Annotated in this window: 94 protein-coding genes, 2 tRNA genes and 3 pseudogenes; 59 read left to right on the top strand and 40 right to left on the bottom strand. The window is 71.2% G+C overall.

Annotated features, from left to right (window positions below; genetic code table 11):
* Together Raf01_RS03435 and Raf01_RS03440 are read right to left on the bottom strand one after the other, a co-directional pair.
* Positions 1-1,133 (bottom strand): class I SAM-dependent methyltransferase (locus Raf01_RS03435; RefSeq protein WP_203916230.1); only part of this gene is annotated, 1,133 nt, incomplete at its 3' end.
* Positions 1,134-1,203: 70 nt separating this feature from the next.
* On the bottom strand, positions 1,204-2,874 hold the full coding sequence (locus Raf01_RS03440; RefSeq protein ID WP_203916231.1) for a DEAD/DEAH box helicase: 1,671 nt from the start codon (positions 2,872-2,874) through the stop codon (positions 1,204-1,206).
* A 295-nt stretch (positions 2,875-3,169) separates the two neighbouring features.
* Here Raf01_RS03440 and Raf01_RS03445 point away from each other — a divergent pair, with 295 nt between their 5' ends.
* The gene (locus Raf01_RS03445; protein ID WP_203916232.1) at positions 3,170-3,814 is read left to right on the top strand and encodes a ferritin-like fold-containing protein; all 645 of its coding nucleotides are present in this window, start codon (positions 3,170-3,172) and stop codon (positions 3,812-3,814) included.
* 136 nt (positions 3,815-3,950) lie between these two features.
* Here the strand turns inward: Raf01_RS03445 and Raf01_RS03450 are convergent, their stop codons facing one another.
* Both Raf01_RS03450 and Raf01_RS03455 read right to left on the bottom strand, forming a co-directional pair.
* Entirely contained in the window at positions 3,951-4,175 is a 225-nt protein-coding gene (locus Raf01_RS03450; RefSeq protein ID WP_203916233.1) for a DUF3107 domain-containing protein, read from the bottom strand.
* A 35-nt stretch (positions 4,176-4,210) separates the two neighbouring features.
* Positions 4,211-4,870: a TetR/AcrR family transcriptional regulator gene (locus Raf01_RS03455; RefSeq protein WP_203916234.1), complete on the bottom strand. Its 660-nt coding sequence runs from the start codon at positions 4,868-4,870 to the stop codon at positions 4,211-4,213.
* A 2,559-nt stretch (positions 4,871-7,429) separates the two neighbouring features.
* Here Raf01_RS03455 and Raf01_RS51230 point away from each other — a divergent pair.
* From Raf01_RS51230 to Raf01_RS03485, 6 genes and pseudogenes are all read left to right on the top strand, one after another.
* A pseudogene (locus tag Raf01_RS51230) lies at positions 7,430-7,834 on the top strand (hypothetical protein); the annotation flags it as partial.
* A 56-nt stretch (positions 7,835-7,890) separates the two neighbouring features.
* The gene (locus Raf01_RS03465; RefSeq protein WP_203916236.1) at positions 7,891-8,865 is read left to right on the top strand and encodes an alpha/beta fold hydrolase; all 975 of its coding nucleotides are present in this window, start codon (positions 7,891-7,893) and stop codon (positions 8,863-8,865) included.
* A 6-nt stretch (positions 8,866-8,871) separates the two neighbouring features.
* Positions 8,872-9,033: a hypothetical protein gene (locus tag Raf01_RS03470; RefSeq protein ID WP_203916237.1), complete on the top strand. Its 162-nt coding sequence runs from the start codon at positions 8,872-8,874 to the stop codon at positions 9,031-9,033.
* A 52-nt stretch (positions 9,034-9,085) separates the two neighbouring features.
* Complete coding sequence (locus Raf01_RS49355; RefSeq protein WP_239133336.1) at positions 9,086-11,080, top strand: DUF3152 domain-containing protein; 1,995 nt, start codon at positions 9,086-9,088, stop codon at positions 11,078-11,080.
* 123 nt (positions 11,081-11,203) lie between these two features.
* Complete coding sequence (moeZ, locus tag Raf01_RS03480; protein ID WP_203916238.1) at positions 11,204-12,382, top strand: adenylyltransferase/sulfurtransferase MoeZ; 1,179 nt, start codon at positions 11,204-11,206, stop codon at positions 12,380-12,382.
* A gap of 70 nt (positions 12,383-12,452) precedes the next feature.
* Positions 12,453-13,358, top strand: coding sequence for a prenyltransferase/squalene oxidase repeat-containing protein (locus Raf01_RS03485; protein ID WP_203916239.1), 906 nt, complete (start codon positions 12,453-12,455; stop codon positions 13,356-13,358).
* Positions 13,359-13,462: 104 nt separating this feature from the next.
* Here the strand turns inward: Raf01_RS03485 and proB are convergent, their stop codons facing one another.
* Positions 13,463-14,599: a glutamate 5-kinase gene (proB, locus tag Raf01_RS03490; RefSeq protein WP_203916240.1), complete on the bottom strand. Its 1,137-nt coding sequence runs from the start codon at positions 14,597-14,599 to the stop codon at positions 13,463-13,465.
* A 12-nt stretch (positions 14,600-14,611) separates the two neighbouring features.
* On the opposite strand from proB, the gene Raf01_RS03495 reads away from it, so the two are divergent.
* Positions 14,612-14,941: an MGMT family protein gene (locus tag Raf01_RS03495; protein ID WP_203916241.1), complete on the top strand. Its 330-nt coding sequence runs from the start codon at positions 14,612-14,614 to the stop codon at positions 14,939-14,941.
* Position 14,942: 1 nt separating this feature from the next.
* On the opposite strand, the gene Raf01_RS03500 is transcribed toward Raf01_RS03495, so the two are convergent.
* A complete protein-coding gene (locus tag Raf01_RS03500) occupies positions 14,943-16,469 on the bottom strand; it encodes a gamma-glutamyltransferase (RefSeq protein ID WP_239133337.1) in 1,527 nt (508 codons plus the stop codon).
* A gap of 134 nt (positions 16,470-16,603) precedes the next feature.
* On the opposite strand from Raf01_RS03500, the pseudogene Raf01_RS03505 reads away from it, so the two are divergent.
* A pseudogene (locus Raf01_RS03505) lies at positions 16,604-17,158 on the top strand (NADH-quinone oxidoreductase subunit B); the annotation flags it as partial.
* Between the two features lie 85 nt (positions 17,159-17,243).
* Here the strand turns inward: Raf01_RS03505 and Raf01_RS03510 are convergent.
* Positions 17,244-18,068, bottom strand: coding sequence for an HAD family hydrolase (locus Raf01_RS03510; protein WP_203916242.1), 825 nt, complete (start codon positions 18,066-18,068; stop codon positions 17,244-17,246).
* A 176-nt stretch (positions 18,069-18,244) separates the two neighbouring features.
* Here Raf01_RS03510 and Raf01_RS03515 point away from each other — a divergent pair, with 176 nt between their 5' ends.
* Positions 18,245-19,138 (top strand): DMT family transporter, encoded by an 894-nt coding sequence (locus tag Raf01_RS03515; RefSeq protein WP_203916313.1) that lies wholly within the window; start codon positions 18,245-18,247, stop codon positions 19,136-19,138.
* 38 nt (positions 19,139-19,176) lie between these two features.
* Here the strand turns inward: Raf01_RS03515 and Raf01_RS03520 are convergent, their stop codons facing one another.
* Positions 19,177-20,061 carry an SDR family NAD(P)-dependent oxidoreductase gene (locus Raf01_RS03520; RefSeq protein ID WP_203916243.1) on the bottom strand — a complete coding sequence of 295 codons (885 nt, stop codon included), beginning with the start codon at positions 20,059-20,061 and terminating at the stop codon, positions 19,177-19,179.
* Between the two features lie 56 nt (positions 20,062-20,117).
* Here Raf01_RS03520 and Raf01_RS03525 point away from each other — a divergent pair, with 56 nt between their 5' ends.
* Positions 20,118-21,074: an HpcH/HpaI aldolase/citrate lyase family protein gene (locus tag Raf01_RS03525; protein WP_203916244.1), complete on the top strand. Its 957-nt coding sequence runs from the start codon at positions 20,118-20,120 to the stop codon at positions 21,072-21,074.
* 149 nt (positions 21,075-21,223) lie between these two features.
* Here the strand turns inward: Raf01_RS03525 and Raf01_RS03530 are convergent, their stop codons facing one another.
* The gene (locus Raf01_RS03530) at positions 21,224-21,865 is read right to left on the bottom strand and encodes a DUF4190 domain-containing protein (protein ID WP_203916245.1); all 642 of its coding nucleotides are present in this window, start codon (positions 21,863-21,865) and stop codon (positions 21,224-21,226) included.
* 136 nt (positions 21,866-22,001) lie between these two features.
* On the opposite strand from Raf01_RS03530, the gene Raf01_RS03535 reads away from it, so the two are divergent.
* The gene (locus Raf01_RS03535; RefSeq protein WP_203916314.1) at positions 22,002-22,814 is read left to right on the top strand and encodes an SDR family NAD(P)-dependent oxidoreductase; all 813 of its coding nucleotides are present in this window, start codon (positions 22,002-22,004) and stop codon (positions 22,812-22,814) included.
* A 101-nt stretch (positions 22,815-22,915) separates the two neighbouring features.
* Here Raf01_RS03535 and Raf01_RS03540 read toward each other — a convergent pair whose 3' ends face one another.
* From Raf01_RS03540 to trxA, 4 genes are all read right to left on the bottom strand, one after another.
* A complete protein-coding gene (locus tag Raf01_RS03540; protein ID WP_203916246.1) occupies positions 22,916-23,248 on the bottom strand; it encodes a DUF4190 domain-containing protein in 333 nt (110 codons plus the stop codon).
* Between the two features lie 147 nt (positions 23,249-23,395).
* Positions 23,396-23,806, bottom strand: a complete 411-nt coding sequence (locus Raf01_RS03545) for a CoA-binding protein (protein WP_203916247.1) — start codon at positions 23,804-23,806, stop codon at positions 23,396-23,398.
* Between the two features lie 97 nt (positions 23,807-23,903).
* Complete coding sequence (locus Raf01_RS03550; RefSeq protein ID WP_203916248.1) at positions 23,904-25,859, bottom strand: intein-containing Rv2578c family radical SAM protein; 1,956 nt, start codon at positions 25,857-25,859, stop codon at positions 23,904-23,906.
* Positions 25,860-25,961: 102 nt separating this feature from the next.
* On the bottom strand, positions 25,962-26,333 hold the full coding sequence (gene trxA / locus Raf01_RS03555; protein WP_203916249.1) for a thioredoxin: 372 nt from the start codon (positions 26,331-26,333) through the stop codon (positions 25,962-25,964).
* Between the two features lie 418 nt (positions 26,334-26,751).
* Here trxA and Raf01_RS03560 point away from each other — a divergent pair, with 418 nt between their 5' ends.
* The 9 genes from Raf01_RS03560 to Raf01_RS03600 all read left to right on the top strand — a co-directional run bounded on the left by Raf01_RS03560 (position 26,752) and on the right by Raf01_RS03600 (position 33,227).
* Positions 26,752-27,240 carry a hypothetical protein gene (locus tag Raf01_RS03560; protein WP_203916250.1) on the top strand — a complete coding sequence of 163 codons (489 nt, stop codon included), beginning with the start codon at positions 26,752-26,754 and terminating at the stop codon, positions 27,238-27,240.
* 208 nt (positions 27,241-27,448) lie between these two features.
* Positions 27,449-28,066 carry a TrmH family RNA methyltransferase gene (locus Raf01_RS03565; protein WP_203916251.1) on the top strand — a complete coding sequence of 206 codons (618 nt, stop codon included), beginning with the start codon at positions 27,449-27,451 and terminating at the stop codon, positions 28,064-28,066.
* 26 nt (positions 28,067-28,092) lie between these two features.
* Positions 28,093-28,746 (top strand): DUF6758 family protein, encoded by a 654-nt coding sequence (locus tag Raf01_RS03570; RefSeq protein ID WP_373319456.1) that lies wholly within the window; start codon positions 28,093-28,095, stop codon positions 28,744-28,746.
* Positions 28,747-28,949: 203 nt separating this feature from the next.
* Positions 28,950-29,108, top strand: a complete 159-nt coding sequence (locus tag Raf01_RS03575) for a hypothetical protein (protein ID WP_203916252.1) — start codon at positions 28,950-28,952, stop codon at positions 29,106-29,108.
* Between the two features lie 4 nt (positions 29,109-29,112).
* Positions 29,113-29,892 (top strand): PH domain-containing protein, encoded by a 780-nt coding sequence (locus Raf01_RS03580; RefSeq protein ID WP_203916253.1) that lies wholly within the window; start codon positions 29,113-29,115, stop codon positions 29,890-29,892.
* Positions 29,893-29,927: 35 nt separating this feature from the next.
* Positions 29,928-30,608: a SigE family RNA polymerase sigma factor gene (locus Raf01_RS03585; RefSeq protein WP_239133338.1), complete on the top strand. Its 681-nt coding sequence runs from the start codon at positions 29,928-29,930 to the stop codon at positions 30,606-30,608.
* Positions 30,605-31,735 (top strand): hypothetical protein, encoded by a 1,131-nt coding sequence (locus tag Raf01_RS03590; protein WP_203916254.1) that lies wholly within the window; start codon positions 30,605-30,607, stop codon positions 31,733-31,735. The genes Raf01_RS03585 and Raf01_RS03590 overlap by 4 nt, the downstream gene beginning before the upstream one ends.
* Positions 31,732-32,586: a PHP domain-containing protein gene (locus Raf01_RS03595; RefSeq protein ID WP_203916255.1), complete on the top strand. Its 855-nt coding sequence runs from the start codon at positions 31,732-31,734 to the stop codon at positions 32,584-32,586. Before Raf01_RS03590 ends, Raf01_RS03595 begins: the two co-directional genes overlap by 4 nt.
* A 23-nt stretch (positions 32,587-32,609) precedes the next feature.
* The gene (locus tag Raf01_RS03600) at positions 32,610-33,227 is read left to right on the top strand and encodes a MarC family protein (protein WP_203916256.1); all 618 of its coding nucleotides are present in this window, start codon (positions 32,610-32,612) and stop codon (positions 33,225-33,227) included.
* Positions 33,228-33,234: 7 nt separating this feature from the next.
* Here the strand turns inward: Raf01_RS03600 and Raf01_RS03605 are convergent, their stop codons facing one another.
* On the bottom strand, positions 33,235-33,636 hold the full coding sequence (locus Raf01_RS03605) for a hypothetical protein (protein WP_203916257.1): 402 nt from the start codon (positions 33,634-33,636) through the stop codon (positions 33,235-33,237).
* Positions 33,637-33,792: 156 nt separating this feature from the next.
* Here Raf01_RS03605 and Raf01_RS03610 point away from each other — a divergent pair, with 156 nt between their 5' ends.
* Positions 33,793-34,602, top strand: coding sequence for a RecB family exonuclease (locus Raf01_RS03610; protein WP_203916317.1), 810 nt, complete (start codon positions 33,793-33,795; stop codon positions 34,600-34,602).
* 127 nt (positions 34,603-34,729) lie between these two features.
* Positions 34,730-35,938 (top strand): MFS transporter, encoded by a 1,209-nt coding sequence (locus Raf01_RS03615; RefSeq protein ID WP_203916258.1) that lies wholly within the window; start codon positions 34,730-34,732, stop codon positions 35,936-35,938.
* 75 nt (positions 35,939-36,013) lie between these two features.
* On the opposite strand, the gene Raf01_RS03620 is transcribed toward Raf01_RS03615, so the two are convergent.
* Together Raf01_RS03620 and Raf01_RS03625 are read right to left on the bottom strand one after the other, a co-directional pair.
* Complete coding sequence (locus Raf01_RS03620; protein WP_203916259.1) at positions 36,014-36,844, bottom strand: oxygenase MpaB family protein; 831 nt, start codon at positions 36,842-36,844, stop codon at positions 36,014-36,016.
* A 45-nt stretch (positions 36,845-36,889) separates the two neighbouring features.
* Positions 36,890-37,312: a Fur family transcriptional regulator gene (locus Raf01_RS03625; RefSeq protein ID WP_203916260.1), complete on the bottom strand. Its 423-nt coding sequence runs from the start codon at positions 37,310-37,312 to the stop codon at positions 36,890-36,892.
* Positions 37,313-37,391: 79 nt separating this feature from the next.
* On the opposite strand from Raf01_RS03625, the gene Raf01_RS03630 reads away from it, so the two are divergent.
* Positions 37,392-37,868, top strand: a complete 477-nt coding sequence (locus Raf01_RS03630; RefSeq protein WP_308442628.1) for a DUF2231 domain-containing protein — start codon at positions 37,392-37,394, stop codon at positions 37,866-37,868.
* Between the two features lie 26 nt (positions 37,869-37,894).
* On the opposite strand, the gene Raf01_RS03635 is transcribed toward Raf01_RS03630, so the two are convergent.
* Positions 37,895-38,218, bottom strand: coding sequence for a translation initiation factor 2 (locus Raf01_RS03635; protein WP_203916262.1), 324 nt, complete (start codon positions 38,216-38,218; stop codon positions 37,895-37,897).
* 63 nt (positions 38,219-38,281) lie between these two features.
* On the opposite strand from Raf01_RS03635, the gene Raf01_RS03640 reads away from it, so the two are divergent.
* Together Raf01_RS03640 and Raf01_RS03645 are read left to right on the top strand one after the other, a co-directional pair.
* Complete coding sequence (locus Raf01_RS03640) at positions 38,282-38,449, top strand: hypothetical protein (protein WP_203916263.1); 168 nt, start codon at positions 38,282-38,284, stop codon at positions 38,447-38,449.
* A gap of 135 nt (positions 38,450-38,584) precedes the next feature.
* Entirely contained in the window at positions 38,585-40,651 is a 2,067-nt protein-coding gene (locus Raf01_RS03645; RefSeq protein ID WP_203916264.1) for a substrate-binding and VWA domain-containing protein, read from the top strand.
* A 10-nt stretch (positions 40,652-40,661) separates the two neighbouring features.
* Here Raf01_RS03645 and Raf01_RS03650 read toward each other — a convergent pair whose 3' ends face one another.
* Both Raf01_RS03650 and Raf01_RS03655 read right to left on the bottom strand, forming a co-directional pair.
* Positions 40,662-41,777: an S-adenosylmethionine:tRNA ribosyltransferase-isomerase gene (locus Raf01_RS03650; RefSeq protein WP_239133339.1), complete on the bottom strand. Its 1,116-nt coding sequence runs from the start codon at positions 41,775-41,777 to the stop codon at positions 40,662-40,664.
* Positions 41,774-42,445 carry an SDR family NAD(P)-dependent oxidoreductase gene (locus tag Raf01_RS03655; protein WP_203916265.1) on the bottom strand — a complete coding sequence of 224 codons (672 nt, stop codon included), beginning with the start codon at positions 42,443-42,445 and terminating at the stop codon, positions 41,774-41,776. The genes Raf01_RS03650 and Raf01_RS03655 overlap by 4 nt, the downstream gene beginning before the upstream one ends.
* Before the next feature lie 123 nt (positions 42,446-42,568).
* Between Raf01_RS03655 and Raf01_RS03660 the strand changes: the two genes are divergently transcribed.
* A complete protein-coding gene (locus tag Raf01_RS03660; protein ID WP_239133340.1) occupies positions 42,569-43,735 on the top strand; it encodes a GAF domain-containing sensor histidine kinase in 1,167 nt (388 codons plus the stop codon).
* Positions 43,728-44,363 (top strand): response regulator, encoded by a 636-nt coding sequence (locus Raf01_RS03665; RefSeq protein WP_203916267.1) that lies wholly within the window; start codon positions 43,728-43,730, stop codon positions 44,361-44,363. The genes Raf01_RS03660 and Raf01_RS03665 overlap by 8 nt, the downstream gene beginning before the upstream one ends.
* Positions 44,364-44,410: 47 nt before the next feature.
* Here Raf01_RS03665 and Raf01_RS03670 read toward each other — a convergent pair whose 3' ends face one another.
* Positions 44,411-44,725: an FmdB family zinc ribbon protein gene (locus Raf01_RS03670; RefSeq protein ID WP_203916268.1), complete on the bottom strand. Its 315-nt coding sequence runs from the start codon at positions 44,723-44,725 to the stop codon at positions 44,411-44,413.
* Positions 44,726-44,806: 81 nt separating this feature from the next.
* Positions 44,807-45,334 (bottom strand): 5-formyltetrahydrofolate cyclo-ligase, encoded by a 528-nt coding sequence (locus Raf01_RS03675; RefSeq protein ID WP_203916269.1) that lies wholly within the window; start codon positions 45,332-45,334, stop codon positions 44,807-44,809.
* A 125-nt stretch (positions 45,335-45,459) separates the two neighbouring features.
* Between Raf01_RS03675 and Raf01_RS03680 the strand changes: the two genes are divergently transcribed.
* The 8 genes from Raf01_RS03680 to Raf01_RS03715 all read left to right on the top strand — a co-directional run bounded on the left by Raf01_RS03680 (position 45,460) and on the right by Raf01_RS03715 (position 53,553).
* Complete coding sequence (locus Raf01_RS03680; RefSeq protein ID WP_239133341.1) at positions 45,460-47,667, top strand: GGDEF domain-containing protein; 2,208 nt, start codon at positions 45,460-45,462, stop codon at positions 47,665-47,667.
* A gap of 9 nt (positions 47,668-47,676) precedes the next feature.
* A complete protein-coding gene (locus tag Raf01_RS03685; RefSeq protein WP_203916270.1) occupies positions 47,677-48,630 on the top strand; it encodes a UTP--glucose-1-phosphate uridylyltransferase in 954 nt (317 codons plus the stop codon).
* A 140-nt stretch (positions 48,631-48,770) separates the two neighbouring features.
* Entirely contained in the window at positions 48,771-50,051 is a 1,281-nt protein-coding gene (locus Raf01_RS03690) for a molybdopterin molybdotransferase MoeA (protein ID WP_203916271.1), read from the top strand.
* Positions 50,048-50,671, top strand: coding sequence for a GNAT family N-acetyltransferase (locus Raf01_RS03695; protein ID WP_203916272.1), 624 nt, complete (start codon positions 50,048-50,050; stop codon positions 50,669-50,671). The genes Raf01_RS03690 and Raf01_RS03695 overlap by 4 nt, the downstream gene beginning before the upstream one ends.
* A 113-nt stretch (positions 50,672-50,784) precedes the next feature.
* Positions 50,785-51,606, top strand: a complete 822-nt coding sequence (locus tag Raf01_RS03700) for a hypothetical protein (RefSeq protein WP_203916273.1) — start codon at positions 50,785-50,787, stop codon at positions 51,604-51,606.
* Positions 51,607-51,693: 87 nt separating this feature from the next.
* Positions 51,694-51,770, top strand: a tRNA-Ala gene (locus tag Raf01_RS03705).
* Positions 51,771-52,297: 527 nt separating this feature from the next.
* Positions 52,298-52,756: a cadherin repeat domain-containing protein gene (locus Raf01_RS03710; protein WP_203916274.1), complete on the top strand. Its 459-nt coding sequence runs from the start codon at positions 52,298-52,300 to the stop codon at positions 52,754-52,756.
* Positions 52,744-53,553 (top strand): HpcH/HpaI aldolase family protein, encoded by an 810-nt coding sequence (locus tag Raf01_RS03715; RefSeq protein ID WP_203916275.1) that lies wholly within the window; start codon positions 52,744-52,746, stop codon positions 53,551-53,553. Before Raf01_RS03710 ends, Raf01_RS03715 begins: the two co-directional genes overlap by 13 nt.
* Here the strand turns inward: Raf01_RS03715 and Raf01_RS03720 are convergent.
* The 3 genes from Raf01_RS03720 to Raf01_RS03730 form a co-directional block, all read right to left on the bottom strand.
* Positions 53,539-57,027 (bottom strand): AfsR/SARP family transcriptional regulator, encoded by a 3,489-nt coding sequence (locus Raf01_RS03720; RefSeq protein ID WP_203916276.1) that lies wholly within the window; start codon positions 57,025-57,027, stop codon positions 53,539-53,541. The two genes, Raf01_RS03715 and Raf01_RS03720, sit on opposite strands and share 15 nt — an antisense overlap.
* 128 nt (positions 57,028-57,155) lie before the next feature.
* Positions 57,156-59,441 (bottom strand): RICIN domain-containing protein, encoded by a 2,286-nt coding sequence (locus tag Raf01_RS03725; protein WP_239133344.1) that lies wholly within the window; start codon positions 59,439-59,441, stop codon positions 57,156-57,158.
* Between the two features lie 324 nt (positions 59,442-59,765).
* Positions 59,766-61,610, bottom strand: a complete 1,845-nt coding sequence (locus Raf01_RS03730; RefSeq protein ID WP_239133345.1) for a trypsin-like serine protease — start codon at positions 61,608-61,610, stop codon at positions 59,766-59,768.
* A gap of 529 nt (positions 61,611-62,139) precedes the next feature.
* On the opposite strand from Raf01_RS03730, the gene Raf01_RS03735 reads away from it, so the two are divergent.
* Positions 62,140-62,460 carry an ArsR/SmtB family transcription factor gene (locus Raf01_RS03735; protein WP_203916278.1) on the top strand — a complete coding sequence of 107 codons (321 nt, stop codon included), beginning with the start codon at positions 62,140-62,142 and terminating at the stop codon, positions 62,458-62,460.
* Positions 62,461-62,708: 248 nt separating this feature from the next.
* Positions 62,709-63,983, top strand: a complete 1,275-nt coding sequence (locus Raf01_RS03740) for a hypothetical protein (protein ID WP_239133346.1) — start codon at positions 62,709-62,711, stop codon at positions 63,981-63,983.
* Between the two features lie 15 nt (positions 63,984-63,998).
* Here Raf01_RS03740 and metG read toward each other — a convergent pair whose 3' ends face one another.
* Both metG and rsmI read right to left on the bottom strand, forming a co-directional pair.
* Positions 63,999-65,783: a methionine--tRNA ligase gene (gene metG / locus Raf01_RS03745; protein ID WP_203916279.1), complete on the bottom strand. Its 1,785-nt coding sequence runs from the start codon at positions 65,781-65,783 to the stop codon at positions 63,999-64,001.
* Entirely contained in the window at positions 65,780-66,676 is an 897-nt protein-coding gene (rsmI, locus tag Raf01_RS03750; RefSeq protein WP_373319458.1) for a 16S rRNA (cytidine(1402)-2'-O)-methyltransferase, read from the bottom strand. Before rsmI ends, metG begins: the two co-directional genes overlap by 4 nt.
* A gap of 55 nt (positions 66,677-66,731) precedes the next feature.
* Here rsmI and Raf01_RS03755 point away from each other — a divergent pair, with 55 nt between their 5' ends.
* A complete protein-coding gene (locus tag Raf01_RS03755; RefSeq protein ID WP_373319459.1) occupies positions 66,732-68,321 on the top strand; it encodes a dolichyl-phosphate-mannose--protein mannosyltransferase in 1,590 nt (529 codons plus the stop codon).
* 6 nt (positions 68,322-68,327) lie between these two features.
* Here the strand turns inward: Raf01_RS03755 and Raf01_RS03760 are convergent, their stop codons facing one another.
* From Raf01_RS03760 to Raf01_RS03780, 5 genes are all read right to left on the bottom strand, one after another.
* A complete protein-coding gene (locus Raf01_RS03760) occupies positions 68,328-69,278 on the bottom strand; it encodes a ribose-phosphate diphosphokinase (RefSeq protein ID WP_203916281.1) in 951 nt (316 codons plus the stop codon).
* A 389-nt stretch (positions 69,279-69,667) separates the two neighbouring features.
* Positions 69,668-69,898, bottom strand: coding sequence for a DivIVA domain-containing protein (locus Raf01_RS03765; RefSeq protein ID WP_203916282.1), 231 nt, complete (start codon positions 69,896-69,898; stop codon positions 69,668-69,670).
* 8 nt (positions 69,899-69,906) lie between these two features.
* Positions 69,907-70,125 (bottom strand): hypothetical protein, encoded by a 219-nt coding sequence (locus Raf01_RS03770; protein ID WP_203916283.1) that lies wholly within the window; start codon positions 70,123-70,125, stop codon positions 69,907-69,909.
* On the bottom strand, positions 70,122-70,943 hold the full coding sequence (locus Raf01_RS03775; RefSeq protein ID WP_203916284.1) for a class I SAM-dependent methyltransferase: 822 nt from the start codon (positions 70,941-70,943) through the stop codon (positions 70,122-70,124). Before Raf01_RS03775 ends, Raf01_RS03770 begins: the two co-directional genes overlap by 4 nt.
* Before the next feature lies 1 nt (position 70,944).
* Positions 70,945-71,964, bottom strand: a complete 1,020-nt coding sequence (locus Raf01_RS03780) for an ABC transporter substrate-binding protein (RefSeq protein ID WP_203916285.1) — start codon at positions 71,962-71,964, stop codon at positions 70,945-70,947.
* A 1,652-nt stretch (positions 71,965-73,616) separates the two neighbouring features.
* On the opposite strand from Raf01_RS03780, the gene Raf01_RS03785 reads away from it, so the two are divergent.
* From Raf01_RS03785 to Raf01_RS03820, 8 genes are all read left to right on the top strand, one after another.
* Positions 73,617-74,036: a GntR family transcriptional regulator gene (locus Raf01_RS03785; protein ID WP_203916286.1), complete on the top strand. Its 420-nt coding sequence runs from the start codon at positions 73,617-73,619 to the stop codon at positions 74,034-74,036.
* A gap of 12 nt (positions 74,037-74,048) precedes the next feature.
* Positions 74,049-74,897 carry a TatD family hydrolase gene (locus Raf01_RS03790; protein WP_203916287.1) on the top strand — a complete coding sequence of 283 codons (849 nt, stop codon included), beginning with the start codon at positions 74,049-74,051 and terminating at the stop codon, positions 74,895-74,897.
* 54 nt (positions 74,898-74,951) lie between these two features.
* A complete protein-coding gene (locus tag Raf01_RS03795) occupies positions 74,952-75,308 on the top strand; it encodes a hypothetical protein (RefSeq protein ID WP_203916288.1) in 357 nt (118 codons plus the stop codon).
* Positions 75,305-75,709 (top strand): type II toxin-antitoxin system PemK/MazF family toxin, encoded by a 405-nt coding sequence (locus tag Raf01_RS03800; RefSeq protein ID WP_275412952.1) that lies wholly within the window; start codon positions 75,305-75,307, stop codon positions 75,707-75,709. Before Raf01_RS03795 ends, Raf01_RS03800 begins: the two co-directional genes overlap by 4 nt.
* Positions 75,710-75,762: 53 nt before the next feature.
* Positions 75,763-76,614: a 16S rRNA (adenine(1518)-N(6)/adenine(1519)-N(6))-dimethyltransferase RsmA gene (rsmA, locus tag Raf01_RS03805; protein WP_203916290.1), complete on the top strand. Its 852-nt coding sequence runs from the start codon at positions 75,763-75,765 to the stop codon at positions 76,612-76,614.
* A gap of 70 nt (positions 76,615-76,684) precedes the next feature.
* The gene (locus Raf01_RS03810; RefSeq protein ID WP_203916291.1) at positions 76,685-77,635 is read left to right on the top strand and encodes a 4-(cytidine 5'-diphospho)-2-C-methyl-D-erythritol kinase; all 951 of its coding nucleotides are present in this window, start codon (positions 76,685-76,687) and stop codon (positions 77,633-77,635) included.
* A gap of 315 nt (positions 77,636-77,950) precedes the next feature.
* Positions 77,951-79,819 (top strand): ABC-F family ATP-binding cassette domain-containing protein, encoded by a 1,869-nt coding sequence (locus Raf01_RS03815; protein WP_203916292.1) that lies wholly within the window; start codon positions 77,951-77,953, stop codon positions 79,817-79,819.
* A gap of 94 nt (positions 79,820-79,913) precedes the next feature.
* Complete coding sequence (locus Raf01_RS03820) at positions 79,914-80,375, top strand: DUF4383 domain-containing protein (protein WP_203916293.1); 462 nt, start codon at positions 79,914-79,916, stop codon at positions 80,373-80,375.
* A 42-nt stretch (positions 80,376-80,417) separates the two neighbouring features.
* On the opposite strand, the gene Raf01_RS03825 is transcribed toward Raf01_RS03820, so the two are convergent.
* Together Raf01_RS03825 and Raf01_RS03830 are read right to left on the bottom strand one after the other, a co-directional pair.
* Positions 80,418-81,020, bottom strand: coding sequence for a TetR/AcrR family transcriptional regulator (locus Raf01_RS03825; protein WP_203916323.1), 603 nt, complete (start codon positions 81,018-81,020; stop codon positions 80,418-80,420).
* 40 nt (positions 81,021-81,060) lie between these two features.
* Positions 81,061-82,014, bottom strand: coding sequence for an acyl-CoA desaturase (locus tag Raf01_RS03830; RefSeq protein ID WP_203916294.1), 954 nt, complete (start codon positions 82,012-82,014; stop codon positions 81,061-81,063).
* A 219-nt stretch (positions 82,015-82,233) separates the two neighbouring features.
* On the opposite strand from Raf01_RS03830, the gene Raf01_RS03835 reads away from it, so the two are divergent.
* Positions 82,234-82,305, top strand: a tRNA-Gln gene (locus Raf01_RS03835).
* A 36-nt stretch (positions 82,306-82,341) separates the two neighbouring features.
* Here Raf01_RS03835 and Raf01_RS03840 read toward each other — a convergent pair.
* A complete protein-coding gene (locus tag Raf01_RS03840) occupies positions 82,342-83,253 on the bottom strand; it encodes an alpha/beta hydrolase (protein ID WP_203916295.1) in 912 nt (303 codons plus the stop codon).
* 94 nt (positions 83,254-83,347) lie between these two features.
* On the opposite strand from Raf01_RS03840, the gene glmU reads away from it, so the two are divergent.
* The 7 genes from glmU to Raf01_RS03875 all read left to right on the top strand — a co-directional run bounded on the left by glmU (position 83,348) and on the right by Raf01_RS03875 (position 90,759).
* Complete coding sequence (glmU, locus tag Raf01_RS03845; RefSeq protein WP_203916296.1) at positions 83,348-84,799, top strand: bifunctional UDP-N-acetylglucosamine diphosphorylase/glucosamine-1-phosphate N-acetyltransferase GlmU; 1,452 nt, start codon at positions 83,348-83,350, stop codon at positions 84,797-84,799.
* Between the two features lie 99 nt (positions 84,800-84,898).
* A complete protein-coding gene (locus Raf01_RS03850) occupies positions 84,899-85,879 on the top strand; it encodes a ribose-phosphate diphosphokinase (protein WP_203916297.1) in 981 nt (326 codons plus the stop codon).
* A 310-nt stretch (positions 85,880-86,189) separates the two neighbouring features.
* Positions 86,190-86,831: a 50S ribosomal protein L25/general stress protein Ctc gene (locus Raf01_RS03855; RefSeq protein ID WP_203916298.1), complete on the top strand. Its 642-nt coding sequence runs from the start codon at positions 86,190-86,192 to the stop codon at positions 86,829-86,831.
* A gap of 122 nt (positions 86,832-86,953) precedes the next feature.
* Positions 86,954-87,541, top strand: coding sequence for an aminoacyl-tRNA hydrolase (gene pth, locus Raf01_RS03860; RefSeq protein WP_239133347.1), 588 nt, complete (start codon positions 86,954-86,956; stop codon positions 87,539-87,541).
* Between the two features lie 214 nt (positions 87,542-87,755).
* Positions 87,756-88,580 carry a 3'(2'),5'-bisphosphate nucleotidase CysQ gene (locus Raf01_RS03865; protein ID WP_203916299.1) on the top strand — a complete coding sequence of 275 codons (825 nt, stop codon included), beginning with the start codon at positions 87,756-87,758 and terminating at the stop codon, positions 88,578-88,580.
* Positions 88,577-89,488 (top strand): sulfate adenylyltransferase subunit CysD, encoded by a 912-nt coding sequence (gene cysD / locus Raf01_RS03870; protein ID WP_203916300.1) that lies wholly within the window; start codon positions 88,577-88,579, stop codon positions 89,486-89,488. Before Raf01_RS03865 ends, cysD begins: the two co-directional genes overlap by 4 nt.
* Entirely contained in the window at positions 89,488-90,759 is a 1,272-nt protein-coding gene (locus Raf01_RS03875; protein WP_239133348.1) for a sulfate adenylyltransferase subunit 1, read from the top strand. The genes cysD and Raf01_RS03875 overlap by 1 nt, the downstream gene beginning before the upstream one ends.
* 153 nt (positions 90,760-90,912) lie before the next feature.
* Here the strand turns inward: Raf01_RS03875 and galK are convergent, their stop codons facing one another.
* From galK to Raf01_RS03895, 4 genes are read right to left on the bottom strand one after another with little or no spacing between them, the layout of a single operon-like run.
* Complete coding sequence (galK, locus tag Raf01_RS03880; RefSeq protein WP_203916301.1) at positions 90,913-92,034, bottom strand: galactokinase; 1,122 nt, start codon at positions 92,032-92,034, stop codon at positions 90,913-90,915.
* The gene (galE, locus tag Raf01_RS03885; protein ID WP_203916302.1) at positions 92,021-93,055 is read right to left on the bottom strand and encodes a UDP-glucose 4-epimerase GalE; all 1,035 of its coding nucleotides are present in this window, start codon (positions 93,053-93,055) and stop codon (positions 92,021-92,023) included. Before galE ends, galK begins: the two co-directional genes overlap by 14 nt.
* Positions 93,052-94,137, bottom strand: a complete 1,086-nt coding sequence (gene galT / locus Raf01_RS03890; RefSeq protein WP_203916303.1) for a galactose-1-phosphate uridylyltransferase — start codon at positions 94,135-94,137, stop codon at positions 93,052-93,054. The genes galE and galT overlap by 4 nt, the downstream gene beginning before the upstream one ends.
* On the bottom strand, positions 94,134-94,928 hold the full coding sequence (locus Raf01_RS03895) for a DeoR/GlpR family DNA-binding transcription regulator (RefSeq protein WP_203916304.1): 795 nt from the start codon (positions 94,926-94,928) through the stop codon (positions 94,134-94,136). Before Raf01_RS03895 ends, galT begins: the two co-directional genes overlap by 4 nt.
* 202 nt (positions 94,929-95,130) lie before the next feature.
* Between Raf01_RS03895 and Raf01_RS03900 the strand changes: the two genes are divergently transcribed.
* Positions 95,131-96,042 (top strand): hemolysin family protein, encoded by a 912-nt coding sequence (locus tag Raf01_RS03900; protein ID WP_203916305.1) that lies wholly within the window; start codon positions 95,131-95,133, stop codon positions 96,040-96,042.
* A gap of 24 nt (positions 96,043-96,066) precedes the next feature.
* Here the strand turns inward: Raf01_RS03900 and Raf01_RS03905 are convergent, their stop codons facing one another.
* Together Raf01_RS03905 and Raf01_RS49360 are read right to left on the bottom strand one after the other, a co-directional pair.
* Positions 96,067-97,308 carry a WD40/YVTN/BNR-like repeat-containing protein gene (locus Raf01_RS03905; protein WP_203916306.1) on the bottom strand — a complete coding sequence of 414 codons (1,242 nt, stop codon included), beginning with the start codon at positions 97,306-97,308 and terminating at the stop codon, positions 96,067-96,069.
* 370 nt (positions 97,309-97,678) lie between these two features.
* A pseudogene (locus Raf01_RS49360) lies at positions 97,679-98,164 on the bottom strand (RNA polymerase sigma factor); the annotation flags it as partial.
* A gap of 79 nt (positions 98,165-98,243) precedes the next feature.
* Here Raf01_RS49360 and trpS point away from each other — a divergent pair.
* The 3 genes from trpS to Raf01_RS03925 all read left to right on the top strand — a co-directional run.
* The gene (gene trpS, locus Raf01_RS03915; protein ID WP_203916308.1) at positions 98,244-99,359 is read left to right on the top strand and encodes a tryptophan--tRNA ligase; all 1,116 of its coding nucleotides are present in this window, start codon (positions 98,244-98,246) and stop codon (positions 99,357-99,359) included.
* Between the two features lie 22 nt (positions 99,360-99,381).
* Positions 99,382-99,906: a 2'-5' RNA ligase family protein gene (locus tag Raf01_RS03920; RefSeq protein ID WP_239133349.1), complete on the top strand. Its 525-nt coding sequence runs from the start codon at positions 99,382-99,384 to the stop codon at positions 99,904-99,906.
* On the top strand, positions 99,903-100,897 hold a 995-nt coding region (locus Raf01_RS03925; RefSeq protein ID WP_203916310.1), incomplete at its 3' end, for a YihY/virulence factor BrkB family protein. The genes Raf01_RS03920 and Raf01_RS03925, both read left to right, overlap by 4 nt.

Raw genomic sequence — 100,897 nt, forward strand, 5'->3', positions numbered from 1 at the left:
GGGGAGGCATGAAGCAGCTTCGCCAGCGCCGGCGTGATGTTCCAGGCGCCGACCAGGCTCGCGTACTCGGCGCGCTGCTCCTCGGTGGGTGGCGCGCCGGTACGCCGGGCCCGCAGCAGCACGTTCCGCGGCGTGTGCCGGGAGTCCACGAACTCGACCACGTCGACCCGGTAGCCGTGCAGCCGGAGCAGAGCGGCCCGCAGCGCGTCGGTGAGGACGTCTGCGAAGCGCTCCCGCAGGATCGGCTGCCGGACCACCTGCTGGTACCCGTCCGGAGCCGCCCCGCCGCGCAGCTGCGCCGCGATGTCGTGGTGGCAGCACGGGGCCGCGAGGACGAACCGGGCGTCCCAGCGCACCGCACGCGCCAGCGCGTCGTCGGTGGCCGTGTCGCACGCGTGCAGCGCGAGCACCACGTCCGCCCCGTCCACATCGGCGCCGGCGATCGTACCCGCGACGAACCGCACCCGGTCCGCGCAGCCGAGCGTCTCGGCCAGCGCGGCGTTGCGTACCCGCTGGTCCTCGCGGACGTCCACGCCCACGATCTCGACATCCTCGCCGCGTGACGCGAAGTACCGGTACGCCGCGAACGTCAGGTACGCGTTGCCACAACCCAGGTCGACGATCCGGCGCACCGGTTCGTCCACAGTGGACGCCAGCGCGCGCAGGAACGCGTCCACCTGCCGGCGCTTGGCCGCGTTGCCGCCGATCGCGTCGTACAGCGGATCGCCGGGGTCGAGAAGGTATGCCTTCTCCCGGTCGTGCCCGGTCGGCTGAACCGGCGCCACGGCGTCCGAGCGGTGCAGCTGTGCCTCACCCCGTTTGGTGACGCGCAACTGCAACGTGCCGCTCGCGGTCTCCACGTGCCAGTTGCCGAACGGCTGCGCCAGCAATCCGTCCACCGCGGCCTCCGCATCGGAGCCCCAGGCGAGGTTGCGGGTGGCCGGCCGGCTCCCGTTCGACGTGACCACCTGGAGTTGGTCGCCGCGTTTGAGAGTCACCGGACGCAGTTCGGCCCGTACCCATTCCGGGTTGGTACCGCGCCTGCGCCCGGCGGCCACCGCGCGCCGCAGCCCGGCGCGGTCCAGCAGCGCGGTCCGGATTTCGGCCAGCGCCTCGTCCAGCGGTTGGGGCACTGCTGTTCCACTTCCGTCCACTATGGACTCAGCCGAGTGTGGACTTGGTCGGGCTGTGGGGGTTGGGTTGTTACTCGGCGCCGGTGGTCGCGTTCTCGCCGGAGTTCACCGCACCGGTCTCGGTGTCCGCTGCCGCGACCGCGTCGCCCGCCGTGCGGGAGCCGGAACCGCGGCGGCGCCGGCGGCGGCGCGGCTTGGTGGTACCGGACGCCGCCGGACCACCGTCGGCTTCGCCGTCCACAGTGGACTCATCATCGGCGGTCGCCGGAGCCTGCGACTCCTCCGCCGGGGCCGTGTTGAGCCGGCGACGGCGGCGCTGCCGGGGCGCCCGGGTCGACTCCTCGTCCGTGGCTGCCGGCGAGTCGGCATCGCCGTGCCGGGCACGGGTACGGCCGGTGCGCCCGCGCCGGGACGACTTGGCCCGGCCGCCGCTGCCCAGATCCTCCTCGACCTCGGCGGACAGCCCGGCCCGGGTCCGGTCGGCGGACGGCAGCGTGCCGCTCACGTCCGTCGGGATGTCCAGGTCGGTGAACAGCCAGGCCGAGGTGTGGTAGGTCTCCGGGGGCTCCGGCAGGTCCATGCCCATCGACTTGTCGATGAGCCGCCAGCGCGGCATGTCTTCCCAGTCGACGAACGTGACGGCGACACCGCTCGCCCCGGCCCGGCCGGTCCGGCCGATGCGGTGGGTGTAGGTGTCTGGATCCTCCGGGCAGTCGTAGTTGATCACGTGCGTCACCCCGGAGACGTCCAGCCCACGGGCCGCGACGTCGGTGGCGACCAGTACGTCGATCTTCCCGGCCCGGAATGCCCGCAGTGCCCGCTCCCGGGCTCCCTGCCCGAGATCACCGTGTACGGCGGCCACCGCGAACCCGCGGAAGTCCAGGTCCTCGGCGACGCGGTCGGCGTTGCGCTTGGTCCGAGTGAAGATCATGGTCAGTCCGCGGTCGTTGGCCTGAAGGATCCGGGCCACGATCTCCAGCTTGTTCAGCGAGTGGGTGCGGTAGACGACCTGCTTGGTCTGCGGCGACGGTCCGGCCTGCGCGGAGTTGCCGGCGTGGATGGTCATCGGCTGGTGCAGGAAGCGCCGGGCCAGGGTGACGATCGGATCGGGCATGGTGGCCGAGAACAGCATGGTCTGCCGGTCGGCGGGCAGCATCGACAGGATCTTCTCGACGTCGTCCAGGAAGCCGAGATCCAGCATCCGGTCGGCCTCGTCGAGCACCAGCGTGCGTACGCGGGACAGCTTCAGCTGCTTCCCCTTGGCCAGGTCGAGCAGGCGGCCCGGGGTGCCGACCACGATCTCGACGCCCTTGGCCAGCGCGTCGGTCTGCGGTTCGTAGGCCACCCCGCCGTAGATCGGCAGTACCCGGATGCCCCGGGTCCGCCCGGCGGCTGCGATGTCGCGTGCCACCTGGAGCCCGAGCTCCCGGGTGGGCACCACGACCAGGGCCTGTACGCCGCCGTCCGAGCCCTCGGACGGCCCGGTGACCTTCTCCAGCAGCGGGATGCCGAAGCCGAGCGTCTTGCCGGTGCCCGTCGGGGCCTGACCGATGATGTCGGTGCCGCGCATCGCGATCGGAATCGCGTGCTCCTGAATAGCGAACGCCCGGGTGATGCCGACCGCTTCGAGCGCGGTGACCGTCTCCGGGCGGGCGCCCAGCTGGGCAAATGTGGGACTGTCGGCACGAACTGGTGCATTGGCGGCCAGCTGTGCGCTGGCTGCGTTGGGTTCAATCGTCATGGGATTGTGGGGGTCCTTCTGCTTTCGCCGGTGCGCCCCATCGCCATTTTCCCAAGGGCGCCTATGGATGTGGCGCGGGCCACACGCAGTGGGAAACTGCGGGCCGCACGCGTGACGCGGGCGATAACCGCCCGCGGCAATACCACTATGGTACTCGTCTCGGTACCCGGCCGGGAAATCGCCGCGTTTACCGGCGAATTGGATCATTTACCCCCGACTGGGCCATCTGCCCGTCCGAGCGCTGCTTGGCCGGTCCCGACCTGCCACACGTGACAACATCAGATAACCTGCGCTCGTGTCGCACCCCGAAGCGGTCGTCGATCTGCTCGCCCTGCTCGCCTACGCCGAGCTGCAAGCGTTCGACCAGATGGCCACCGACGCCCGGCTCGCTCCCGACCTGCGCCGCCGGGCGATGCTCAGCGAGATGGCGGCCGCCGAGATCGTCAACTACCGGCGGCTGGAGAGCCGGCTGGCCACGCTGGGCGCCGAGCCCCAGGCCGCGATGCGGCCGTTCACCGAGGCGCTGGCCGACTACCACCAGCAGACCGAGCCCAAGGACTGGCACGAGGCGCTGATCAAGGCGTACGTCGGCGACGGCATCGCGGACGACTTCTACCGCGAGGTCGCGTCGTTCCTCGACTCCCCGGACCGGCAACTGGTCCTGGAGGTGCTGCACGACTCCCGGTACGCGGAATTCGCCGGCGAGGAGATCCGCTCAGCGATCGCCGCCGACCCGAAGCTTGCCAACCGGCTGTCCATGTGGGCCCGCCGGCTGGTGGGCGAGGGCCTGTCCCAGGCTCAGCGGGTAGCGGCCGACCACCCCGCGCTCGCGATGTTGATCATTACCGCGGCGAACGATCAGGGCGACATCCAGGGCTTGTTCAAGCGCCTGACGGCGGCACACACGGCACGGATGGCCACCGTCGGCCTGAACAACTGAGATCGACCGCCGGGAACGGCGAGCGGGGCCGGGCCGGCGGAACACCGGGGCCGGGGCCGACGAAGCGGGGGCCGGCGGCCCCGGGAGCCGCGCTCGCCCTGGCCTCAGCTGGCGCTGAAGCCCGCTCGCCCTGGCCTCAGCTGGCGCTGAAGCCCACCGGGCGGGTCGAGACCTCGGCGATCTCGACGTACGCGAGCTTCTCCACCGGCACGATCACCCGCCGGCCCTTCTCGTCAACCAGCGAGAGCGTGCCACCGGACGCGAGGGCTTCGGTCACGGTCGCCTCGACCTGCGCCGGCGTCTGGTTGCTCTCCAGGGACAGCTCGCGAGGCGCGAACTGAACGCCGATCTTGACCTCCACGTGGGCCCTCCTCAACAGCGGTATCGCTGGAAAGATTAGCCGATCCCGTCGGCGGGCTCGCCGTGTGGCTCACCCTGCATGGGAAAGCTTGCGATACCCCGCCAGGCCAGCGCGGCGAGCATCTCCATCGCCTGGTCCTTGTCGACGCGCCGGCCACCGGCGAGCCAGAACTGGGCGGCGGTCACGGAGATCCCGACCAGCCCGGCGGCGAGCAGCTCCGCCTGGTCCCGGGCGGCCCCGGTGTCGCCCATGATTGTTTCGGCAATGGCTTCGATGCACAGCCGCTCGACCCGGTCGACCCGCTCCCTCACCGCCGGTTCATTCCGCAGGTCCGACTCGAAGACCAGGCGAAACGCCTCGCTCTCGTGGTCGACGAATTCGAAATAGGCCCGCATCGATCCGGCGACCCGCTCCTTGTTGTCGCTGGTCGCGGCCATTGCCGCCCGGACCTTGCCGACCAGCGCGTCGCCGTGCGTGTCCAGCAGCGCGAGGTAGAGCTCGAGCTTGCCGGGAAAGTGCTGGTAGAGCACCGGCTTGGAGACGCCCGCGCGATCGGCGATATCGTCCATCGCCGCAGCGTGATAGCCCTGCGCGACGAAAACCTCCTGCGCGGCGGCGAGCAACTGCTTGCGGCGGGCCGAACGCGGCAGCCGGACCGGGCGGCCGGCTGTGTTCGTGCCGCTCGACGCGGCCATCCGCACCTCCGAAAACCTAAAGCTTCGAACTCGTCGTGTTTACCAGTTAACTCGCCTACTTCAAACACGGTAGCCTCACACGAGGCGACCGAGGAGCGCGCGGTGGACGAAACAGGGCAGCCCGGCAGCGAACCGGCAGGTGCGAACGGCGACGGTGCCCGCGAACACGGCATGACCAGGATCTGGACCAACGGCTGGCAGGCAGAGGCGGCCGGATCCCGCGGCGATGCCGTGCGGGCAGAGGCCGTGCGCTCCGGCGCGACGCGTCCGGTCCTGCGCAGCGTCGACGGTGGCCGGTCAGGGACAGCCGCGGTCGTGGAGCCGGATGCCGCCTCGGCGCCCAGCTGGCACCGGTCGGTGGCGACAGAGGTGAGGGACTGGCCGGACAGTCAGTCCCGGCCGGCAGAGATGCCCGCGCAGCGCTTTCCTGGCAACGTTCAGCAGCCCATCCAGGGGCCGTGGGCGCCGCGGCAGCCGGTCGAACCACGCGCGCCGCAAGCCGTCGAGCCGGCGGCGCCGGCTCGCGCCGAGGCCCCCTACGACCCTTACCAGTCGCCGAGACTCACCCCGCCCTCGTTCGACGACATGCCTGCCCTGGGCCGGATGTCCGCCGCCAACCCGGCGGTCCAGGCATCGCACGCGTCCAGCGAGCCCGATGATGCCGGCCGCGACTGCGACGAGCGTTCGGGCACCGGCGGGCACGCGTCGTGGCACCCCGGTGGTCACGGTGCCGGTGCCGACCCCGAGCGGGCCGCTTCGGAGCGGGCGGGCATGGAGCGAGGCGGTCAGTCCAACTCCTTTCGGGGCTCTCACTCCGGGCCGGCCGAGGCCGTGCGCCGGGCCGAGGCGCTGCGCCCCGCCGACCTGATCCGCCAGGCCGAGCGCTGGCCCGCCGAGCACCACCCGGCCGAGCCGCATCCGGCCGACCAGTGGCAGGCCGGGGGCCGGGCGGCAGAGCAGTGGCCGGCAAACGGCACGTCGGAAAACCGGCACGTCGAGGCCGGCTCCGCCGAGGCCCGGCAGGCCGAGAGCCGCGCTGCCGACCAGTGGGCACCGGAGCCCCGCCCAGCCGACGAGCGCTCGGGCGAGCACCGACCGGTGGACCCGCCGTCGCAGGCCGGACCGGCCCGGCAGTCCCCGCCCTACCTCGACCGCCCGAATCTCGACCGGCTCGACGTCGACCGACCTGCGGACGGCTACGGCCCGCCCATGGCTCCGCGCGACCAGGCTCGCCGCGCCGCGTCGATGCCCGCGATCGGCAGGATCGACCAGGTCGGCCCGGCCGCTCCACACCGCGAGGCGCCCGCCGCGCCGACGCTGGAACCGCCGCGCCTGCACGGGCCGTCCCTGAATTCGGCACCCGACGATCCGGCGGTCGTCGCCGAGGCGGCCCGGCAGGCCATCCCGTTGCGTGACTCGTTCGCCGCCCTGCGCGCGGGCGCCGCGGCCGGGCATGCCGAGGCGGAAGCCGGCGACCACGCGGCGGTCCAGGCCGCATACGCGGCGGCCGTCGAGTCCGCCCGTTCCGACGCCGACCAGTCCGACGACAGGATCCCGGGGATTTCCCCGCGCGACTCGGCCGGAGGGCCGGAGCTGGCCGCCTCCGAGCCGTTCGGTCCACAGCCGTTCGCCGCGCAATCGCACGTCCCGCAGTCGCACGGCCCGCAGTCGCACGCCACCGAGCCGCATGGCACGGAGTCGTCGCATCGCACGGAGTCCTTCGATCCGCAGCCGCTCGGACCGCCCACCCCGCTCGGGCAGCCGAGCTTGGCCGACTACTCGGACAACCCCGGCGTGGTCCGCCAGCCCGGCGCTGGTGAGCCCGCCGGCCCGGCGGCCGAGGCGCAGCCGGCTTCCGACCCGTCGGCCCTGGCCGGTTCCACGTCCGCCTTCCCGATACCGCGAGTCCTGCCGCAGCGCGTACCGGCCGCGCCGGACGTGCCCGACGTCCCCGACGATGGGTCGGACGACGAGTTCATCGAGCAGGGCCGGCCGAGCTTCCTCGACCCACCCGAGCTGGCCCGCATCGCCACCCACCTCCGGTACGACGAGAATCTGGAGGAGGCGCCGCCGCGCCCCGACGGGTTCGACACCGACGCCATACTCGCCGCGGTGCGCAACGTTCCCGGGGTGCGGGACGCTCAGCTCAAGCCGAATCCCGGTGGCGTGCACACGCTGCGCCTCGACCTCGCCGACGGCGCCGACGGCGCTCAGGTCTCCCGAGACGTGGCCCGGCTGCTCAAGCAGCGGATGGGGTTGGCCGCGGAGCCCCGGCGACAGGGCGAACCGCGACGGCAGGCGGAGGCGCGCCGGCAACAGGCACCCGCGGCCCCGCCGGCAAACGCCAGTCAGCCGCGCGCGGAGACAGGCAGCGTGCCGGTCACCGGCGTCGCACCCGCGTCGCGCGCTCCACTCTCGGCCGCCGCCACCGAGCAACTCAGTGGCCCCGCCGCCCGCAACGACGAGCGGAACCGGCGGCGTCACCAGGTGGCCCCCGGCCGCGCCCGCACTGCGGCTGAACCCGATCCGGAGCCGCGCCGAGTGGTCCGGTCGGTCACCGGGCCCCGCGTGATCATCGATCAGGTCCAGGTCAGCACGCTCGGTCTCGACGCCACCGTCGAGGTGAGGCTCACCAGCGCCGGCCGGCCGGCGATCGGGGTGGCGAGTGGGCCGGCGGTCGACGGCTACGTGCTCAGGTTGGCCGCGGTCGCCGCCACGGCCGCGCTGGACCAGCTCCTGTCCGGCATCGAAGGCGCCGAACAGCCGGGGCGCTGCTTCGTCGAACACGCCGCCGTGGTTCCGTTCGGTGGCAGCGACGTGGCGGTGGTCGTGGTGTTGCTGGTGCTCGGCGGCACGGCGGAGCAGCTCAGCGGGTCCGCACTGGTCGCCGGTGATCCACGCCAGGCGATCGTCCGGGCGACCCTGGCCGCGGTCAACCGGCGGTTGGACGCGCTGCTCGGCTGAGTCCGATCCCCGCATCGCTGGCGGTACAACCAGCCGTCGCGGGGCAGACTGGAACGATGAAGCGCGCTGTCATCGCACCGTCAGGCTCCGTTACCCTCTCGGAAACTCTGGCGCCACCGTGGCCGGGATACCGGATCACGATCGACGGCGTGGCGACGCACCTGCGGGAGACCCCGCCCACCGCCGACGGGACCGAACCGGCCCTGTTCGTCCACGGCTTGGGCGGGTCCTCGTCCAACTGGACCGACCTGGCCGGCCTGCTCGCTCACCGCCTCGACGGGTACGCGATGGACCTGCCCGGATTCGGTCGCAGCGACCCGGCCCGCAGCTACTCGATCGGCGCCCTCGCCGAACGGGTGGCCCGGGTGATAGAGCACACCGGGCGGGGGCCGGTGCACCTGTTCGGCAACTCGCTCGGCGGGTCGATCGTGGTACGCGTCGCGGCCCTGCGGCCGGACCTCGTCCGCACCCTGACGCTGATCTCGCCGGCCATGCCGTTCCTGGACGCGCGCCGTTCCGCGCATGCCAGGATGCTGCCGTTCCTGCTGATCCCGCGCGCCGACCGGCTGGCCGCCCGGCGGATGGCGACCATACCGCCGGACCAGCTGGCCCGGGACATCCTCCAGATCTGCTTCGCCGACCCGACCCGGATCGCCGAGCAGCGGATGGCCGAGGCGATCGAGGAGGCCCAGCTGCGGTACGACGTGCCCTGGTACCTCGACGCCTACGTGCGTACCCTCCGCTCGCTGATCGGGTCCTTCCTGCGCGCCTACCTGCCGGGCAGCGGCTCGCTGTGGCGACTGGCCGCCCAGATCGCCGCGCCGACCCTGGTCATCGGCGGGGACAGCGACCGCCTCGTGGACATCCGGGTGGCCGCGCAGGCCGCCCGTACGATCCCGGACTCGCGGCTGCTGATGCTGCGGGGCGTCGGTCACGTGGCGCAGATGGAGGTACCCGAGCTGGTCGCGCGTTCGGTCGTCGGGCTACTGGACGAGGTGCACGCCGCACGGACGGCGGATATGGCACGCTAGGCGGCGATGTCTCCGCACACCCGCCGTACCGGATCGGTCAGCGACCCGGACCCATCGGATGCCGGGCCGGCGCACGTCCGGCGGCGGCTGACGTCTGGGCTGCCCGGCGGCGTACCGGGGTCGGCTCTCCACCTCGACGCCCGGCCGTGCGCCGCGGCCCGGCGCTAGGTCGGCGGACACCATGTCCAACGGTGGGTATTCGCGTGGCCCGGAACGGCCGGTGAGCGAGCAGTGGAGTGCCGAGCCGGAATCGGAGTGGGACTACGGCTGGTCGGAACAGTTGGACCCGGGAACCGAGTCGGGCGGCTGGTCGGCGGTCCCGCAGACGGGACAGCGATCGTCCGCCGGCTCGTCGGGCGGGCCGCCGTCGCAGCGGTTGCCGCAGGCCGACGGTTGGTCTCCGTCCCGGACCGGCGATGCGCCGGCTCAGCCCGCCGGTGGTTGGGCGCCGCGGTCGCGGACCGGCGAGGCGCCGGCCGAGCAACCCGACGGTTGGTCGGGCGGGCCGCCGTCGCAGCGGTTGCCGCAGGCCGACGGTTGGTCTCCGTCCCGGACCGGCGACGCGCCGGGTCAGCCCGCCGGTGGTTGGGCGCCGCAGTCGCGCACCGGTGATACGCCGGTTCAGCCTGCTGCCGGTTGGCCGGCTCGGTCGCGCACCGGTGATGCGCCGGTCCAGCCGGCCGGTGTGCAGGCGGGCTGGCAGCCAGCACAGACGCAGACCCCTCCGGCCCAGGACGGGTCACCGTCCTGGGAGAAGACGCCGCCCGCGTGGGGTGGGCCGCCGTCCCGGAACGGTGCGCCGTCGCTGCGAGGCGGAGCTGCGTTCCCGCGAGGCGAGGAGCCGGCGAAGGACGCCACGGCGTCTCAAGGAACCCTGTCCCGCAACGACACCGCGCCACGCACCCCACCGCGGGGCGACACCATTCCGCGCAACGACACCGGGCAGCGCAACGACACCGCGCGGCGAGGCGACACCGTTCCGCGAGGCGACATCGCTCCGCGCGTCGAGGCCGCACCGCGCAAAGACACCCCACCGCGCAAAGACACCCCACCACGCATGGACGCCGCGCCGCGCAGCGCCGGGTCGTGGGAGCCGGGCGCGTCGGCCAACGTCGCGGCGCTGGACAACACCGCGACGGCGCCGAAGAGCGCGTCCCGTGCCGCCCAGGTGCCGCCGTCCGCCGCCGTGACCGAGGTACTGCCGGTCACCAAGGCACCGATCCCGCGTCAGGCGCCAGTCCCGCCCCAGGCACCGATCCCGCCCCAGATGTCGAGCCCGCCCCAGGGTTACCGGGCGATGGGTCCGCCGACTCAGACGCTGCCGGCTCAGGCTCCGGCACCGCCGCGACAGCCGAACGTGCCGGGGTCCGGCCCGGTCGAGGCACCCCCCGGGGCCCCGGGGGTACCGGGACTCGAAGGCGCACCCGGTACCGAGCCGATGACCCGCTCCCGGCAGCGGGCGCTCGCCCGGGCGAAGGATCGCCAGCGGCGTCGGAGGGTACTCGTATTCGGCATCCTGCTGGTCGCCCTGGCACTCATCGGCGTGGACCTGCTGGAAGGGCCGCACATCATCGGCGGTCCGGCCCGGCACCCCGTGAAGCACGCGGCTACCGTCAAGCCGACCGCGTCCACCTCGTCCGTTGCCGTACCGGTCAGCGGCCCAGGCACCTTCGCCTACGCCACCGGTACCGGTCCGGTGGCCGGCTCCGCCGGTACGGTGCGCAAGTACCGGGTGGCGGTCGAGAACGGTACCGGCCAGAATGCCGCCACCGTCGCCGCGTTCGCGCAGCAGACCCTGGCCGACCCCCGCGGCTGGGTCAAGGGCGGCGACGTGCGTTTCCAGCGGGTCGGGGAGAAGGACAACGCCCAGTTCACCGTGTACCTGGCCACGCCGGCGACCTCCGAGAAGATGTGCGCGGAGGGCGGCATCCACACGCAGCGGCTCATCTCCTGCCGGGTACCCGGGAAGGTGATCATCAACCTGGCGCTCTGGCTCAACGCGATCCCCGGCTACGGTGCGCCCGTCACGACGTACCAGCAGTTCACGCTGAACCACGAGGTCGGTCGCGAGTTGGGCCACGGCGACGAGGCGTGCCGGGCACCGGGTGCGCTCGCGCCGGTGATGCAGGAGCAGACGCTGGGCCTGGACGGCTGCGTCGCGAACGCCTGGCCGTACGTCAACGGCGTCCGCTACAGCGGTCCGGTCATGCCGTGAAGCGCCGCGTATTCCACAATTCGGGCAGCGTGTGCGAGGTCACGATGCAGGGGCGGAAGGCACGGCGGCAAAGGCGAGGTTAGATTTGTCGTAGCCTTAGCCCCGAAACCCGAAGAGGCCATCGTGTCGCTGCCACCGCTCGTAGAGCCCGCGCCGGATCTGTCGGTCGATGAGGTACGCCGCTACAGCCGGCATCTGATCATTCCGGATGTCGCGATGGACGGCCAGAAACGGCTCAAGAATGCGAAGGTGCTGTGCGTCGGGGCCGGCGGTCTGGGTTCGCCCACGCTGATGTACCTGGCCGCGGCCGGGGTCGGCACCCTGGGCATCGTCGAGTTCGACACCGTTGACGAGTCGAACCTCCAGCGCCAGATCATCCACGGCCAGTCCGACATCGGCCGGCCCAAGGCCGAGTCCGCCCGTGACTCCATCAAGGAGATCAACCCGTACGTCAACGTGGTGATCCACGATGAGGCGCTGTCCAACGACAACGTCTTTCGGATCTTCGAGCAGTACGACCTGATCGTCGACGGCACCGACAACTTCGCCACCCGGTACCTGGTGAACGACGCGGCGGTACTGCTCGGCAAGCCGTACGTGTGGGGTTCCATCTACCGCTTCGACGGCCAGGCCAGCGTGTTCTGGGCGGAAAACGGCCCGTGCTACCGCTGCCTGTACCCGGAGCCGCCGCCGCCCGGCATGGTTCCGTCCTGCGCCGAGGGCGGCGTCCTCGGCGTGCTTTGCGCAAGCATCGGCTCGATCCAGACCACCGAGGCGATCAAGCTGCTCACCGGCATCGGTGAGCCGCTGGTCGGCCGGCTGATGGTGTACGACGCCCTGGAGATGACGTACCGGACCATCAAGGTGCGCAAGGACCCGAACTGCGCGCTGTGCGGTGAGAACCCGACCATCACCGGTCTGATCGACTACGACGACTTCTGCGGCACCGTCTCCGACGAGGCGTCCGCCGCGACCCTCGGCTCGACGATCACCGCGAACGAGCTGAAGGACTGGATCGAGGCCGGCAAGTCCATCGAACTGGTGGACGTTCGCGAACCGGCCGAGTGGGAGATCGTCCGGATCCCGGGCGCCCGGCTCGTGCCGAAGGGCGAGATCCTCTCCGGGGCCGCCCTGTCCAGCCTGCCCCAAGACCGGCAGGTCGTGCTGTACTGCAAGTCGGGTGTCCGGTCGGCCGAGGCGCTGGCCGCGGTCAAGGCGGCCGGCTTCCGCGACGCCGTACACGTCCAGGGGGGTGTCGTCTCCTGGGTCCGCCAGGTCGACCCCTCGCTGCCCATCTACTAGATCCGCTCAGGGACGCGGCCTGGCCGATCGGTCAGGCCGCGTCCCTGCTCAACACAGTTAGCCTACGTCCATGGTGGACATTGACGCCGCGGTCGGATACGTGGTCTCCCACGGTGATCCGGTAGACCGCGCCCGGCTGTCCTGGTTGCGTACCGGGGCCCCGCCCCCGCCCGACATCCTCGAACGGGCCGAATCCGGCCAGGTGGCCGACGGTGGCTGGCCAGCCTCCCGAGGTGGCGAGGTGGCCTCGATCGACGCAACCTGCTTCCGCCTCGCCGAACTCGACGATCTCGGCGCACTTGACCGCCCACCGGCCCGCCGCGCGCTGGCCTGGCTCGCGAGCCGGCAGCGGCCGGACGGCACCTGGGAGGAAGACGCGTTACTGGCGGACGTGGCGCCGCCGTGGGCGCGACCGGGCGACCCGGAGGCGCGGCTCTACCTGACCGCCAATGCCGGCTTCTGGCTGACAGTCAGCGGCCCGATCGCGCCGCCTCCGGAGGGGGACACCGAGACCGAACGGCCGGGGGCACCGGGCACGCCGGGCCCCGGCGAGCCGTCCGGGACGCTGGAATGGGCCGCGCCCGAACCCGGGGCGCTCGAACCCAGCGGGTACGCCGAGGTCGTCGCCCGCGCGACGCAGGCGTTCCGGGCCACGATGCGCGACGACGGCAGCTGGCCGTCCTACCTCGTCGCCGGCTGGCTCGGTGGCGCCATGCTGTTCCACGCCGGCTGGTTCTACGAGTCGGCCCGGATCCAGGTGCTGCTGGCCGGGCGGGTACCGGAGATGTCCGCGGCCGATGTCGCGTTGCTGGCGGCGGCGTTCCGGCGGGTCGGCATGTCACCCGAGGACTGGCTGATGGTCGCCGCCCGCAAATGGCTGGCCGAGACCCAGTCCGGCGACGGCGGCTGGCCCAGCGACGACGGGCCGGCGTTCGACGTGCACACCACGCTCGCCGCGATCCGCGCGCTGCGCTGAGCGGCCCGGCGGGGCCTGTGCTCGCCTCGCCAAAGGTGGCTCGAGCGGTCGTTGCGCGGGCCCGTGCTCGCCTCCGCCAACCCGGCTCGGGCTGCGCGCAGGGGCTAGAGCAGCACCAGGTCGTCGCGGTGGACAACCTCTTTCTCGTACCCGGGGCCAAGCTCCATCGTGCTGCGGCCGAGCAGCGTGGGTAGCTCCGCGGCGTCGTAGTTCACCAGCCCCCGCGCGACCGGGTGGCCCTCGATGTCGACCAGGTCGACCGGGTCGCCGGCCGCGAAGCTCCCGTCCACGGCCGTGATGCCCGCCGCCAGCAGGGAGGCCCGCCGGCCGACGACCGCCCGTACCGCGCCCGGGTCCAGGTGCAGCCGCCCCCGTGGCGAGGTCGCGTGGGCCAGCCAGAACAGCCGTGCGGCGGGCCGCTCCCGTACCCGGTGGAACAGCGTGCCCACCGGGTCGCCGGACAGCGCCGCGGCGGCCAGCGGCGCGGCGGTCAGCACGACCGGGATGCCGGCGCCGGTCGCGATCCGGGCCGCCTCCACCTTGGTGATCATGCCCCCGGTACCCACGCCGGCCCGTCCGGGTCGGCCCAGCGACACCCCTTCCAGGTCGGCGTCGGAGTGCACCTCATCGATCCGCCGGGCTCCGGGACGGGACGGATTGCCGGTATACAGGGCATCAACGTCGGACAGCAGCACCAGCAGGTCGGCGTGGACCAGGGAAGCGACCAGCGCGGCCAGCCGGTCGTTGTCACCGAACCGGATCTCCTCGGTGGCCACCGTGTCGTTCTCGTTGACGATCGGCACCGCACCGAGGTCCAGCAGCCGGTGCAGGGTCCGGTACGCGTTGCGGTAGTGCGCCCGGCGGGTCACGTCGTCGACGGTGAGCAGTACCTGCCCGACTATCCGGTCCCGGCGCGCGAACGCCTCGGTGTACGCCTGCATCAGCAGTCCCTGCCCGACGCTCGCCGCCGCCTGCTGGTTGGCCAGGTCGCGCGGTCGGCGGACCATGCCCAGCGGGGCCAGCCCGGCGGCGATGGCGCCGGAGGAGACCAGGACGACCTGGGCGCCGACCGAGGTGAGCGCGTCCACCAGGGTCTCGACCCGATCGCGGTCCAGGCCACCCGCAGCCGTCGTCAGCGAGGACGAGCCGACCTTGACCACGATCCGCCGGGCGGTTCGTACTGCCTCTCGCACCTGCCCATTCTGCGTCGCCTGAGTCGGGCTGCCCGACGGAGATCCCATACTGTGGCGCACATGACGACATCACGGCGGCCACCGGACGGCGAGAGCGGCGACTTCGTCGAGGACGTGCTCTCGTTGGTCGAGCGCATCCCACCGGGCCGAGTGATGTCGTACGGGGCGATCGCCGAGTACGTCGGCGGGGGCGGCCCGCGCCAGGTAGGTGCCGTGATGTCCCGGTACGGCGAGTCCGTGCCCTGGCACCGGGTTGTCACCGCGGCCGGGCGGACGCCACCCGGCAACGAACAGGCCGCGCTGCGCCGGTTGCGGGCCGACGGTACGCCGCTGCGGGGCGACCACGTCGACATGAGGGCCGCCGCCTGGTACCCGGAGGACGGCGACTGAACTACAGCAGCAGGCCGACGCCCCCGCGGCGTGGATCGCCCGCCGCCCCCGCCCGCCCCACCGCGCTCACCGCGCCGAAGAAGTGGTCCAGATCGTCGAACTGATTGATCTTGTACCCGGCCCCGGCCAGCGCGTCGATCTCGTCCTCCGGGTACCCGGCCTCCACGTGTGCCACATCGTCGATCACGTGGAACCGGGGCCGGCTGATCGCCTCACCGGTCGACGCCCCCTCCGCCAGTACGTTGATCAACGTGTGCACCAACGCGGTCCGGATCCGCGACGCGCCGGCCGAACCCGCGGCCAGCACCAGGTCGCCGTCCTCGTCGAGCACCACCAGCGGGCACATCATCGAGGACATCCGCTGCCCCGGCACGAGCGGGCCGGCGAGCAGTTCGCCCTCGCCGAGCATCGAGTTGAGGTGCAGGCCGAGCCCGGGCAGCCAGACCCCGGAGCCGATGCCCAGGGACAGGGTGATCACGCAGGCGTTGCCGTCCGCGTCCACCGCCGAGACGTTCGTGGTGTCGCCGATCTTGGGGCGCCCGTACTCGCACAGTGCCCCGGCCAGTTCGCGAGCCCGGTCGGGGCGGGGGAGGGCGGCGAGTCCGTGGGGCAGCGCGGCGATCGTCGAGATCAGCTCGTTGAGGTCCTGCCGGGCGAAGACGTGGTATCCGGACAGTGGCGCCCGGAACACGTCCAGGTCGAGCACCCGGTACCCGGCGAGGTCTTCCGGCCCGAGACAGCCGCCGGCCGCCCGCACCACGTCGACGGTCAGCTCCGCGACCGTGCCGGTGTAGAACGCGTCCGGCCCCCGCTCGGCGAGGATCGCCAGGGCCCGGTCCAGTCCGGGGTGGTAGAGCAGGTCGCCGCCGGCCAGCAACCGGCCGCCCGGCCGGTAGATCTCCGCACCGGCGCCCGGAACCAGCGCCGGGAACACCGACATCAGGGTCAGCGCCTGAGCGGCCGGCAGGACGACCCCGCACCGGGCCAGGTTGATCGCCGGCTCCACCACCCGGTCCCAGGGCAGCCGCCCCCACCGGGTGTGTACGGCGGCGGTACCGGCCGGCACACCGGGTACCGCGACGCTGGCCCCGCCGATCGAGTAGCTCATCGGTAGCCCGCCGAGATCGATCTCGATCGGGCACATCGGACCGGCAGGAAGGTCACCGTCCAGCCCCGGCACCGAGCAGAAGAAGTCCAGGCAGTGCACGCTGCGGGTAGTGGCGTCGTAGTAGGTGGCGAAGCCCCCGCCGCCGAGACCGGTCACCACACTCTCGGTCACGCAGCAGGCCAGCGTGGCGGCGACGGCGGCGTCCGCGGCCGAGCCGCCGGCGGCCAGGATGCGCAAGCCGACCTCGGCGGTGGCCGGATGGCCGGCGGCGACCCCGGCGCGGACCGATTCGTCCCGCGACCGCGGGCTCTCTCGCTGAGGCTGGACACGAACCCGTCGATGTAACGCTGCGCTAGTACGCAACGCCGCACCGTCGGGGTCGGACCAGCCTGGCTGATCAGCCAACACGCTGTTGGTCACGCAGCGCAGAGTAGAGGCATCGACCGATCAGTGTGGCCGGAATCGGCCGAACGTTGTACTGACTCTGATGATCGGATCCCGGAGCCGGAATCACGCCCGTTCCCCGGCCCGGACCAGTCGGTACCCTGGCAGGTATGTCGGAACGGCCGAGCATCCTGGGAGAGCCGATCCGGTTCGTGCTGAACTGGGGCCGGCGCTATTCGCTGTGGGTCTTCAACTTCGGGCTCGCCTGCTGCGCGATCGAGTTCATCGCGACCTCGATGGGTCGCCACGACTTCATCCGGCTCGGCGTGATCCCGTTCGCGCACGGGCCGCGCCAGGCCGACCTCATGGTGGTCTCCGGCACCGTCACGGACAAGATGGCCCCGGCGATCAAGCGGCTCTACGACCAGATGCCGGAGCCGAAGTACGTCATCTCGTTCGGCGCCTGCTCGAACTGCGGCGGCCCGTACTGGGACTCGTACTCGGTCACCAAGGGCGTCGACCAGCTGATCCCGGTCGACGTCTACGTGCCCGGATGCCCGCCCCGGCCGGAGGCGTTGCTGCACGGGATCCTGCGCCTGCAGGAACGCATCGCGGCCGAGCAGTCCGGGCCGGGCGGGGTGTCCCGACCCGACCCGGTAGTGGCCGCGCGCGAGGCCGAGTTGGCAGCCCTGACAGCGCCGCCGGTCCGGCCGCCGTTCCCGGCCGAGCCGGTGCTCCCGGAGGGCGTGGTGTGGCACCGCGACCGGCCGTCGTCGGCCCCGGTGCTCGGGCCCGGCGGGCGGCTGCCGGTCAATGAGCTGTCCGCTGATCGAGCCGGCGCCGGCTCCCCGTTCGGCGATGACGAGACGCTTCCCCTACCCCTCGATCGGATCTCCTACCAGCGGCCGTCCAGCGGACCGGAATGAGCCTGGCGTGGCGCGCCCGGGCCGGCAGTCCGGCGACCAGCGGCAGCGTCTCGGACAGGGACGGGATCTCCCGGCCGGTCCAGCCCTCGTCGCGATTGAAGGTCAAGTGGCCGGCCAGGTCCGTGGCGACCAGCCGGACCGCGGTCATGCCGGCCGCCTCGGCGCCGGACAGCTCCCGGCTACCGCCGTCGCCGACGTACAGGCACTGTTGCGGCCGGACGCCCAGCCGCTCGCAGGCGGTCAGGTACATCCGCGGGTCGGGCTTGCAGGTGGCCAGCTCGATCGAGTAGACGCAGGTGGTCAGCAGTGAGGCGACCGGCAGGGCGGGCAGGAACAGCGGCAGCTCGTGACAACAGTCGCTGACCAGGCCGGTCAGCAGGCCGCGCCGGCGCAGAGCGGTCAGTACCGGCAGGGTCTCCGCCCGCAGCCGGGTGTCGGCCCGTACCGCGGCCACCCGGGCCACCAGCGCCTCGGCGAGCTGGTCGTCGGTGGGATCGCCTCCGGCGTTCCGGGCCACCCTGCGCAACGCTTCGGCCGGTGAGCCGTACCCACCGCGGGCCCGGGCCGGGAACGACTGGTCGAGTTCGGCGTAGAACGCGGCCGGGGAGCAGCCGAGCCGCCGGGCGATGTCCGCATGAGCTTCACCGCGCCCGACCGCGGTGGTGAGAGTGCCGAAGAAGTCGAACAAAACCGCGCGAAAACCCGACATGGCGAGAAAAGCCCTCCGAGGGGTGGGAGAGGGACATCAGGTCGGGAACTGTCCGAGACTATCCGACCGTGGCCCGTCGCCACATCGTCGGTTCTGCCCATCTTGCCTGCGTACCAACGGTGGATGGCTCGTGCGGCGTGCGATGATCGGGAACCGTGTCGCCCCGCCCCTCCGCCATGCTCCCCACGATCCTCGCGCTCACCGTGGCGGTACTCGCCGTCTCCTCGTCGGCGCCACTGATCGTGTACGCCGCCGCGCCCGCCCTGGCGATCGCCTTCTTCCGCAACGCCGCCGCCGCGGTGGTCCTGGCTCCGGTGGTCGGCGTGACCCGGCGGCAGGAGCTGACCAAGCTGGGCTGGCGGGGCGTCGCCGCGTGCGCCCTGGCCGGGGTCGCACTCGCCGGGCACTTCGGCACCTGGGTACCCAGCGCCAAGTTCACCACCATCGCCGCCGCGTCGGCGCTGGTCGCCACCCAGCCGGTGTGGCAGGGGCTGATCGCGCTCGCCCAGGGGCGCCGCCTGCCCCGGGTGGTCTGGCTGGGCATCGCGGTCGCGGTCGCCGGCGCGGTGGTCGCGACCGGTTCCGATTTCACCGCGTCCGGCCGGGCCTTCGTCGGCGATCTCCTGGCGCTGGCCGGCGGCATGATGGGCGCGGTCTACACCGCGCTGGGCGAACGGGCCAGGGCGACCACGAGTACCACCACGTACACCGCGATCTGCTACGGCGCCTGCTCGCTGGTACTCCTGGTGGTGTGCCTGGCCGGCGGCGTGCACCTGCACGGGTACCCGGCCGCGGCCTGGCTGGCGATCCTGGCGATGACAGCCGGGCCGCAGCTGCTCGGCCACTCGATGTTCAACTACGCGCTGCGCCGGGTAGCGGCGACGACCGTCTCGGTGCTGCTCCTGCTGGAGGTACCGGGTGCGGCCCTGCTCGGCTGGCTCTGGCTGGGGCAGACACCCCGCACCGACGAACTGCCCGGACTGGGCCTGCTGGTACTCGGCGTGGCGATCGTCGTGCTGGGTGCGCGGCGCCTGGTACAGCTGCCGCCCAACCCGCCGGACGGCGCGTGACCGGTCGGCGCGCCGGCCACCACGACCGGACGGACGGCTCAGGCCACCGGCTTCTCCTCCGGGCTGGCTTCCTCGGCCAGGCCGAGGGCGGCCGCGCTGACCTCCCAGAGCCGCGCGGCCAGGGCCGGATCCATCGCCCTCGCCCGGGGCCTGCGCAGTTTGCGGCCGGCGTAGTACGACCCGTTCTCCACAGTGGACGCTGGCGCCCCGGCCAGGAAGACCATGGTGTCGGCGCCCTGCTCCGGCGTGCTCAGGAACGGCGCGATCCGGTAGCCGGTCTTGATGAACCGGCTGTCCCGGCCGAACCGGGAGCGCACGATCCCCGGATGGTAGGAGAACGACAGGATCCCCGGCCAGCGCCGGGCGGCCTCGGCCGCGAACAGGATGTTGGCCTGCTTGCTGGCGCCGTACACCGACATCCCCAGGTACCGTCCCGAGCTGTTCAGGTCGTCCGCGTCCAGGTTGCCGTACCGGTGCGCCTCGGAGGCGGTGTTGACCACCCGACCCCCGCGCAGCTTCGTCCGCAGCAGGTTGGTGAGCAGGAACGGCGCCAGGTGGTTGGCCTGAATGGTCTCCTCGTAACCGTCCACCGTGGACCGTCTACTGGGGAGCATCCCGCCCGCGTTGTTGCAGAGCACGTCGATCGACGGGTACGTGGTGGCCAGCGAATCGGCCAGCTTCCGGACGTCGTCGAGAACGCAGAAGTCGGCCCGAAACGCTTCGGGTGGCGCGTCGGGGTGGGCCACCTCCCGTACCGCCGAAAGAGCCGACTCCAGACGGCCGGGGTCCCGCCCGACGAGGCCGACCCGGGCGCCACTCCGCGCGAACTCCCGGGCCGCGGCCAGGCCGATGCCCGAGTTCGCGCCGGTTACGACGATCACCCGGCCGCTGAAGTCACCCGCGGATCCGTTCGTGTCGATCATTCAGCGAGGCTACCGTACCCCCGAGTAACCCCACAGACCCGATAAGGAGAACTTCGATGGGTGCTGCCGGCCACGCCCGGCGGTCGTGTCTGGCCGTGCCGGGGTCGAACCCACGGATGCTGGACAAGGCCCAGGGACTGCCCGCCGATCAGGTCTTCCTCGACCTGGAGGACGCGGTCGCGCCGCTGGCAAAACCGAACGCCCGTAAGAACATCGTGGCCGCGCTGACCACCGGGGACTGGGCCGGCAAGGCGCGGGCGGTACGCGTCAACGACCTCACCACCCAGTGGACGTACCGGGACGTGGTCGAGGTGGTCGAGGGCGCCGCCGGGCACCTGGACGCCATCGTGCTGCCCAAGGTTCAGGAAGCCGCGCATGTCCAGTGGCTGGACCTGACGCTGACCCAGCTCGAGAAGGCGCTCGGCCTGCCGGTCGGCGAGATCGGGATCGAGGCGCAGATCGAGAACGCCAAGGGACTGGTGAACGTCGACGCGATCGCGGCCGCGTCACCCCGCGTCGAGACCGTCATCTTCGGCCCGGCGGACTTCATGGCAAGCATCAACATGCGCTCGCTCACGGTCGGCGCGCTGATCCCGGACTACCCGGGCGACCCGTACCACTACATCCTCATGCGCATCCTGATGGCCGCGCGTACCCACGACCTGCAGGCGATCGACGGCCCGTACCTGCAGATCCGCGACGTCGACGGGTTCCGGGAGGTGGCCCGGCGCTCGGCCGTGCTGGGCTTCGACGGCAAGTGGGTACTGCACCCGGATCAGATCGACGCGGCCAACCAGGTGTACTCGCCGGCCCAGGCCGACTACGACCGCGCCGAGCTGATCCTGGACGCCTACGAGTACGCGACCTCGGAAGCGGGTGGCACGCGCGGCGCGGTGATGCTCGGCGACGAGATGATCGATGAGGCGTCCCGGAAGATGGCCCTGGTGATCGCGGCCAAGGGCCGGGCAGCCGGCCTGTCCCGGACCGTGGCATTCACCCCGCCGGAGGGCTGAGCCGCCGGTCTGCCCCGGACCGCGGCGTTCACCCCGCCGCAGGCTGAGCCGTCCGGAACCGGGGAAGCGAGTCGCCCGGGAACCCCGCGAAGACGGTGAGACGGCGGTCGGTGATGTCCCGCCGCCGTCTCCTGCCCCGTTGTTGCCGCTCAGGGATTCGTGTACTCCGGCTGCTTGGTCGCCCAGACGACGAAGATGATGATGCCGATCAGCACGACGATGCCGAGCGCCAGCACGATCCAGCCGATGATGATGCCGGCGGTCGCCATCCCGCCGCCGCCTTCGCCGCGCTCGCGGATCTGACGCTTGGCGATGTGACCGAGGATCGCGCCGACCAGACCGAACAGGCCACCGCCGCCGTAGCAGGCGAGGAACAGCACGCCGGCCAGCGACACCACCATTGACGCGATGGCCAGCCCGTTGTTCTTCGGCCCCATCGGCATCCCGGGAGTGGTGTATCCGGTGTAGCCGGTGTAGTTCGGGTAGGCCGTCGCCGGGTAGGCCGCCTGCCCGGGCTGCGCGTACTGCTGCTGCGCCGGGTCGGTCGGGTAGGCCGGCTGCGCGTACTGCTGTTGCTGCGCCGGATCGGTTGGGTACGCCGGCTGGCCAGGCTGCCCGTACTGCTGCTGATCCTGGGGGTATGCCGGGTATGTGGGCTGCTGCGTGGCAGAAGGGTATGGCTGGGTCGGAGCGGGCGACACCGAGGCCGGCTGCCCGCTGACCGGATCGATGTAGGTGGGCTGCCCGCCCGCCGGATCCTGCCAGCCTCCGGGCGGCGGAGGATAGGTCATCGAAGGTCTCCGTAATCTGAGAGAGGTGTGACCAGGGTACCGGTCGGTATCACAGGGGGTGCCCCGGCGCTGGTCGTTGCCCGGCTTGCACGGACCGGGCAGGATCTGCGTAGTGGACGAGTGGAACGAGGTGGGCATGGGTCCGGTAAACGGCGTGGGCCTTTCAGCGGAGATTGATCCGGAGCAGCTTTCCGATCGGCTGGACGGCCGCGTGGCGCTCATCACCGGCGCGGGCAGCCCGGACGGCATCGGATACGCGACGGCCCGGCGGCTGGCCGCGCTCGGTGCCGATGTGGCGATCGTCTCCACTACGCGGCGCATCCATGAGCGCGCAGGGGAGCTGAAGGTCACCGGCTTCGTCGCGGATCTGACAGACGAGGCGGAGGTCGGCGCTCTCGCCGACGCGATCGCCGAACAGCTCGGACCGGTGGACGTGCTGGTCAACAACGCCGGGCTGGCGAGCAAGGCGAGTCCGGAGGTGCTGCGCCCGGTGGCCCAGCTGTCGCTGGACGAGTGGCGGGCGGAGATCGACCGCAACCTCACGACGGCGTTCCTGGTCAGCCGCGCGTTCGTGACCGGCATGGCGGAGCGCGGCTGGGGTCGCGTGGTCAACCTGGCCGCGACCGCCGGGCCGGTCAACGCGCTGCCGACCGAGGGCGCATACGCGGCGGCCAAGGCCGGTGTGGTGGGGCTGACCCGGGCACTGGCGATGGAGCTGGTCGCCGACGGGGTGACCGTCAACGCGGTGGCGCCCGGCATCATCCACACGGCGGCGTCGACGTTCGTCGAGTTGAAGCAGGGATTGGGCAGCCCGGCCGGCCGGCCCGGTACGCCCGACGAGGTCGCCGCGACGATCGCGTTCCTGTGCACTCCCGGCGCCTCGTACATCACCGGTCAGATGCTGGTCGTGGACGGCGGCAACAGCGTGCGCGAGGCCGCCTTCCGGTAGCGGCGGGCCAGTGGGTGCCGGAGTCGCGACCCGGCTCAGCGGGCTTCCGAGCCGCTCGGCTCAGCGGTTTCGGAGTCGCGACTCGCCGAGACGGCGGCGGTTCAGCGGGTGCCGGAGTCGCGGCTCGCGGAGATCAGCAGGGCGAGCAGGCCGCAGCAGAGCAGCAGCCCGATGGCGGTGAAGACGTAGCCGAGCACGAGACCGGCCATCGCCAGGCGGGAGCCGCGCTCGCCGGTCAGCCTGATCTGGCGCCGGGCGAAGTGACCGAGCACGATCCCGGCCGGCGCGAACACGAACGCGAAGATGAGGGCGAGGATCGCCATGATGTTCGTGGTGTCCTGCCGGTACTGCCCGGGGTAGCCGTCCGGCCCGTACGGCTGCCCGTACACCGGCTGGCCGGGGTTCTGGTCGCCCTCCGGCGGTGGCCAGGTCATCGGCTCCTCCTCACCCCATGTGAGCCTAACCGCGGCGGGGTGGGGGTTTTCGGGCTTCGAGCGATGCCGGCCACCCGGATCGGTTGGGCAGCCGGCGGCCCGGAACGTGAGCGGCGCGCCGATGGCGTGGCCGGGTTGTCGAGCCGATCAGCCGGCGAGCTTGGACAGCGCCCGTACCGCCCGCTCGACCGCGATGCAGTGGTCCTCGACGTAGTCCAGTCCGGCCGCCTCGGCGATCGCCCACGACTCCTCCGAAGCGATGCCCTGCTGGAGCCACAGCGCTGAGGCGCCGATCGCCACCGCCTCCCGGGCCACCGGCGGGGTGTCCCGCGACGGGCGGAACACGTTGACCAGGTCGACCCGCTCCGGGATGGCCGCCAGGGTCGGATAGCACCGCTGGCCCCAGATCTCCTCCGCGTACGGGTTGACCGGGATCACCCGCCAACCGTGCCGGAGCAACTGCAGCGGTACGGCGTGAGCGGTCTTGTCGGGGTAACGGGACGCGCCGACCACCGCGATCGTGGTGGAGTCCCGCAGGATCTGTTCCGGAGTCCTCACCAGTCGAGACTACGTCGCCCCGGTGCCCGTTCCGCCTCGTGGAGCGGCCTCTTCCGCCTGGCCGGAGCGGCCTCGCGGCCGACCGGCGCCGCTTCGCTCAGAGCAGGGACAGCTGGGTCGGTGGCTCCGGTACCGGTGGGGTCGGCGCCACCTGCCGTACCGTGGCGGAGTCCCGCAGCCCGATGCCGTACCGCTCGGCCATCGCCCGTACCCGGGTCGTGACGTCCCGCTGGTACCCGGCAGGGGAGTAGGACCCGCCCTGGAACAGCTCCCGGTAGTGCGGCACCAGTGCCGGCCGGGTTTGCCGCAGCCAGCCCAGATACCACTCCCGGGCGCCTCGGCGCAGGTGCAGCGGCAGCGGCGTCGCGCTCACCGCGCCGGCATCGGCGATGGCCGCCACCGTGGCCTCGATCGACGCGTCGTCGTCGGTGATCCCCGGCAGGATCGGCGCCATCAGCACCCCGACCGGGAACCCCGCGTCCGTCAGCGTGCGGACCGCATCCAGCCGCCGGCGCGGTGACGGGGTGCCGGGCTCGACCGAGCGCCAGAGCGCCTCGTCGACGAAGCCGATCGACATGCTCAGCCCGACCCGGGTGACCGACGCCGCCTCCCGGAGCAGGTCGATGTCCCGGGTGATCAGCGTGCCCTTGGTGAGGATGGAGAACGGGTTGGCGAAGTCACGCAGCGCGGCGAGGATCTCTCGCATGAGCCGGTAGCGGCCCTCCGCCCGTTGGTAGCAGTCGACGTTGGTGCCCATGGCGATCGCCTCGCCGCGCCACCGCTTCGCGGCCAGCTCGCGACGCAGGAGCTGGCCGGCGTTGACCTTGACGATCACCTTGCTGTCGAAGTCGTGGCCGGCGTCGAGGTCGAGGTACGTGTGGGTGTTGCGGGCGAAGCAGTTGTGGCTGACTACTCCGGCGGCGACGAAATCGCCGGTACCGGTGGTGATGTCGAACAGCGGCAGCCGGAGACCCACCGGCTCGATCGCGGTGACAGTCAGCGATCGCGGTGCCTCGACCGGCTGCCCGAGGATGGCCCGCCGCGCCCGGCACGCCGGATCGACCACCCGGCCGAACCGCACCGAGGCCGGCAGCCCGCCGCTCAGCCGCACGGTGCCGTCCGGCTCGGTGATGGACTCGAACCCGAGGTGCTTGAGCGCCAGCTCGATCGCGTCGGTGTCCCGCCGCCCGATCCGGGTGCCCCGCTCGTCGAGGCCGCCCTCGCTGTCGAACACGCCGGCCAGGAACCCGCGACGCCACTCGTCGCTCGGCGCGTCGGGCCACTCGATCAGTTCGTCGATCGGGGTGGCGGTGCGGAGCGTCATGGTCGCCGTGCGGCCGGCGCCTCCGCGCTCGTACCGGAAGCCGGTCGTACCCGCGCCGAACTCGTCGAGATAGCGCCGCACCCGGTCGAGCGCCTCGCCTTCGGTGCAGACCGCGTGGCCGCCGGGAATCGCGCCGCACAGGTATCCGAGCCGGTAGTCCTCCGATTCGTCCGCCGAGCCCGGCTCGCTCAGGCCGCCCACCCCGGCGAGCCGGTCGCCGACGCGCAGCCGAGGGCGGCCCGGCGCCCCCGCGACGTAGCGCCAGCCGCGCCCGGTCAGGAACCGGTGATCACCGCTGGAGACCAGCTCGGTGCCGTCGGCCAGCCGTACCCGGTAGCCCGGCTTCTCCGTCGACCAGTGGTCGAGCACTTCCGTGATCGTGTAGCTGCGCCTGCCCTCGTGCTCGACGGTGCCGTAGATCAGGTCGCCCGGGCGCAACTGTTCCAGCGGCTTCGTGTGGCCGTCGGCCATCAGGATCGGCGTGTCACCGGACAGGCAGTAGGTGCACGCGTGGCTGCAGCCGCGATAGGGGTTGATGGTCCACTCGAACGGCACCCGGGAGCCGCCGGGCACCTTGTTGATGATCGACTTCGCCTGAACCTCGTAGAACGTCATCCCGGCGAAGCCGGGCGTGTCGAACGTACGGGTCACGGCGCCGGGGAGCGCGAGCGGCAAGGGTGGGGCCGCTCGCCCCCCGTCGACTTCGGTCCGCAGTCCGTCCCAACGCATTCGGGCACTTTAGCACACGTGTACGAGAGCCGCCTCCGAAACGAAGCCGGCCCCCCGACGCGTGTCGGGGGGCCGGCCTGGGTCTTTCGGCGGACGGTGCGCTTACGAGCTCTGGGAACCCTGCGCCGCGACCTGCTTGCGAACCTCGTCCATGTCGAGGTCGCGGACCTGCTTGATCAACGACTCCAGCATCGGCTCGGGCATCGCGCCCGGCTGCTCGTACACGATCACGCCGTCCCGAACCACCATCACGGTGGGGATGGAGCGGATGCCGAACTGCTCGGCCAGGTACGGCTCAGCCTCGGTGTCGACCTTGCCGAAGACGATGTCGGAGTGCTTCTCCGAAGCCTTCTCGAAGACCGGTGCGAAGGTGCGGCACGGCGGGCACCACGTCGCCCAGAAGTCCACGAGGACAATGTCATTGTTCTCCGTGACCTCGCCGAAGTTGGCCGCGGTCAACGTCTTGGTAGCCATCACAACTCCGATTCGGTTCGTGGTCTCACGGCACCGATAACCATCGCCGCCCGGTCAACATTCCCGTCGTGTTTTTGGTTACCCAGTGTCAGGTGATTGACACCGCCTGCCTTGCTGGCCGTGAGATTCCGTCGGCTTTGTAGACGGCGTGTAACCGTATGGCCACAGGTAGCGAAGGTTACCTTACGGTTCGGTAACTGTGACGCTCGTCTCTTTCCAGACTTGCCGAGTTTAGTCACACTTAGTGACATCAGAGCGTGGGCGGCGGGCGCCGGGGAGGGCCCCGCCGTTCATTGCGTCTGGGGTACGGCGGGCATAGTACCGCCCTCGACCCGGCCGGCAATCCCGAAGACCTGGCGGACCCCGGATCACCTGTGCGACCTCACCGGCGTGCCTATGCTGGCCTGGGAGGTCAGCCATGTCCAACCGCACGCGCGCCGGCCTGCCGTTCCGTCAGGAGGAGTGGGACCTGCTGGTACGGCTGCCTGGCCGGGTGGTGGTGGCGGCGACCTCGGCCCAATCCGACACGCCACGCCGTACGGTCTCGGAAGGGCTCGCGGGCATCGACGCGATCGCCGCCGGCCGTGCGTCGTCCAGCCGGCTGGTTCGCGGCATCGTGGACACGATCGACGAGAGAGCCGATAACGATCCGCCGGCCGCCGAAGAGTTCAGCGACCCGGCCGCCGGCATCGCCGACGTGCTGGACGCCTGCCGGGCCGCGACCGGCGTGCTGTCCGGCTGCCTGGACCCGGGCGACTCGGAGGCGTACCGGCAGTGGATCGCGTCGATCGCCGTCCAGGTGTGCGGGGAGTCCCGTAGCGGTGGCGTGCTCGGCGCCGGCGGCACTCGGGTCAGTCCCGCCGAGCGCCGGTTCCTGGACGATCTCACGGCGGCACTCGCCGACTGATCCGCGGCTGTCCGCGGTGGACTGCCCGCCTGGTTTTTGGGCGGGCCGGTCAGGCGGCGTGGAGAGGGGACGTCAGCCGCCAGGCCCGCCTGGTTTGTGGGCGGGCCGGTCAAGCGGCGTGGAGAGGGGACGTCAGCCGCCAGGCCCGCCTGGTTTGTGGGCGGGCCGGTCAAGCGGCATGGAGGGGAAAGGCTAGCCTCGGCTCGCGATGGACGAGGACGTAGGCGTCGGGCCGTGGACCGGACCCCGGCCGGAGGACCCGAGGTACGACCCGGTGCTGCTGGCCGAGGGCGACCGGCGCAACGTGCTGGACCGGTATCGGTACTGGCGGCACGAGGCCATCGTCGCGGAGCTGGACGGCCGGCGGCACGAGTTTCACGTGGCCATCGAGAACTGGCAGCACGACTTCAACATCGGCACCGTGGTACGGAACGCGAACGCCTTTCTGGCCGCCGAGGTGCACGTCGTCGGCAAGCGGCGGTGGAACCGGCGGGGTGCCATGGTCACCGATCGCTATCAGCACGTACGCCACCACGAGACCATCGCGGACTTCGTCACCTGGGCGCGGGCGGCCGACCTGCCGGTCATCGGCATCGACAATCTGCCCGGTGCCGCGTTGCTGGAGTCCAGCCCGTTGCCGCGCCGGTGCGTACTCCTGTTCGGTCAGGAGGGGCCGGGCCTGTCGCGGGAGGCTCGGGAGGCGTGCGACCAGGTGCTGTTCATCGCGCAGTACGGCTCGACCCGCTCCATCAACGCGGGCGTCGCCAGCGGCATCGCGATGTACTCGTGGATCCGCCAGCACGCCGAACCGCCGCCCACGTCTTGACGCGAGCCCGTCAAGGGGCGACTGTGGTGAACGTGGGCATTTCGGTGAGTTGCCCCCGGTGCGGCGGCCCGATGCGGTCGCCCGGCCTGATGAACTCCGACTGGCGTTGCGACGCCTGCGGGCCGATGCCGCCCCTGCATGTCGCCGAGCACATCGGACCGGAGATCGTCGAGTCCGCCGCGGCGCACGCGGGCGGCGTGCCGATCTGGTGCCCGTGGCCGCTGCCCATGGGTTGGACGGTCACCGGCGTCGGCTGGGCCGGCGACGAGCGGGGCGGCACGCGGGCCACGGCTCTCGCGTGCACCGGTCCGGGTCCGCTGGGTGGGCCGGCCGATGTCGTCCTCGTCGCCGAGGAGCCCGGCGTGGGCATGGGCAACCGATTCGCCGCGCTGGCCGGGCCTGACCCCGGCCCGTACCTCGCCGACAGCCTGGACACGACCGCCGCGCACGCGAAGGTGAAGGCGGCGGGCTGGCCGACTCCACTGTGGGCGGTCGGCGCCGCGGCGGATCGCAGCGCGTACGTCGGCGAGGCGCGCGGGCTGTGGCTGTACGCGGTGGCCTGGCCGGCGGACGCGGGTTACCTGTTCGCCGAGGACGTCGTCCTGCACGACCTCACCGACTGGCTGCCGAAAGAACTCGTGTACGGCGCCCCCTCGCCGTACCTTCACGGTGCCGCGTAAGCGTGTCGCGGTGCGGCCGTGCGGTCGCGACGCCGCTTGACCGCACGCTTCGCAGCTCAGCGCGGTTCAGGACGGCACCGACGTCGGGGTGGCGACTCGACGATCGATTGTCGCGGTCAGGAGATTCACCGCAAGAAGTGCAACTGATACCCTGAGTGCCAGCCCGGACATGGTGTGCGGGCGCCGTGGGGAGGGTGGCCGACATGGTCAAGAAGGTCCTCACCTGGGGGCTGGTGGCGTTTCTGATTTTCTTCGTCGCCTACCGGCCAACCAGCGCTGCGGCTGTTTTCAAGTCGCTCGGCAGCACACTTGTTGATATCGCCACCGGGTTCGGCAACTTCTTCTCTTCGCTCATAGCCTGAGTTCATGTCACCTGACGATCCGGAACCACCGGACGACGATCAGAATCGCCGTCGGCGTCCTGGTGACCAGAATCCCGAGCCGATCCAGCCGCCGCGGCCGGAGACGGCCGGCGATTACGACGACGGCCCAGACGCGGCCGAGTTCCTCCCGCCGGAGATTCCCGAGGAGGAACTGGCCGGGCTGCGACTGTCGTCGCGCAACGCTCCGATCGGGCCGCGCACCGTCGTCCCGCTCGAGGAAGAGCCCAGCTCGCTGGTCGCCCGCTACCTGTTCCCGACCGAGAAGTTCCGCGGCGAGTGGAAGAAGCACTGGATCCACCTCGTCAAGGAGTTCCTGATCGGCGCGATCGCCACGTTCGTGATCGGTTGGGCGACCGGCTTCCTGGGGAAGCACGATCAGAAGGCCCTGGTCTCCATCCTGCTGGTGATCTGGGTCGTGATCATGGTCTACGTCGGCTGGCGGATCGCGGACTGGTACTTCGATCGCTTCATATTGACGAATAAGCGAATCATGGTCGTAAATGGCCTGGTCACCCGTACCGTCGGCATGATGCCGCTGGTCCGCGTCACAGACATGAAATACCAGCAGTCAGCGCTCGGGCGCATGCTCAACTACGGCACGTTCGTGGTCGAGTCGGCGGGCCAGGACCAGGCGCTGCGCAAAGTCCCCACGCTGCCCAACCCCAACGAGCTCTACCTTCGCATCGTTGAAGAGATGTATGAGCCCGAGGCGGTCGAGGCGCGGCTGGCGCAGGTCCCCGACGATCCGGCGCCCGAAGCCTGACAACGTTTGCGCGGCCGTGACGCGTCTTAACAGACGTGACCTCGATCGCCCTGGACCCGCCCGCCAGGCCCCGCTCCCTGCGTCCGACCGGTCGATCCGCGACCGCACCGGCATCGGCCGCTCCCGAGCGGGCCGGCGGCGGGGAGGCGGGCAGCGGGGTGGCCGGCAGCTTGGATGCCGACCCCGCGGCCCGGATCGAGCGCGAGTTCAGGGCGTTCGTGACCGACCGTTCGGCCGCCCTGCTGCGCACCGCGTACCTGCTCGCCGGGGACTGGGCCACGGCCGAGGACCTGTTGCAGATCTCGCTGACCAAGACCTACCTGGCCTGGCGGCGGCTGGGCGAGATCGAGTCGGTGGAGGGGTACACCCGGCGGGTTCTGGTGAACACCGCCACCAGCTGGTGGCGGCGGCGGTGGCACGGCGAGCGCCCGACCGAGGTGCTGCCGGACCGCCCGGCGCCCGACCGGATCGACGAGCGGATCGAGCGCGACCGGCTGTGGCGGCACGTCACCACGCTGCCCGCCCGCCAGCGTGCCGTCCTGGTGCTGCGTTTCTATGAGGACATGTCCGAGGCGGACACCGCGAGGCTGCTCAACATCTCGGTCGGTACCGTGAAGAGCCAGTGCGCCAGGGCGCTCGCCGCGCTGCGCAAGCGACTGGGCGAGGACGGCATCGAACCGGCGGCGGTACCGGAACCGGTGGGAGAAGGTCCGTGACCAACATCGAGGACGAGCTGCGCGCGCTGTTCGCCGAGAGGGCGGCCGGCGTCCCGGTGAGGGGCGACCCGGCCGAGCGCGTGATCCGTCGCGCGGCCCGGCTGCGCCGCCGCAGGAACACGCTCTTCGGACTGGTCGGCGTCGCGGTCATGGTGCTGGGCGGAGCATCCTTCCAGGTGGTACGCGAGCACGGCAGGGCAACGGCCGCCCAGGCGGTCGTGCGGGCCGCGTCCACGTACCCGGCGATCAAACTGGACCTGCGCGTCGGCAATGAGCTGTGGACCACGGACGGGCGGCGCCTGCGGCTGCCCGGTGTCGGGGCGGTGACCTGGGTCGACCGGGTACCGGCCGGCTGGGTGTACGGCGGCACCGGCGGCTCGCTGCGGCTGCTCGCGCCGGACGGCACCGAGGTCGGCTCCTGGTTGCCGGCGGACGCCGCGACCGTGTCGCCGGACGGCGAGGAGGTGGCCTCGGTCAGCGACGCGAACGGGTCGCGTGTCCTGGTCATCGGGAGGCTCGGGGCGGCCGGGGTCGATCTGGTCGCCGAGACGACCATCGCGGACCGCGCGGTACCGGTCGCCTTCGTGGGCCCCAGCGTCGTACTCGGCCGCGCCGACAGTACGGGCCGGATCAGCGCGTACGACTTCTGGGATCCACCCGCCGCGTACCGCCCCTCCTGGAACGACCGGATCGCGGACGTCTACGGCGCCACCGGTTCCCGGCTGGTCGGCCTGGTCAGCCAGGCGCCGGGGAGCACCGACGGCTGCGTGAGCTACCTCGATCTCGATCGCCGCACCGGCCTGCGTCCCGCGCACATCGGGGCCTGCGGTCTCGGGCTGCCGGCTGCGGCGGCTCAGGCGGCCCCCTCTCCCAGCGGGCGGTGGCTGGCGAACCGGACCGGAATCGGCATCGCGTTCATCGACCTGGACTCGCCGGACCCGAGCCGACCCAGCGCGTCCTGCGTCGTGCGCGGCCGGTCCGCCCCAGTCTGGGAGGACGACAGCGCGGTACTGGTCGCCACCGACACCGGCCTGGTGCGCTGCGGCCCCGACGGGCAGAATCACGAGATCATGGTGAGTGGACTGCCTGCCGGCGACTGGGACGTCGTACCGGCGCTGGGTCGATGACCCGCATCGACCTGCACACGCACTCCACGGCGAGCGACGGAACCCTGGCTCCCGCCGGGCTGGTCGTCGCCGCGGCCGAAGCCGGCCTGGACGTGGTGGGGATCACCGATCACGACACGACCGCCGGCTGGGCCGAAGCCGAGGCGGCGCTGCCGGCCGGGCTGACCCTGGTCCGCGGCGCGGAGCTGTCCTGCCGCTGGTACGGCGTCACGCCGGGGATCGCGCTGCACCTGCTCGCGTACCTGTTCGATCCGGACGATCCGGCGCTCAGCGCGGAGCTGGCCCGAGTACGGGTGGGCCGGCAGGAACGGGCGCGGCGGATGGTGGACCTGCTCCGGGCCGACGGGATCGACGCCAACTGGGATGACGTGCTGGCCGACGCCGCCGGGGGTACCGTCGGCCGGCCGCATGTGGCGCGCGCCCTGGTCCGGCTGGGTCTGGTCCGGACCGTGTCGGAGGCATTCGCGCCGGACTGGCTGGGCGAGCGGTACCGGCTGCCCAAGCCCGACATCGACGTGTTCCGCGCCGTGTCGCTGGTACGGGCGGCCGGCGGGGTACCGGTCCTCGCCCACCCGCGCGCCTCGTCGCGGGGCCGGATCGTGCCCGACTCGCTGATCGCCGAGCTGGCCGGGGCCGGGTTGGCCGGCCTGGAAGCCGATCACGAGGATCACACCCCGGCACAGCGCGCCCAGGTCCGCGTGCTCGCCGCCGAGCTGGGGCTGGTGGTCACCGGGTCGTCGGACTTCCACGGTACGAACAAGACCGTGCTGTTAGGTGCGCATCTGACCGGTATGGACGCGTACGAGCGCATTCTGGAATCCGCCCGGGGGCGACCGCCGATCACCGGCTGATCGGCTCGTGTTAAGCATCCGTCATGAACACCAAGCTGTTCGTCGAGGCGTTCGTGACCCTCCTGGTGATCCTCGACCCGCCCGGGATGGTCCCGATCTTCCTGGCCCTCACCGGCGCGTTGTCTGCCCGCGACCGCAACCGGGCGGGCTGGCAGGCAGTCGCCCTGGCCGGCGGGGTGATCGTGGTGTTCGCCGCGGCGGGACAGCAGATCCTGCACTATCTCGGCATCGACCTGCCCGCCCTGCAGGGCGCCGGCGGCCTGCTGCTCGTCCTGGTCGCGCTGGAGCTGCTCACCGGCAAGCAGGACGATCCGAACCAGGTGGCCACGACCAACGTCGCGCTGGTGCCGCTGGGAACGCCACTGCTGGCCGGGCCGGGCGCGATCGTGGCGACGATGCTGTTCGTACGCCGATCCGCGCACCCCGGCGACTACCTGGCGCTCGCGCTGGCGGTGGGGCTGGCCCTGGTATCGGTATGGCTGGTCCTGCGGTTCTCCGGGCTGGTCGTGAAGATTCTCCGGCCGTCCGGCATCGAGGTGCTGACCCGGATCGCGGGGCTGCTGCTGGCCGCGATCGCGGTCCAGCTCATCGCGGACGCGGTGGGTGCGTTCGTCACCGCGTACCTGCACTCGCCGCACTAGCGGCCGGTCAGGCGGCCTTCTGCGCCTCGGCCTGCTGCGACTCGACCTGCTGGGCCTTGGCCCGCTGCCGTCGCCGGCGACGCCGGGCGCTCGGGCTCAGCCTGCTCCACCACGGCTCCGGGCGGGGCTTCCAGACCGTCCGGGTGATCGTCCGGCGGGCGGTCGTGGTGTCCTCCACGTCGGAGTCCTCCGAGCTGCCCTGGACCGAAGGGATCACGGCCACCCCGCGGTCCAGGTCGATGCCGGACGCGGCGACGTCGACCCGCTTGCGCTTGGATTCCTGGATGTGCTCGGTCTGCTTGTGCTTGGACGGCCGGAAGAGCCCGTCGATCTCGGCGAGGCCCGCTGAGACCGCCGACGTCGCGGCAGAATTCTCGTCACCGCCGCGCAGCCAGCGCATAAATCCCATCGATCTCTCCCAGACGATCGGCGAGCGGCACGCTGGATCGCGCCGCAACGACCAGTGTCGCACCCAGATGGCAGGATCGACCATGTGCCTGACTCAACCATCAAACGGACACCAGGCCCACGGGGCGCCGAGCCGGAGCAACTCGGCTTCGAGGGCATGCCGGAGCGCCTGTTCGTGTGCACCCCCAGCAAGCTGGCGGCGTACGAGGACTGCCCCCGCCGTTACCGCTACTCCTACGTCGACAGGCCGGCCCCGGCGAAGGGGCCGGCGTGGGCACACAACTCGCTCGGTGCCAGCGTGCACACCGCGCTGCGCAGTTGGTATGCGCTGTCGCCCGACAAGCGGCAGCCGGAGGTGCTGGTCCGCCTGCTGCGTGCCACCTGGGTCAGCGAGGGATACCGCGACGGCGAACAGGAGCGCGCCGCCTTCGCCCGGGCGCTGGCCTGGCTGGAGCACTACATCGGCGGGTTGGACCCGCTCGACGAGCCGGTCGGCGTGGAGCGGGTGGTCGCCGTGAAGACCGCCACCCTGGCCCTGTCCGGCCGGGTCGACCGGATCGACCGGCGGGGCGACGAACTGGTGATCGTGGACTACAAGACCGGCCGGGCCGGGCTGTCCGACGACGACGCCCGGGGCTCCCGGGCGCTGGCGCTGTACGCGTACTCCGCCGAGCGGGTGTTCCGCCGCCGTTGCCGGCGGGTCGAGCTGCACCACCTGCCGACCGAGACGGTCAGCGCGCACGAGCACACCGAGGAGTCCCTGGCCAGGCACCTGAGCCGAGCCGAGGCGGCGGCCCGGGACATCGTCGCGGCGGAGCGGGCGGTAGCCGACGGCGATGACCCCGACCAGGCGTTCCCCACCGCTCCGGGGTCGCTGTGCTCGTGGTGCGACTTCCGGCGCACCTGCCCCGCCGGAGCGGAGGCGCCGACCCGCGAGCCGTGGGCGGGGGTGCTGCGGGACGGCTGATCCGCGGGCCCGGCCGGGTGTGGCCGGGAGGTTCGTGGCCCCTTGGGGTATTGCGGGCGGCGGTCGGGAGCGGGAGGATCACGAAACCCGAATATGACTCGCGTCACGTCGGATCCGAGGAGCTGCCGTGCCACTCGAGCAACGCGACCGTCGGGCCCGTACCGGCGCCGCCGGCGCCTACTTCGTCCAGGGCCTGTGCTTCGCCGGCCTGGTCACCCGGGTGCCCACCCTGCAGAAGAGCTTCCACTTCACCGATGGGCAGCTGACCCTGATCCTGCTGATCGTGCCGGTCGTGGCCGGGGTCGGCAGCGTGCTGGCCGGGGTACTGGCGCCGAGGATCGGTAGCGCGCTCGTCCTGCGGGTGGCCGGCCCGACCGTGTGCGTCGCGATGGCGGCCGTCGGGTTCGCGCCGGGGCGGGCGGCGCTGTACCCGGCGATCGCATTGTTCGGGCTCGCTCTCGGCGCGGTCGACGCGACCATGAACATGCAGGGCGTGGCGGTCCAGCACCGGTACGGGCGCAGCATCCTCGCCTCGTTCCACGGGGTGTGGAGCGTCGGAGGCATCCTCGGCTCGCTGGCCAACGCCGGGGCCGGCCGGCTGCACCTGGATCTCGGCCCGAACCTGGGGATCATCGCGCTGGTCGGGCTCGTGCTCGCGCTGTCCGTCGGGCCGCTGCTGTACCGGCGTGACGAGGCCGCGGCACGCGCCGTCGACGTACCGGCGGACGCGCCGCCGCCGAGAATCCCGTGGGCGCCGATCGTCCTGGTCGGGCTCGCGGTGATGCTCATGTACATCAGTGACTCGGCGACCTCGAACTGGAGCGCCAAGTACCTGCAGGACGCGTTGCGCGCGAGCAACAGCGTGGCGCCGCTGGGCCTGGCCGGGTACCTGCTCTGCCAGATGCTGGGCCGGCTGGTCGCCGACTGGCCGGTACGCCGGCTCGGGCCGGTGCTCCCGGTCGCGGTCGGCGGGCTGATCGGCGTGCTGGGCATGACGCTGGTCGCCGTGGCACGGGTGCCGGGGCTGGCGATCGCTGGCTTCGCGATCGTCGGGTTCGGGCTGTGCGTGGTGGTACCGCAGTCGTTCTCGGCGGCCGGAGCACTCGACCCGACCGGCAGCGGGGTGGCCATCGCCCGGGTCAACCTGTTCAACTACGTCGGCTTCGTGGTGGGCGCCGGACTCATCGGTGTCGTCGACGAGGCGGTCGGCCTGCGCTGGGCGTTCGCCGTGCCGGCACTGCTCTGCCTGGGCATCATCGGCCTTGCCCCGTCGTTCCGGGTCGCCAGCGACGCGGCGGGCACGGTGCGGCCGGCCGAGGCGGCCCCGGTCAGCTGAGCGCGGTCAGCGGGTTGCGTCGGCCGCCGAAGCGGCGCGGCCAGCTGGGTGTGTCGGCGGTGGTGACGGCGCGGGTCAGTGGGTTGTGCTGGCCGCCGAAGCGGCCCTGGCCAAGGCCGCTTCACGGTACGGGCCGTTCCGGTACCGGACCGGCAGCATGGCCAGTGCGCCCCGCAGCGCGCGTGCCCACGCTCCCGCCGACAGGTCGGTGGTGGGCAGTCCCGGCAGCCCGTACAGGCGACGGGCCCAGGCCGGCAGCAGGCTGACCGAGAGCGCCGCGACCCCACCGATGGCCAGCCGTACCGGGGTGAACCCCAACCCGTACGGCAGCGGCGGCCTGGCCATGAACAGCGCGGCGGCCGCCGAATCCCGGGTGAGGCGCAGCTCGGAACGTATCCCCTGGTAGTACTCCTCGACCTCGGCCGCGCTCGCCGGCACCGTCAGCGGATCGATCCCGACGAGTCGGGCGGCCTCGCGCTGCTCGGCGTAGTACCGGTCGACCTCCTCCGGGGCGAGCACGACCCCGGCCCGGGTCGCGGTCGTCAGGAACGACTCGACCTCGGTGACGTGTACCCAGCGCAGCAGGTGCGGGTCATCGATCCGGAAGAAGTCCCCGGACACCGGGTCGATCCCGCGCAGCCGCTCGTGCACGCGCCGGATCCGGCGCCCCGCCGCCTCCGCCTGCTCGGTGGTGCCCCAGATCACCGTCGCGACGTACTCGGTGGTCCGGTTGAGCCGGCCCCACGCGTCCTCGCGGTAGTCCGAGTTCTGGGCCAATCCGGCCATCACGAGCGGGTGCAGCGCCTGCAGGTACAGCGCGCGGAAGCCGCCGAGGAGCAGGATGGGCTCGGAGTGCAGGCGCCAGCTCACCGAACCGGGGCCGAAGAGGCCAAGATCGCTCGTCATGCCACCATTCTCCGTCGCCGGCCGGACCCGCCCGGCGGGTAGGCGTCAGTCCGCGCGCCGCAGCTTCTGACACGTCGGGCACAGGCCCCAGAAGGTCACCTCGGCCTCGTCGAGTTCGAAGCCGTGAGCGCTGGACGGATCGAGGCAGGGCGCCTCGCCGACCGCGCAGTCGACATCCGCGATCTCGCCGCAGCCCCGGCACACGATGTGGTGGTGATTGTCACCGGTGCGGGCCTCGTAGCGGGCCGGTGAGCCGGCCGGCTCGATCCGCCGGGCGAGCCCGGCCCGGGCCAGGGCGCCGAGCACGTCGTAGACCGTCTGAACGGAGACCGCGGTGTGGTCGGTCCGAACCCGCTGGATGATCTCGTCGACCTCCAGGTGACCACCCTGACCGAGGATCTCCAGCACGGCCAGCCGGGGACGGGTCACCCGGAGTCCCCGGGAACGCAGCCGGTCCTCGCCATCCATCCGCCTATTGCATCACGTCAAGCTGGAACGACTCAAGAAAGCCGTGCGGTGAACCGGATGAGATGATCCGTGCGTGTCTATGGGTGTGTTTGAGACCTTCTTCGGATTACCGCTGCACCCCCTGGTGATACACGCGGCGGTGGTCTTCATCCCTCTGCTGATCGTGGGGGCTCTGGTCTACGTGCTGGTGCCCGCGCTGCGCCCGAAGCTCGACTGGGCGGTGGTGGTACTCGGTGTGATCGCTCCGCTGAGTGCTCTGCTGGCCAAGTTGTCCGGCGACGCGTTCCGTGCCCGGATGGCCAACCGTCACCTGGCCACGCCGGCGATCCTCAACAAGATCGACGAGCACAGGCACTTCGGCACGATCACGCTGTACGTGACGATCGCGCTCGGCCTCGTGGCGCTGGCGGCGGTTCTGCTCCCGGCACTGCGGCAGCGCACGCTGACCGTGTGGGTACCGCTGGCCGTGGTGACGATCGGTCTCTCCATCGTGACCGGGTACTACGTCTTCCGTACCGGGGACAGCGCCGCCCACATCGTCTGGCAGGGGTACTGAGCCGCCAGCCGATCAGCAGCACAGGGCTAGAACAGCGCCCGGCCGCACAAGACGAAGAGGACGATCAACAGTACGGCGCCGGCGACCATGCCGACGCCGTACGTGACTGTGCGCGTCTCCTTCTCGCGGGCGTCCAGCTCCTCGGGGTTCTGGTGCGGCATGGGGCGCGGCGGCGGCGTCTGGATCAGGGTTCGCGGGTGCCACTCGGCGGGCGGCGGCGTGGTACGCGGCGGACCGGCGTACGGCGGCGCGTCGCCCCGAGGTGCCTGGCCGGGTGCCGGCTCGCCGGACGCGTCCGGTCGGCCGGTCTGGCCGCCGGGCGGGCGGCGCCACTGCAGATCGTCGCTCACGGTTGTACCCGCTGGCGGATGGCGGTCACGGACTGGACGCTATCAGTGGCTACGCTGAGTCGCATGGAAAGGGACCGCTACTCCTTTGACGAGGAGCGCGAGGTGCAGCTCGAGGACGGAGAGCCGATGCTGCCCGAGCAGACTCGCGACGACACCGACCGTGGCTGGGGCGAGCGTTCCGACAGCCGCGACGACTGGCTGCGCGAGGAGCGCCCGCCGCACTGGGACTAGGCCCGGTCCCGCAGGTCGGCCGGCGACTCACCGACCGCTTGACCGGGGGCAGTGGCGCCGGCCATCGAAGGCGGCCACAATACCTCCCGGGCTCAGATCGGTCCCATCCACTCGACGGGCGGCGGGAGGACGGCGATGCCGGATAGCGGCGCGGCCAATGAGGTTGGTACGCATCAATCGCCGGGCTGGCTCCGCAGGACCGTCCTGGAGCGGCGGTGGGCCCGCGGCGTCGAGGAACGAGCACCGGCCCACGCCGTCAGCGAGCGGCTCTCGGACGCCGCCGTCGGACTCCCCTCGGCCTCCGCGGGACTCGCGTCGGCCGCCGTCGGACTCCCATCGGCCGCCGCCGTCGCCGGACTCCCGTCGGTTCCGGCCATCACCGGGAGACAGCCGGCCGCCGCGGGACAACCGGCCCCCGCCGGTACCGACGAAGAACCGGTCCACGCCGTCAGCCGGCGGCGCTGGTTCTCGGTCGTCGCCCGGCGGCGCTGGGTCGTCGTCTCGGTGGCCGCGGGTACCGGCATCCTGGTCGCGGCCACCGTGCTGCTGGGAACCGGTGGCCAGCCCTCCGCGGCCACGTTCGTCGGCTGCACCGGTGAGCCCATCACGGTCACGATCGCGACCTCGGCGAGGACGTTTCCGGTTCTCGACCGGCTCGCCAAGGACTGGACCGCCACCAGACCCGTGCTGCACGGCCGGTGCCTGGCCGCCCGCGTCACGTCGCAGGAGTCCAGCCGGGTCGCCGCCACGCTCGGGCCGGACTGGAACACCAGGCGCGACGGGGTCCGGCCCGACGTGTGGGTACCGGAATCGAGCCTCTGGTTGTCGATGGCGGAGGGCCGTCCGGACGCGAGCGGCCTGATCCCGCCGCAGTCGCCGAGCATCGCTTCGTCGCCGGTCGTCCTCGCGCTGCGCCAGCCGATGGCCCAGGCGCTCGGCTGGCCGGGCCGGACCCTGAACTGGACCGATGTGGTCGAGATGTTCATGAGCGGCGGCTGGGCGAAGACCGGGCATCCGGAGTGGGCGTCGCTGCGGATGGGCATGACCGACGCGAGTACGACGACGGCCGGGCTCGCCGCGGTCCTGGCCGTCGTGGGCGACGACGTGACCGGTGCGTTGACCGACGACCAACTGGTCGACTCGCTGCGCTTCGATCAGGCGCTCGGCGCGGTGGCGCCGGACACCTCCGGGTTCTTCGCGGCTCAGGCGGGCACCGCCGGGGCGGATGCCGGCATCGCTGCCTTTCCCGCACTGGAGAGCGAGGTCGCGGCGTTCGACCAGGACCATCCGGAGCACCCGCTGGTTCCGGTGTACGCCGCCGCCCCGGTCGTCGCGGACTACCCGTACTCGGTGCTGTCGACCAGCTGGGTGACCGCCGGTACCCGGGCGGCCGCCGAGCAGTTCCTGACGTACCTGCGAAGCAGCGCCGGCCAGGACGCGCTGGGCGTGATCGGGCTGCGCGACGTCGACCACAGCGTGCGCGACTCGGCGACGCTGCCGGTCGCGGACGGATTCCCGACCACCTTCAGCGGCGCCCGTGCGGTCCCGGACGCGCTGGTGATCGGTCAGCTCATCGCCGACTGGACGTCGCTGCAACGCCGGTCCGACATGCTGGTCGCGCTGGACACGTCGGGGTCGATGGCGGAGCCGGTGCCGGGTACCTCGCTCACCCGGCTGCAGCTCATGCGGCAGGCGGCGACGACCGGGTTCGGTCTGCTCGGCGGCCGGGACAGCGTCGGGCTGTGGGGCTTCTCCGGTACCGGGGACGGCCCGGATGAACTGGTCGCGTTCGGGTCGGCTACCGCGGCGGTCGACGGCGTGGACCGGCGGCAGGCGATGCTCGACGCGCTGGGACAGCTGAGCGCCCACGGAGGCACTCCGCTCTACGACACGGTCTACGCCGCCTATCAGGAGATGCGGTCGCACTGGCAACCGGACAGCGTGAACGCGATCCTGGTGATCACCGATGGGAGCAACGACGTGCCCGGCGGCATGACGCTGGCGCAGCTGCTGAGCGCGTTGAAGAGCGAGCAGCGGTCGGGCCGTCCGGTACAGATCATCAACATCGCGCTCGGGCCGGAGGCCGACGCCGACGCGCTGCGACAGATCTCGGCCGCGACCGGCGGCCGGACGTTCGTGGCCGAGAATCCGGCGACCGCCGTGCAGACCCTGGTTCTGGCGTTCGCCGGCCGGCTGAGCTGAGCGGTCGTGGCTAGAGCAGCAGGTTGACGTCGCCGAACTCGTGCCACAGGTACCCGGCCGCGATCGCCTCCTGGTAGCAGCGGGACAGCAGCTCCGTGCCGGCGATCGCGGCCAGCATGTCCAGGTGCGACGCACGCGGTTCGTGTAGGCCGGTCAGCAGCCCGTCCACCGCGCGTACGCCGCGGTCGGGCGTGATCACCAGGTCGGTCCAGCCGCTGGCGGCGGCGACCGTCCCGGTCGCGGTGGCCGCGCTCTCCAGCGCGCGTACCGCCGTGGTGCCGACCGCCACGATGCGCCCGCCCGCTGCCCGTGCCTGGTTGACGATCCGCGCGGTCGTCCCGGGCACGGCGAACCGCTCCGGGTACGGGCGCTCGTGCGCCTCCGGCGAGGCGACTCCGGTGTGCAGCAGGATCGGCGCGACCTGGATGCCGGCGCTGACCAGCCGGGTGACCAGCCGCTCGGAGAACGGCCGGGCGGCACTGGGCATCTCGGCGCTGCCCGGCGTGGTGGCGAAGACGGTCTGGTAGTACGGCAGCGGCCAGGGCCGGGGCACGTACCCGTACCGGATCGGCGCTCCGTACCTGCGGAGCAGCCCGGGTACGGCGTCGATGCCGGTCGAAAGCGGCCGCTTGACCGCGATGTCTCGTTCCTCGACATCGCTGACGGCCGTGTCGACATCCGCGTACCAGAGCCGACCCCGGGAGTACTCCTCCCGGAGGGTCAGCGTGGCTCCGCCGGGCAGCCGGTACCGGTGTTCCGGGCAGCCGCCCGGGTACGGTGCCGTACCCGCCGCGGTACGCAGCTCGACCAGCCACCGGCCGTCCGGCGCCTGGGTCGAGAAGTGCACGGTCAGCGGGCTGTCCGGCACCGGTACGGCGGCCGGCAGCGTACCGGAGGTGTTCACCACCAGGACGTCGCCGGCCCGGAGCAGCCCGGGCAGTTCGGTGAACCCGTGATGGCTCACCTCACCCGTCGCGCGGTCGCCGACCAGCAGGCGTACCCCGTCCCGGGACAGGCCGCGCGCCTCCGGCGGCTCGTGCGCCTCCAGGTTCGCCGGCAGCGTGAAGTCGACGACCGGCGCGGGGGAGGCGGCCGTGTGCGTCGGGGAGGCGGCCGCCGGGCTCACAGCCGCACCCGTCCGGACTCGGGCCGGTTGGCGAGCAGCTTCCGGAAAGCGGGTACCACCGACTCCGGCAGCGGCCGGTCGCTGATGTCCTCTCCCGGGAACGCCTCCTGGTGCATGCGGGTACGCAGGTCGCCCGGATCCGCCCACCAGACCCGTACCGACGGCTCCTCGGCCGCGAGTACCTTGCTCGCCTGCTCCAGCGCGGCCTTGGCCGAGCCGTACCCGCCCCAGCCCGGGTACGGTTCGACCGCCGCGTCCGAGGTCACGTTCACGATCGCGCCGCCGCGCGAGCGCAGCGCCGGCAGGGCAAGCGCGGTCAACGCGAGCGGCCCGAACACGTTGACCTCGTACACCTCGGGCAGCGCGGCCAGCGGGTACTCCGCCAGGTGCCGCGGGCTCGGCCCGAGGATGCCGGCGTTGTTGACCAGCAGGTCCGGGCCGCCGGCGCGGATCGCCGCCTCGACCAGGGCGGCCCGGTGCTCCGGGTCGGTCACGTCGCCGGCGATGGCGATGTGCTGACCGGGCAGGTTCCACACCGCCGCGGCGAGGGCTTCGGCGTCCCGGGCGTCCATGATCAGCTTCCAGCCGTCGTATGCCAGGCCGCTGGCCAGCGCGAGACCGAGACCCCGGGAGGTTCCTGTGATGATCGCGGTTCGGGTTTCGTTCATGAACCCGACGCTAGGGACGCGGTGGGTCACCGGCATCGGGCCTGAGACCCGGCATCCGGTCCGACCATGGGCCTAGGTCCCTGGTCCGTTATGCCGGGCGCTCCGGCTGGGTACCGTGGCGGTGTGAGTGGGTGCGACCGGAACGAGCTGCGCGAGGTGAGCGCCGCGGTTCTCGCGGTGACCGCGCACCTGTCCGTCCGGGAGGTGCTCCAGACCATCCTCACGTCGGCCCGGCGCCTGCTCGACGCGGAGTACGCCGCCCTGGGCGTTCCCGACGAGAACGGCTCGTTCGCCGAATTCCTGGCGGACGGCGTCAGCGACGAACAGTGGCGCGCGATCGGTCCGCTCCCGCGCCAGCACGGCCTGCTGGGCGTCATGTTGCGCGATCCGAATCCGGTCCGGCTCGCCGACATCCGGGCGCATCCGCAGTTCGGCTGGTGGCCGGAGGCCCACCCGGTACTGACCGACTTCCTCGGCATGCCGATCGTCGACGGCGACGAGATCCTCGGCGAGCTGTACCTGGCCAACAAGCAGGCCCCGGGCGGCTTCACCGCCGGGGACGAGGAGTTGCTCCGGTTGCTCGCCGCGCACGCCGCCATCGCGTTGGTGAACGCGCGGCTGTACGAGCGCAGCCGGGAACTGTCCATTGTGGAGGAACGCAACCGGATCGCTCGGGAACTGCACGACGCGGTGACGCAGAAGCTGTTCAGCCTCCGGCTGACCGCCGACGCGGCGACCACGCTCGCTGCCCGCGACCCGGCCCGGGCGGCGGGCGAGCTGGCCACGGTGCGCCGGCTCGCGGCCGAGGTCGCCGACGAACTCCGGTCGATCGTCGTCGGGCTGCGCCCGGTCGACCTCGCCGGGGACGGGCTGGATGTGGCCCTGCGCAAGCAGGCCGAACTGCTGAACCGGGTACACCCGGTGGCGGTGCGCTTCACCGGGGAAGCGGTACCGCGGCTGACCCCGGTACGCGAGGAGGCGGCGTACCGGATCGCGCAGGAGGCGGTGCACAACGCGTTGCGGCACGGGGCGCCGTCGTGGGTGGAGGTGCGGCTGGGTACCCGTAACGGGTCGGTACTGCTGGAGGTCAACGACGACGGGCGGGGTTTCGACCCGGCCGCGCCGGCGACGTCCGGCCGGCTCGGGTTGGCGTCGATGCGCGAGCGGGCCCGCGCGGTGGGCGGCCGGCTGGAGGTGCGGTCGGCGGCGGGGGCGGGGACCACGGTACGGCTGGCGGTACCGGTCTCCGGCGAGGCCGGCGGGGAGCGCGGCGGAGCCCGGGATGACTGAGCCGATCCGGGTACTCGTGGTGGACGACCATCCGGTCGTTCGTCAGGGGCTGCGGACGTTCCTTGATCTGCAGGACGACATCACCGTGGTGGGGGAGGCGGCGGACGGCGCGGGGTGCCTGGAGGCCGCCGAGGAGTTGGATCCGGACGTGGTGCTGCTCGATCTGAAGATGCCGGGCAGCGACGGTGTGGAGGCCCTGCGCGGGCTGCGCGAGCGGGGCCAGCGGGCGCGGGTACTGGTGGTCACGAGTTTCCCGGAGCCGGCCGCGGTACTGCCGGCGGTGCGGGCCGGGGCGGCCGGGTACGTCTACAAAGACGTCGACCCGCCAGCGCTGGCGGCGGCGATCCGGGCCGTGCATGCCGGCCACGTGCTGCTGCATCCGGACGTGGCGCGGCTGCTCGCGGCCGGGCCCGACCGGCCGGCCGGGGCGCACCTGACGGCACGCGAACGGGACGTGCTGACCGAGATCGCCCGCGGTCGGTCGAACCGGGAGATCGCCCGGACGCTCGGGTTGTCCGAGAAGACGGTGAAGGCACACGTGAGTGCGGTGCTGGCCAAGCTGGGCGTACAGGATCGGACGCAGGCTGCGCTGTATGCGGTGCGTACCGGACTGGTGGACGCCAGCTGATCGGACCCGGCGGGCCCAGCCAGCGTTCCTTATTCGACGGCGAGGATTCAGCTGGTCGACGCCGGGGTCGAGGCCGCCGGCTTCGCCTCGCTCTTCGTCTCCGACTTGGTCTCGGTCTTGGTGTCCGACTTCGCGGCGCTGTCCTTCGACGAGCCGTTCTTGGCGGCGGTCGAACCGGACGCGTTGTCACGGGAGTCGGTCCGGTAGAAGCCGGAGCCCTTGAAGACGACGCCCACCGAGGAGAAGACCTTGCGCAGCTTGCCCTGGCAGACCGGGCATTCGGTCAGCGGCGCGTCGCTGAAGGACTGCACCGCTTCGAGCTGATGTCCGCACTCGGTACATGCGTACTGGTACGTCGGCACGTCATCCTCCTGGCACTCGAGCACTTCGAGTGCCAATGGTGCGTCATCGGACGCCGTTCGTCCAGTCGGGCGAGCGCGACGTCACAACCGGGTAACTCCTTCCGGTGTTACTACCGCGTCGACCCGCAGGTCATGCGCCTCGGCCGGGAGTACATCGACGAATTCCCCCGAGTACAGGGCGGCGACGGTCAGGGCGCCGGCCCCCACCCGGGCCAGCGCCCGGTCGTACGAGCCGCCGCCACGACCCAGCCGAATCCCGGAGCGGTCCACCGCGAGCGCGGGCACGATCACCAGGTCCGCCTCGGCGATGGCACGCACGCCCAGCGGGATCCCGTCCCCGTCGTAGATCTCCCAGTCCAGGTCCAAATCCGGCCGAACGACCGGAACCAGCAGCCGGTCGCACACCGCGGCGAGGGCGTCGGGCATCACGGCACCGCCGGGTTCGGTGGAGAACGGGACGTAAGCGCCGACCGTTCGCTTTCCGGCTGCCAGCGTGGCGAGCAGTTCCACGATTGCCGCGTCCGCCTTCGCGCGATCGGCGCGTGCCCGGCGTGCCGCGAGAAGCTCGGCCCGGAGTCGCTGCTTCGGTTGCTGCGAAAAATCGGACACGACACATCCTTCGCCCAGACCAGTCTATTGCAGATGACTATGGCAGCATCAGAACCGGAGGGGGGACACGGGCCGCCACCAGCCGTTCCGGGCGATGGGACGGCGGTCGGGCGGGTCCGGAACCGTTGGCACTCACGCTGCGCGCCCGGCTGACCGCGGCATTCCTCGCCGTGGTCCTCGGCCCCGTGCTGCTCGGTGCTGTCATCGTGGCCATCACCGTGCAGCGGGTCGACTCCGCGCGTGCCGCCGAACGGTTGAACCTGGCCACCAACGCGGTGCGCGGCTCGGTCGACGCGCTGTGCCAGCAGCTGCGGGTCGTGGCGCAGAGCACCGCCTCACTGTCCGAGGCGGGACGCAGGCCGGACGGCGCGGCCACGCTGGCCGGCGGCGACTCGGGCGCGGTACGGGTGGAGGACCTGTCCGGCCGGGTTCTGTTCAGTACCCCCGACGCGCCGCCCATGCCCTGGGCGCAGTGCTACCCGACCGGGATCGCGGAGCCGGCCGGCCACGCGAATCCGACCGGTGCCATCGACCGGTACACCGCGCTTGCCGCCCGGGTACCGATGCTGGGCCAGAACGGCGAGCCGGTCGGGTACGTGACCGCGGTCCGGGGCCTGGACGCCGCGCTGCTCGGCAGGCTCACCGCCGGCGCCGCCTCGGTGACCCTCATCGGCAATGGGCTCGACCGGCTGTCCACCGAAAAGCCCGACCTGGCCGCCCGGGTGGCCGCGGTAGCGGACCGCCTCACCGGGACGGCGATCGGGCGCACGTCCGACGGTGGGTACGTGCGCCGGCTCGCCCCCACCGCCGGGCAGCCGCTGCCGCTGGCCCTCTCCACCCCGAGTACCCGCACGGACGGCCTCGGCCTGATCCTGGCCGGCGTCGCGGCGGTGGCCGCCATGATCGCTGTGCTGATCGCCTGGTGGCTCGCGCAGGGCACGACCCGGCCGCTGGCCGAACTGGCCGGCGCGGTCGAACGGGTCGCGGGCGGCGACCTCTCCGCCCGGGCCCCGGTGCGCAGCTTCGACGAGATCGGCCGGCTCGCCGCGACCTTCAACCGTATGACCCGGGAGATGCAGGCGTACGTCGGCGCTCTGACCGCGAGCCGGGACCAGTTGCGCGGGCACCTCGACGTGCTCGGGCGCACCCTGTCCAGCACCCACGACCTGCACCGGATCCTGGGCGTGATCCTGCAGACGGCCCGCGCGGTGACCGGTGCCCGGTCGGGCGCCGTCCTCCTGGTGGAACAGGACGCGCTCGTCGGCATCAGCGACGACGTCGCGCTGCGGGTACCGCTGGGCACCGGGCTTCTCGGGTCGGTCGCGGCCGCCGGTACGCCGAAGCGCGGCCGGGTCGGGGTGGACGGTCCGGCGCTGGCTCCCGAGGAGCCGACCTGCCAGACGTACGTGGCGGTGCCGCTGCGCGGGCCCGACTCGGTACGCGGCGTGCTGGCCCTCTACGACCGGCTCGGCGCGGACGAGTTCGACGACGCGGACGTCGCCACCCTGCGTACCTTCGCCGGTCAGGCGGCGATCGCGGTGGAGAACGTCCGGATGCACGAGGAGGCCCAGCGGCTGTCCCACACCGACCCGCTGACCGGCCTCTACAACTACCGGACGTTGAAGGATTCGCTGCGCCGCGAGGTGGAGCGCGCCAACCGGTTCGGGCACCGGCTGTGCGTGCTGGTCCTCGACCTCGACCGTTTCAAGGACGTCAACGACTCCTTCGGGCACGCGGCCGGGGACGCGGTCCTGGTCGAGTTCGCCCGCCGGATGCGGGCCGAGATCCGCGAGGTCGACCTCGCGTTCCGGCAGGGCGGCGAGGAGTTCGTGCTGCTGCTCCCGGAGACCGACGCGGCCGGCGGGGTGACCGTCGCCGAGCGGCTGTGCGCCGCGGTCCGGGCCACCCCGATGGTGGTACCTCCCCGGCTGCCCGGTTCCCTGACTGGTCTCGGATCGCTGGGCGGCGCCAGACGCGCCGAGCCGAACTGGTCAGAAGGCCAGAAGCTGGCCCGCCGGGTACCGGTGACGGTCTCCGTCGGCGTGGCGATGTTCCCGGACAACGGCGCCACCGGTGCCGCGGTCATGGAGGCGGCGGACGACGCCCTGTACGCGGCGAAGGCGGCCGGCCGGAACACCTGGCGGAGCGCCGCCGTGCCGGCCGACCCAGCGGCCGGCGCCGCATCCGACCTGGTAGCGGGCTTGCCGGCCGAGCCGGTGGCGGGCGCGGCCCCCGGGCAGGTGACCGGGACAGCCGCCGAAGTCGTCGCCGGAGGGGGTGGAAGCGGCGCGTCGAGCGGCCCACACGCTCCGCGACAGTCGCGCGGCCGATAGCCTGGCCACATGCCGGAGTTTTCGACTGCCCAGGAGCCCACGCCGGACAGCAACGGCCGCTCGCGGCGTGCCGTCAAGGCGGTGATACCCGCCGCGGGGCTCGCCACCCGATTCCTGCCAGCTACCAAGGCGGTACCCAAGGAGTTGCTGCCGGTCGTTGACCGGCCGGTCCTCCAGTACATCGTCGAAGAGGCGGCCGCCGCCGGGATCAACGACATTCTGCTGGTCACCGGGCGAGGCAAGACCTCGATGGTGGACCATTTCGACCGCCGCCCCGATCTGGAGCAGCACCTGACCGCGAAGGGTGACATGAAGCGGCTGGCCGAGATCAAACGGCCGGCCGAGCTCGCCGAGATCTACACGTGCCGCCAGGCCGAGCCGCTCGGACTCGGGCATGCCGTCTCGTTCGCCGAGTCGCACGTCGGCGGTGAGGCATTCGCGGTGCTGCTCGGCGACGAGTTCGTCGATGAGGACGACCCGCTGCTGCCGTCGATGCTCGATCTCCAGGCCCAGACCGGGGGCATCGTGCTGTCCCTGATCGAGGTTCCCTGGGAGGAGGTCACCCGGTACGGCATCGCCTCGGTCAAGCCACAGTCCAACTCCGACGGCGGCGAGATCGTCGAAATCACGGCGCTGGTGGAGAAGCCGAAGCAGGACGTCGCCCCGAGCAACCTCGCCGTGGTGGGGCGGTACGTGCTGCCCAACTCCATTTTCGACGCGATCCGGCGCACCGCCCCCGGATCGGGCGGCGAGATCCAGCTGACCGACTCCATGGCGATGCTGCTGGAGCAGGGCGTACCGGTCCACGGCATCGTGTACCGCGGGACCCGGTACGACACCGGCGCCCCGATCGGCTACCTTCAGGCCGTCGTGCAGCTCGCCTGCCAGCGGTCGGACCTGGGGCCGGCGTTCAAGGAATGGCTCACCGGCTTCGTCAGCGGCGCCATGGAGCCCAGTGGGTGACGGCTCCGGGCCACCACGCGGCGGTTCTGTGACCGCCGGCGCTTGCATTTCTCGACGCGCGGGTATGAGGGCCGGCGCACACTTGTCCGCGGAAGCGCGGGTATGACAGGCGGCGTACTGATCTCCGCGGAGGCGCAGGTATGACAGCCACGGCCGAGCGGCCGTCGGCCCCGGGACCCTCAGCGAGGGGTCCCGGGGCCGGGCTCATGCCGCTCGCCGAGTACCTGGCCATGGTGCTGCGGGGCCTCCGGCCGCTGCCCGCGCTCGACCTCGACCTGACCCAGGCGTACGGCAACGTCCTGGCCCAGGACGTCGTCACGCCCGGGCCGCTGCCGGCCTTCGACCACGCCGACGTGGACGGGTACGCGGCGCGGTTCGAGGACATCGGGCACGCGGAGCCGAGCCGCCCGGTGCGGCTGAACGTGGTCGGCGACCTGGCCGCGTCCAGCTGGCGACCGGTCCGGCTCACCTCGGGCACGTGCTTCTCGATCGCGGCCGGAGCGCCGCTGCCGCTGACCGCCGACGTGATCATCCCGAGCGGCGATACCGATCAGGGCATCGCGTCGGTGGAGATCCGTGCCGCGCCCAAACGCGGGTACGGCATCCGTCGTGCCGGCGACGAGCTGCCCGCCGGTACGGTCGTGGCCGAGGCCGGCGCGTTCGTCACGCCGGCGCTGGTCGCCGTGCTGGCCGCCACCGGAATCGGGCACATCGTCGTGCGGCCGAGCCCCCGGGTGGTGGTCGTCGCGACCGGCGACGAGCTGGTCGACGCGGGCCGCACGAGCCAGCCCGGACAACTGGTCGACGTCAACTCGCACGCGCTGACCGCGGCGGCCGCCGAGGCGGGCGCTCACGCGTACCGGGTCGGGATCTGCGACGACGATCCCGACGGGCTGCGCGGGCTGCTGGAGGACCAGGCCCTGCGGGCAGATCTGATCATTACGACCGGGGGTACCGGCACCGGTCCGGGGGACATGGTCCGGCGGATCCTGTCCAAGGTGATGGTCACCTTCACCGCCGTGTCCGTGTATCCAGGCTCGTCACTAGGCTTCGGTACCGTGGGCAACGAGGAGGTACCAATCATCTGCCTGCCCGGTGACCCCGGAGCCGCTCTGGTCGGCTTCGAGGTGCTGGCTCGGCCGGTCATCCAGGTGCTGGCCGGCGCGGAGCCGGTGTTCCGGCCGAGCGTCCGGGCGCACCTGCTGGAGACCGTGCACTCGCCGCTCGGGCTGCGGGAGTTCCGCCCCGCCCAGGTGGCCGAGCGACGCGGCGGCGGGTACACCGTCCAGCCGCTGGCCGGCGGCCCGTACACCCTGACCGGCATGGCCGAGGCCAACGGCCTGATGGTGTTGGGCGAACGGGTCACCGCCGCGCCGGCCGGATCCACCGTAGACGTTCTCTTGCTGGATCGGCGGCGATGATGCTTCCACCCGGTTGGCCGGTAACCCTGTCCGACGGACCCGTCGTCCTGCGGCCGTACCAGCGGCGCGACGCGCGTGCGTGGTCCGAGGTGCGCCGGGCGAACGAGCAGTGGCTGGCGCAGTGGGAGCCCACCCCGCCCGGCCCGTGGTACGAGCTGAACTCGCCGTCCTCGTTCCGGTACGTGCTGCGGGAACTGCGCCGATCGGCACGGCTGGGTGAGGCGATGCCGTTCGCGGTCTGCTACGACGGCCAGCTCGTCGGCCAGCTGTCCATCGGCAACATCGTGCGCCGGGCGTTCTGCTCCGGCTTCGCCGGCTACTGGGTCGACTCCCGGATGGCCGGGCGGGGGATCATCCCGACCGCGCTGGCGCTGGCCGTGGACCACGCCTTCTCCGCCGGCGGACTGCACCGGATCGAGGTCAACATCCGGCCGGAGAACGCTCCGTCCAGGCGGGTCGTGGAGAAGCTGGCCTTCCGCGAGGAGGCGTACCACCCCCGGTACCTCCACATCGACGGCACCTGGCGGGATCACGTCGGGTACGCGGTGACGGCCGAGGATGTCGCCTCGGAGGGTGGGCTGTTGGCCCGTTGGCATCGGCTCTCCCGTCCGATGGTCTGACCGTCACTGCCGGTTGGTCCGAGCCTCACCGGCGGTGTGGCGTGCGCATTTGTGTGCATGCGCGCCGTAACCTCGAATCACAACGATGTGATTTTGTGACGGGAGGGGTGAGGGTGCCGACCTCGGTGCTCCTCGCCGTCCTCGCCGCCGCCGGGCTGCTCGCACTCGCGCCGGCACTGGTTCGCCGGTACGACGCGACCGAGCGATTGGTGGCGGAGCGGGCGATGAGCACGGCGCGGGTGATCGAACGCCAGCGCCGTCGGCGCACTGTGCCCGGACGCCGCCCGGTCAACGCGCCCCGGTCCGTCGCCTCCACCGCGGGTGTTGGCCCGGCGGATCCCGTCGCCGCCACCCTCGGAAGCTCCGCGCCGGCCGACGCGGCCCCGGCGCAGGGGCCGGCCACGCCCGCCGGCCCGGTGTCGGCCAGCCCGGTGTCCGCGATCCCGGCCCCGCGCCGGTCCGGCCGTCCGGCCCAGCGCCGGGGCAGCCTGCCCCCGCCCCGCCGGCGGCCGAAGGTGCACGCCCACACCCCGGCGATCTACCGGCGCCGCCGGGTCCTCGCGGCGCTGGTCATGCTCAACGCCAGCGAGCTGTGCGGGGTGGGGCTGGTCGGCCCCGGCTTCTGGGTCGGCTCGGCGCCGAGCCTGATGTTGCTGGCCGCGTACGTGGTGCACCTGCGCAAGCGGGCCCTGGAGGAGCGCCGCAAGCGGCGTGAGGCTGCCCGCCGGGCGGCCTGGATCGCGGCCCGGCAGGCGGAGCTGCGCCGGGAGCAGGCGCGTCGACTGGCGGCCCGGCGGGAGGCGCTGCGCCGGGCGGCGGCGGCCCGGGCGGTGGCGCAGCGAGAGTCGTTGCGGCTGTCCCAGCGGTACGTGGACGGGTCGGCGCGTGGGCCGCTGCGGGGCCGGGCGTACGAGGCCCGGGCGGCCGGGTACTGACGGGCCGCATACTGATTCGCGGTGGTGACGCGGTACCTGTTAGTCTGGTCGCCGATCGTCCGCCGGATCATCGACGGGGATTGGCAAGGGGCTGTGGCGCAGACCGGTAGCGCACCTCGTTCGCATCGAGGGGGTCAGGGGTTCAAATCCCCTCAGCTCCACCATTTGATGCTTATTTGAACCCCGGCCAGCAAGAGTGGCACGGAGAAGCTTGCAGGTGGCGGCGGCACTGCCCGGTTGGGCGGGGTCGCCGCCCGTGTCAGTGGGGCGTCGTGCGACATCGACCAGCGGCCTGATGATCTCCGCGAGTTCGTCGGACGCCACGAACGGTCCGTCGTCGTCGGCGTCCATGAAGATCTTGACGAAGATCGCGGGTGTGGTGCATCCGGCCCTGGCAGGAAATTCCTGCCCGTCGGTTGGGTCGGCGCCTGCCCTACGGGCATGTGGTCTTGCTCCTTCACGGCTAGGTTCCGGTCATGAGGCTGTGGGTCGAGCTCCCGGCGATATTCGTCGGGAGCCTTCTGTTTCGGCTCGGGTTCGACCGGTGGTGGCAGTGGATGCGACGGCGAAGACAGAGGCGTGCCCCGTAGGTCCGGTTCTCTGTTGAGTTTTCAAGGGCGGGGGGCGTCGCTTGCCCCGACCGTCACTGCTGCTGCCGCATCGTCTCTCCCGTCGCGGCTAACCTGTGGCGGTGCCTCACCGTCTCGCTCACGCCGAAGCCTCCGTGCCTCCCGACGATTCCCAGATATTCATCGTCTCGGGTGAACCAGATCCCCCCTGTTTCGGCTGGGAGGAGCAGCGGTTCCTCTATTGCGCGCGCGACGTCGTCGTACTCCAGAGCGGCTCGCAATGGCTGCACGAGGCCAGGGTGCGGCTGGAGGCGTGGGACAGTCATCCGCCGGCGCCGGAGGGGAACTGGGGCGAGAGTCAGGGCGGCCGGCTCCTACTGTCCGATGAAACCGTGGCCGTACAGGCGCTTTACGAGATCGATCTCAGTGACCGGATTCGGGTGGGTGAACCAGGCTGGTACGAGGTCCGAGCGTACGTGGCCGGCCGCGAGGAATTGAGGCGATGGGAACAGGAATGGAACGGGGAAGACGACCACCCCGTGGGACTCGAACAATTCCTGGTGCAGCTTTGGCCGGCGTAAACCTCGGCGACCAGCAACCATCGCCGAGCGGCTTTCCGGCTCGGGGCTCGGTCGGCACGCTGGTCGGGATCGGCAGCGCCGCGCTCACGGAAATGATCTCGGCTCTCGGCTTCGACTTCCTGTTCCTCGACCTCGAGCACGGTGAGATCGTGGATCGGGACCTGCCCGTACACGTGATGGCATCGCGGGTCCCGGTGCTCGCCCGCATCCCGGACGGCACCGAGACCGCGGTGAAAAGAGCCGCCGACGCTGGCGTCGAGGGGATCATCGTGCCCCACGTCCGCTCCGCGGCCATGGCCGAGCAGATCGTCAGTTGGGCGAAGTACCCGCCGGTGGGCACCCGGAGCGTCGGGCTCTCCCGCAACACCCTCCTCGGGTACCGCCTGGCGGACGCGCTCACGCAGACGGACCTGCCCCGCGTCATCCCGCAGATCGAGGACGCCGACGGCGTCGGCAATGTCGAGGGCATCTGCGCGACTCCGGGGATCTGCAGCGTCTTCGTCGGGCCGTTCGACCTCAGTGCCGCGCTGGGCAGCCCGGGATCCTTCGAGGAACTGGCGTTCCGGTCGGCGATCTCGGAAATCGTCACCGCTGCCCATGCCGCCGGATTGCCGGCGGGCGTGTTCGCTCCGTCGGTCGCCGCCTGGGGGACGTTCCGGAAGCAGGGCTTCGACTACGTCGTCCTCCGGTCAGACTCGCTCTTCCTGGCGGACGGCGCGACAGCGGCGCTGGCCGAGGCGCGGTCGGCGGGTACGGGCGACCCGACCAACGTGTCGCGGGGCTCAGCCCCGACGTGATGCCTCGGTGGCGCGCCGGGCGGCTTCCGGTATGCCGAGCTGGCGGTACAGCGCCTCGGCCTCGCGGAGGCTGGAGGCGCCGGTTTCGTCGCCGAGGTCCAGCGCACACCGGCCGATCCCGTCGAGCGCACGTGCCTCCTCCAGACGGCAGGTCGTCGAACGGGCCAGAGCCAGCGCGTCGCGGTGGCGGGCCAGCGCCCGCTCCGGCTCCCCGGTCAGCCGGTGCAGCACCCCGAGGCGATTGAGCGCCTCGGTTTCGAGCTGACGCGCGCCGCACGACTGGACGAGGTCCAGGGCTTGCTGGAGGATGCGGCCCGCTGCCGGGTAGTTTCCGGCCAGGTACCGCGCCGTCCCGAGGTGGATGAGCGCGGCGCCCCGGTCATCGGGAAAGTCCTTATCGCCGTAGCGGTCGAGGGCTTCGGCCAGCAGTTCGTCCGCGGTCTCGTGGTCCCCGCTCAGGTAGGCGACGGCGCCCAACTCTCCCAGCGATTCGGCTATAGACGTCCGTTCACTGATTTCACGGAAGAGTCCGAGGGCCTCGTGCAGGTACCCGTGCGCGGCCTGGTAGTCGCCGGTCAGGTAGCGGAGGATGCCCAGGTTGATGAGGATCCTCCCCTGGCCGGCACGGTCGCCGACGGCGCGGTACAGGTCCAGTGCCCGGTGGCTGAACTCCTGCGCGAGCGGATAGTCCCCGGTGAGCCGGTGGACGCCGGCGATCTGGTCCAGCGCGCTCGCCTGCCCCAGGCGGCTGCCCAGGGCGCGGTAGATGTCCAGTGCCTTTTCGCTGGACCGCCGTGAGGAGGGGAGCGCGCCGAGCACGCGCCTGACGGAGCCCGAGAAGTTCAGGGCGCCGGCCTGGCCACGGCGGTCACCTGACTCCCGATAGAGTTCCAGCGCCCGCCGGTGCAGCTCGTCCGACTCGGCGAAGTGACCGGTCCCGTGCCGGACGCTCCCGAGCGCGTTCAGCGCACCCGCCTGACCTAGCCGGTCGTCGAGGTCGCGGTAGGTGTCCAGGGCCTGCCGCAGCAGGGCGTCGGCACGCGCGTAGTCGGTCAGGAGATGGTGCACCCGACCGAGCTCGTAGGCGGCGTCGGCCTGGCCGCGCCGGTCACCGAGGTCGCGGTACAGGTCGCGGGCCCGCTGGTGATACCCGGTCGCGGGCGGAAGGTCGTCGGACAGCCACCGTACGATCCCGAGCTGGATCAGGGTGTCTGCCTGGCCGCGCCGGTCATCGCGCGTGACGTGCAGGTCCAGGGCCCGGTGCAGCACCGCGTCGGCCTGCGGGTAGTCGCCGGCCAGGTAGCGCAGCATGCCCAGCTCGGTGAGGATCGCGCCGCGCGCTTCGGGAGCGGCCAACTCGGCCGCTTTCAGCGCCGCCGCCTGCAGGTCTATGGCCTGCGTCCAGGGACCGTCGGTGCGCAGCAGCCCGGCCATCGAGGCGGCCAGCGTCACGACGTGCCAGTGCCGCCCGTGCCCGGCGGCCTGCCGGACGCAGGCGATCAGATTGTCGCGTTCGGTACGCAGCCAGGCCACTGCCTGATCCCGGTCGGCGAACCCGGGCGCACCGGCGCCGCCGTCCGCTACCGGTGGGCTGGCCGCTACCGGTGGGCTGGCCGGAACCGTGCCGCTCCGTAGCAGCTCGCCGGTCCGGGCGGCGGTGTCCCGATAGTGGTCCAGCAGCCGGTCGAGGGCCTGTTCCCGGACATCGACCGGGTCCGTCGCCTCGATCAGGGCATGGGCGTACTCGCGGATCAGGTCGTGCATCCGGTACCGGCGGTACGCGGGCTCGTCGAGCAGGTGGTCGTCATACAGTTCGTCGAGGTACCCGGCCGCCCGCTGCGCCGGGATGCCGTCGAGGGCGGCCGCGGCGTACCCGTCGATGTCGACCCCGGGGTGCAGGCCGAGCCGGCGGAAGAACCGCTGCCGGTCGGTGGGCAGGTTCTGGTACGACAGGTCGAAGACGGCGGCGACGGTACGGTTCTCCGCCCGTACGGTCAGCAGCCGGCCGGTGGTGCGCTGGACCTCCTGTACGAGGTCGGCGACGGTCCACGACGGGCGGCGGGTCAGCAGGCTCGCGGTCAGCGAGATCGCCAGCGGCAGGTACCCGCAGCGGCGCACCAGGTCGGCGACGGCATCCGGCTCGGCCTCGCCGTGCGGCGCCAGCCGGAGGAACATCCGCACCGCCTGCTCTTCCGGCAGTACGTCCAGCGGCAGCGCGAGCGCGGCGGGTAGGTCGCCGAGGCTGCGACGAGAGGTGACCAGCACCCGGCATCCCGGTGTGCCGGGAAGCAACGGTGCGACCTGGTCAGTGCTGTCGGCGTTGTCGAGTACGAGCAGCAGTCGGCGCTCGGCCATCCGATCGCGCCACATCGCCGATCGCTCGTCGACGCCCTCCGGCAGGTGCCGCGGGTCGACCCCGTCGGCGGCCAGCAATTGAGCGAGCGCGTCGCCGGCAGAGGTGGGTCGCTGGCCCGGAGTGTGCGCGTGCAGGTCGATGAACAGCCGCCGGTCTGCGCTCCCGGCGAGATGGTGTGCGGCGTGGACGGCCAGAGCGGTCTTGCCGATGCCGGGCATGCCGGCGATGACGACCAGCCCGCCACGGCCGGCGTCCCGCGCTCCGTCGACGATTCTCCGGAATTCCTCCGACCGGCCGGTGAAGGTGGCGGTGTCGGGAGGCAGCGTGAAAGAGGTCGGCTGCGGCGCCGGTGCCGGAAGGTCTTCCGGGTCCGCGCCGTCGCGCAGGATGGACAGTTCGAGCCGGCGTAGCTCCGCCGAGGGATCCAGGCCGAGGTCGTCGGCCAACCGCTTTCTGGCCCGGTGGTAGGCGTTCAACGCGTCGGCGGAGCGGCCCGCGCGGTGTAGGGCGGTGACGAGTGCGACGGTCAGCCGCTCGCGATGCGGGTGCTCAGCGGAGCGCCGGGTCGCCTCGGCCGTGACCAGGTCGTACCTTTTCTGGCGCAGGTACACGTCGAGCAGGTCTTCCAACGCGGTCAGCCGGGCCTCTTCCAGGTGGCCGCAGAGCGCGGCGCGGGCCTGTTCGCTGGCGCTGTCGGCGAGCGCCGGGCCCCGCCACAGCGCCACCGCCCGGTCGAGCAGCGCCGCCCGCTCCGGATCGCCGGCTGCGGCGCGCGCCCGGGTCAGCAGCGCGGTGAACCGGTGCGCGTCCACGAGTTCGGGCTCGCACTCCAGCAGGTAGCCCGGCCCGGCGCGGCGCACGGCCAGTGTCGCGTCCGCCCCGGCCGAGGCCAGCGTGGCGCGCAACCGGCTGATCTGGCTGTGGATGATCCGGCGGGCGGTGGCGGGCGGTTCCTCAGGCCAGGTCAGGTCGATGAGGCGCTCGGTGACCACCATCCGGTTCGCTTCCAGCGCCAGTACGGCCAGGATGAACCGCTGCATGCGTACGCCCAGGTTGACCGGCCGGTCGCTGGCCTCCACCCGTACCGGGCCCAACAGTCGGACCTCCACCGCACGCATCGCCGCCCCCGTCCCCGCGCCGTTGCCATTCAAGCCAGTGACTTCGAATGATCGCAACACGAGTACCGGCACCGCCGTCACACTGCCCCGGCACGGCGGGCCGCCGCGCCGGGGCAGGAAGGGATCCGTTACGGGTAGGAGACCAGGTCCGCGAGATTGTTCGACGCGCTCGCCGATCCGCCACTGTTGTTGATGATGTGGGTGATCGTGCCCTTACCGCCACCGAGCGAGAACGTCATCATGTCGTGGAACTTGACGCCCGACGTGTTCGGTACCTCGATGGCGTGGTCCGCCACCACAGAGGGGTCCGCGGTGAAGTAGCAGTAGCTGCCCAGCCCCCACGCCTCGTGAGTGGTGACCGAGCCCGCCACCTTGTACGCCGCGTACCCGCGCGTGCTGCCGTTCATCCAGCTCGCCTGGTTCGGTACGTCGTAGGGCAGCTCGTTCTGGAAGAAGTAGGTGTGCCCGCCGTTGCCGTTCCACAGCACCGCGTACTGCTGGTAGTGCTCGGCCGCCAGCCCGTACATGGTGACGTTCGCGCCGTTGACCACCAGCCCGTTCGCCGCGGTGTTGGAGTTCCACCCGACCCCGTACGTGTGGTCGGCCCGCCACAGCCACAGGTCGTCGCCGATAACGTTGTTGCTGTTGACCTGCACGCTCACGGTCGCCTTACCGACCGCCGCGCCACCGATCCGGGCGAACACGTCGGACAGTACGGTCGGGTCGGCCGAGTGGTCGGCGGTGGAGCCGGTCGGGCCGACCTGAAGCAGGATCGGCGAGTTGGTCGTACCGGCATCGAAGAGCAGGCCGGCGATGCGGATCCCGTTCACGTCGGCGGTGGACATCGCGACTACGCCGTTGTCCGCTTCCAGGGTCGCGAGCCCCAGGCCGAGCACCACGGTGTCGGCCCGGGTGACCCGAATCGTGTCGGTCAGCTTGTAGACCCCAGGGGTGAACAGCAGGTTCTTACCGGCTGCCAGAGCGGCGTTGATGGTGGCCGCGGTGTCGCCCTGCTTTGCCACGTAGAACGTGCTGATCGGCAGCGAGGTTCCGGCCGCGGTGCCGTTGGCCCAGGTGGTACCGGAGGAGTTGGCGCGATCCGCGGGTACGAAGACCTGGTACGCGCCGGTGGAGTCGACGTACAGGAACGGCTTCTCGGCGATCGTCGGGGTCTGCCCGACGGTGGTGTACGGCGGGTTGGGGAAGCTCTGCGCCGGGGCGCGGACGTCACCGACGAACACCATGTTCCAGTTGGCCCCGGTCCAGCTGCCCCACTGGTCGTTGCGCGACAGCCACTGCTGCTGGCTGCCCGAGTTCACCTGGCCGTCGACCACCGAGTCACCGAGGAACCCACCGCTGGACCAGCCGCCGTTGTCGTCCAGGACGACGTTGCCCTTGATGTGCACCCGGCGCATCGGCGTGGCCTGGGACACGGCGTACTTCACGGTGCCGGAGGAGGGGCTGTCGGTGATGTTCTCGACGCCGCGCCAGAAGTTCTGGGTCGCGTTGCCGCCGTCCCACTGCGCGTCGACGTTGATGCCGCCGCCGGTGATGGTGGTGTCGTTCGGCGACATGCCCAGGCCGAGTACCTGCGTGTAGTAGCCGACGTTGACGCTCACGTTGTACGAGCCGGGGCGGAAGAGCAGCGCGTACCGCTGGGTACCAAACTGGTTGCTCTGCTGCTGGTTGTCCACGGCGTTGAGCTGGCTCTGAATCGCGGAGCTGGACATCGACGGGTCGAAGATCTTGACGTTCGGCCCGAGGTCCGGGTTGTTCGGGTTGCCGGGCGGCGTGGTGGTACCGCCGACCGGGTTCAGTGCGAACGACTGCGCGCCGGTGCCGTTGCATGTGTACTGCTGCAACTGCACGCTGTCCGCTACCGACGCGGCCGGTACGTCCAGGCACTTGCCGCTGTTGCGGTTGACGAAATGGTAGGTGCCGGCCGGCTCCGCCACGGGTTGCCACTGCTGGTTGTTGCCGTTGCTGTAGGTCCACAGCTGGATCGGTGCGCTGTCGGCGGTGGACACGTTGGTGACGTCCCAGACCTGGGCCACGTTGTTGCCGTTGCCCACCTGGAAGTATCCGCCGCTGGTGGCGGTGAACGTCCACGACTGCGCGCTGGTGCCGTTACAGGCGTACTGCTGCACGACCGTACCGTTGGCGGTCGCCGCGGCCTTGGCATCCACGCACTTGCCGCTGTTGCTGTTGACCACCGTGTACGCGGTACCCGAGACGACCGCGGCGGGCGCGGCGGCCTGGGTCGTCGCGGCGCCCGCCGCGGGCATCACGGCGATGGCCAGCCCGCCGGCGACCAGCGTCCCGGCCATCGCCACGCCCACCGCCACGACTGGTCTGGGTCGTCGCGCGGCGTCAGACGCGCCGAGCCGTTGTCGTCTTCTGTCTCCGGTTGCCATGCCCGCACTCCTCGACTCGGGGAACCTGCCGGCCCTGCCTCGGTGGGACGGGTCGCTGCCGTCGCGACCACGACCGAGGGGCAGGCCGGACTCGCTGAGAGTGAAGATTAGGAAGCTTTCCTAATCGACATCCTTCGAGGCTTGATTCAACTGCCATCGTCGATGGCCGTCAAGGTCTGCTGGCAAGGTCTACTGAGACATTCGATCGAGGTCCGCCGATCCGAGGCGGCCCGGGCCGCTGGCCGGCGGGCATCCATACGCGAAGCGGCGGCCCACGATGCCGTGGGCCGCCGCTGTGGCGCTAGTGCTGAGGTGCCAGATCGGCTAGAAAACGGTGTTGTACGCGTTCCAGCCGTTGCCGATCTGCTGACCGGACGCGTTGAGCCAGTTGCCCTTACCGTCGGTCTCGTAGAGCCGCATCGCGCCCGCGGGCGTGATGCCGATCAGGTCGACCTGGTTGTCGCCGTTCCAGTCTCCCGGGGACAGGAAGATGGAGAACGAGTTCCAGGCGCTACCGATCTTGACGCCGATCCCGCCGTTCAGCCAGCCGCCGTGCCCATCGCTCTCGTACAGGTACAGATCGCCATTGGTCGTGCGACCGATCAGCGTCTGGTGCCCGTCGCCCTTCCAGATGCCCGGGGTGAGGACGGTGTTGAACGAGTTCCAGGCGGTGCCGATCTTGATGCCGATCCCGCCGTTCTTCCAGCCGCCGTTCTGGTCGCTCTCGTACAGGTACAGGTCGCCGGTCGGGGTACGACCGAGCAGGTCCGGAAGACCGTCGTTCGTCCAGTTGTTGACGACCATGATGTCCGAGAACTTGTTCCAGCCGGTACCGATCTGGATCTTCTCGCCGGTGAAGCAGCACTCGCCGTCGCCGGGGTAGAGGAACAGATGACCCGTCGAGTCCGTGGCCATGACCGACTCGAGCCCGTCACCCAGCCAGTCCGACACCCGGAACAGCTTCTTGTAGCCCTGCCAACCGGTGCCGGCCAGGATGGGCCCTGTGGTGGAGAAGCCGTTCAGGCCGTTCAGCAGACCCGAACCGCTGTACTCGACGAGGTCGCCCGCGGAGTCCCTCGCGAAGAGGTCCGCGTGACCGTCACCGCCGAAGTCCAGGTTGCTGACCGGCGACCGGGTGAGGTCCTGGCTGACCGCGTTCGAGTAGTAGCTCAGCCGCTCGAACACACCGTAGTTTCCGGCCCCGGCGCACTCGTTGGAGGTCCAGTCGGTGATACCGACCTCCACGCCGTTGACCACCAGCGGGCCGCCCGAGTCACCGAAGCAGGTCCCCATGGTCTCCGTGCCGGCGCAGGTCATCCGGTTCGCGTCGTAACCGCTACCCATGGCGGAGCCACAGGTCGTGTCGTCCGCGATCGGCACGGTTACGGCTCGTAGGGTGCCCGAGTCTTCCGCGTCGGTCGAGGTGACTCCGTAGCCGACCGCGGTCGCGCTCGTCCCAGCGGCGTAGGCCGACTGGTCGCCCTGCGCCTGCAGGTTGATGGGCGTGTAGGCGCTGGGCAGCGGCTGCAGCAGCGTCAGCACCGAGACGTCGTCGACCGGTGCCGGCGCATTGCCGGAGATGTACGCCGCGTAGTTGAACGTCTGGTCGGTCCAGGTCGACTTGACGAAGTCCACGAATCCCGCCTGCGGGTCCGTGTCCAACTGGTTGGCGCCCGCCGTGACCCACGTGACGCCGAAGGCGTAATCCACGGTGCAGTGGCCGGCGGTCAGGATCTTGGTGCTACTGAGGATGGTGCCGGTGCAGGTGCTGATGTACGGATCGAGGTATTCCCCGCCGTCGTCGACCAGGAAGTACGTCTCGATACCGACGACGTACGGGTAGTCCGACGCGTTGACCGGAGAGCCACCGACGATGTTGGGTGACATGGCGCCGGTGGTGGCGGTCCCCTTCTGGAACGTCGCGCCGTGCTTGCCGGCCTTGGGCAACGAGATCTTGCCGGGCAGCTTGACGGCGTTCGCCGGCAGTTTGTCCTTCGAGATCACGAGCGGCGACGTCGACGCGCCTTTGACGCCCTTCGGCGTCGTGCCGCCCTCGGCGTGAGCCGCGGGCGCGGTCAGCCCGATAAGGCTGACGGTCAGGGCGGTGGCTAGTACTCCCAGCTTCGCGAGTCTGCGGCCCCCCGTGACGGTATCAACCGCCTTTGCCACGCAATTCCCTCCTGTGCGTAATGAGAGAACGGACTTGGTCGGTTCTCTCCCGGAGACGAATGAATGACGGCAATGGAAACAGCGCCGGCTTCCATGTATGGGACAACATGGAGTCAAGCCTCGGTCGGCCCGGGTGCAACAAATCCTTCCCGGACACAGGGGCATCCAGCGATCGCGTCCATGCCGAGCAGGAGCACGCTAGCAGAGATCGTCTTCAACGGAAAGGCCGTTGACCGGGGTTTGCGCGGCCGGTCGATCGCACCGGCCATTGGTCGGGGCAGTGATGATCTGCCATATGGGAATGCTTGCCGGGCACGCGAATTCTGCGCCCTTTTCGCCGATTTGGATCCGTGGATCCCGAGATCTAGCGGTGGGCCGGCGGCCCGGCCATCCCCACTACGGTTCCGACCTTCGGCCGAGGAAGCCCGAAGCTGCGACGGAAACCCGGAGGCACGACGGAAACCCGGAGGCGCGACCGGCTCCCGCCGCCGACTTGATAGGTGACTTCGAGGTCACCTATCCTGGGCTGGTGGACGACGACGATCGCGTCTTCAAGGCGCTCGCGGACCCCAGTCGCCGGCACCTGCTGGACATCCTCTTCGAGCGCGACGGGCGCACCCTGACCGACCTGGAGTCCACCCTGCGGATGACCCGGTTCGGGGTGATGAAGCACCTGCGGGTGCTGGAGGAAGCCGGGCTGATCGTCACCCGCCGGTCCGGCCGGGAAAAGCTGCACTTCCTCAATCCGGTGCCGATCCGGCTCATCCATGATCGATGGATCGACAAGTACACCGAGGGCCGCGCCTCGGCGCTTGTGGATCTGAAGAATCTATTAGAAGAGAATAAATAGATAACTGTCTGATAAGCGACTAAAGCGCGATGTGAACCTGCTCGCGTACATCGCGGCCGACTACGCCGGAATTCGCAGGTGGCTAACCGATAACACCACACCACATCATCCGTTTGGCCAGTCTGGCTCGGCGCTCTGGCGTCGCGCAACGACCCAGGCCAGTCGTTCGGCCAGGTCATGCCTGAGTCACAAGAAAGTTCACGCTCAGTTAACCAATTCCCGCTTCCGCGGTCCTAATGTTGAGGACCGTGGTATTCGCTGGGCAGGTAGCGGCGGACCGGCCGGATGGCGGCGCACCGGGCCCCGAGTCGGCCACCGAACGCATCCGGGTTCGCTACAACGGAGACGATTATTCGGCCGAGCCGATCGCCAAGGGCGCGGCCTACGAGATCTTCTCGACCGAGCCGGGCGCCGGCTTCCTACGTAACCCGCGGCCCGGCGCGCGCAAGCCGTACCGCCGGTTCGTTCCGGCCGTCGAGATCAACGTGATCGAGGGCCGGGCCCCGATACCCGCGGAGCAGCCGCTGTCCGCGCCGCTGTCCCGCAACCTGAGCTGGTCGGCGGTGCACGCGCTGAGCCAGTCGCGGCGCAACGTCGACGACGAGCTGGTGGCCCGGATCCGGCTTTCCGCCAAGATTTTCCGCGGTACCCGCATGGTGAAGGTGCTCTCCGGACGCCAACTCGCCGGGCACCTGCACGGCTGGCTGCCGCAGGGCTTCTGCTACCGCGAGTTCGACGTCGCCCACCTGCGGACACCCGCCGAGCTTTCGGTGCTGCGCAGCGACGGCGACGACGGCCGGGCCGACCCGGTGGTCTTCGCGCTGCGTTGGCGGGCGATCGACCCGAGCGACTACCAGGCTCCGTTCGCCGCCGACTTCGGCGGGCTCGTCCGGATGGCACCCGGCGACCGGCTCGGGTCGCCGGTGCTCGGCACCGGGTTCGCGCCGTCCGGTCAGCACGTCATCCCCGAGTTCGTCACCGCCAACCTGGCCGACCTGCCGCTGACCGCGTTCGCGGAACTGGTCGCGTACACCGACGACGGCACCGAGGTGGTGCTCTACCGGTACCTGCCGGAGCAGCGGGCCTGGGGCCGGATGTTCGGTCCACAGTGGCGGGGCCTGTTCGCCGCGGTGCCCGGGATCGCGCCGGAGCAGGAATACTTCGTGATCCCGCCGGCCCCGACCCGCCTGATGGGGCGCCACCACGGCGCCGAGTACGAGGCGATCGCCGACCCGCCCGGAGAGTTCCGGGTGCTGGCCAAGACTCGGGCGGCCCGGTATGCGGTGGAGTCGCTGTCCCGGCGCACCCCGTACCTGGGCTGGCGCCGGGCTCCGTGCACCGTGGTCCGGGACGAGGGCGACTGGCTGCGGGTACGGCTGGTCCGGCCGGACATCGAGTCGATCACCCGGCTGGGTGCGGGCTGCATCGAGCGAGGGATCTACGAGGCGTGGGCGCCCCGGGCGGAGACGGCCGGGTACCGCGAGGTCGACATCGAGTACGACCTGCGGAACCCGGCCGCGTAGAGCGGGGGGCGGACGTCAGCCGCCCAGCCGGGCCAGCTCTTCATCCACGATGGACTTGTCCAGCTTCTTGAACACCGGCTTCGGCGGGGCCAGCGGCGTACCCGCCGCGATCGGCACGGACCGCCAGCGCGCACCCTCGTCGTAGTCGCCGGCCAGCACCGGGTACCCGGGGCCGCCGTCCAGATCCTCGACCTCCACGATGGACGGCATCGGGGCGTGCACCCCGGTCCCGCCCAGCAGCTCGTGGATCGTCTGCGCGGCGTGCGGCAGGAACGGCGTCAGCAGGATGTTGCAGTCGCTGACCGCCTGCAGCGCCACGTGCAGGATCGTACCCAGCCGCTCCTGGTCGTCTTTGATCTTCCACGGCGCCTGGTCCGACAGGTACTTGTTCGCCTCGCCGACGACCCGCATCGCCTCGTTGATCGCCTGCTTCTGCCGGTGCCGGCCGATCAGGTCGCCGACCGTGTCGAACGCGGTGCGTACCGAGCTCAGCAGCGCCTCGTCCGCCTCGGTGAGCGGTCCGGCCGGCGGGATGGCACCGAAGTTCTTCGCCGCCATCGAGATCGAGCGGTTGACCAGGTTGCCCCAGCCGGCGACCAACTCGTCGTTGTTGCGCCGGAGGAACTCCGACCAGGTGAAGTCGGTGTCCGTGGTCTCCGGGCCGGCCACCGCGATGAAGTACCGCAGCGCGTCGGCGTCGTACCGGGACAGGAAGTCGCGTACGTAGATGACCACCGACCGGGACGAGGAGAACTTGCGGCCCTCCATCGTCAGGTACTCGCTGGACACGATCTCGGTGGGCAGCGCCAGCTTGCCGAACTCGCCCGGCTCGCCGCCCCGGGAGCCCTCGCCGTTGTACCCGAGCAACTCGGCCGGCCAGATCTGGGCGTGGAACGTGATGTTGTCCTTACCCATGAAGTAGGCCGACCGGGCGTCCTCCGCCTCCGCCGACCACCACTTCTTCCAGGCGTCCGGGTCGCCGGAGCGGCGGGCCCACTCGATCGCTGCCGACAGGTACCCGACGACCGCGTCGAACCACACGTACAGCCGCTTGTTCGGGTTGTCCTCCCAGGCGGGCAGCGGCACCGGGATGCCCCAGTCGATGTCCCGGGTCATCGCCCGCGGCCGGATGTCGTCGAGCAGGTTGAGCGCGAACTTCAGGACGTTGGGCCGCCAGTCGGTCCGGGCCTTGAGCCAGGAGGACAGCGCGTCGGCGAGCGCCGGCAGGTCGAGCAGGAAGTGCTCGGTCTCGACGAACGCGGGCGCCTCACCGTTGATCCGGGACCTCGGGTTGATCAGGTCGATCGGGTCGAGCTGGTTGCCGCAGTTGTCACACTGGTCGCCGCGCGCCTCCGGGTACCCGCAGATCGGGCAGGTGCCCTCGATGTACCGGTCGGGCAGCGTCCGGCCGGTCGACGGCGAGATCGCACCCTGGGTGGTCTCCTTGATCATGTATCCGTTGCGGTGAACGCCGCGGAACAACTCCTGGGCGACCGCGTAGTGGTTGCGCGTGGTGGTCCGGGTGAACAGGTCGTAGGACAGGCCGAGGGCGTGCAGGTCCTCGACGATCAGCCGGTTGTACCGGTCGGCCAGCTCGCGTGGCGTGACGCCCTCGCGCTCGGCCTGCACCAGGATGGGCGTTCCGTGCTCATCGGTGCCGGAGACCATGAGCACGTCGTGGCCGGCCATCCGCATGTACCGGCTGTAGACGTCGGAGGGAACCCCGAAACCGGACACATGACCGATGTGGCGCGGACCGTTGGCGTACGGCCAGGCGACCGCGGCGAGAACGTGACTCATGGGGTACCAGCGTAGTGGGCCCCGGATGAGGGGCCGGCCACCACCAGGTTGTAGACCTCCCGGCGGGGCAGCCCGTGCGACCGGGCCACGGCGGCGATCGCGTCCCGCCGCGGCGTACCGCCCGCCTCCAGGCCGGCCACCTCGGCCAGTACCGCCGCGTCGGTCGGGCGCACGGCGGCGGCCGCCGGCGCCCCGCCCACCACGACGCTGATCTCTCCGCGCGGCTGCTGGTCGGTGGCCCAGGCGGACAGCTCGCCGAGCGGCAGCCGGACGACCTCCTCGTAGGTCTTGGTCAACTCCCGGCAGAGGGCGGCCGGGCGCCGGTCGCCGAACGCGGCGGCCAGGTCGGCCAGCGTGGCGGCGATCCGGTGCGGCGCCTCGAAGAAGACCATCGTGCGCTCCTCGGCACCGAGCGCGGCCAGCCGGGACCGCCGCTCGCCCGGCTTGCGGGGCAGGAAGCCCTCGAAGCAGAACCGGTCGCTGGGCAGGCCGGACAGGGCCAGCGCGGTCGTCACGGCGCTGGGGCCGGGCGCGGAGGTCACCGGTACGCCGGCCTCGATGGCGGCCCGGACCAGCCGGTACCCGGGGTCGGAGACGCTCGGCATGCCGCCATCGGTGATCACCGCGACCACGGAGCCCGAGCCCATCGCCTCGATCAGCTCGGGGGTACGCCGCTCCTCGTTGCCCTCGAAGTAGGAGACGATCCGGCCGGGCAGCACGATGTCCAGCTCCCGGGCCAGCCGGACCAGCCGCCGGGTGTCCTCGGCGGCCACGATGTCGGCCCCGACCAGCGCGGTGCGCAGCCGCTCCGAGGCGTCCCCGACGTTGCCGAGCGGGGCGCCGACGAGGATCAGCCGTCCCTGAGCGTCCACCGAGTTCCCTCCGAGGTCCATGTGCCGGGGCGTGACGGGCGTGCCATGCCGCCATGCGCAGCCTACGATCGCAGGCGTGACTTCGGCGGTGATGACCGAGCCCGGCCCCCAGGCGGCCGATGAGGCGCCAGTGGTGCCAGAGATCGTCAGGCGGAGGCTCGCCCCGCCGATGCCCAAGGACGGCTGGCGGTCGTGGGTGGCCACCGCCGTGATCGTGGCGATCGCCGCGATACTGCGGCTGGTCCGCCTCAACCTGCCCAAGGGGCAGATCTTCGATGAGGTGTACTACGCCGTCGACGCCCACCACCTGCTGCAGCACGGCGTCGAATGGGACGAGAAGCAGAATACCGGCTCGTTCGTCGTGCACCCGCCGCTCGGCAAGTGGCTGATCGGGCTCGGCGAGAAGATCTTCGGGTACAACGAATTCGGCTGGCGCATCTCGGCGGCGGTCGCCGGCATCATCGCGGTGCTGATCGTCATCAGGCTGGGCCGGCGGATGTTCCGCTCGACCGTGCTGGGTTGCGCGGCCGGGCTGCTGATGGCGCTCGACGGGTTCGAGTTCGTGCTGTCCCGGGTCGCGCTGCTGGACATCTTCCTGCTGCTGTTCGTGCTGGCCGCGTTCACCTGCCTGGTGATGGACCGGGACCACCGCCGGTTGCGCTGGCTGCGGGCGCTGGAGCGGGGGATGGACCCGACCCAGCCGGGACGCGCCGGCCGGCCGCCGTTCGCGGTGCCGTGGTGGCGGCTGGCCGCCGGGTTGATGACCGGCTGCGCGATGGCGGTCAAGTGGAGCGCCCTGTGGTACATCATCGTCTTCGTCCTGCTGATCTACATCTGGGAGGCCGGCGCCCGGAAGAGCGCGGGTGTCCGGCGGCCGTGGCGCGACACCTTCCTGGACGAGACCGGCTGGGTGGCCGTGTTCGGCCTGATCATCGTGGGCGTGTACCTGGCCAGCTGGACCGGCTGGTTTGCCAGCAGCAAGGGCTGGGATCGGCACTGGCTCGCCTCGCAGGGGCACTCCGAGCCGCCGATCCTCGGTGCGCTGTTGAACCTGTGGCACTACCACCGGGAGGCGCTGCACTTCCACGACACGCTGGACAAGTCGCACCCGTACCAGTCGTGGCCGTGGCAGTGGCTGCTGCTGGGCCGGCCGGTCGCGTTCTACTACCAGAGCAACGGGCCCTGCGGCTCGCCGACCTGTTCGTCCGAAGTGATCCTGCTGGGCACCCCGGTGCTGTGGTGGTCGTTCATCGCGGCGCTGGCCGGGCTGGCCTGGTTCGGGATCAGCCGCCGCGACTGGCGGGCGCTGGCCATCGGCCTTGGCGTGATCGCGAGCATCGTGCCGTGGTTCCCGTACGAGGCCAAGGACCGGACGATGTTCTACTTCTACATCGCGCCGGCCGAGCCGTTCCTGATCCTGGCCGTGGTCTATGTCCTTGGCGCGCTGATCCGCAGCCCTGCTCGCAGTGCCGCCGTGACCCATTCGCCGGGCGGGGTGGAACTGCTGGAACCCGCCGACCGAAGACTCATGGGCACGGTGTTCGCCGGGGCGTACATGGTCGCCGTCGCCGTGATCTTCGCGTACTTCTATCCGATCTACGTCGGAAAGATCATCCCGTACGCGCAATGGATGGCGCGCATGTGGTTGGGCAGCCGCTGGATCTGAGCGGGTCTAGCTCTTCTGGTCGAAGAGGACGCTCACAGATTCACCATTGTGAATGCGTCGCATCGCCTCGGCCAGCGCCGGGGCGATCGACAGCACGCGCAGCTTCGGTACCCGCTTGTTCGCCGGGATCGGCACGGTGTTCGTGCAGACGACCTCCAGCACGTCGTCCGCCGAGCTGATCCGGTCCAGCGCACGATCGGCGAACAGCCCGTGGGTGCAGGCCACCCGGATGGAGTTGACCTTCAGCTCGCGTAGCCGGTCGAGCAGCTCCAGCACGGTGCTGCCGCGGGCGATCTCGTCGTCGAGGACGATCACGTCCTTACCGGTCACGTCACCGATCACCGCGCTGATGCTCACCCGGTCGTCCGCGTACCGCTGCTTGGCGCCGGCGGCGACCGGGACCCCGAGGAGCCGGGCGAAGTCGGCGGCCGGCTTGGCGTTGCCTAGGTCGGGCGAGACGACCACCACGTTGTCCAGGTTGTACTGGCGGAAGTGGGCGGCCAGCTCGCGCAGCGCGTGCAGGTGATCCACCGGCACGCTGAAGAACCCGTGGACCTGCGGTGAGTGCAGGGTCATCGCGAGTACCCGGCTGGCGCCGGCCGCCACCATCAGATCGGCAACCAGCCGGCCGCCGATGGAGATTCGCGGCGCGTCCTTCTTGTCCGACCGGGCGTACGCGTAATGCGGCAGGACCACGGTCGTCCGCGCGGCGGACGCACCCTTGGCGGCGTCCAGCATGAGCAGCAGCTCGACCAGGTTCTCCTGGACCGGCGGCACCAGCGGCTGGATCAGGAAGACGTCGCGCTCTCGGCAGTTGGCCTGGAGCTGGACCTCCAAGCAGTCGTTGGCGAATCGGGAGACCTGCACCGGACGCAACGGGGTGCCCAGGTGAGCGCAGATCTCGGTGGCCAATTCGGGGTGGGCATTGCCACTGAACACCGCGATGTCCTCGTGCACGCCGCAACCATAGCCGCCCGGATCGCACCGTCTTCACGAACCGGTAAAGAGTGTGACGCGTTTGATCCTCTGTGCCGTAGGCCGCCTGTGCACCGTATGCCGCACGGTGTCCAGTCGGCCGGCGGCGGACCGGACGAACCTACCGAGAGCTGCCGAAACTCTGCGCCAGCGGGTCGTCGCACCTTCCGTCCCGACGGCGCGCCTGGTCCCGGCCCGCCCGACCCGCCCCGCTTCCGGACCCGCCCCGCTTCCGGACCCGCCCAGCGCGGCCCGTCTCCAGGCCCGCCCAGTGCGGCCTGCTCTGGACCCGCCGGCCGAGAGGCGCGCTCCAACCCGCGCGACGGGCGGATCCGGGCCGGGCGGAACACGCCGCCCGGCCCGGTCGGTCATCAGCCGTGTGACCGCTGGTCCGCCTGCCACCGGCGGAGGCCGAGCTTGATCCGCTCATTCTCCGATCGGAGTCGGGCGATCTCGGTCCGTAGCACCCGCTCCACGTGATCCCGGAGAACCAGCGCGTCGGCGATCCGGCCGAGATACGCGCGCACGTCGGTGGCGTCCAGGCCGATCCGGTACCAGGGAGCCCGGCGGAACGTCACGTTCGCGACGTCATGGGGTTGCACCGGCCGCATCATCGATCACCGTCCAGGCGACGCGGGCAGCGGGACCGGGTGGCCAGGTGCAGCCACTCGCCGGTCTCTCGGTCACGGATCAGCGGTGTCGGGCAGCTACACATGCCGCTGCCCGGCGGCCGGCCGGCCACCCGGTTGATGGTCGCGACGGCCCCGCCCGATCCGTTGCGGAGCGGGTGGCGTCTGAACGCGACGCCGCCCGGTTCGGTGGCACTCATCGGGCACCATCCACTGTGGACGGCCGCCGGCCACTCGTGCTGTAGAGCATGTGCCCGTGCAGCACGATGCCGGGGGTACGGAGCAGCTCATGCGCGCGGTCGAGTTCGTCGCAGGTCAGGCCGGCGGCGAGAAGGTGCTCGCGCAGCTGCTCGGTACCCGCGATGAGCAGCTGGCAGCCGGGGCTGCCACCGCGCCACGTGCCGCCGTACGCCACCGAGCGGACGTCGGTCAGCCCCTCCTCCATGAACGCGAGCAGGGCCCGCCTCGACCAGCCGCGGTCGCTGCCGTGTTCGGAGAGGGTACGCAGGTGGGCGAGGTGGAACCGGCGGAGCAGCGTCGCGTCGTCCTCACTGGTGGCGTGGGCCACGATCTCGTGCGGCGAGGTGGGCCAGAAGTCCTCGGTCAGCAGGACGCCGCCGGGCGCGACCACCTCCGCGAGGCGTTCCAGCACTTGCCGGCGCTGGGGCAGGTGATTGAGCAGCAGCCGGGCGTGCACCAGGTCGTAGTCCCCGCCGGGCGGTACCTGCGAGGTGATGTCGTGCTCTAGCACGGTCAGGCGCGGATGGTCCGGGATGAGCCCGGGCTTCGTGTCCGTGGCGACGACCGAGCCGTCCGGCCCGACCCGGTCGGCCAGCCAGAGGGCGACGCTTCCAGCCCCGGCGCCCACCTCCAGGCAGTGGGCACCGGTCAGGTCCAGGAGATCGGTGATCCGCCACCTGGTGACGGGATCGAGCAGGGAGGCCAGGGCCTCGTGATGAGCGGTGGCCTCCGCACTGTCGTTGTCATAGGCGTACGGGCGGGTGGTCCAGCTGGTCACGTCAGGCTCCCTTCGGTGCGAGTGAGAAGTCCACGACCCGGTCGGGTGTGAGTCCGGGGCCGATCAGCCCCGCCGCCTCCAGCAGGCTGATGCCGCGCATCACCCGGGTCTCGTCGAGCACTCCGGAGTCCACGTACGGGCGCATCTGCCGCATGGTCTGGGCGACCATGTCCGGGTCGAGGACGGCCAGGGCGGCGTGCGCCACCCGGGCGGCGTCCTCCGGCGCTTCGACCGCGTACCGGATGCCGCGCAACATCGCCGTACCGAACCGTCTGGCCAGATCCGGTCTCGTGCGGATGAGCGACGTCGTGGTGATGAGTACCGAGCCGTACAGGTCGGTGAGGTACTTGGCGTACGGGAGGACGACCGGCTCCCTGCCGCCGGCAGCCTTCCGGATGATCGGGGTGTCGACCAGGTACGCGCCCTCGGCGTCGATCCTCCCGCTGGCCAGGGCCGCGGGCAGTTGGTCCGGCAACAGGTTCACGATCTTCACGCGGGCCGGGTCGATGCCGGCGAGCCGCGCATAGGTCGGGAACAGTGTCTGGGTCGCGGCGGCCGAGGCGGTGCCGAGCGTCTTGCCCGACAGGTCGATGGGCAGGGCGATGCGGCGGTCGGGCAGGCTGACCATCGACAGCAGGGTGCTGTGCTGGATCGCGGCGATCACCCGGAAGTTCGGCCACTCGGAGCTCGCCCCGCGTACGGCGCTGACGAAGTCGACGATCGCGAACTGCGCCTTGCCGCTGGCGAGGATCTTGAGGTTGGCGTCGCTCGGGGCGCCCGGCTGGATCGACACCTGGATCCCGGCTTCCCTGAAGAAGCCCATGCCGTCGGCCACCCAGCTGTAGCTCTCGCGCGGAGTCGTGCCGAACCCGGTGAGAACACTGACCTTGTCGATCGCCTTCCGGCCGGTGGGCTTCTCGCTCCGGCCGCACGCCACCAGGGTGGGTGCGGCGATCGCCGCGGTGACCGGTGCGGTCGCGGTGGCGGCGATGGTGGCGAGCACTTGACGCCGTGAGGCCATGGCGCTGTCCTTTCCTGTTGTCTGGTTCCTTGTTGAGTTGGTCTGATTCGTTCGGCGGTCGGACTGCTTCTCTCGGCCGTCGGTTCTCTCGGCCGTCGGTTTCTCGTGGCCGTTGGTTTCTCTGGGCCGCTGGTTGCCGGCTGCTTCTGTCGGCTGTCGGTCGGTGGCCGTCGGTCGCTCGCGTTGCTGATGACCGGGTGGTGTTGCCGGTGGCCGCGCGACCCGGTAGTTGCTTTCGGTGGCCGGCGGTTGCCGGGGCCGCATGCAGGCCGAGGTGGCTGGCTGTGTTACGAGCGACTGCCTGTCGTGCGGTGACTGTCTGTGGTGCGAGCGATTGCCTCTGATGCGGTGACTGGCTGTGTTGCGGCTCGCTGCCTCTGGTGCGGCTGGCTGCCTCCGGTGCGGGTGGCCGCGTCTGGTACGGGCGGCTGGCTGTGTTTGCGGGCGACTGGTTGTGGTGCGGGTGGCTGCCTGTAGTGCGGTGACTGGCTGTGGTAGGGGTGGCTGGCTCTTGGCGCCGGTCCGGCCGGTTCGCCGTCGGGGACACGGCGTCCTGCTCGCTCCCGGCCCGCGGGACGCCGCCGCTCGCCGGCCTGGGGTCGTGTTCCTGACCCCCGTTGGGTCGCACGGTTCCCGGCCCCGTTCGCCGAGGCTCGAGCCTCAGAGGCCGATCCTCGGCGCGGATCCTCGATCGCTGATCTGTCGAGCCGTGCCCGCTCGCGGCCGTCCGCCCCGGCTTCGGGCGCAGTGAACGCGCCCGTCGTCGCGACGGACCAGCGGATTCGCTCTGGCGGACTCGCTCCAGCGGATCGTTTCGAAGCGATCGACGAGAGACCGGTCAGCTGAGGGTTCGGCCCCTGAGGGACGGGCCGCTGAGGGACGAGCGCTGAGGGACGAGCCGCTAAAAGACGAGTCCATGGAAGCGGGTCAATGACCAGCCGTTAGTGCAGGTATTTCAGCGGCAGGTTGTTCAGCGCAGGTCGTCCAGTGGCGGGTCGTCCAGTGGCAGGTCGTCCAGTGGCAGGTCACTGGTTGGCGGGTCGTTTGTGATGAGCCGAACGTCGCGGCCGGCCGAGGCCGGTCCAGGAATGCTCGGGGCTGCGTTTAGATCGACCGACGCGACCACCTCCCGGGCCCGGCGGAGTCGGACAGGTCCGGGTCGGTGGGTCGCCGTACGCAGGCCGTCAGCAGTCCGCGCGCCGCGAGTCCGGCTCGTGGGCAGGGAAAGATTTCGCCACACGTGCAGCGGTTGTCCGACTCCGGCTGGTGGTCCAGGTGCAGCGCATGCGCCACGCGCCACAGCAGGGGATCGGTGCACCCTTCCGGGGGCTGCTCAGGCGGATCTTCAGGGTCGTACCGAACGCTCGCCATGTGATCCTCCCGAACAGGCCGGCGGTCCCAATAAGTCGGACCGGCTGTCGCGATGCCGAACGTGGGTGGGTACGGGGTGCGACGGTTTCCGGCGAGCCAACAGTGGCGACCGTGAACTGCCGCCGGGAGATCCTGTGCCGCCGCACCCCGCGTTTTCAGTACGGGTGCGGGAATCGGGCCGCTCCAGACACCGGTTCCCGCACCCGGCTGGAAGTTACCATACCTACGTAGGTACGTAGATACAATAACCTGACTCTACGTGACGACGTACCGTCACCTTCATGATCGATCCCTCTGCCGATCGGGCTCAGTACAGGCAGATCGCGGACAGCCTGCGTGACGCGATCATGAGCGGACAGTTGCCTGATGGTGCGCGAGTGCCCAGCGAGGAACAGCTTCGCCAGGAACACGGCGTCAGCCGGACGACCGTGCGCAAGGCGATCGACGTGCTCAAGGGCGAAGGTCTGGTCGAGGTGCGCGCGCCACGCGGGACCTTCGTCCGGAACAACCAGCAGCCGGTGCAGACCGTGCCGCTGCGGCGGGGCGACCGCGTGCGAGCCCGGATGCCCTCGCCCGAGGAGCGGCGCGAGCACGACGTCCGCGAGGGAGTGCCCTTCCTGGTCGTCACGCGGGCGGACGGCACGGTGGAAGTGCACCCGGGCGACCGCACCCAGGCCCAGCAGGGCCCGACCGGTCGCTGAACCGTCGGAGCGATGAGCATGGCGAAATCCGATTCGAGGCGCGCCGAGACGCCGCCGCCACCGCCCGAGCCGCTGGCGGTGCCGGTCCCGGACAGCCACACGCACCTCGACATCGTCGGCGGAGACCCGGCGGCCGACATCGAGGCGGCCCGGAAGGTGGGCATCGACCGGCTGGTCCAGGTCGGGGTCGACCTGGACTCCTCGCGCTGGGCGGCCGAGCTCGCCGCCGCGCAGCCGGCCGTGCTGGCGGCGGTCGCGCTGCATCCGAACGAGGCGCCCCGGCTGGCTGACCTGGACTCGGAGCTGCGCGCGATCGAGGACCTGGCCGGCCAGTCGAGGGTGCGGGGCATCGGCGAGACCGGTCTGGACTACTTCCGGACCGGTGAGGACGGGCGAGCCGCGCAGGAGCACAGTTTCCGGGCGCACATCGCGATCGCGAAGCGGTTCGGCAAGGCGCTGGTGATCCATGACCGCGACGCGCACGCCGACGTGCTCCGGGTGCTCGACGAGGAGGGCTCGCCGGACACCGTCGTGCTGCACTGCTTCTCCGGCGACCGCGCCTTCGCCACCGAGTGCGTGCGCCGCGGCTATGTCCTGTCCTTCGCCGGCACGGTGACCTTCAAGAACGCGGCCAACCTGCGGGACGCGGCGCTGGTCACGCCGCCGGACCAGATGATGGTGGAGACCGACGCGCCCTATCTGACTCCGATGCCCTACCGGGGCCGGCCGAACGCGCCCTATCTCGTGCCGCTGACCGTGCGGTCGCTCGCCGAGACCACCGGTCGCGACCTCGACGAGCTCTGTGCGGCGATCTCCACCACGACCGAGCGGGTCTTCGGGGGATGGGCTCCCGGCAAGTGATGCATCACTCTGCATCACTTGACTGCATCACAAATCTGGTGCAGTGTAAAGGCCATGCGACGGACGACGATCACCCTGACCGTGGGTCAGGAGCGGGCACTGGTCGGCTTCGCCCGGCCCGGCCCCTATCAGGACGAGTTGCGCGCCTGGGCGCGTGATCGGGGAATCGAGCTCAACGACTCACCCGCCGAGGCGGCTCTCGTCCGGTTGCTGATCGACGCCGGCATCGAGCACGTCCGCGCCCACTCGGCCGAGGTCGCCTACCGGGAGCTGGCCGGGGTCTATGTGGACGAGGGGCTCACCGGCGAGGTCTCGGCGCTCACCGGGGAGGAGTCGATGGGCCCGCCCTCGACCGGCGAGGGCGCCGTGCCCGACGCGGGCATCGGCGGTCAGCAGGTCGCACGGTGGTGACCGGGGCGGCGCGGCGCGGCGACGCGGGCGGCGGGCCCAGGTCGGCGGAGGTCCGGCCGATATCCGGCCGCCGATCGCCGCATCCACGCCGGGGGCAGGTCTACTGGCTGGACGTCCCCGGCGTGGGGCGGAGGCCGTGGCTGATCGTCTCGGCCGACGAGATCAACCGGACCGCGGAGTTGGACCACGTGGTCGCGGTGCGTGTGTCGACCGCCGACCGGCGCCGACATCTGCCGACAGTCGTGGCGCTCGGACCGGGCGAGCCGTTGTCCGGAAGTGTCCTCGCCGGCACCGTCATGCAGGTGAGGCGAGATCGGTTCGTCGAGTTGGCCGGCACGCTGTCTCCGGACGTCATGAGCAGCGTCGACATCGCGCTGCGCGAGACGCTCGGGCTGAGGTGACGGAGGCCGTGCCCGCCGCTGCGGCCGAGACTGGCACCGTACGCTGGGTCACCGTGACCGGTCTGCTGGGCCCGGCTGAGATCCGGGAGTTGGCTGCGCGCCTCGGCGTCATGCCGACCAAGAGTCTCGGTCAGAACTTCGTCCACGATCCGAACACGGTGCGGCGGATCGTTCGGGCCGCCGATCTCTCGCCCGACGACGTCGTGGTCGAGGTCGGCCCGGGGCTCGGCTCGCTCACTCTCGGGCTCCTGCCCGCCTGTGCCCATGTCTACGCGATCGAGATCGATCCGGTGCTCGCCGGTCGGCTGGCGCTGACCGCGGAGGAGCGGGCGCCCGAGCACGCCGACCGGCTCACGATCATGAACCGTGACGCGCTCAAGCTGCGACCCGAAGACGTGGGGGAGCCCAGTGCGCTGGTGGCGAACCTGCCGTACAACGTCGCCGTACCGGTCGTGCTGCACCTGCTCGCCATCCTGCCGTCGCTGCGCCACGGCCTGGTCATGGTGCAGAAGGAGGTCGCCGACCGGTTGACTGCCGCCCCAGGCTCCCGGGTCTACGGCGTGCCGAGCGTCAAACTCGCCTGGTATGCGAGTGCGCGGGCGGCCGGTCGAGTGCCGCCCAGCGTGTTCTGGCCGGTACCCAATGTCGATTCCGGGCTGGTCGCCTTCGCCGGCCGGCAACCGCCGGCGGGCGCGGACCGCCGCGAGACCTTCGCTGTGATCGACTATGCGTTCGCCCAGCGACGCAAGACCCTGCGCGCGGCCCTGGCGGGGTGGGCCGGCAGCGCCGGCGCGGCGGCCGAAATTCTGGTTCGGGCGGGGGTGGATCCGCAGGCTCGCGGTGAATCGCTCACCATAGAGCAGTTCGCCGCGATCGCGGCGGCGCGGCTTGAGGAGGCAGCGTGAGCTGGTCGGGTACCGGGCGTGCCAGCCAGTCGCGCGGCTTAAGAGGGTGGATCCGGATGAGGATCGGCGCATGACTGAGGCGCTCTTCGAAGAGGAGGGGCGGCCACGAGCGGGCGGCTCCGGACCGGTGCGGGTACGGGTACCGGCAAAGATCAATCTGCACCTCGGCGTCGGCCCGCTCCGCCGCGACGGGTACCACGAGCTGACAACGATCTACCAGGCCGTCTCGCTGTACGACGAGGTGACGGCGCGGCGTGGTGATCAGCTGACCCTGACGATGGAGGGCGAGGGGGCAGGCGCCCTGCCACTGGACTCGTCCAACCTCGTGCTGCGCGCCGCCCGGGCTCTCGCCGAGCGGGCCGGGGTGCCCGCGCACGCCCGGTTGCACCTGCGCAAACAGATCCCGATCGCGGCCGGCCTCGCCGGCGGCAGTGCCGACGCCGCCGCCGCGCTCGTTGCCTGCGATGCGTTGTGGGGCACCGGCCGCAGCCGGGATGAGCTGGCCGAGATCGCCGCGAGCGTCGGTTCGGACGTTCCGTTCCTGGTCCTCGGCGGCACCGCGCTGGGCACCGGGAGGGGTGAGGTGATCAGCCCGGTGCTGGTCCGGCCGTCCTCCTGGCACTGGGTGATCGCGGCCGCCGAGGGCGGGTTGTCGACTCCCGCTGTGTACGCCGAACTCGACCGGCTCCGGGCGGACGACGCGACACCGACTCCGCTGGGCGACCCCGACCAACTGTTGGCCGCACTGCGGCAGCGCGATCCGCGGGTTCTCGCCGACGCGCTCGGCAACGACATGCAGGTCGCCGCACTGTCGCTGCGGCCGGACTTGGCCGGTACCCTTGCCCGCGGCCGGAAGGCCGGCGCGCTGGCGGGGATGATCTGCGGATCCGGGCCGACCTGCCTGTTCCTGGCGCGCAACGCCGCTCAGGCGGAAGAAATCGCCGCCGATCTGAACGCATCCGGCTCGTGCCGGATCGCGCTTCCGGTCTTCGGTCCGGTGGCGGGCGCACGAGCGGCCTGATGCCAAGCCGACGGACCTGAAGGTCGCACCGGCGGACCTGACGTCGGGCCGGCGGAACCGACGCCGGGCTGGCTGAGCTGCGGGTGCGCGGCGTGGCCGGGCTCACACGGGGTAGCCGGGCGAGGAAGACGCCGAGGCGAGGAAGACCGCCACGCCGAGGAGCACGCCGAGCCGAGGAAGACCGCCGAGCCTAGGAAGACGCCGAGCCAGGCAAGGAGCCGAAGCCGAGAACAGGTCGGGCCGAGAAGACGCCGAGCCGAGAAGACGCCGAGCCGAGAACGGGCCGGGCCGAAAGCGGGCCGGCCGAGGGAGAGTATGTCGAACATCGTCAATCTGGACCGGGTCAGCAAGGGGTACGGCGCCGCAGGGCAACTGCTGGCCGACGTCTCGCTGGGCCTGGACGACGCCGACCGGATCGGCGTGGTCGGCCTCAACGGGGCTGGCAAGTCCACCCTGCTGCGCCTGCTCACCCGAGTCGAGGAGCCGGACGACGGCCGGGTCACCCACCGGCGCGACCTGCGGGTGCTGTCGCTGCCCCAGACCCTGGCCCTACCGCCCGGCGCGACGGTCCGCGACGTGGTCATCGGCGACGTCTGGCTGCCCTCGGACTTCACGGCCGAGCACGAATGGGCCGGGGACGCCGGGATACGCACCGTGCTGGCCGGACTCGGCATGCCCGGACTGGGGCTGGACACTCCGGTCGGCCCGATGTCCGGTGGCGAGCGCCGCCGGGTGGCGATCGCCGCGTTGCTGGTCCGGGAGGCGGACCTGCTGGTACTCGACGAGCCGACGAACCACCTCGACATCGCGGGCGTGTCCTGGCTGGCCGGGCACCTGCGCACACGTAAGGGCGCACTGGTCGTGGTGACCCACGACCGCTGGTTCCTGGATGAGGTGACCAATCGCACGTGGGAGGTCGCCGACCTCACGGTACGGGCATACGACGGCGGGTACGCGGCGTGGACCCTGGCACGTGCCGAGCGGCTACGGGTCGCGGCGGAGACGGAGGCGCGCCGCCAGAACCTACTGCGCAAGGAGATCGCCTGGCTGCGGCGTGGCCCACCGGCCCGGACCAGCAAGCCGAAGTTCCGGATCGACGCGGCCAACGCCCTGATCGCCGACGTGCCCCCGCCCCGGGACACCGTCTCGCTGCACCGGCTCGCTACCAGCCGGCTCGGCAAGCAGGTCTACGAGCTGGACTCGGTATCCCTGTCGGCGGGCACGAAGCCGATCCTCCGGGAAGTCGACTGGCAGGTCGGCCCCGGCGACCGGATCGCCCTCCTGGGCGCGAACGGCGCTGGCAAGACGACGTTGCTGCGGCTGCTGACCGGCCAGCTCACGCCGTCCGAGGGCCGGCTCGTCACCGGCTCCACCGTCCGGCCGGCGTTCCTGTCGCAGGAACTGGCCGAGCTGCCCGGCCACCTGCGCCTGCTCGAAGCTGTCGAGGAGGTGGCCCGGCGGGTGGTGCTCGGGGACCGGGAGATCTCCGCCGCCCAGCTGGCCGAGATGTTCGGGTTCACGGACCGGCGGATCTGGACTCCGGTGTCGGACCTGTCCGGTGGCGAACGGCGCCGGCTCCAGATGCTGCGACTGCTCGCGTCCGAGCCGAACGTGCTGCTGTTCGACGAGCCGACGAACGACCTGGACACCGATACGCTGGCCTCGCTGGAGGACCTGCTCGACTCCTGGCCGGGCACGCTGATCGTGGCCAGCCACGACCGGTACCTGGTGGAACGGGTGACCGACTCGGTGTACGCCCTGTTCGGAGACGCCCGGTTGACCCACCTGCCCGGCGGCGTCGACGAGTACCTGTCCCGGATCGGCACGCCGGAGGCGGCGGGCGCGGGCGGCATCGCGCCGACAGGCCCGGCGGCCCGTACCGGTACAGCGGCCCGCACCGATACGGCGGGTGCGGCCACCGGGCCGGCGCCGACTCCCGGAGCGACCGCCCCCGGACTGTCCGCCGCGGAACTGCGCGCCGGCCGCAAGGAGTTGGCCCGGCTGGAGCGGCTCGTCAGCCGGTTGGAGGACCGGGAAGCGGGGCTGCACGAGCAGCTCGCCGAGCACGCGACCGACTACGAAAAGGTCACCGACCTGGACGCACAGCTCCGCGCGGCACGCGAGGAACGCGCCCGCACCGAGGAGGAGTGGCTGGCTCTCGCCGAGCGGATGGGCGAGGGTTGAAGCCCGGTCGCGGGGTAGCAAAGCCGGTGAGCGAGAATTCGAGTGAGCCACCGGCGATCATGCGAACATCGACGATCACGCGAAGAGGAATTCCATGGCCCATATTCCCATCAATCACCCGCTCCGTCCGCTGTACCGGGTGCTGACCGCGTTAGCTGGGCTCTACATTCTGATCTTCGGGATCATCGGCGCCACCAAGTCGAGCGGGCAGTCGCTGTTCGACCAGAACCACCTGCACTGGGTGCTCGGCCTGCGGACCAACCTGGCGTTCGCCATCCTGTCCATCGTCGCCGGCATTGTGATCATGGTTGCCGTCTTCATCGGGCGCAACATCGACCACTACCTCGACATCGCCGCCGGCCTAGTCTTCATGATCGTCGGCATGCTGATGCTCATCCTGCTGCAGACCGACGCGAACTTCCTCGGCTTCTCGGTGGTCAACTGCATCGTGTCGTTCATCATCGGCATCGTCGTCTTCGCCGCCGGCCTGTACGGCAAGACGGGCTCGGCCAAGGACGTCGCCGACGAAGAGGCGTTCCGCCACCACCACCGCTGAGCACGGCGGACGCGACCCGCGGTCGCTGGGCCCGGAAGGGCGTCAGCGGCCGCGGCGGGTCATCAGAGTGGGCTTGGCCTCAAGGTGGGACAGGCCGTTCCAGGCGATGTTCACCAGATGCGCGGCCACCGTCTCCTTGCGCGGCTTGCGCACTTCCAGCCACCACCGGCCGACCAGCGCCACCATGCCCACCAGGGCCTGCGAGTACAGCTCCGCCAGGCGTGGGTCGTAGTCGCGGCGCTTGAACTCCGCACCCAGGACGTGCTCGGCCTGGTGTGCGACGTCGTTGAGGACGCTGGAGAAGTTTCCGGTCGCTGACATCACCGGCGACTCCCGGACCAGCACCCGGAACCCGTCGGTTTCGCTCTCGATGTAGTCGAGCAACGCGAGCGCGGCCTGTTCCAGCAGCTCACGCGGGTGTCCCGCGGTCAGCGCCGTGGTGATCCGGTCGAGGAGCGCGCGGACCTCCCGGTCGACCACGACCGCGTACAGGCCCTCTTTGCCGCCGAAGTGCTCGTAGACCACCGGCTTGGACACCTTGGCCCGGGCGGCGACCTCCTCGATCGAGGTCGCGTCGAACCCACGCTCGGCGAACAGTTGCCGGCCGATGGCGATGAGTTGTTCGCGGCGTTGCGCCGCCGACATCCGGACCCGGCCGGCATTGCGTGGGCTGTCGCTCACCGGCTCATCGTGCCAGCTTGGCAGCGATGCGCTCGGGTTTGGGCCAACGGACGTCGCGTACCCAGCCGAACTTCTCGAAGATCCAGATCACCCGGGCGCTGGAGTCCAACTGCCCGCGCAGCACGCCGTGCCGGGCGCAGGTCGGGTCCGCGTGGTGCAGGTTGTGCCAGCTCTCGCCGAAGGACAGGATGGCCAGCGGCCAGAAGTTGGCGGCCTTGTCACCCTCCCGGGTCTCGAACGGGTGCGCTCCGAACACGTGACAGATCGAGTTGATCGACCAGGTCACGTGGTGCAGCAGCGAGACCCGCACCAGGCCGGCCCAGAAGAACGCGCTCAGCGCACCCTCCCACGACCACGTGATCAAGCCGCCAGCGATGGCCGGCGCGATCAGCGAGAGCGCGACGACGAGCGGGAAGAGCTTGTCGACCTTCCGCAGATCCTTGTCGGCGATCAGGTCGGGCGCGAACCGGGCCCGGTTGGACAGCTCGCGGTGGAACAGCCAGCCCATGTGCGCGTGGCCCAACCCCTTGGTCAGCCCCCAGAACCCGGTGCCGTAAGCCCACGGCGAGTGCGGGTCGCCCTCCTGATCGGAGTACGCGTGGTGACGGCGGTGGTCGGCGACCCACTGGGTCGGGGCACCCTGGACGGCCATCGAGCCGGCGATCGCGAGCGTGACACGCAGCCACCGCTTGGCCTTGAACGACCCGTGCGTCAGGTACCGGTGGAAGCCGATCGTCACCCCGAAACCGGAGCTGAAGTACATGACGATGCCGATGATCACGTCGCTCCAGTGCAGCCAGCCGCCCCAGGCGATGGGGATGGCCACGATGAGCGCGACGAACGGGGCCACGACGAAGGCCCAGAGTCCGATCAGGATGCCCAGTGGTTGTTTGCCCTCGGTGAGCGGCTTTGGCCCGGAGGGAGCTGTCGGCGGGTCGAGCAGGGCGGGTGTGGACATCTGGCACCTCGTGACTGATCGCTTGCTACGCCTACGTCACCGTAACTTAAGGTCGTCGGTTCGGCGAGTGGAGCGGGGCTAACGTTTACCGAAGTTCTCCCGCGTTATACCGCGAAAGGTGCAGGTCGAACCGGGTCGGCGGCGGCCGTACCCGGTCGGGGTACGGGCCGGCGCTTGCCCGGTACGGGTGTGGAAACGGTAGGCTTATCCAGCCATCGGTCGGCCGTGGTGTAATTGGCAACACCCCGCCCTTTGGAGGCGGTTTTCTAGGTTCGAGTCCTAGCGGCCGAGCTTCACCAGCACATCCCGTCCGGTTGGGCGGCTCGCTCAGGATCTACCCGCCAGGGCGGATCCGATCAGCCGCACCTGGTCCGGAGCGGCCCAGGTCCAGAACCGCCCGTCGTGGCAGCCCGTCGCGACCCGTACCGCCGACGGATCCGCCATCCGCCCGCGCAGGGTGGCCACCGCCGGTGCGAACGGGTCCGCCGCGCCGATCGCGATGTGCACCGGCAGCCCGGTGAGTTCCCGTGCCCGCGCGGTCATGTCGTACGCCGCCCATTCGCGCGCCGAGTCGTAGGCGCCGGGGTTGACCCGCTTCGCGTCCGCGTAGGAGTGGAAGATGGCCGGGGAACTCGCGACGATCGCCGCGAACGTGTCCGGCCTGGTCAACCCGCAGAGCAGGGCGCCGTACCCGCCCATCGACCAGCCGGCCACCGCGGGTCGGGACACGTCCAGCCCCCTGGTCCGCAGCAGCGGCAGGAACTCGTCGAAGATCATGCCGAGCGGGTCGTCGGCGGCGTGCGGATGCCAGTACCCGTTGCCGCCGTCGACCGCGGCCAGCGCGAACGGGGCCATTCCGGAGCGCACCGCACCGGCGATGAAGTCCGGGTAGCCGGCGCACCCGATCGCACCCCGGGCGTCGGACCCGTACCCATGCAGCGCCAGGCAGACCGGCAGCGCCGCACCGGCCGCGTATCCCGGCGGGTACGCGATGGCGAAGCCGACCTCCCGGCGGCGCCGCACCGAACGCATCGTGCCGGTCACGATCGGGCCCGGTGTGCCGCGCAGCGCCGCGGCCGGTGCGGCGGCGTCGCAGCGCCCCAGCGTGTTGTTCAGCACCGACTTGCCGGGCAGCACCTCGGCATCGACGAGCGCCACCCCGGCGCCCGCGGCCGCCACCACCAGCCCGGATCCGACGCCGAGTGCGAGCAGCGCTCTGCGCCGGGAAATCCGAATCATGCCCGTCACGGTAAGTCTGCGATGCCCGGCCCGCTGCCCCGGCAGCCATGGCTAACATGACCTGCGGCGCTATTTCCGACGCCTAGGAGCATGCGTGAGCGAGCAACGCACCGTCATCGTCCTCGCCGCTGGTGAGGGCAAGCGGATGAAGTCGGCTCTGCCGAAGGTTCTGCACACCATGCTCGGGAGGAGTCTGGTGGGCCACGTGCTGGCCGCGGCGGAGCCGCTGTCGGCACGACGCACCCTGGTCGTGGTCGGGCACGGCGCCGAGCGGGTCAAGGCGCACCTGGGCGAGATCGCGCCGGACGCGTCCGCGGTGCTCCAGGCCGAGCAGAACGGGACCGGGCACGCCGTGCGCATCGCGCTGCCGGACGAGGCCGCCGGCACCGTGCTGGTGCTCAACGGCGACCTGCCGCTGGTCCGGTCGGAGACCCTGGTCGCCCTGGTCGAGCAGCACGAGCGGGACGGCAACGCCGCGACCCTGCTCACCGCCGAGGTGGCCGATCCGAGCGGTCTGGGCCGGATCATCACCGGTGAGAAGGGTCTGGAGCGGATCGTGGAGGAGCGCGACGCCACCCCGGCCGAGCGCGCCATCACGGAGATCAACGCGGGTGCCTACGCGTTCGACGCCGGGCTGCTGCGCGACACGCTGGGCCGGCTGTCGACCGACAACGACCAGGGCGAGGAGTACCTCACCGACGTGCTCGGCCTGCTCGTCGGGGCCGGCCACCCGGTCGGTACCCACCACACGGACGACCCGGATGAGGCGTTGGGCGTCAACGACCGCGCGCAACTGGCCAAGCTGCGCGCGATCCTGCGCGACCGGATCAACACGGACTGGATGCGCGCCGGGGTGTCGATCAACGATCCGACCACCACCTGGCTCGACGTCACGGTCACCCTCGACCGGGACGTGGTGATCGAACCCAACACCCAGCTGCGCGGCACGACCGCGGTCGGCGAGGCCGCCCTGGTCGGACCGGACACCACGCTGACCGACGTGGCCGTGGGGCAGGGCGCGACCGTGGTGCGTACCCACGGCTCGGGCGCCGAGATCGGCGCGGGCGCCTCGGTCGGTCCGTTCGCGTACCTGCGACCGGGCACCGTTCTGGGGGCGAAGGGCAAGATTGGCACCTTTGTCGAGACCAAGAACGCCGACATCGGAGCCGGGACCAAGGTCCCGCACCTGAGCTACATCGGTGACGCGACCATCGGCGAGCACACCAACATCGGTGCGGCCTCGGTGACGGTCAACTACGACGGGGTCGACAAACACCGCACGGTCATCGGCGATTACGCGCGCACCGGAGCGGACAATATGTTCGTGGCACCGGTGGAGGTCGGCGACGGCGCGTATACCGGCGCCGGCACGGTGGTCCGGCGCGACGTACCGCCGGGCAGCCTCGCGGTCTCGAACGGGCCGCAACGGATCTTTGAGGGCTGGACGGAGAGTCACCGGGCCGGTACGCCGGCGGCAGAGGCGGCGCGACGAGCCAGGATGATCGCGGACACCCCGGAAGCGGCGGCCGACACCGCTACCGAATAGGCTGGTCAGTGGGTGCCCTCGGGGCCGGCAACGGCCACGGGTGACACCGCCGGGACCGGCGGGCGCCAGACCACCGACCGACCCACAGGGAGCGAGCCGATGGGCAGTATCACCGCGGAGAACCGTAAGTCTCTGATGCTCTTCTCCGGCCGGGCATTTCCCGAGCTGGCCGACGAGATCGGTGAGGTGCTCGGGGTACCGCCGACGCCCACCGACGCGTATGACTTCGCGAACGGTGAGATCTTCGTCCGTTACCGGGAGTCGGTGCGCGGTAGCGACGCGTTTGTCGTGCAGTCGATGACCCAGCCGCTGAACCAGTGGTTGGTCGAGTCGCTGATCATGGTGGACGCGCTCAAGCGGGGATCGGCCAAGCGGATCACGGTCGTCCTGCCGTTCTACCCGTACGCGCGGCAGGACAAGAAGCACCGGGGTCGGGAGCCGATCTCGGCCCGGCTGATGTCCGACCTGTACAAGACCGCGGGCGCCAACCGGATCCTCACCGTGGACCTGCACACCGCACAGATCCAGGGTTTCTTCGACGGGCCGGTGGATCACCTGTTCGCCATGGACATCCTGGCCGGCTACGTCGAGGACCGGTTCGCCGGCCGGCCGATCACGGTCGTCGCGCCCGACTCGGGCCGGGTACGCGTCGCGGAGCGGTGGACCGACCGGCTGGGCGGCTGCCCGCTGGCATTCATCCACAAGACCCGCGATCCGATGAAGCCCAACCACGTGGTCGCGAACCGGGTGGTCGGTGACGTCGAGGGCCGGGTCTGCCTGATCGTCGACGACATGATCGACACCGGTGGAACGATCTCCAAGGCGGCCGACATCCTGTTCGACACGGGTGCCGCCGACGTGGTGGTCGCCGCGACCCACGCGGTGCTGTCCGATCCGGCGACGGAGAAGTTGAAGAACAGCCGGATCAGCGAGGTCGTGGTCACCAACACGCTCCCGCTGCCGCCGGAGAAGCGGCTGGACAAGATCACCGTACTGTCGATCGCCCCGCTCATCGCCCGGGCCATCCGCGAGGTCTTCGACGACGGCTCGGTGACCACCCTGTTCGGCGGCCTGTCCTGACCGGACTCCGCGACCTTCCTTCCCGGGCGCCCGCCGCCTGAGCGGGCGCCGGCCAGGGCGCGAGCCAGGCAGGTGTCGGCGTGCCGTCAATATCCCGCGGCGCGTCTTTCGGGGGTCGGCAACGGGCAGTGAGGGGCACTCGGGTAAGCTGGCACGGTTGCCACGGCGAGGGTGCCCCGCGGGCCGCTGGTGCGGCCGGTTGAGGCGCCGTGATCGACGCGGTGCTCAGGGCCCACGCCCCGTGCCCGCATCCTCGCCCGAGCGCCGCAGCCGACTCTAGTACCAGAGCTTAGACGGAAGGTGTACTCCCGTGTCCGAGGTCCGTATCAGCGCCGAGCCCCGCACCGAGTTCGGCAAGGGTGGTGCCCGGCGTACCCGTCGGGCCGGTAAGGTGCCCGCCGTGCTGTACGGCCACGGCGAGAAGCCCAAGCACATCGCGCTGCCCGCGCGCGACCTGGCCGCGGCGATCCGCCACGGCGGGATGACCCAGGTCTTCGACATCGCGTTCGCCGACGGCAGCAGCACTCTGGCGCTCCCGAAGGCGATCCAGCGCGACCCGGTGAAGGACACCTTCGAGCATGTCGATCTGTTGATCGTCCGCCGGGGCGAGCGGGTCACCGTCGACGTGCCGGTCGTTCTCGTCGGCGAGGCCGCCCGGGACACCCTGGTCATGCACGAGCACGAGACGCTCTCGGTGATCGCCGACGCCACCCGGCTGCCGGATCACCTGGACGCCAGCATCGAGGGCCTGGGGGCCGGTTCGCACGTCACCGCGGGCGACGTCAAGCTGCCCGACGGCGTGGAGCTCGCCGCCGAGCCGGAGATGGTCTTGGTCGTGGTGACCGCCGCGCCGACCGCTGAGCAGCTGGCTGCCGAGGGCGGCGAGGCGCCGAGCGTAGAGGCCGAGCAGGTCGCCGAGACCGAGGGGCAGGCTTCGGCCGAGGCAGCCTGAGCCGCGGAGTCCACTGCGTCGGCCAGCGCGCCGGTTGACCGTCAGAGGTCGGCCGGCGCGTGATGCCGAGCGGGTGGCTCCCGAGCTGGTGGCGCCCGGGCCGGCGGCGGAGAAGGGGAGTCGTGTCCGAGCCGTGGCTGGTGGTCGGGCTGGGTAATCCCGGATCCGAGTACGCGAAGAACCGGCACAACGTCGGCTTCATGATCGTTGATCTGATCGCCGAGCGGACCGGTGCCCGGTTCGGCCGGCACCGCAAGGCCGCCGCCGAGGTGGCCGAGACGCGGCTCGGCGTCGGGGATTCGGCGCCGCGGCTGGTACTGGCGAAGCCGATGACGTACATGAACCTCTCCGGCGGGCCGGCCGCCGCTCTGAGCCAGTTCTACAAGGTGCCGGTCGAGCGGATCATCGCGGCGCACGACGAGTTGGACATCCCGTTCGGCGCGCTGCGCCTGAAGCGTGGCGGCGGCGAGGGTGGCCACAACGGGCTGCGTTCCATGGCCAAGTCGTTGGGCAACAAGGACTTCTACCGGGTGCGGTTCGGCATCGGCCGGCCGCCGGGGCGGCAGGATCCGGCCGACTTCGTGTTGCGGGACTTCTCCCCGGTGGAGCGCAAGGAGATCGACTTCCTGGTCGATCGGGCCGCGGACGCCGTCGAGGCGGTCATCCGGACCGGCCTGGAGTCGGCGCAGAACACTTATCATGCGGGCTGACCGGCTAATATGCCTCGAAGTCCGGCCGCCGCTGCCCGGGCGGGAGGCGTCACGGGTCGCCATCACACGCGTTGAACCGCTGTGCCGCGTCTCACAGGTCGTAGCGCGGCCATCGGTCAACGTACGCTTGGCTGCGGACCAGCGCGGGCTGCCGCGCCGGCGTTTGAGGAGGTTGCCTTGACCACGGCGCGCCGAATTCCGGAAGGGCACTGACGTGCCGCCCGCCGTGGACGGCGCCTTCGCGCGCTGGCTGGCCGAGCAGGCCGGCGAGCTGCTGATGGAGTTGCGGACCGACTCCGACCTGCTGGGCGATCCTGACGCGCTGCGGGCGGCCGGCGACAAGCGCTCTCACGACCTGATCACCGCCATGCTCGCCCGGTGGCGCCCCGGCGACGCGGTGCTCTCCGAAGAGGGGGTACGCGACGATCCGGCGCGGCTGGACGCCGAGCGAGTGTGGATCATCGATCCGCTGGACGGCACCCGCGAGTTCGGCGAGCCCGGGCGCGCCGACTGGGCCGTCCACATCGGACTGTGGGCGCGCGGATCGTCGGCGCCGTTCCGGCTCTCCGCCGCCGCCGTGGCGCTGCCCGCGCAGCACCGGGTCTTCGGCACCGACTTCCCGCCCGGGTACCCGCCGATGTCGCCGTCGAGCGCGCAGGCCCCGTCCGGTACCGGCGCGGGCCAGCGCACTTCGGCCGGTGGCGCGCTGCGGATCGCCGCCAGCCGCACCCGCCCGCCGGCAGTGCTGGAGCGGGTCGTGGACGAGCTGGGGGCGACCGTCGTGCCGATGGGCTCCGCCGGTGCGAAGATCGCCGCCGTGGTCACCGGCGAGGTGGACGCGTACGTGCACGCCGGCGGCCAGTACGAATGGGATTCGGCCGCACCGGTGGCTGTGGCGACCGCCACGGGCCTGCACGCTTCCCGAATCGATGGTTCTGCGTTGGAATACAACCAAGCTGATCCAAAGCTCCACGACATCGTGGTCTGTCGCAAGGATCTGGCTTCCCGCCTGCTCGCAGCCTTGAGGTCGTCCCGATGAGCCAGCCAGCCGCATACCGTGTTTCGCACCTCGACGCCCTGGAGGCCGAGAGCATCTTCGTGATGCGCGAGGTGATGGCCGAGTTCGAACGGCCGGTCCTGCTGTTCTCCGGCGGCAAGGACTCGATCGTCATGCTCCGCCTGGCGGAGAAGGCGTTCGCCCCGGCCCGGATCCCGTTCCCGGTGATGCACGTGGATACCGGGCACAACTTCCCGGAGGTCCTCGCGTTCCGCGACCGCCGGGTGGCGGAGCTGGGCGTACAGCTGACGGTCGCCTCGGTGCAGGAGGCGATCGACGCGGGGATGGTCCACGAGACGCCGGACGGGATGCGCAACCGGATCCAGACGCCGGTGCTGCTCGCCGCCGTGGAGAAGTACCGGTTCGACGCGCTGTTCGGCGGCGCCCGACGGGACGAGGAGAAGGCCCGGGCCAAGGAGCGGGTGTTCAGCTTCCGCGACGACTTCGGCCAGTGGGACCCGAAGAACCAGCGTCCCGAGCTGTGGTCGCTCTACAACGGCCGAGTGCACCCGGGCGAGTCGATCCGGGTTTTCCCGTTGTCGAACTGGACCGAGCTGGATATCTGGCACTACATCGCCAGGGAGAAGCTCGACCTGCCGGAGATCTACTACGCGCACGACCGCGAGGTGGTCGACCGCGGCGGCATGCTGTACGCGATCAACGAGTTCCTTCCGCTCCGCGACGGCGAGCAGTCCTTCGTGGAGCAGGTGCGTTACCGCACGGTCGGTGACGCGTCGTGTACGGCGGCGGTGCGTTCCGACGCGGACGTCATCGAGAAGGTGATCGACGAGGTCGCCGCGACCCGGATCACCGAACGCGGCGCGACCCGCGGAGACGACAAGGTCTCCGAGGCGGCGATGGAAGACCGTAAGCGCGAGGGGTACTTCTGATGGAATCTCCACGGGCCATGGATCTGCTGCGGTTCGCCACCGCGGGTTCCGTGGATGACGGCAAGTCGACGCTCATCGGGCGCCTGCTGTATGACTCGAAGGCCATCTTCACCGACCAGCTCGAAGCCGTACAGGCGACGAGCGCGGCCCGGGGCGACGAGTACACCAACCTGGCGCTGCTGACCGACGGCCTGCGCGCCGAGCGCGAGCAGGGCATCACCATCGACGTCGCATACCGGTACTTCGCCACGCCCCGGCGCAAGTTCATCATCGCGGACACCCCGGGGCACATCCAGTACACGCGCAACATGGTGACCGGCGCGTCGACCGCCGACCTGGCGCTGATCCTGGTGGACGCGCGCAAGGGACTGGTCGAACAGTCCCGGCGGCACGCGTTCCTGTGTTCGCTGCTGCGCGTGCCGCACATGGTCCTGTGCGTGAACAAGATGGATCTGGTCGACTACTCGCAAGAGGTGTTCGAGAAGATCGCCGACGAGTTCTCCTGCTTCGCCATGAAGCTGGAGGCGCCCGACCTGAGCGTCATCCCGATCTCCGCGTTGCACGGCGACAACATCGTGAGCCGGTCCGAGAACATGCCGTGGTACGACGGGCCGTCGCTGCTGCACCATTTGGAGCATGTGCACATCGCGTCCGACCGCAACCTGGTGGACGTGCGGTTCCCGGTGCAGTTCGTCATCCGTCCACAGTCGACGGTGGTGCAGGACTACCGCGGGTACGCCGGGCAGGTGGCCTCGGGCGTACTGAAGCCGGGCGACGAGGTCATGGTGCTCCCGTCCGGGTTCACCACCCGGATCGCCGGCATCGACACCGCCGACGGGCCGGTGGACGTCGCGTACCCGCCGATGTCGGTGACCATCCGGCTCGAGGACGAGTTGGACGTCTCGCGCGGCGACCTGATCTGCCGGCCGAACAACCAGCCGTCGGTCGCCCAGGACATCGAGGCGATGGTCTGCTGGATGGACGAGACCCGGCCGATGTCGGTCGGCGGCAAGTACGCCATCAAACACACCACCCGCGCGGCCCGCGCGGTGGTCCGCGGCCTGCACTACCGCCTCGACGTCAACACGCTGCACCGGGACGAGGCGGCGTCCGGCCTCTCGCTCAACGAGATCGGCCGGGTGAAGCTGCGGACCACGGTGCCGCTGCTGGCTGACGACTACCGGCGCAACCGCACCACGGGTGGCTTCATCGTCATCGACGAGACGACGAACCGCACGGTGGGCGCCGGCATGATCGTCGACGCCAGCTGACGCTGATGTCCGCCCGGCCCGGCTCGCGCCGCGACGGCCTGGAAACACCGGCCCGGCTCGGCGCGTCTGGCGCCGCGCCGCGACCCGGGCCAGTCTTCGACCAGTCCGGCTCGGCGGGTCTGGCGCCGCGCCGCGACCCGGACCAGTCGACGCTCAGGACAGGCGGTGCGCGCCCTCGCTCGGTACCGCGACGAACCAGGTGGGAGCGGTGAACCCGCGGGCCGCGTAGGCGTTAGCCACCGCCGTACCGACCTGGTCGGCCTTGGCCGTGTCGACCAGCGCCAGTACGCAGCCGCCGAACCCGCCGCCGGTCATCCGGGCGCCGTACGCGCCGGCGGCCAGAGCCGCTTCGACGGCGGTGTCCACCTCGGGCACCGTGATCTCGTAGTCGTCACGCATCGAGGCGTGTGACGCGGTCAGCAGCGGGCCGATCCGCCGCACGTCGCCCCCGCGCAGCACCGCGACCGTGTCCAGCACCCGTTGGTTCTCTGTCACCACGTGCCGTACCCGGCGGCGGGTGACCTCGTCGGGCAGGGCGGCGAGGGCGGCGTCGAGGTCGGTGACGTCGCGCAGGGCCGGCAGGTTGAGCGCCGCGGCGGCCTTCTCGCATGCCTGCCGCCGTGCCGCGTACTCGTTGTCCGTGTGCCGGTGCGGTGCGTTGGTGTCGATGACCAGAACGGACAGCCCGTCGGCGGTCAGCTCGAACGGGATGTGCTCCACCGCCAGCGAACGGCAGTCCTGGAACAGCGCGTACCCGTCCCGGCACAGCGTGGACGCGGACTGGTCCATGATGCCGCACGGCATGCCGACGTACCCGTTCTCCGCGGCCTGCGCGACCGTCGGCCGCTTCGGTACCGGCAGGTCCAGCCCGTACAGGTCGACCAGCGCGGTGAGCACCGCACACTCCAGGGCGGCCGAGGAGGACAGGCCGGCGCCGACCGGAACGTCGGAACTCACCGCGAGTTGGGCGCAGCCGGGATCGAAGCCGAACTTCCGCAGTGCCCAGATCACCCCGGCGACGTAACCGGCCCAGCCGTCGATCTTGCCGGGAACCAGGTCGTCCGCCCCGAAGCTGACCGTCTCACCGCTCTGCGCCGACCACACCGTCCACATCGGACCGTCCACTGGGGAGGCTTCGACGGTGGTGCGCTGTGGCAGCGCGAACGGCAGCACGAAACCCTCGTTGTAGTCGGTGTGCTCGCCGATCAGGTTCACCCGTCCGGGCGCGCTCCAGGCGCCGGTCGGGGCGTGGCCGAAGATGTCAGTGAAGCTCACGGCTGTGGAACTCCCAGGCGTCGGCGACGATGTCGGACAGGGCGGGGCGCTGCGGTGTCCAGCCCAGCTCGGTGCGTGCCTTCTCGGACGAGGCGACGAGGGCTGCCGGATCGCCGGGGCGGCGGGGAGCGATCTCCACCGGTACCGGCCGGCCGGTCACCTCACGGGTCACCTCGGCCACCTGGCGGTTGGAGAAACCGGTGCCGCTGCCCAGGTTGTAGACGCGATGCGAGCCCTGGGGCGTCGCGCCGGCCGGGCGGGCAACGGTCAGCTGCCCGGTGGCCGGATCGGCGTCGCAGTCCATTGTGGACAGAGCAAGCAGGTGGGCGCCGGCGAGGTCGGTGATGTGGATGTAGTCGCGCAGGCACGTGCCGTCCGGGGTCGGGTAGTCGTCGCCGAACAGCTGGAGCTTCTCCCGCTTGCCCGCGGCGACCTGGAGCGCGATCGGGATGAGGTGGCTCTCCGGATCGTGCCGCTCGCCCAGCAGCTGCCCGTCCGCGCAGCGGTGCGCCCCGGCGACGTTGAAGTACCGCAGCGACACCGCCGCCATCCCGTGCGCGACGGCTTCGTCACGTAGCGCGTAGTCGACGGCCAGCTTCGAGGCGCCGTACGGGTTCGGGGGCCGGGGCGTCGCGGTCTCCCGGATGGGAAGCTCGTCCGGGTCGCCGTACACCGCGGCGGTGGACGAGAACACGATGCGCCGTACCCCGGCGGAGCGCATGGCGTCCAGCAGGCGCAGCGAGCCGACGAGGTTGTTGTCCCAGTATTTCTCCGGACGCGCCACCGACTCGCCGGCCTCGATGAACGCCGCGAAGTGCAGTACCCCGTCGAACGACGGATCGAGAACCTCGGCGGCCTTGTCGTGGATCCGGCCCGGCACGAACCGTACCCCGTCCGGGACGGAGTCCCGCCTCCCCTTCGACAGGTCGTCGACGACGACCACCTCATGACCGGCGTCGAACAGCAGCCGGGTGACCACGCTGCCGATGTACCCGGCACCGCCGGCCACGAGGAGTTTCACGTCTGAGCCTCCCTGAGCATCCGCGCCGCCTCTTCCGGCCGCACGTCGTTGATGAACACTCCCATGGCCGATTCCGACCCGGCCAGGTACTTCAACTTCCCGGCGGCCCGGCGGACGCTGGTCAGCTGAAGGTGAAGATAGGCCAGTTCCCGGTCCGGATGCCGGGCGGGGGCCTGATGCCAGGCGGCGATGTAGGGCAGCGGACCGTCGAACAGCGCGTCGCACCGGCGCAGCACGTCGAGGTACACCGGACCGAACGCGGCCGACTCCTCGTCGGTCAGGCCGGCCAGGTCGAGGACGTGCCGGTGCGGTACCACGTGCACCTCGAACGGCCACCGGGCGGCAGCCGGGACGTACGCCGTCCAGTGCTCGTTGCCGGCCACCACCCGTACCCCCGCCTCGCGCTCGGCCGCGAGCACGTCGGCGAGCAGCAACCCACCGGTCCGCTCGGCGTGTCGCCGCGCGGCGGCCAGCATGGTCCGGGTGCGCGGCGGGACGAACGGGTACGCGTAGATCTGGCCGTGCGGGTGGCGCAGGGTCACGCCGATCTCCTCGCCCCGGTTCTCGAAGCAGAACACCTGCTCGATGTCGGGCATCGCGGACAGCTCGGCGGTGCGGTCGGCCAGCGCGGACAGCACGGTGCGCACCCGGCTGGGCGGTAGCGAGGCGAAGGACGCCTGGTGATCCGGCGTGAAACAGACCACCTCGCACCGCCCGACCCCGACCCGAGCGTCGGACAGCGGCGTGGGTGCCTCCGGCGGGGTGGCCGGCAGCCGGTGGCTCAGCGCGGGGAACCGGTTTTCGAAGACCACCACGTCGTAGTCGTACGCCGGGATCTCGGTGCTCCGCTCGGGCGTCGACGGGCACAGCGGGCACTCGTCCGACGGCGGGAGGTGGGTGCGGGTCTGCCGGTGGGTCGCGATCGCCACCCACTCGTCGACCAGCGGGTCGTACCGCAGTTCCGAAGCCGGGGGCGGTGGTGGCAGGCGGCGCCGGTCGATCTCGGACCGGACCGCGTCATCGTGTTCGTCGAAGTAGATCAGCTCGCGACCGTCGGACAGTTCGATGGCCGTCTTCTTCATTTCGCGAGCTCCTCCGAGGTTCCGTCGTCGCCGACGATCAACTCACCGACCTGCGCGGACAGTTCGGCCCGCGCCTCGAGCGGTAACTGCGCGTCGGACACGAGCACGTGGGCGTCGGCCAGCGCTGCGATGGTGGCGATGCCGATCAGGTCCCACTTGCTGTGGTCGGCGAGCACGACGAGCCGGCGAGCGGCGGCCACCAGGGCCCGGTTGGTGTCGGCCTCGGAGAGGTTCGGCGTGGTGAAGCCGGCCCGCACGCTCATCCCGTGCACGCCGAGAAACAGCATGTCCAGGTTGATCCGGGCGGCCGCCTCCTGGGCGACCGGCCCGACCAGGGCGTCGGACGGGGTCCGGGTGCCGCCGGTGAGCACCACGGTCTGGTCGGAGCGCCCGTGGTGGTAGAAGACGTCGGCCACCGGGATCGAGTTGGTCACCACGGTCAGCTCGGGAACGTCGATGAGCTCCCAGGCCAGCGCAGCGGTCGTGGTGCCGGCGGAGATGCCCACCGCGCTGCCCGGTTTGGCCAGCGGCGCGGCGGCCCGGGCGATGGAGATCTTCTCGGCCCGCTGCTGCTCGGCCTTCGCCGCGTAGCCCGGTTCGTCGGTCGCACCGTCCACCGCGACGGCGCCGCCGTGCACCTTGGCGACCAGGCCGCGCTCGGCGAGCACTTCGATGTCGCGCCGGATCGTCATGTCGGAAACGCCGAGCACCCGGACCAGATCGGCGACCCGTGCGCCGCCGTGCCGGCGGACCCGATCCAGAATGGACGCCTGCCGTTGCTGTGCGAGCATTCGACCTCCCCTGAGCCGTCTTCCGGGGGTTGTCGAAACCGATCGTGCCGAGATTTCCCTCAGAACTCAACAGTTTCAAACAAGCACCACGAGGATAACCGGCGGCGCATGCCACGACAAATCGGTGCCCCGGGGATCCGGTCCACCGCAGGCCGGCGGGCGGTCCGCAGCAGGCCAGTGGGCAGGCAGGCCAGGGCATACAATGCGCGAATGCGCGAGGGCGGAACGCGAGGGCGGAACAGGCCCGGTCGCCGGCACCCGGAGCCGTCCGGTCGGGGCCCGTCTGGCGGTGTGGCTCGCCGACGCGCTGATGCGGCTTGCCGGGTCCGGAGCCGGTCACGAGTCCATCAGCGAGGCCCAGCTGCGTTCCCTCGTCGCGGCGAGCCGGATGATCGATGGCGAGGAGCGCCGGATCATCGACGAGGTACTCGCTGCCGGCGCCCGTCACGTACGCGAGGTGATGGTGCCCCGTACCGACGTGGTGTTCCTGGACACGGCGCTCCCGCTGGCGGCGGCCGATTCCCTGACCCGTACCGCGCGGTACTCCCGGTTTCCGGTCATCGACGGGTCGCATGACGACGTGGTGGGCTTCGTGCACCTGCGCGACCTGCTCATCCGGCCGGAGCCGGACGGCACCGGCACGGTCGGTGAGCTGGCCCGTGAGATCAAGCGGCTGCCGGCCGGGAAGCGGATCCTGTCGGCCCTGTCCGAGATGCGCCGCGAGGGACACCACCTGGCGGTCGTCGTCGACGAGTACGGCGGCACGGCCGGCATCGTCACGCTGGAAGACCTGATCGAAGAGCTGATCGGCGAGATCACCGACGAGTACGACGTGGCCCCCGACCCGGCACCGGCCGACGGCGCGATGCCGGCCGAGGTGGACGGCCGTCTCAACCTCGCCGACTTCGCCGAGCTGACCGGCATCGAGCTGCCGGCCGGCCCGTACGAGACGGTCGCCGGGTTCCTGATGGCCCGGCTGGGCAGGCTGCCCGGCGTGGGCGACGAGACCCACCTGGACTCGTGGCGGCTGGTCGTGGTGGCCGTGGAGGGCCGGCGGGTCGCCCGGGTCGCGCTGATGGCGCCTGCGGCCGGCGGCCGGATCGCGCTGGACTGAGCCGCGCGGCGGTGGCGCCGGGGGTCAGCCCGTCGCCAGCGCCGGTACCGCCGCCGGTACCCAGTTCGAGCCGTCCGAGGACAGCTTCGGCGGCGAGCTCAGCGAGACGTACCCGTCGGGGACCGAGATGAGCGGGCCGCCCGGGCCGGCTACGTTGCTGAACGTCCTGCCGTGATCCGTGCTCTGCGTGTAGCTCGGCCCCGGATTGGTGGCCAACCAGGCCAGCAGCGACCCGTCCGGGCGTACCACCAGGCCGTACCCGACCCCGTTGTCGGTCTGCGCCGGCCACGGCAGCTGAGTCGTCAGCCTTTGCCAGGACTGCCCGCCGTCGACCGTCTGGAACAGCGCGAAGTCCCGGTCCACGGTCCGGGTCAGCAGGTAGGCGGTCTGCCCCTGGTAGGTGGCCAGTACCGGCGCGCTGCCACCGGTCATCACGCCCAGCCCCGCGGTGGTCCAGGTGTGCCCGGCGTTCCGGCTCACCGAGACGGCCAGGTCGCCGGTGACCGGGTTGGTGCCGGTCACCCACAGGCCGTTCGCCGGGGCTGTCGACACGACGTTCAGCGACGCGATCGGTGGCTGCCGGGGGAGTGCGCGCAGGGCCCCCGACCGAGAGTCGGCCGCCCACAGCTCACCGGTGTGGTCGACGACCCCGACTCGGTCGCCGGCGCCCGCGGCCTGCGGCCTGGCGTCGTCGGGCACATTGCCGAGATTGATCCGCTGGTACTCGCGGGGCCCGCTGGCCGGCATCGCGCTGACGACCAGGGAGGTGTCGTTCAGCGCCTCCAGCTTGAATCCGGACAGGTAGTCGGTCGGCTTGTCGCGCAGGAGGCCGATCCGGTCCGGTCCGGTCCTGGCGACCTGCTGACCGGTCTGGATCTGCGACAACTGGAGGTTGCACGCGTCCAGCCGGCACACGTCGATCAGCGCGTACACGTGGCCGATATCGGCGCCGTCGGCCGCCACGATGGTCGACCGTGGCGCGACGGACGGACTCGCGGGCGGCGCGGGGGTCTGGAGGTTGATCGGACCGGGAGCCGGCAGGTTCGGATCGGAGACCGGGCCCAGCGAGTCGCCACCGCCCCGGTCCCGGGCGGCGACCACCCCGGCCGGCGCCAGCAGCGCGAGCACGGCCAGCACGGCGAACACGGTCGCCATGAAGCTCCGCGTCCGCACCCGCCGGGCGCGCCGGGCGACCCGGTCGAACTCGGGCAGCATCGTGGCCGCCTCGACATCGGCGAGGAGCCCGGTGAAATCCAGCTCAGCCATGCTGCCGTCAACTCCAGTCCGGCCCACCGGCCCCACCCAGCGCCGGCTGCGCGGGGGCGGGACGGTCGTCGGGCATCGGGCGCCGGGGTGCGTCGCCGGACCTGCGCTGACGGGGCAGGACGTCGCCGGCGGAGCCGGGCGTGAGGTCCACGACGGAGCCGGGCGGGGCGGCGTCACCGGCCGAGCCGCGCCGGCCGCCGAGCGGGTCGGTGCCGGAGCTTCGCTGGCCGCCGAGCGGATCGGCGCCGGGCCCGCGCTGGCTGGCGGTCGCGTCCGGATGCGCCTCGGCCGCCGCCTGGCCGCCGGTCGCCGGCGATGCCGGGACGGGGCTCTCCCGTACCGGCCCGGCGGGCTCGTCGACACGGTCGTTGAGCAGGGACGCGAGCATGGTCCGCCCCCGCGACAGGCGGGCCTTCACGGTGCCGACCGGCACGCCGAGCGCCTCGGCCACCTCGTACACCGACATGTCCGCGAGGTGATGCAGGACGATCGCCTCCCGGGTCGGCCGGGACAGTTGCTGCAACGCGGCGACCAGCGCGACCCGGTTCGGGTCGGCCCCCGGCACGCTCTCCGGGGTCCGGGTGACCCGCCCGGTCCGTACCAGGGTGTCGAACAGCCGGCGCCGCCGCCAGCGGGTCCGGGCCAGGTTGACCGCGACGGTACGCAGCCACGCCTCGGGGTCGGCGACGTCCAGGAACACCTTGGGCCGGGCCAGAGCGCGGGCGTACGCCTCCTGCACCAGATCCTGAGCCTCGGCGAAGTCGCCGGTGAGCGCGTAAAGGGCGGCCACGAGCCGCCGGTAGAAGGCTTGATACGCCTGTCGTACCGCTTCGCGCGCCTCGAGCTCGTCTGGCATGGCGGCCCCTCCCACGGTTCCGGTCATCATCTCGGACCGCTGCCGAGGGCGCCAGGTTGCACCTGCGAGAATGACGGCCATGCCTGACAGCCCCGAATCCGGTGATCTTTCAGCCAACCGCAGCGACGGCGGCGTCGGCCGTGGTGCTACGTCTGGCGACCTCTTTGCCGACGGTGGCGTCGGCCGCCGGCCGAGAGTCCTGTCAGGGATCCAACCCACGGCGGACTCCTTCCACCTGGGCAACTACCTGGGCGCCGTGCGCAACTGGGTGGCCATGCAGGACACGCACGACGCGTTCTACTGCGTGGTCGACCTGCACGCGATCACCGCAGGTCATGATCCGGAGACGCTTCGCCGCCGTACCCGGGTGGGCGCGGCTCAGCTGCTGGCCGCCGGCCTGAATCCGGACCGGTGCACACTGTTCGTCCAGTCCCACGTCCCGGAGCACGCGCAGCTGGCCTGGGTGCTCGGCTGCATCACCGGGTTCGGTGAGGCGTCCCGGATGACCCAGTTCAAGGACAAGTCGAGCCGCCAGGGCACCGAGCGGTCCAGCGTCGGCCTGTTCACGTACCCGATCCTGCAGGCCGCGGACATCCTGCTGTACCAGGCGGACGCGGTACCGGTCGGTGAGGACCAGCGCCAGCACCTGGAGCTGACCCGGGACCTGGCTCAGCGGTTCAACGGGCAGTTCGGGCGCACGTTCACCGTTCCGTCGGCGTTCATTCCCAAGGAGACCGCGAAGATCACCGATCTCCAGGATCCCACCGCGAAGATGTCCAAGTCGGCCTCGTCGCCGGCCGGCATCATCGACCTGCTCGAAGACCCGGCCCGGTCGGCGAAGAAGATCCGGTCGGCGGTCACCGACACCGGCCGCGAGATCCACTTCGACCCGGAGGCCAAGCCCGGCATCTCCAACCTGCTGAGCATCTACTCGGCTCTCTCCGGCCGTTCCATCCCGGACCTGGAGGAGGCGTACACCGGGCGGGGGTACGGCGACCTGAAGAAGGATCTCGCCGAGATCGTGGTCGAGTTCGTGAAACCGATCCAGGAACGCACTGCCACATATCTGGACGATCCCGTGCAATTGGACAAGCTGCTGGCCGTCGGCGCCGAAAAGGCTCGTTCCATCTCTGCCGCCACGCTGCGTACCGTGTACCAGCGGATCGGATTCCTCGCGCCGGCGACCGGCGCGTAGCTTCCCGGTGAGGAGTGCTGCGTTGGATGGGACGCTGCGGGTGGGCGTGGCGACCGGCATTCCCGAGCCGTGGGGCGGGCAGCTGGATCGGTCCCGGTTGGAGGCGGGCGACGGGCTGGCCGCGCTGATCCCAGCGCACGTCACCCTGCTCGGGCCGACCGATGTCGACCCGTCGGCGCTGCCCGAGATCGAGGAGCACCTGGCCCGGGTGGCCGCCGAGCACTCCGCGTTCCCGGTCTGGCTGCGGGGCACCGGGACGTTCAGGCCGGTGACCGAGGTGGTGTTCGTGTCGGTCGCGGTCGGGATCAGCGAGTTCGAGCGGCTGGCCGACGCGGTACGCAGTGGCCCACTCGACCGGGAACTGCACTTCCCGTACCACCCGCACGTCACGGTCGCGCACGACATCCCGACCGCTGCCCTGGACGCGGTCTTCGACAAGCTGGCCGGGTTCTCCGCCCAGTTCCCCGTGGACCACTTCACGCTCTACGTGCACGGTGCGGACGGGCGATGGCGCCCGGTGCGGGATTTCCCACTGGCCGCTGCGTGAATCCGTTCGCCCGCCTGGAGGCGGCATACTCCTTCGTGATCAACCGATCCAGGGCCGGCTCCCCGCGGTTCGACCACTTCTGGAAGGCCCGGGCACGGTACAGCGGGAGCTTCGGGCCCCGGCTCGCCGCGGCCATCGCGTACTACGGCTTCTTCGCCGCCTTCGCGGTCGGCCTGCTGGGCTATTCGGTCCTCGGGTTCGTGCTGGGCGGCAACCCCGCCGTGCTGCGTACGGTCGACGGATACCTGGCGCACAACCTGCCGTTCCTGAGCCCGGCGGCGATCCAGAACGCCCGCAAGACGGTCGCCATCGTGGGTCTGATCGGCCTGGTGTTCGCCGGTATCGGCTGGATCGACAGCATGCGGTCGTCCCAGCGCGCGATGTGGGGTCTGAAGCAGCAGCCCGGCAACCTCGTCGTGCGCCGGCTCATCGACCTGGCCATCCTGATCGGCCTCGGGCTGCTGCTCGCCGGGGCGCTGTGGCTGTCCGCGGGCATCCGGGACCTGACCCGGCTCGTTCTGGAGTGGATCTCGGTACGGTCGCCCGGCGACCCGGACGGCGGCCACGGAGTCCTGTACTGGCTCGGGCAGGTGCTGACGGTACTGGTGAACCTGTTGATGTCGGCCGGCCTGCTGGTCGCTGTACCCCGGCTGCGGATCTCGCCGCGCCGGATCGTGGGGCCGATCCTCCTGGTCGGGCTCGGGTTGAGCGTGCTGACCACGCTCGGCCGGGTCTACATCACCCACACCGAGGACAATCCGGCCTACGCGGTGGCCGGAACGGCGGTCGGGCTGCTGGTGTTCTTGAACCTGTTCAGCCAGCTGTTGCTGTTCGCGGCGGCGCTCGCGGCGACCAGCCGGCACGGCACGGTAACGGACCTGGCACGCGACGAGGACAGCCCGGCCGCCGAGCCCGCCCGCGCCGAGCCCGCCCGCGCCGAGCCCGCCCGCGCCGAGCCCGCCCGCGCCGAGCCCGCCAGCGCCGAGCCCGC

The sequence above is a fragment of the Rugosimonospora africana genome, assembly GCF_016862975.1.
Classification (GTDB): Bacteria; Actinomycetota; Actinomycetes; order Mycobacteriales; family Micromonosporaceae; genus Rugosimonospora; species Rugosimonospora africana.

What these genes read in the sequence shown, in the direction of transcription:
- Raf01_RS03440 (WP_203916231.1), bottom strand. Translation starts at nt 2,874, where the DNA reads ATGACGATTGAACCCAACGCAGCCAGCGCACAGCTGGCCGCCAATGCA.
- Raf01_RS03455 (WP_203916234.1), bottom strand. Translation starts at nt 4,870, where the DNA reads ATGGCCGCGTCGAGCGGCACGAACACAGCCGGCCGCCCGGTCCGGCTG.
- Raf01_RS03465 (WP_203916236.1), top strand. Translation starts at nt 7,891, where the DNA reads ATGAAGCGCGCTGTCATCGCACCGTCAGGCTCCGTTACCCTCTCGGAA.
- Raf01_RS03470 (WP_203916237.1), top strand. Translation starts at nt 8,872, where the DNA reads ATGTCTCCGCACACCCGCCGTACCGGATCGGTCAGCGACCCGGACCCA.
- Raf01_RS03485 (WP_203916239.1), top strand. Translation starts at nt 12,453, where the DNA reads ATGGTGGACATTGACGCCGCGGTCGGATACGTGGTCTCCCACGGTGAT.
- proB (WP_203916240.1), bottom strand. Translation starts at nt 14,599, where the DNA reads ATGGGATCTCCGTCGGGCAGCCCGACTCAGGCGACGCAGAATGGGCAG.
- Raf01_RS03495 (WP_203916241.1), top strand. Translation starts at nt 14,612, where the DNA reads ATGACGACATCACGGCGGCCACCGGACGGCGAGAGCGGCGACTTCGTC.
- Raf01_RS03510 (WP_203916242.1), bottom strand. Translation starts at nt 18,068, where the DNA reads ATGTCGGGTTTTCGCGCGGTTTTGTTCGACTTCTTCGGCACTCTCACC.
- Raf01_RS03515 (WP_203916313.1), top strand. Translation starts at nt 18,245, where the DNA reads ATGCTCCCCACGATCCTCGCGCTCACCGTGGCGGTACTCGCCGTCTCC.
- Raf01_RS03520 (WP_203916243.1), bottom strand. Translation starts at nt 20,061, where the DNA reads ATGATCGACACGAACGGATCCGCGGGTGACTTCAGCGGCCGGGTGATC.
- Raf01_RS03525 (WP_203916244.1), top strand. Translation starts at nt 20,118, where the DNA reads ATGGGTGCTGCCGGCCACGCCCGGCGGTCGTGTCTGGCCGTGCCGGGG.
- Raf01_RS03530 (WP_203916245.1), bottom strand. Translation starts at nt 21,865, where the DNA reads ATGACCTATCCTCCGCCGCCCGGAGGCTGGCAGGATCCGGCGGGCGGG.
- Raf01_RS03535 (WP_203916314.1), top strand. Translation starts at nt 22,002, where the DNA reads ATGGGTCCGGTAAACGGCGTGGGCCTTTCAGCGGAGATTGATCCGGAG.
- Raf01_RS03540 (WP_203916246.1), bottom strand. Translation starts at nt 23,248, where the DNA reads ATGACCTGGCCACCGCCGGAGGGCGACCAGAACCCCGGCCAGCCGGTG.
- Raf01_RS03550 (WP_203916248.1), bottom strand. Translation starts at nt 25,859, where the DNA reads ATGCGTTGGGACGGACTGCGGACCGAAGTCGACGGGGGGCGAGCGGCC.
- trxA (WP_203916249.1), bottom strand. Translation starts at nt 26,333, where the DNA reads ATGGCTACCAAGACGTTGACCGCGGCCAACTTCGGCGAGGTCACGGAG.
- Raf01_RS03560 (WP_203916250.1), top strand. Translation starts at nt 26,752, where the DNA reads ATGTCCAACCGCACGCGCGCCGGCCTGCCGTTCCGTCAGGAGGAGTGG.
- Raf01_RS03565 (WP_203916251.1), top strand. Translation starts at nt 27,449, where the DNA reads ATGGACGAGGACGTAGGCGTCGGGCCGTGGACCGGACCCCGGCCGGAG.
- Raf01_RS03575 (WP_203916252.1), top strand. Translation starts at nt 28,950, where the DNA reads ATGGTCAAGAAGGTCCTCACCTGGGGGCTGGTGGCGTTTCTGATTTTC.
- Raf01_RS03580 (WP_203916253.1), top strand. Translation starts at nt 29,113, where the DNA reads ATGTCACCTGACGATCCGGAACCACCGGACGACGATCAGAATCGCCGT.
- Raf01_RS03595 (WP_203916255.1), top strand. Translation starts at nt 31,732, where the DNA reads ATGACCCGCATCGACCTGCACACGCACTCCACGGCGAGCGACGGAACC.
- Raf01_RS03600 (WP_203916256.1), top strand. Translation starts at nt 32,610, where the DNA reads ATGAACACCAAGCTGTTCGTCGAGGCGTTCGTGACCCTCCTGGTGATC.
- Raf01_RS03605 (WP_203916257.1), bottom strand. Translation starts at nt 33,636, where the DNA reads ATGGGATTTATGCGCTGGCTGCGCGGCGGTGACGAGAATTCTGCCGCG.
- Raf01_RS03610 (WP_203916317.1), top strand. Translation starts at nt 33,793, where the DNA reads ATGCCGGAGCGCCTGTTCGTGTGCACCCCCAGCAAGCTGGCGGCGTAC.
- Raf01_RS03620 (WP_203916259.1), bottom strand. Translation starts at nt 36,844, where the DNA reads ATGACGAGCGATCTTGGCCTCTTCGGCCCCGGTTCGGTGAGCTGGCGC.
- Raf01_RS03625 (WP_203916260.1), bottom strand. Translation starts at nt 37,312, where the DNA reads ATGGATGGCGAGGACCGGCTGCGTTCCCGGGGACTCCGGGTGACCCGT.
- Raf01_RS03630 (WP_308442628.1), top strand. Translation starts at nt 37,392, where the DNA reads ATGGGTGTGTTTGAGACCTTCTTCGGATTACCGCTGCACCCCCTGGTG.
- Raf01_RS03640 (WP_203916263.1), top strand. Translation starts at nt 38,282, where the DNA reads ATGGAAAGGGACCGCTACTCCTTTGACGAGGAGCGCGAGGTGCAGCTC.
- Raf01_RS03645 (WP_203916264.1), top strand. Translation starts at nt 38,585, where the DNA reads ATGCCGGATAGCGGCGCGGCCAATGAGGTTGGTACGCATCAATCGCCG.
- Raf01_RS03655 (WP_203916265.1), bottom strand. Translation starts at nt 42,445, where the DNA reads ATGAACGAAACCCGAACCGCGATCATCACAGGAACCTCCCGGGGTCTC.
- Raf01_RS03665 (WP_203916267.1), top strand. Translation starts at nt 43,728, where the DNA reads ATGACTGAGCCGATCCGGGTACTCGTGGTGGACGACCATCCGGTCGTT.
- Raf01_RS03685 (WP_203916270.1), top strand. Translation starts at nt 47,677, where the DNA reads ATGCCGGAGTTTTCGACTGCCCAGGAGCCCACGCCGGACAGCAACGGC.
- Raf01_RS03690 (WP_203916271.1), top strand. Translation starts at nt 48,771, where the DNA reads ATGACAGCCACGGCCGAGCGGCCGTCGGCCCCGGGACCCTCAGCGAGG.
- Raf01_RS03695 (WP_203916272.1), top strand. Translation starts at nt 50,048, where the DNA reads ATGATGCTTCCACCCGGTTGGCCGGTAACCCTGTCCGACGGACCCGTC.
- Raf01_RS03720 (WP_203916276.1), bottom strand. Translation starts at nt 57,027, where the DNA reads ATGCGTGCGGTGGAGGTCCGACTGTTGGGCCCGGTACGGGTGGAGGCC.
- Raf01_RS03725 (WP_239133344.1), bottom strand. Translation starts at nt 59,441, where the DNA reads ATGGCAACCGGAGACAGAAGACGACAACGGCTCGGCGCGTCTGACGCC.
- metG (WP_203916279.1), bottom strand. Translation starts at nt 65,783, where the DNA reads ATGAGTCACGTTCTCGCCGCGGTCGCCTGGCCGTACGCCAACGGTCCG.
- rsmI (WP_373319458.1), bottom strand. Translation starts at nt 66,676, where the DNA reads ATGGACCTCGGAGGGAACTCGGTGGACGCTCAGGGACGGCTGATCCTC.
- Raf01_RS03770 (WP_203916283.1), bottom strand. Translation starts at nt 70,125, where the DNA reads ATGAGTGCCACCGAACCGGGCGGCGTCGCGTTCAGACGCCACCCGCTC.
- Raf01_RS03780 (WP_203916285.1), bottom strand. Translation starts at nt 71,964, where the DNA reads ATGGCCTCACGGCGTCAAGTGCTCGCCACCATCGCCGCCACCGCGACC.
- Raf01_RS03785 (WP_203916286.1), top strand. Translation starts at nt 73,617, where the DNA reads ATGATCGATCCCTCTGCCGATCGGGCTCAGTACAGGCAGATCGCGGAC.
- Raf01_RS03790 (WP_203916287.1), top strand. Translation starts at nt 74,049, where the DNA reads ATGAGCATGGCGAAATCCGATTCGAGGCGCGCCGAGACGCCGCCGCCA.
- Raf01_RS03795 (WP_203916288.1), top strand. Translation starts at nt 74,952, where the DNA reads ATGCGACGGACGACGATCACCCTGACCGTGGGTCAGGAGCGGGCACTG.
- Raf01_RS03810 (WP_203916291.1), top strand. Translation starts at nt 76,685, where the DNA reads ATGACTGAGGCGCTCTTCGAAGAGGAGGGGCGGCCACGAGCGGGCGGC.
- Raf01_RS03815 (WP_203916292.1), top strand. Translation starts at nt 77,951, where the DNA reads ATGTCGAACATCGTCAATCTGGACCGGGTCAGCAAGGGGTACGGCGCC.
- Raf01_RS03820 (WP_203916293.1), top strand. Translation starts at nt 79,914, where the DNA reads ATGGCCCATATTCCCATCAATCACCCGCTCCGTCCGCTGTACCGGGTG.
- Raf01_RS03825 (WP_203916323.1), bottom strand. Translation starts at nt 81,020, where the DNA reads ATGTCGGCGGCGCAACGCCGCGAACAACTCATCGCCATCGGCCGGCAA.
- Raf01_RS03830 (WP_203916294.1), bottom strand. Translation starts at nt 82,014, where the DNA reads ATGTCCACACCCGCCCTGCTCGACCCGCCGACAGCTCCCTCCGGGCCA.
- Raf01_RS03840 (WP_203916295.1), bottom strand. Translation starts at nt 83,253, where the DNA reads ATGATTCGGATTTCCCGGCGCAGAGCGCTGCTCGCACTCGGCGTCGGA.
- Raf01_RS03850 (WP_203916297.1), top strand. Translation starts at nt 84,899, where the DNA reads ATGGGCAGTATCACCGCGGAGAACCGTAAGTCTCTGATGCTCTTCTCC.
- cysD (WP_203916300.1), top strand. Translation starts at nt 88,577, where the DNA reads ATGAGCCAGCCAGCCGCATACCGTGTTTCGCACCTCGACGCCCTGGAG.
- Raf01_RS03875 (WP_239133348.1), top strand. Translation starts at nt 89,488, where the DNA reads ATGGAATCTCCACGGGCCATGGATCTGCTGCGGTTCGCCACCGCGGGT.
- galT (WP_203916303.1), bottom strand. Translation starts at nt 94,137, where the DNA reads ATGAAGAAGACGGCCATCGAACTGTCCGACGGTCGCGAGCTGATCTAC.
- Raf01_RS03895 (WP_203916304.1), bottom strand. Translation starts at nt 94,928, where the DNA reads ATGCTCGCACAGCAACGGCAGGCGTCCATTCTGGATCGGGTCCGCCGG.
- Raf01_RS03900 (WP_203916305.1), top strand. Translation starts at nt 95,131, where the DNA reads ATGCGCGAATGCGCGAGGGCGGAACGCGAGGGCGGAACAGGCCCGGTC.
- Raf01_RS03905 (WP_203916306.1), bottom strand. Translation starts at nt 97,308, where the DNA reads ATGGCTGAGCTGGATTTCACCGGGCTCCTCGCCGATGTCGAGGCGGCC.
- trpS (WP_203916308.1), top strand. Translation starts at nt 98,244, where the DNA reads ATGCCTGACAGCCCCGAATCCGGTGATCTTTCAGCCAACCGCAGCGAC.